Raw genomic sequence first — 115,343 nt, 5'->3', positions numbered from 1 at the left:
GGTAAAGTTAGAACTAGATAACCCTAATCCTAGCTCTAGATTAAAAACTTCAAAACGCAATCTAAAAATTGATTTTAATTCTTCTGCATTTGAGGCAAGTCGTAGGATATATTTTGGAGTTTCAACGACAGGAAAATCTTCAATAGAAGGAGGATTCAGCGGGTAATTAATGTTGCGACTAGAAACTTCCATCTGTCTTCCTACTTATAAAATTTTCGATTTGAGATTTTGGATTGAGAATTTCTTTGTCTTCAAGTTATCTGTGAATCCATCTGTCGCATTCATTTTTCAAATTAGTATTAGATTTGCGAAAATATCCTACTACAATTTAGACGCTGTAAATACAGCAGTGAACAGGGTTGAAAGTCTCTGATTATATGCCTTTGTTTTTAAAATTTGTACCTCATTTACGTGAAAGCTGCTGTATCTTGTAGGATGTATTAACGCCTTTAAGTGGGATTGAATCTAGGGACATTTTTGTTTCTCTTGAATTATAGATATAGTGTTTTTATTATGGACATTAATAGCAAAAAAATCTGGCAATAAGATACAAAATTTTCCTTTGATATAGGGTATAAATGCAAGTAATACTATTTGCAAAAATTTTTGCAAGACATAAACTTTTTCAGGGGAAAAAGCCCCTAGATGAATCTAGAGGCTGGAATAATTTTGATTGCGATGGTTAAGTTGGGCGTTGCGATCGCCATTTTCAACAAAAACGCTTTCAAATCTTCAATTGCGGTGATTATTGCTGTAACGAACCCTTGTACCAGCCCACAGCAACTTCTCTCGCAGTGTTTGATAGTAAGAATTGTTCTCGCGCAAAATAATAAATTTAGCTCGACAATCTGCTATCCGCACATCAACGCGGTGTCCAGGCCAAATCGAAGTCCCCAACACTCCATCAGTCCACAACTTGGTACTTAAATCGTAATCCCCCAAAGGCCAAATACTCACCACAGAACCAGGCGGTAAAACGAGGGGACGACTAGAAAGACTCATAGCACAAATGGGAGTAACGGTAATCGCTTCCATACCATCGTGCATAATTGGCCCGTTAGCAGAAACGGTGTAACCAGTGGAACCCGTGGGAGTGGAAATAATCAACCCATCCCCCACATATTGATCGACTACTTCACCATCGATTTCCATTTCCAAAATCGAGGTAATCATGCGATCGGCGGAAGCGGGTTTGACGCAAAATTCATTCAAAGCCAGGTAACGTTCGCTGACTGCCTGCAAATTAGACCCATGACCCTCATACACGGCAGCTTGTAACATCATCCGTCGTTGGATTGCATAGCGATCCTCAAACAGTCGATCCCAAACTTTTTCCGTATCCTCAAACTCATCCACTGACTCAGTTAAAAACCCCAGATGACCTCCCACATTCACTCCCAGAATTGGGATGCCAGCTGGGGCTAAATGTCTCGCACCAGTTAAAACAGTGCCATCACCGCCAAGTACCAAAGCCAGGTCGATTGGTTGACCTGCTGAAGCCAAAAAGACCGGATAAGGATTGTCTTTCGGCCCGCTAGGCCCCATCAACACTTGGCACTGGCGATTTTCGAGTTGTTTAGCGCACATTTCTGCCCATTCTTTACTCCGGGCATCCCGCGCTTTATAAGCAATGATTACCTGCTTGAGTTGCACGCACAGTTACCACTTCAGGAGATTAAACTGCTCCATATCGACGGTGTCGCGGTTGCGATAAATGGCAAGCACAATTGCTAAACCCACCGCCGCTTCGGCTGCGGCCACAGTAATCACAAACACGGTGAAAACCTGACCCTTAATTAATGTTGAGTCGAGGAAGTTGGAAAATGCCATTAAATTGAGATTAACAGCATTGAGCAACAACTCAATTGACATCAGCACCCGCACAGCGTTACGGCTGGTAATTAAACCGTAGATACCGATGCAAAATAAAGCTGCTGCTAATAATAAAAAGTACTGGAGTTGCATGAATCTGAGTATTCCTTCTGAAAAAACACCACTTTTTATGAAAACAGAATTCAGAATTCAGAATTCAGGAGTCAGAATTCTGGAGGAGGCAGTGCGGTTTTGGGGGTTTCCTCGATCGGCAACTGCCGTTCAGAATTCTCAATGAATTACAGTTCCACTGCTGAAGCAGCGCAGCCTTGAGGTTTTTTCATTTGATGGTGCTTGCAAGTAGTGAGTTCCAATCCCCACCAGCAGTTATTCTGAATTTGCCAATTCTGAATTCTGAATTCTGAATTCTTTACTCTCTTGTTTCACTGCTGCTTGATACCAGTTCTCTGGGGCGTTCTGGCAAAGTCAAAATGGTTTGTGGTAAGTCAGATGGTGTCAGGTCTGGCAAATACTCGCGACGTGCCAAAATAATCGCTCCTACCATCGCTATCAGCAGCAAAACCGAAGCTAGTTCAAAAGGTAGTAAAAAGTCAGTGAAGAAATGTTCGCCAATTAAAACTATGGAACCTTTACTACTGGGAGGAACAGTTGAGTAAGCCCAAGGAGTCGCCAGCACCATCGTACTCAAAAGCCCAAACAATCCCAGACTGACTACACCTGTGAGTGCCTTCCGCACCCAAGAGTTGGGAAATGGTGCGAAATTCTGCCGTTTGTTCACCAACATAATGGCAAACAAAATCAGCACGTTAACCGCCCCAACATAAATCAGCACTTGCGCGGCTGCAACAAAATCACCATTCAGCAACAGGTAGATTCCTGCCATGCTGATGAACACACCCCCTAGCATAAAGGCAGAATAGACGATGCTAGGCGACAGCACCACACCAAGGGCTGCCCCAATCATCATCACACCCAGTAAGCCAAGGCATACAATCTGTACTCCTTCCGCTAGATTCACTGTTTTTGTCCTCAGTCAATTGTCATTGGTCATTGGTCAATTAATTTTGGATTTTAGATTCCCAATTTTGGATTGAAAGAACAATCCAAAATCCGTCTTGAAAAGTTTAGATGCCTGCGGCAAGTCCCTTCGGGTCTATGCCGGAAGTCGGCGCTCTAATTTTTCGTAAAATCCAAAATTTAAAATTGTTTGATATTTATTTTTCGGTTTGTTCCACCAGGTCTTGTGGGCGCGCACCCGCAGGTGGGGCATCCGCAGGCACTCCGTGAGGTTCGAGGACGCCTTTGGGTAGGTAAACCAGTTCGCGTAGTGGTGTCACCATTGGGTCATTTGTGACCTTATAGGGCAGACGGCCTAAGGCTACGTTGTCATAGTTCAATTCATGGCGATCGTAAGTGGAAAGTTCATACTCTTCTGTCATAGATAGACAGTTAGTGGGACAAAATTCCACACAATTACCGCAAAAGATACAAACTCCAAAATCAATACTGTAGTGCTTGAGTTTTTTCTTTTTGCTGGCTTTGTCGAATTCCCAATCTACTACAGGCAGATTTATCGGACAAACGCGAACACAAACTTCGCAGGCGATACACTTATCAAACTCAAAGTGAATTCTACCGCGAAACCGTTCGCCAGGAATTAGTTTTTCGTAAGGGTACTGTACGGTAATCGGACGCCGCCGCATGTGGTCGAAGGTAACAGAAAGCCCCTGGCCAATGTAACGCGCAGCTTGTACTGTTTCTTTGGCGTAATCACCAACTTGTTTCAGGAACTTCAGCATTGTGTCTCACTCTCTATCAATTTTGGATTTTGGATTTTGGATTTTGGATTTCAAACTCAATCCCAAATCTCATCAATTTTGGATTTTGGATTTTAGATTTCAAACTTAATCTAAAATCCGTCTTGAAAAGTTTAGATCGCCGGAAGCCGGCGCTCTAACTTTTCGCAAAATCTAAAATCTAAAATTCCTTTACCCACCAAAGGCGAAAGGAAAGGCTAGTTTCAGGGCGGCGGTTAATAGCAAGTTAACCAAACCAACTGGCAACAAAAACTTCCATCCTAAATCTAACAATTGGTCAATCCGTACCCGTGGTACTGTCCAGCGCAACAAAATGGCGATAAACACTAGTAGATAGGCTTTGAACACGGTCATGGTGATGCCCAAAGCAGCAGTTACTATTTGTAACACGGGGTCGGCTTCACTGATTCCTAGCCAACCAGCTATGAGGTTGAGGGGAATGGGAAAGTCCCAACCGCCGAGGTAGAGAATTGCTACTAGTAGGGCAGAAAGGATTAAGTTAACGTAGGAACCCAGGTAAAAAAGACCGAATTTCATGCCTGCGTATTCAGTCTGATAACCTGCTACGAGTTCTTCTTCTGCTTCGGGTAAGTCAAAGGGCAATCTTTCGCACTCAGCTAGGGCAGCTATCCAAAAAATCAGAAAACCGACTGGTTGACGCCAAATATTCCAGCCCAAAATGCCGTAGCCGGATTGTTGATTCACAATGTCAATGGTGCTGAGGCTATTAGACATCATAGCGATCGCTAACACTGCCAGCGCCAAGGGAATTTCATAACTAATGGATTGCGCTGCTGCCCGCAAGCCCCCTAAAAGGGAGTACTTGTTATTGGATGCGTAACCAGCCATCAACAAGCCAATGGGCTGAATGCTGGACAAAGCAATCCACAAAAATACACCCATACCCACATTGCTGATCACGATGTTCTGTCCAAAGGGCACAATCAGAAACGACAGAAACACCGGAATCACAACAATAATTGGCCCAAGAGTAAACAGCCAACGGTCAGATTGAGCTGGCACGATATCTTCTTTAAATACCAGCTTCAGACCATCCGCTACAGGCACCAGTAACCCAAAAGGCCCTTGGTATTCTGGGCCAATTCGTTGCTGTGCGGCGGCGGAAATTTTTCGTTCTAGCCAGGTAGCTACTAATACCCCCACTGTTGCCCCAATCAGCATTAGTACCATTGGCAGTGGCATCCAAATTGCTTTGGCTGTTCCTGCTGGTACTCCTAAATCCGTGAGGGATTGAATAAAAGTTCCTTGGAGGTCAATTCCTGAATTCATGTTTCCGCTCTTTAAGACATGAGTCTAAGTGAGTTACAAATATTACTAAATTAATATCTGTAAATTCACTAATTAATAAGTTTTGCCCAGATGAGGTCTGATTGAAGATTTGTTGCCAATTCCCATGTTTAGTATATCCTTGGATGGTTTTACCACCCTGAAGCGAGATGAGAACTTCTACTTATGGTTGGCATTGACGTTGGCTATTGAGTCGGGAGGTATGGGAGACGGGGGGACGCAGGGAAATGATGGAGATGAGGGGACAAAGGGACAACTTGCAACAAATCGTTTGTTCATCTTCTTTCCTCCCCGTGTCTCCGTGTCCCCGCGTCCCCGTGTCCTCTTTCCCATGCCCCAATATTAAGTTAACGTTGGTCAATGGGAATGTAACGAACTTCGTGATGACCGTTGTAAACTTGGGTGGGACGGAAAATGCGGTTTTCTGCTAGCTGTTCTTTCCAGTGTGCTAGCCAACCGGCAACGCGGGCGATCGCAAAAACTGGTGTAAACAAATCTGTGGGAATTCCCATTTTTCTGTACACCAAACCCGAATAAAAGTCAACATTGGGATAAATCCCTTTGGCACCGAGTTTTTCTTCTACCACTCGTTCCATTTCTTGGGCAATGTCATAGTACTTGTCATACCCAAACTTGTCAAACAATTGTTCGGCTAATTTTTGCAAAATTGTGGCTCGTGGATCTTTGACTTTATAGACGCGATGTCCAAAGCCCATAATCTTAGATTTACGTTGCAGACAGTCCTCAATGTAAGGACGGACATTTTCCACAGAGCCAATGTCTTCTAACATCTGAATGACTTCTTCATTGGCTCCACCGTGCAAAGGGCCTCCCAAGGTTCCCACAGCACTGGCAACCACAGCATAAGGATCGGTCAAGGTAGAAGCTGTTACCCTGGCGCTGAAGGTAGAAGCATTCATTGTATGCTCGACATGTAATATCAAGCAGATATCAAAAATTCTGGCTGCCAAAGGATCCGGTTCTTGCTCGTTGAGCATGTATAGGAAATTGGCAGAGTAGTCTAGGTCATCGCGGGGACGTACTGGGTCATTGCCTTTTCGCATCAGTTGGAACGCCGCCACCATTGTGGGAATGGTTGCTATTAAGCGCACCACAGAATCTCGAATATAGGCAGGATTATGTAAATCCCGGAGCGAATAAAACAACCCTAAAGCGGCAGCAGAGGCTTGTAGAGCATCCATTGGGTGACCGCTTTCTGGAAAGCATTTCATCATGTCACGAATGCGGTATTTTATTCGCCTGTGGTGAAGAACTTCATGTTCAAATGCTTGGAGTTCTTCTTTACTGGGCAACTCACCCCAGATTAAGAGATAAGCAGTTTCTAGGAATGTACTTTTTTCTGCTAGTTCCTCAATCCGGATGCCACGATATTCTAGTATTCCCTTTTGCCCATCAACATAACTGATACTGGATTGGGCGGCGGGAATGCCTTCTAGACCAGGCTTGTATTCGCACACCATCATGGCAACACCATTTATTTTTGAAATATCCGATCAAGTTAACTTACCAGAAATTTATTATCGCCATAACAGTAGCCCTTCTAACAACAATCGAAAATGTTGAAAAACTGCTATAGCAAATACTTGGGTGGTGTCAACCAAAACATCTGACTACGACCCAGAGGAGAACCACTTTCTGGTAGTTTTATCCCAATCATACCTGCTTTTTTCAAGACTAGGCTGGCTTTGACTTCCCCCCAGAGGAGAATTTCTGCCCAATTGGTTAAACCTGGTTCGTGTCCAACCAAGGCCAGTCGGGTATTTTGGGAATAATTTCTTGGCTCTAACCAATCTACCAGCCAACTAGAAATTTCACCTCCAAGAGCCAAGTGACTTGATTCCTCTAAGTGCGAACTTAATCCTGTTTCTATCAAGATTTCAGCCGTTTGTCGCGCACGCACTAAGGGGCTGGTAACAATCAAATCAAAGTTTAAATTTAATTTCAAAAGTTTTTGAGCAACTTTCTCAGTTTTTTGCCTTCCTTCTTTGGTAAGGCTGCGCTCCTCATCTTTGATGCCTAAATCTTTATCTTGGGCGATGCCATGACGAAATAGATACAGTTCCATATTTTGAATTTTATTAGCATACCTTGTGCTGAGTTATTTAGTTACTCTTATTGTGTATTTATCTATCCTAACTTTAACGATCGTTGTCAAAAAACAGAATTACTGTTAAAACGCTATTTACCACTGAGCAATTTGTCATATTCTGGATGTGACCTAATCAAAAACCAGACAAAATTACCATCTTCTTCTACAGCAAGCGCCCGATAATGTATACCAATACCAATACTTGTCGGTTAAGGGGAAAAGGGGAAGGGGAAAGGGGAAAGAAAAAACCTTTACCCTTTACCCTTTAACCCCTTCGGAGTTCGCCAGTCGCTCATGGGGGAAACCCCCAAGACCGCGCTGGCTCACCTTTTCCCAAAACCAAATTCCGAGTTGAAAATGCACAAAGCGAGCAGTATTGATACCAATACGCACTGACCAAAACTGACCAACTTTTTTGAAATGTAATGATGGATACTTGGGATCTTCCCGAAGCAACTCATAACATCGGTCAGCAAGCTGTTGGATATCAATTGGTAACTGGCGATAGTAATACCAAAAATCAGGGGTTGCTCGATGTTTCACAGGTCAGTACAACGCCCTTCTCGCAGATGTTTAAGTGCTTTCTGTGCCAATGCATCTAACCGACCTTCAGCCACATCTTTTTCAATCTGTTTATCCCAAGCTGCTGCATCGAATTCCGCAAACCAGACACGAAAAGCCGCAAGTTCCTCTGGTGAAAGTTGACTAACAGCGAATTCGATTTACTCTAGGCTACTCATAATCTAGGTAAATCAAGCTTGTCATTATCTAACTTAAATATACAAGGACTTCCGACTAAAATAGCTGAATTAATTTAAGCTAAATATTTTGGCACCATTCACACTGCTGAAATCTCTGTTTCAAAAATTGTTGATTGGGACGGCACATTTCATCTTTTGGTACTTGTAGTTCTTTTCCATCGATTATTTTATATTCAGTTTTTTGAAAACAGGGGAAAGATGTACCTTCGTTTACTTAGATTTAGATACGAACTAGATTCCTAATTCATTAATAAAAACTAAATTCCCGACTTTTTTTAAAAGTCGGGAAGGGATATTATGTAACGAAACACACTTTGGTTAGTACATGAGTTAGGAGTTCTCCACATCTCCCTCTCCTTCCACTACTCCGACTGAATCGGGTTATCTTTGGGGTTAACTAACCTCAGTAGTTTTTGCTTGATTTGAGCGTCGAATACTTCCCATTTCATCTTCGCATAGGCGGAATTTTCGTTACTGCCAGACAAGAAACCCATCGGAATTTCAAAGCCGCCTGCGCTTGTTCTTCCACCACCAAAAAAGCGCCCTGTACTATCTTGACCAAAGGCTTCTTTAATGAATTCATCGGGGTCAAGGGTGAGTTTGGTGGTTCTCAAGGAACCAATGACTATTTCTAATTCTTCGTCTTCATCGTGAACAATGCCGTAAACTACAGCAGTATGGACGTTTTCTTCGGTGACGAGAAAATCAGCTGCTTGGGGGATGGCGTCGCGGTCATCATAGCGCAGGTAACCGACACCAGCAATGGAAAAGTTATTTTGAACGATGCGGTTTTTGAGCGATCGCTCGATCACATCCATCACCCGCTTAGAACGATTCGCCTGTAAAATAGCGTTCAGCAGCTGAGCGTCATAAAATCGGCTTAAATATGCAGCTGCCATGAAATCTTCTTCTTGCGCTTGCATCAGCCGATTGGTATCGGAACGTAAGCCATGCATCAATGCTGTAGCACATTTTACGTGTTGATTGATGCTGCTATCTAATGCTAGTAATCCCGCTTGCAGATATTGAGTAAAAATTGTCGCTGTCGCTCGTACATAAGGACGAACATCGACAAACTCTGATTCAAGTTCGCCTTGTAAACTGTGATGGTCAATCAGCGCAACTAATGGAATTCCTGCTTGCTGAACTGCTGATATTAGCTGTGAAGTAGTTCCTTGGTTATCAATTAATACAAAACCTTGATAAGATGACAAATCTTTGGTTTTCAAGGTTTGCTGCGTCCAGCGTTGGATAGGTAAATTAGTGAGTCTAACCAAGGCAATATTTTCTTGGTGACTCAGAGCGCCAGCATAAATTATTTCACATTTGATATCGTATTGCTGAGCAATTAATTGATAAGCCCAGGCACAAGAAAGAGCGTCTGGGTCAGGAAAATCTTGCAAAATTACTAGTTGGCGATCGTGTCGGTGTGCTAGTAAAGTTTTTTGCAGTTCTTCTGACTTTTGTTGTGTCAGGGAATTACCACGCTGACTAAGATAGATAGCTCCTTCACTTAGCGATGGTTGTAATGATGGACTTTTAAGTGCAACTTCCACTGGGTCTTTCTCTATTTCAGCTTCCTCTGGGTTTGGCTCTGCGGTCAATGACAAACTCTCGAACTCATTAACGGGAGAATTTATGTACATAGGGAACTTTTTTTAAAGTCTGAGGCTCAATTTATTTAGAAACACTACAATCAGCGATTCACTCGAATTTAGCCACATTATTTCGATCTTCGCAAAAATATCCAGATATGACACTATATACCTAAGTATATTTTTTGTCAGTGACAGCCATCAGCAATTAACTACATTTGATTACAATGTATGAGAATGCTGGAAAAAAGTAAGTTTTCTATATCTGGGTTGATGTTCGAGCATAAACGAATTTTATGGCTTTTTTCTTTTCTAAAATTTGAACGATCGCGGTTTTTATTCCAGATTGATAACCGAACTTTAAAATTTATCTAACTTAGGGTATACTTTCCATCTAATACTTTAGACTTAGCCTTTGATATTTAAGATAATCTTATGTTCAATAGTCTCATTATTTTGACTATTGAGCAATTAATAATTATATCTTCAAGCAACAGAGCTTGTTTTGTGTTTTGTGTAAAAGGCAACTGGGCTGTGGATTAGGGTTAACTTATCCCCCGCTTGACGCAGCGAGGATTTCGAGTCATTAGTAATAATACTTATTATTTGTACTTAATGATACTTGTAACTAATAGCCAATGACTAAGACGGCGAGCGGCAATTCATCCCATCTCTGGCAGGAATGGGCTTTCTCGCGGTCTTTTGGGAATCGGGAGATGGGAGAGTGTGGAAACACAAGGAAAACTAATTGCCTGTTTTCTGATGTTTTTTTCGACGCACCCTAGTTTTTTAGCTTTTTATGCGGTATATTAGGAAGCTGTTGTCTTTTTTTGCTTGGATTTAGCCAAACTAGTATGTTAGCTTCTGCCGAAGGATGTCCCTCACAATGTCTGGACATAAACAACTCAGCACACAATTTGTCAAATACAAATTTGTGCGACTCGGCTTTAGCCTTATTTGCAAACCAAGCACAAAGGCAAAACTGTGACTATTGCTGTATGCTTTTCGGGCTACTGGGCTATGTCATATCAAAGTCCTATAACATATTTTTGCCATTCTGCGTGCAGTCCACTCTTGAGATGTTTACTGACCTCAAAATAAAGGCTGCTATAGGGTTGGCGAGGAAGATGGCGCAAAGGCATGTGAGCTTCGTGGGGAGTGCGACTACCTTTTTTAACATTGCAACGGACACAAGCTGTAACAATGTTCTCCCAGGTATCCCCTCCGCCGCGCGATCGCGGTATTACATGGTCTAAGGTCAATTCGTCTCCTGTGTAACCACAGTATTGACAGGCATGACCGTCACGATGCAATATATTTCGGCGAGTGAGAGGAATTTCTTTATAAGGAACGCGGACATAATGACGCAACCTAATTACAGTTGGCAGCGGGAAATCCGAATAAAGGAATTTACCGTTGTGTTCCACGCGTTCTGCCTTGCCCTTAATTAACAGAACCGCGGCGCGACGCCAACTCGTTATATTGAGAGGTTCGTAAGAGGCGTTTAATACTAAAACCTTCCCCATTGATCTGCGTTTAGGGTATTAGTTTTACATATATTAACACAAATATACTCTTCTAGGGAGATGATAAGAAATTATACTTTCGTGAAAGTAGGGCATAGGGTATGGGGCATCGGGCATCGGGCATAAGGAGATGGGGAAGTGTAGGGAGTGTGGGAGGAAAGAGAATTTATATTTCTCCCTCCTCTGACACCACGCACACCTCCCAATGCCCAATCCCCTATGCCCCATGCCCTAATAGCATCTTGTATGAATTCCAAGTCAGAGTTAAACTTCCTGTTTAATCTGATATCGCTCTTTAGAGGGTGTATAGATAATTTGGAAGTTGAGCTACGGTGGATAGGAGTCAGTACAAATGTTAAGTCGCAAGGAAATCCCTGGTGTAGTTCCTAATGAGCAATGCGATACCTACGCGTGGTTTTCGCAACGAGCTTGGGTAGAAATTGATTTAGAGGCGTTGTCGCACAATATACAACAAATAGTGCAATTTTTATCGCCACGTACTCAATTGATGGCAGTGGTAAAAGCTGATGCCTATGGACATGGGGCGGTAACGGTGGCTCAAACTGCAATTCAATCGGGAGCTAGTTGGCTGGGAGTCGCTACGGTTCCAGAGGCGATTCAATTGCGAGAAGGGGGGATTCAAGCCCCGATTTTGATTTTAGGGGCGACTCATACACCAGAGCAAATTCATGCGATCGCTCAATGGCAACTCCAGCCCACACTGTGTAGTCCGAAACAAGCTTTAGTATTTTCCAATACTTTAGAATCGATGAATTACGGTTCTAACATACCCGTACATATCAAATTAGACACGGGAATGTCTAGGTTGGGAACTAATTGGCAGCAAGCTGGTGAATTTGTGCAATTAGTACAGCGGTTACCACATCTTGCTATTGCCAGCATTTATTCTCATCTGGCAACGGCAGACGATCCTGATACTACTGTGATGAAGGAACAGCATAGACGATTTGAGGAAGCGATCGCTCAAATCAAAGCAATGGGAATCCAACCGCCTTGCTTGCACTTGGCAAATTCAGCAGCTGCACTAAAAGACCGAGCATTACACTACGATATTGTGCGAGTAGGTTTAGCAGTTTACGGACTTTACCCAGCACCCCATTTACAAAATGCCATCGACCTCAAACCTGTATTACAACTGAAGGCACGAGTTACTCAAGTCAAAACAATTGCCCCAGGAACTGCTGTCAGCTACGGACATAAATTTATTGCCCCACGCGAACTTCGTCTGGCTGTCGTGGGAATTGGCTATGCTGACGGTGTTCCTCGTAATCTTTCTAACAAAATTCAGGTGTTGATTCGCGGTCAGCGAGTGCCGCAAATCGGGACAATTACAATGGATCAATTGATGCTCGATGTGAGTGCCATACCTGATATTCAAGAAGGAGAGGTAGTTACCTTACTTGGAGAACAGGGAAAAGAAAAAATTTCCGCCGACGATTGGGCAGAACAATTAAATACCATTTCCTGGGAAATTCTCTGCGGCTTCAAACATCGTCTACCTCGTGTTGCGATTATGTAATGGGGCATGGAGCAAAACCCTTTGGGTAGGGAAAAGGGGAAAGGGGAAAGGGAAAAGGAAGGATCTTTTGTTTCCCCTTTGCCCCTTGCCCTTTGCCCTTTCCCCAAGGCGTTGCTATCTCCCTATTCCCAAAAATAATTTCTTATGGTACGATAATAGTCTATGCGGATGTGGCGGAATTGGCAGACGCGCTAGATTTAGGTTCTAGTTCCGAAAGGAGTGAAGGTTCAAGTCCTTTCATCCGCATTTTTAATCTAATCGCCGAAAACTGCATGAGCTAACAAGTTCATGCAGTAAATTTATGAGTTAATTTATCGTCAACTCCAAGCAAGAGAGTCAGTAGAGCTAGATTCTACTGGCGTTAGAGATTATTGTCTGTGTTTTTTAAGCTTGCTTGCGATCGCAAAAATAGGCTTAGCCCGCCGTAGGCATCGCCGAAATCATAATTGCACTCGCTAAAATAACAAATGCGTAGGCGTAGCCAACCGTAGGCATCGCCGAAATAACTACTGGAAGCGATAATTTTATGACTCAAGCCTTACGCAAACTAGTTACATTCGATGAATTCGTTGTTAAATACCCAGACAACTCTGGAAAACGCTATGAGCTGCATGATGGAGTAGTTACAGAGATGTCTCAGCCAACAGGTGAACATGAAGAAGTTATAGGTTTTTTGGCACTGAATATATCTATAGAAATTGGGCGACTAAAACTTCCCTACTTCATTCCCAAAACAGCATTAGTGAAACCGCTTGAGAGTGAATCAGCTTACTCGCCAGATGTGCTGGTATTAAACCGCTCCAATTTAGTCAATGAACCACTCTGGAAAAAAGACTCTACAGTAAGCCTAGCTAAATCTATACCATTGGTGATTGAAGTAGTTAGTAGTAACTGGCGTGATGATTATCTTACAAAAGTGGCTGCTTATGAAACAGTGGGCATCCCGGAATACTGGATTGTTGATTATGCGGCTTTAGGTGGTAGGCGGTTTATTGGCAATCCCAAACAACCGACAATATCAGTCTATTCATTGGTTGATGGAGAGTACCAAATCGACCAGTTTCGTGGAAGCGAACGCATTATTTCACCCACATTGAGAGAATTGAATTTAACTGTCGAACAGATTTTTCAAGCAGGAGATGTGCAAATCTAGGCACGACTGCACATAAATGAGAATATTGAATTTTTGCCATCGATGTTCGTAATTCATAATTATGTAGCGATCGCATCCTCGCGTTGCCTGAAACCGCTATTGGGCGATGTCTGGGTTGGGCTACGCTAAGGCATATTTTTGAAAATCAAGCGATCGCTGTTGGCTGTTACTCTGTGCCATCGGACAAATTTTTTGGACAACCAACTGTAATCAGTAAATTTTTTTATTAATATAAAATTTTACCTACATGATTCTTACTCCTAGATTCTGACTTCTGAATTCTGTTTTATTTTTTTCAGAAAAAATCAGTATTATTTCTGTGGTCACAACGGTAGTACTTAATCAAAAGTGGCTTTATATAGTACTGATATATTTAAAAGTTTGATTTTACTTAAGTGTAAATACAGTAGTTCAAAGATATTGTTTTAATAAAATCAGTATTATTTCTGTGGTCAGAATGGGGTTACTCAATGGAAAGTGGCTTCATCTAGTCTTGACATTTCTATGTCTTATTTTTCAAGAATGTCTATAAATCTCAGTAACAGGAAGTAAATTAATCACAATTTACGAATTTACTGAGATTTGAGCATTTGAGAATAACGCCCTTTTCGTTGAGTTTCACCACAAATCGAGAGGTCAAATTTGTGTACTTTAAAATACAAAATTTTGTCGCCTTTTACTTAATTTGAATTGTGGACAAGCTCTCTACGAATTTAGCTTACACATACTGTATTTAGCTGAGTAAAAGCAAAATGAGCACAACTCCTATAGGTAGCTACAAGTTGTTCCAAAAACTACATCCGCTATCTCTGTTGGCACAATTAACTAGTCGGCGTGCTACAGGTTGCTTAAGCGTATTTACTGGGATAGTTTATTGGTCAATTTATCTAGAGGACGGTAAACTTACTTATGCCTCCTATTCAGATAAACTGTTTGAGCGACTTGATAGTCATTTGCGGCGCTTGAGCCAGCAAATTCCTGCTCTCAACAGCGCAACTCGCATTCAGATGCGGCTGATGTTTGAGACGAAAAATGAACATCAATCAATACTAAATGCGGATTATCAAGCTATTTGCTGGTTAGTAAATCAGGATTTGATTACTCCTGTGCAGGCGGGAAATTTAATAGACGAATTAGCAAAAGAAGTACTGGAATCATTTCTGTGCTTAAAAGAAGGTAGCTATGAATTTAGTCCGGAGAATTCTTTGAATGAGCTACCAAAGTTCTGTCGCCTAGATTTACGGTTACTGGTGGAACATTGTCAAAAGCAATTAAGAAATCGGCAAAATATCCAGTCATCAATTCCTGCTGGTGCTAGTTCTCAAGTTTTGCCACAATTGCAAATTAAACTTGGGCAAAAATCCCCCAGACAAATCAATTTTGATATTTCTGAGAATAATAATTTAGTCACTGAATTACCTGTTGGCAAAACTACATATACAATTGCCTGCATTGATGATAGTCAAACAGTGTTAAATTCCATCAAGCATTTTTTGGATGAAAACACATTTTCAGTTGTAATGATTAACGATCCAGTAAAAGCTTTAATGCAAATTCTTCGGAGTAAACCCGATTTGATTTTGCTAGATGTTGAAATGCCTTCTTTAGATGGCTATGAACTATGTTCGTTATTAAGAAAGCATTCTGCTTTTAAAAATATACCTATCATTATGGTTACTGGCAGAACAGGATTTATTGATAGGGCAAAGGCTAAAATGGTTAGGTCATCAGGTTATTTGACCAAGCCATTTACACAGTCAGAATTGTTAAAAATGGTTTTTAAATATCTTGATTAAGAGTTCAAAATTCAGAATTCAGGAGTCAGAAGTCAGAATTTAGGAGTCAGGAGATATGAGAGAGAGGGCGAAGACATTTCAAGACTTGATAGTTTGGCAGAAAGCTCATCAATTTATTTTATTAGTGTATCCATTTACTGCGGAATTTCCGAAATCAGAAATATATGGTCTGACTTCTCAATTTAGACGGGCAGCAATTTCTATACCAGCAAATATAGCAGAAGGATTTAAGAAAAAAGGACTAGCAGATAAAGTACGTTTTTTGAATATTGCACAAGGTTCTTTAGAAGAATGTCGTTATTATCTAATTCTTTCAAATGACTTAGAATATGGTGATATTTCAGCATTAAAACTTCAATTTGAAGAAGTTAGTAAGCTACTAACAAGCTATGCTAATTCAATTCTGAATTCTGACTCCTGAATTCTGACTCCTGAATTCTGAGTTCTGAATTCTGACTCCTGAATTCTTATACCATTTATTTGTAGGAGATTTTATAGTGAGCCTAACTTTACTTGGCACAATTTTAATTGTAGAAGATTCTCCCAGCGAATTGGAATTAATGAGCCATTATCTCAAAGAAAGTGGTTATAACGTAATTAAAACTACTGGTGCAAAAGAAGCTTTGGAAAAAGCTGTTTTAGAAAAAATAGATGTAATTGTTACTGATGTTGTCATGCCAGAAATGAGTGGATTTGAGTTGTGCCGTTCTTTGAAAAGAAATCCAATTACGGCAAAAGTACCGATTATAATTTGTAGTTCTAAAAATCAAGAAATTGACCGATTGTGGGCGATGAGACAAGGTGCAGATGCTTATATAACTAAACCTTACACCCGCGAACATCTTTTACGCACTATTAAATCAGTGGTAGTTTGAATCAATGACTAGTACAAACATTACACTTTCCCCAAAACCAACCGAAAATAACTTAGCAGACGGTTATTTAAAATTTCAGCTAAATCAACAGACTGGTGCAGTTTTATCAATGAAGCATACTCAAGAAGCAATTCTTGTGCCTATTGAGTCTGTGACTTCCATGCCTAATATGCCTCCTTGTATATTAGGGTTAATGAATTGGCGCAGTCGGATAATTTGGGTAGTTGATTTGCCAAGAATGCTGAATTTAGAATCTCTTGATTATCGAGTGCGGCAGTATAGTGCGATCGTTATCCGAGTAGAATCACTTTTGTTAGGCTTAGTTGTACAGGAAATCAAAGGTACTATTAGGTTTGTTGCTGATGAAATTCATTCTCCCATAGGACAAGTAGCATCGAGTTTAGTTCCTTATTTATGTGGGTGTGTAGTGCAACAAAAAGAAATATTACTGGTGTTAGATTCCCAGGCTATTGTGCAGTCTTCAATTCTTCGCAGTGATTAGGTAAAAAATCAGAATGTAGAATTCAGAAATCAGGAGTAAAAATTCAAAATTCTTTATAAGAAATAAATTTTAGCGTACTTATTCACATGTTGGAGAAATAATCTTATGTTTAATAAAACTAACACTAATAATGGTAGTAGTCCTCAAAATAGGACATCGCTGATTTCGTCTCAAAAAGTTACTGGAAGTGTAGTGAAGCTGCCCAATAAAGTTACCACTGAAACTGCTAGTAATTCAGGTAATCAAGCTTTTGGCTATTTCACAAGACTGAGTTTAGTTAAGAAAGCAACAATTTTGGCGATCGCCATTGGTACACTACCAGTATTGGCCATAGGTGCTGTGGCTTTTGGCTTTGCTAACAAATCCATTACCAAGCAAATCACCCAGTCTCAACAAGCCCAAGCCACTGGTTTAAGCGATAAAATCAACCGTTTCATGTTGGAACGTTATGGAGATATTCAAGTAATATCTAGTTTGCCATTTTTGACAAATTCTCAAGCTAGCAACACCACCACTAATCAAGAAAAGCAAGCAGTATTAAATCGCATTGTGGAAGCTTACCAAGCTTACGATAGTGTTGCTATTTTCGATCGCCTTGGCAACTTAATTGTTCAATCTACAGGCGAAGTTCTGGAAAACCAAAAAGACGAGAGTTATTTTCAAGAGGTTCTGCAAAAAGATGCTCCTGTTATTAGTAATCCAGAGACAATAACCAATACTGGTGCAGTGAATATTTATATTGCAGCACCGATTAAAAATACATATACAGGTCAAACCATTGGCGTAGTTAGGGCACAGCTGCCCGGTAAATCTTTAGATGAAGTCATCAAAAATTACGCAGTCAATGGACAAAAATATCAATTGCTTGATGCAGCGGGGACAATTTTTTTAAGTCCGCAACCAAAATTATTGGGTAAACAAGCAAAAACAGAATATCGCAATTTAGCTAAACTGCTAACCGCAAAAAAAGTAGATAGTTTTATTGAAGTTCCTAAAAATTATCAAAAACAACAATTAGTTAGTTACGTTCCATCAACTAAGTTCAATGGACTGCCTGATTTAAATTGGCAGGTACTATTATCTACAGACACAGCAATTGTATTTGAACCGCAAAGACAATTGTTATGGATTATAGGCATAGGTACGGGATTAACAGCTTTGATTGTTGCAGCGATCGCATCTTGGTTAGCTAAACGAACTGCACAGCCCATTCTGAATGCAACTGCGGCATTAACAAAGCTCAATCAAGGCAAATTAAATACCCGTTTAGACACTGCAAGAGGAGATGAATTAGGGGTATTAAGTGCAAATATTAACCAGATAGCCGAACAATTAGAGGTCTTATCTCAGGAACAAGAACTAGATGTAGAAGACACAAATTTACTAACAGATATTACCCTAAAAATTCGTAAAATTCTGAAACCTGAAGAGATTTATCAAACAGCAGTTAAAGAAGTTCATCGAGAAATTAAAACAGACCGGGTAATTGTTTATCGTTTAAACTCTGATACTAAAAATGGTGTCGTTGTTGCTGAATCGTTAAGTGGCAATTGGCCAGAACTTATGGGAGTGCAAATCGACGATCCTTATTTTTGGGAACACCATGTAGAAAATTATCAAGATAACCGATTGCAAGCAGTTGCCAACATTTATTTAGACCAAAACTTGAAAAATGCTGATAGTTATATTCAACTATTAGATAAATTTGCCGTCAAAGGTTATCTGATTGCACCAATTATTATCCAAGAACAAATTTTCGGCTTATTAATCGCTCATAATTGCCAAACTTCTCGTGTTTGGCAACAACCGGAAATTAATTTGTTTCAACAGATAGCAACTCAAATCGGTTATGCATTAGAACAAGCGAAATTACTAGAACAAATAGAACAAACCAAAAATGTTGTACTCAAAGGTTCTGATGATGAACAGCAAGAAAAAGAAGTACTGCAACAACAACTTTTAGAACTACTCGATGACATCGAAGGTGCAGCCACAGGTGACTTAACAGTGCGTGCAGACGTGACTGCTGGAGAAATCGGTACTGTTGCCGACTTTTTCAACTCCATTGTGGAAAGTCTGCGTGACATTGTTACCCAAGTCAAACAAGCAGCTACTCAAGTAAATAGTGCCATCGGCTCTAACGAAGGAGCTATTCGCCAACTAGCAGAAGAAGCACTCACCCAAGCAACTCAAATCAACTGTACTCTCGATGCTGTTGACCAAATGACCAAATCTATGCAAGCCGTAGCCGAAAGTGCCGAAAAAGCAGCTTTTATTGCCAACGATGCTGCTCACAACGCCACTCAAAGTGGGCACGCAATGGATTTGACAGTACAAAATATCCTGTCTATGCGAGAAACAGTCGCGGAAACTGCCAAAAAAGTTAAGCGTCTGGGTGAATCTTCACAACAAATTTCTCGCGTGGTTTCATTAATTAATCAAATCGCCATTCAAACTAACTTGCTTGCCATTAACGCCGGTATTGAAGCAGCCCGCGCGGGTGAAGAAGGTCAGGGTTTTGCTGTAGTTGCAGAAGAAGTCGGGGAATTAGCAATTCGCAGTGCCGCCGCAACCCAAGAAATTGAAGAAATTGTGGGGAATATTCAACGAGAAACTAGCGAAGTGGTGCAGGCGATGGAAATCGGCACTACCCAAGTGGTAGAAGGTACTCGAATTGTAGAGGAGGCAAAAGAAAGTCTAAGTCAGATTTTGGATGTATCGCGTCAAATTGACTTCTTAGTGCAGTCGATTTCCACTGCAACAGCATCTCAAGTAGAAACATCACAAAGTGTCAGCCAATTGATGAAAGACATCGCTGCAGTATCACAACGTACTAGCGATTCTTCTGTACAAATTTCCCAATCTCTGCAACAAACTGTGGAGATTTCCCAGCAATTGCAAGAGACTGTAGGAACATTTAAAGTTAGTTGAATTTTGTGATTAGTCATTAGTCATTGGTCATTAGTCATCAGTTAATAACCAATGCCCCATGCCCAATGCCCCATGCCCCAAAATAAAAACCATGCTAAATGACAAAGAATTAGAAATTCAGATGCAGTTTCTGGAAGAAGCAATTGATTACTTGAATACTCTCGAAGGAGTATTGCTGGAAATTGATACTAGTAACCGCATTGATTTAGATAAAATTAATGCTGCTCTCAGGGCTGCTCATTCTATTAAAGGTGGTGCGGCGATGATGGGATTTAAATCCCTCAGCGATTTATCCCATCGTTTAGAAGATTCTTTTAAAGTTTTAAAAACTCGAAAAAATTCTTTAGAAATTGATACTCAGTTACAAAGTTTATTGCTTTCTGGTGTTGATTGGTTGCGTCAAATTGTGGAATTGCTGGCACAAGGCAATGTAGTTGAAGAACAGTGGTTAGCAACTTTTTGTTACCCAATTTTTGATGAGTTGCACGAACGCTTGGGTGACCCCAGTCCTGAAGATGCAACAACCATGTTATCTCCAGAAGATGGGCAAGATGTTATTCCTTTGCTATTTGAAACAGAAGTAGAGGAATGTTTGCAGCGCTTAGAATCTGCGTTGGCAAATAGCGACCAGTGTAATTTACAAGTAGAATTTGCGGTGATGGCGGCGGAATTGGGCGGTTTGGGGGAAATGCTGCAATTACCGGCTTTTAGCAAACTTTGTGAATCAGTAACTCAGCAATTGGCCACTGCAAGCAGCGATGTCTCCGACAACTCCTTTGGGGAACGCATTTATGAAATTGCTCAGTTAGCATTGCAAGCATGGCGGCGATCGCAAGCTTTGGTACTGACAAATCAATTGGATAATTTACCTACAGAAATTCAATTCAGTAATTATACTCAATCTCAGCCAATATTAAAAACAGAAGAAATACCAAAATTTATCGCCAAAGATGCAACTGACACACATATCCTAGAAACAGAAATTCTGTCATCATCTACAGAAACTAGCAATAAAGATGAAACAGTCGCCGCCAATTTTATATTTTTAGATGCAGAATTTAGTGAGGATGTCAATGCTGTAAATATTACAGAGCAAAATACTATATTTGCCAGAGAAAATCATACTACAGACGGTAAATTAACTGTTGGCAAAGAACGAGAAATTCAAGAAAATACCGTTCGAGTCCCCAGCAAACAACTCGAACAAATCAATGATTTATTTGGGGAATTAATTGTTCAACGTAACGGTTTAAATGCCCAATTAGAAAGATTACGCAAACTCGTGCGAAATCTTAACCAACGAGTGCAAATTCTCGATAGAGAAAACCAAGAATTGCGTACAGCTTACGCAAAATTTTCAACTCAATTTGCCGTGGTTGGTGGTGGACAGTTGCCAGTTGAAAATGGCAATCATGTACCAGAAACAGAGAGTTTAGGCATGGATCGCCATAACGATTTAAGCTTGCGATCGCAGGAAGTTATGGAAACCATTGTTCAACTGCAAGAAGTCACAACTGACGTGCAATTAAGTGTAGACGATACAGACCAAATTGCTCGCAAGTTAAATAAAACATCAAAACAATTACAAACAAAACTGAATCATATCCGGATGCGGCCGCTGTCTGATTTAGTTGACCGTTTTCCCAGAGCTATACGTGATTTAAATGTAGAATATGGAAAGAATGTACAATTAAAAATTGAAGGCGGCAATACTTTAATTGAACGCAGCATTTTAGAAGCATTAAATGAGCCTTTGATGCACCTATTAAGGAACGCCTTCGATCATGGAATCGAAGATGCTGCTACCCGTCGCCTCCTTGGTAAACCAGAACAAGGATTAATTGAAATTAAAGCAACTCACCATAGTAATCGCACCCTGATTAGTATACGCGATGATGGTTGGGGCATTTCTTTAGAGAAAATTCGCACCCGCGCCTTAGCTATGGGATTAGATGCTTCTCTGATTACTAATGCTAGTGATGATGAACTGTTGTCACTAATTTTTGAACCAGGTTTTAGCACTTCCGACCAAGTAACAACATTATCAGGTCGCGGTGTTGGCATGGATGTGGTTCGCAACAATTTGAAATTGATTCGAGGAGATATCAAAGTTGATACCGAACCGGGAGTTGGTACTACCTTCACTCTTTCAGTACCATTTACACTTTCTGTAGGACGAGTATTGCTAGTAGAAATTAACAAAATGCTATTGGCATTTCCCACAGATGTGATTTCCGAAATATCCCTACTACAAAACGAGCGAGTTTTCCAAATGGCGGGTAGTGAAGTCCTCAATTGGCAGGGAACAATGTTACCACTAATTCGCTTGAGTCGCTACTTACAATTTAATTGCTTGCGTTATGATAGCGCAGAACTAGAAACTCCAGCAGCAATTAATGTTAACAGCGTCTTAGTAGTTAAAGGTAATAATCAAACAGTAGCAATACAAATAGACCGTTGTTGGGGCGAACAAGAAGTTGCTATTCGTCAAATTGAAGGAAATATACCTCTACCTCAAGGCTTTAGCAACTGTACAATTCTGGGAGATGGTCGAGTAGTACCATTAGTTAATATCAATGAATTGCTGTATTGGATTGCTAGTAATCAGCGGACTCCTAGAGGGACTCAATTACCATCAGCAAGATTAAAAACACCGTTCTTGATATTTGATGAAGAAAAAATATCAGCAGCCTCTACCAAATTTAAAGGCACAATTTTGATTGTAGATGACTCAATTAATGTTCGCCGCTTCTTAGCTTTAACCTTGGAAAAAGGAGGCTATCAAGTAGAACAAGCCAAAGACGGTCAAGATGCTTTAGAAAAACTCCAAAATGGTTTGAGAGTTGAAGCAGTAATTTGTGACATCGAAATGCCTCGTCTTGATGGTTATGGCTTTTTAGGTAAGGTTAATTCAGACATTGAAACAAAAAATATTCCCGTGGCGATGCTAACTTCCCGTAGTAGTAATAAACATCGACAACTGGCTATGCAATTAGGTGCAAGAGCCTACTTTTCTAAACCGTATAACGAACAAGAATTACTGCAAACCTTGGAAGAAATAATTCATAATGTTGCACAAAAGGCAGCATCTAATTAAGCTGGGGACTGGGGATTAGCGACTGGGGCAATTATGGGCTAATAGCGTTCAGAGATTTTTGTAGTGTGCGTTACCCCAAAGGCGTGACGCACCGCTTGTTTTAACTTATAGCCCAATACAGTTCAGTTAAGCCTTTCTTTCTTTCTTCTCTTTGCGTCCTTCTCTGACGAGACGCTGCGCGAATGCGTCCTTGGCGGTAGCCTGCGGCAAGCCGCTACGCGTCTACGTTAAAAAAATTGAATTTGACCAAGAGTTTTAGCCTTAACTGAACCGTATTGACTTATAGCCCACATTTTGGACATCAATAAGTATTATTTTAAACTACATAAATTAAAAGAAAACCTAATAATTTGTAAGCTTACAGCAATTTTCAGGTAAATATACCACGTGCTAGGAGTGCAAGGCTTTGCGCCCTTAAGACAGATGTGGTTCAAATAGATGGAAATTGCTGTAAATAATCGTGGTAGCCCGAATTAAAATTTTAAAAATATTTTTTTGTTCACAGAACGATCGCCAATCGGATTCCTATAGAAATCTACTGTAGATTGTAAATTATGAATTCAGAATTATGAATTAGCATGACCAAGTATTTCCGCTCCAATGTTGATGCAATGGCTAGCTATGTTCCTGGCGAGCAGCCTCAGCGTGGGACGCAGATTATCAAACTCAACAGTAATGAAAACCCTTATCCTCCCTCCCCTGCGGCATTAGCTGTGCTGCAAAATATTAATGGAGAATGGTTGCGCCGATATCCACAACCTTTCGGGGAGGAATTTCGCCAAGCTGCTAGTAAAGTGTTGGGAGTTCCTAGTGATTGGATAATTGTCGGAAATGGCAGTGATGAATTGTTAAGCGTAGTGATTCGAGCCTGTACTGAACCTGGACGCCAAGTAGTGTATCCAATGCCGACTTACGTGCTGTATCGCACGTTAGCCCAAATGCAAGATGCGGATATTACTGAAATACCATACGGCGAAGATTATATTTTACCCCTTGAAGAATTGATTGCTGTCAATGGCTCTGTAACATTTATTGCTTCACCTAATAGCCCATCGGGACATGTAGTGCCAATAGATGACTTACGAAAACTAGCCAGCCAGTTATCTGGAGTTTTAGTTATTGATGAAGCTTATGTAGATTTTACAGAAGAGAGTGCATTGACTTTAGTCAACGAATATGAAAATGTGATTGTGATTCGGACACTTTCTAAAGGCTACTCATTGGCTGGATTACGATTAGGATTTGGGGTAGCGAATCCCAAGTTGTTACATGGATTATTTAAAGTTAAAGATAGCTATAACATAGATGCGATCGCCTGTGCAATTGGCACTGCTGCAATTACAGACCAAGCTTATAAAAATGCTTGCGTAGCAAAAATTAAAGCATCGCGCACTCAGCTAGCAGCAGATTTGAAACAATTAGGTTTTCAGATTTGGGATTCCCAAACTAACTTTTTGCTGGCACAACCTCCAGCAGGAAACGCAGAATATCTCTATGAAAAACTCAAGGAACAGGGAATTTTAATCCGCTACTTTAAGCAGCCAAGATTAGAGGATAAATTACGCATCACTGTTGGCACTGATGAACAAAATCAGGCTTTAGTGGAAGCGCTGATTTATCTGGTGGGGACTGGGGACTAGTGACACAGCAAGGAAAGGCCTAAAACCTCAGCTACACCTTAAATTTTGACTTCTCTGCTTCTGAAAAATTGCTTGTTCAAGAACTTTATTTTCTTAACACTGCACTATCTATATATAGCGTGGTATGTCGCGCCAGAGAATCTCTTGACTCAAATGAAAAGGCGATCGCAATCTCGATCGCCTTTTTCTCTAACAACTGATCTCTGCACTGACTTCTTTGAAGAAGCCTGTAGTTCTGGTGCATTTGTTCATCCGTCACAGGCAATAAGGGATTGATTGGCAATTGTTAAATTGTGACTCAATAGTTATACATATCGCGCTGAATAGGTAAAGACATCGCGACCTTTTCCTCTCCCTTTTCCTCTTACAAAGGTAACAGTCCAATCATCTTCCGGTGACGCTGTGTCAGTAAGGTTAAAATCGTAGTTTGCATTTCCAATTTTTGCTGGGAAGCCTCCCGAAATAGTTTCAGTTTGACTAGGAGAAAGTTCCTCAACATAACAAAAGTTAGTAATCATTTTGAGCGCTCCTTTGGTAGGAATGTATTAAATTTCCCAAAAGACAGAAGAGATTAACTCAAATTTCTCAAAACTTGGTTGCTCTTGAATGAGCTAAATAGCTCTTCTTGTCTTTTTGTAGCTGCTCTAGGTTTTTTGAGTCTAACCCTCTTTCAAGAAATATTTCTGTTTCTTTACATTCATTAGGAATGCGTAGACACTGCATAGGCTTTTCGTCAGACATAGCTTTCCTGGAACGCTTCTGTCACTTTCGGAAAACAACAAACGAATACAGACTCTGGAGCTTTGATAGAACCAAAGTTTGAGGCTTTATTTTCTAACATGAATTAAAGTTTTCAGCCAAATGGTAAAACACAAAGCTTCAAAAGGCTTTCATGAATTTGGTTCTCCCGATCTGACAGAAGAAGGCTAGGACGATCTACTACTATTACCTAGAACCAAGACATGATGACAAGTATTTCCAAAGTCAAAAACGTACTTCTACCATCTACTATTAGCAGTAGAAGCAGAAGCAAGTCAATCTAAAAAAAACAGACTAACTCCCTTCTGTATAAAAGAATGGAAATATTTCCCTTATCTACAACGGGAGAGGTCTTTAGTTTAACTTAGTTGACCTACCTAGCATTATTTGGGAATTGGATTTGCAATAGATAGTCTATTTGTTAGATTTTTTAAACCATTTCCGTCTCTATTTCCGTCGTCTATAGGAGGTTGATCGGGACTACTTTGACCTCCAGATAAAAGCTGCTGTTCTTCTGTGGTTAACTCCACAAGTAAATCCAATGTACTGATTAGCTTTGACATTATTAATTACCTCACTTACTTGATAAGGTGATTATCACCTTCACTTGACTATAAGAAAATTTTGTCCTCAGTTCATAAGTCAAAAGGTGGAACTAGATTTTACCTTTGTTCTACCTTTTGATATTTTCAGCTAAGAATTGTTAACAAAAAAATAGTGATTTAGAAGACAAAGATTGAGTAATTAATTGAATAGAATGAAGGCGATCGCAGTTCCAGAGGATCTTTAGAAAGTCGCTAGACCAAAGATTTCTGCAATGCCTTCTGGTAGCTTGTCTTTAAGAGACGCTAACGCGAACCCCGATGGCGGGCGTAGCGATCGCTAAAAAATAGTAGTTTATGATACAGTTTTTTAGAAACTGTACAAAAGTTGATTTGTAAAGGAAATAATAAACCAGGCTTATAAAAGCCGAGCTAAAGCTTCCATTAGAAAACTATCTTCTAAATCCATAGAACCGCCAGGTAATTCTAAAACTGTTTTTCGTATACCGTGACGATATTGTTTGACTAAAACAACTTCCTCATTTAAATTGCAACAACATTTACCCAAGTTGGATATTCAAAAACATAAAAAGGCTCAACGATTTTTCCTTCAGGCATTTGACAAGTATCAGCCCGCAGCTTTAGCCACTTATCTTGTACCAAATATTTAGAACTTAATAGAGTCCAATCAAGCGAATCCATGTTAGTTAATAGCTAGTAATTATTTCTAATGAATTTAACTCAGGTAAAGGTAGCGCTATCGCCATTGGCTGTTCAAGCTGTCGCCAAAACGGAAATGGTTCTTGACCAGTACAATCAGCAACAAATAGGGTCATCACAGTCCCGTGGGAGACAATCATCACATCGCCATCTGGGGTTTTGGCAAGAATATTTTTTATAGTTTGTTGAAAACGTTGAAAAGCTCTGGTTGCTGTTTCTAATCCCATGACTAGTTTATCTGGTGTGGCGAAAAATGCTTCTAAAGTTTCAAAAAACTTTTTTTCTTCTACGAAACCAAAATTGCTACGGTCGCATTCATGTAATCCTTCAACAATTTCCACAGCCAAATTAAATTTCTGGGCAATAATTTGGGCTGTCTCTATAGCTTTTGGTTCTCTACTGGTAGCTATTATTCCAGGGTGGAAATTTACTAATTTATCCGCTAATAAATGACAGCGTTGTTGCCCTTCTAATGACAAACGCCACTCTTTAGCAGGAATATGTTCTATTTTTTCTGGAAGTGAATGTCTAACTAGAATTAATCTTTGCACGCTGTTTTTTCAAATAACTTACGTTTGTAATTCAATAAATGCGTGTTGCTAGAATCACCGCATGTGTGGCAGTGACTCTAATTTCTGTAGCAATTATATGGGGATCTTTCAACCAAAATTCGCGTACTGGATCTATGCGTCCTTGCCATTCCGGTGGCCAGTATTCTTCTGGTGTCAGGTCATCCAGTATAATCAAACCTCCAACCTTTAAAGCATTTATTAATATCTGAGGTTCAACAACTTTTGCGTTTCCACCATCAGCAAATAACAAATCAAAAGGAGCATAGTCAAGTAAATCGTGCCAATCGCCTTGAAGTACGCGGACATTAGAGTTATCTGCAAATAACTGTTGCACAACTGTGGCGCGATCGCCATTGCTCTCTATCGTTATAAATGTACTATCTGGATGTAATGCACTCACAATCCAAGCAGCGCCAAATCCGCAGCCAGTACCAATTTCAGCAATTTGACCTTGTGCGATTTGGTTGGTGAGGATTTGCAACAAACGACCAACTTCTGGGAGTGAGGATTCGGAAAATTGGAGTTTTGCGGCCAGTACTTGAGCCTGTTGTACTAATGACGGAATAGAAGCGATCGCACTATAACTCATTATTTCTACTCCTTCACCAAAACTTCCCGTAACGTCACAGCTAAATCCTGCAATGCACGTTCCCCATCTCCAACAAACGTTGTCCCGTGCATTGTTGCTAAGGTACGCGGCTGGAGTAAAGCTAATTCTTGGAGAATGCGAGTGGTATGTGTTGTGTATGGTATGTAATTAGGGAAAGGACTTGCTTCATAGTTGACTATTGTTTGACGGAATCGGTCTATAACGTCAGACTCAGTTATTGCCTCTAAATCTCCAAATTGGTGAAATAAATCTGAGCAAAACAGTGTTTTATTGTTAGTTTCAAACAATAATCCGGCATCCCAGCCGTGGGGAACTTGTGGTGTATGGTAAAACTGAAAACTATATTTACCAGTGTTTAAAACTTCAGCGTGTTGCATACTTTTGGATGGACGAATGGCAAAATCATCTATGCTCACAAAGCTTGCTAAAGGACTACAAACTGTCTGAGCATTTGACGCAATAGCCAGCCATTCATTAAGAGAACCACATTCATCTGCTTCAAAATGACTAAAACTAATCCAACGAATTTTTGATGGCTCAAGAATCTTTTCCACTGCATCACGTACTAGTGGAAACATTCCTTTAAGACCAGTATGAAACAATAATGGTTCTTCGTCTTTAACTAAAAACTGGATAAATTGCAAATCTATGTTTGGGTCATAGGTTGAGATACGATAGATGTCCGGGGCGATTTCAGTAATAGTTGTCATAATTTTAAAATTTACACAGGTAACAAAGAAACGTGTGCTGAAACTACTTTCCATCCTTGAGTAAATCTATACCAAGTCTGGCTTTGTCGCCCGAAACGCTCAACACCATTGATAATGCGACGAAACTCTAAAGTGACGGTGGCTGTGTCTTTTCCAAATGTGACAACTTTAAGATTTGAAATTTCTCGCTCTATTTTTGGATTTGGTCGAGAGGCGCGAAAGTTACGAATTTCATCGCTACCATAGAGATTTTCTGTTACCCCGAACCGCACTACTTCAGGCGCATCCCAAAATAAGCTATCCATGACTTCTAAATTATTATTAGAAAGCGCTTCCTCATATTGAAGATATAACTCAGTCACTTCAGCTACAATGCCAGGGTCATTTACTGTGGTCATTGTTGTTACCAACTTTTGCTTGTAAAACTAATTATGAACTTTTTGACGAACCAAATCACGGAAGCTAGAAACTTGTTGCATAAATAAAAATGACCCGACAACACAAACACTAGCAGCGAGAATGACACTATTGGCAGCACCAATATAACTTGCGAGTGCGCCGCCAATGAGATTGCCTATAGGTACTGCACCTGTTGATGTCATAACGTAAAGTCCTGTGACTTGACCGCGATTTTCATCAGTAACTAACGATTGCAGCAAAGTGCGTCCGGTAATTATCTGCAAAATAAATCCGAAACCAGCCGCCAACAGGGAAAATAAGCATAGGATTGGGGATTGGGAAATTCAATTTTGGATTTTGGATTTTGGATTTTGGAATTTAATCTAAAATCCAAAATCTAAAATCTAAAATTCCTAATCTAGCCAGTAACAAAAAAGTAGATGGTCATGCTGAAGGCAACAACTAAAACAAATCTCCGAATTAATTGGGGTTCCAGTTTACGTGCGTAGTGAGCGCTTAAATAACCACCTAAAGAACCACCCACTGCCATTAAAATTGCTTGATGCCAAGCAATTACACCTGCAAAAATAAAGGGAATAATTGCAATTCCATTGATACAACTGCCTAAAAATGTCTTAAAGGCATTCATTGTATGAATACTTTTGATGCCTAAAAATGATAAAGTTGCCAGCATTAATATTCCTAAACCCGCTCCGAAGAAACCGCCATAAATTGCGATCGCCAATTGAGCCAGCACTAGATGAAATAAAGGTACAGAGTCAGGTGATGATTTTTTGCTTTGAAGTTGCAACCAATTTCTGAGATGATCGCCAAAGGTAAACACTAATGTTGCCAGTAGTAGTAAATAGGGAATCAGCTTTTTAAACACATCTGATGATGTATATAATAAAGCCACAGAGCCGATAATTCCACCAATAAGACTGATGCCACATAAAAGCAAGAAAACTTCTTTTTTGATGCCTAAATCTTTACGATAAGCTCCGGCACTGGCTAAAGATGCTACCCAAATAGCAGTATTATTTGTAGCATTAGCCGCAATGGGCGGCACACCAGTAAATATCAAGGCTGGAAAAGTAATAAAGCTTCCGCCGCCTGCTACAGCATTCAGCCCGCCTGCAATAAAAGCGGTAATGAACAAAAGTAAGCTATGAATAAATGTTAAAGATGGCGGCATTTTTTTGAGTGATAAATTAAAAATTATGAATTATAAGTTCTGGAATATTTTCTGGGCAATGAGCTATAAAATCAGCACCATGAGTCTTTAATTCCTCCTCAGTTCCATAGCCGTAAGTAACACCAATTGCAGCAATATGATTGCGCTTGGCTCCGATTATGTCATGTTGGCGGTCGCCAACCATTACCACACTAGAAGGTGAAAGGTTTTCTGCGAGTAAAATGTGAGAAATCAAGTCAGCTTTTGCACTCCGAGTGCCATCAAATTCGCTACCATAAATGCCATCAAAAAGCAATGACAAAGAAAAATATTTAATAATCCGTGTAGCATAAACCTGTGGTTTGGAAGTAGCAACAAAAGTTTTATATCCAGCAAACTTAATTACTTTTAAAGTTTCTACAATCTGCGGATAAAGCAAATTTTCAAATAATCCAATCGTGGAAAAGCGACTCCGATAAAGTGAAAGCGCCTTCTCAACTAATGCAATATCTGAAGTCTTAAGTAACTGCGAAAAACTATCTTTGAGTGGAGGCCCAATACACCAATGCAATTCCTCAGCATCTGGTGATTGGTAGCCGAGTTCAGATAGGGCATACTGAATACAGCGAGTAATACCAAGCTTAGGATCTGTCAATGTTCCATCTAAATCGAAAAGAATAGTATTAACAATCATATTTGCTGGGCAAACCTCTGCGTAACTCTGCGTTTTACTCTGCGCCCTCTGCGTTTAAAAACAAAAGTTTGTTTACTCAATTAACTGTTTATAATCCCCAATCCCTAGCCCCCAGTCCTCCTAATTTTCAGTGATTGAAAAAAGCTTTCTCCACTCAGCAAAGCAATGCCAAGCGTAACAACAGCAATCCCCATAATTTGAGTCAAGTTTAAAGTTTCACTAATAGTTATCCAGGCTACTATCGCCGTTAAAGCTGGACTACTAGAACCAATTATTGATGCGGTAGTTGCACCAATCATCCGAATTCCTAAGTTGTTCAAAATGTGTCCGATAAAGCTAACTAAACCCGAAAATATACTACCAATCCACAGAGGCGTCCAGTCAAGTTGGGCAGTAGGAACTGGCCAGAACAGTAAGCTAATACCAGAGAGTACGAGGGTGGAAGCAAAGCTGATCCAAGTAAAGGGAACTGGATGAAATTTTTCTAAACATTTTTGGGCAATCACGTTATAGAAGGCATAAACAACGCCAGAACTAACACTGGCCAAAATGCCAACCATAATAGTATGATTGCTGTGGTTTCCAGAAGATTGAGGAATAACAAGAACGCAACCTATCAAAATGATCCCCATCACCAACCAACGCAAGAATGTAGGGCGTTGGCTAAAAAACTTCCAAGAAAGCAAAGCCGTAAATACGGGATAGGTGAAGAAAAGGGTTGTAGCGATTCCAGTGGGAATTAAGCCAATAGCAATGTAGATTAAGGCAATGTAGACAAACATCAGCACTCCACAGCTAAGGGCTTGAATCAGAACATTCCGATATTGACGAGTGAATAACTCTCGTAATTCTACAAAAGCAGATGGATAAAGTTTGAATGCCAAAGATGCCATGAGTGGAACTACGAGTAGCATTCGCATAAACATCAACAAAAATGAATTCTGCAAATCCGGTTTAACGTATCCACCAAGTAAAAATAAATTGAGTACGAGATGTTCTGAAAACAAAACTCGCACGGTAATGTTGTGAAACGCCAAAACAAAGGACGATAGAAGAACTGTCAGGATGCCTAACACGCAAAAAAGGTTTTCTGAAACCCGATTGTATTGTTGAAATCACTGGACTGACAGACCAAACGAAATTTGAGTTTTTAAGACTCTGGTTTCGTCAATTGTAGGGACGGTCGCCCAGAAAATTCATCATACCATTGAGCAAGTTTGGGATACTTCTGTCGCCATTGCAATTCGGGCAGGCGAATTTCTAATCCAAGTGCAGAAGCGAGGGTTATATGAGCTAGTTTTGGAGTTTGGTCGAGTTTTTCGGAAATCTTCTCGAAGTAGTCTAAAATTCGTAAAGCACGCGATCGCTCTAACTCAATTATCTTTGGCGATTGCTCGCTTTCGGCACGGAATATCCGCTCCCGTGCCCAAATACTAATACCATCAATAAATGCAGTTGTGATGCCTTCAAGCTGCTGTGAAAATCCGTCAGAATCATCAGCAACAACTTTGATTTCCGGATTTAAGCGATTCAAATAACTGACGATGATTCGCGTTTCGCTCAAAATAAATCCGTCATCAGTCGCTAAAGTTGGAACTTTACCTGTGGGATTGTAATTGAGTAATTCGCTATTGGGATCGCGCACCGTAACTTCTTGCAGTTCCACGCGATCGCTTAAATTTAGCTCAATAATAGCAACCCTGGCTATGCGGGCGTATTGAGATTTTGGTGTGTAAAAGAGTTTCATAACAAACTGCCATATCCCCAAATCAAGAACAAAAGTAAAAAATTAAAAAGTCCCAGTTTCTATGATTCTGGTTTTGTCAGTTGAAAGGAGGGTCGCCCAGAAAATTCATCATACCACTGAGCAAGTTTGGAATAGTTCTGCCGCCATTGCAATTGGGGGAGACGACTTTCTAATCCCAGTGCAGAGGCGATGGTGATGTGAGCCAACTTAGGAGTTTGGTCGAGTTTTTCTGATATCTTCTCGAAGTAGTTTAGAATTCGCAAAGCACGCGATCGCTCTAACTCAATTACCCCTGGAGATTGCTCTGTTAAAGGACGCCGTAACTCCCGCACCCAAACAGCAATGCCATCTATAAACCCACCAGCTATGCCTTCAAGTTGCTGTAAAAAGCCATTAGAAATGTCAGCAACTACTTTGATTTCCGGATTGAACTGATTTAGATAAACGCATATTATCCGGCTTTCACTTAAGATAAATCCGTCATCAGTCGCTAGGGTTGGAACTTTACCTGTAGGGTTGTAATGCAGTAAATCGCTGTTTGAATCTCGTACAGTGACTTTCTGCATTTGAATGCGATCGCCCAGATTCAGTTCTAGCGCAGTTACCCGTGCTATGCGTGCGTAGGGAGAGTTAGGTGTATAAAAGAGTTTCATGAAAAAGTGCGATCGCCCTTTAGTGAAATTATCTCAAAGCACCCGCTAATTCAGACGATGCAACTTTGGTGAACTGATTGACTGGACGAGGTAAACCAAGATTCTCGCGCAGGGTACGCCCTTCATATTCGGTGCGGAATAAACCCCGGCGTTGCAGTTCTGGAATCACCAAATCGACAAATTCATCCAAACCACCAGGTAGCCAAGGTGGCATAATATTAAATCCATCAGCACCATCGTTAATAAACCAGTCTTCGAGCTGGTCAGCAATTTGCTCTGGTGTTCCCAAAATTGTCCGATGTCCCCGTGCCCCAGCAATCCACAAATATAGTTGCCGGATAGTTAAATTCTCTCTCCGTGCAAGGTCGGTAATTAACTGCAAGCGACTTTTGCCACCGTTGGTATCTGGCAAATCTGGTAGTGGCCCGTCCAAGGGGTATTTCGATAAATCGTGTCCGCCTATAAGTCCTGAAAGTAACCCTAATCCTACCGATGGATGAATCAACTCTTGAAGTTGCTGGTACTTCTCTTTAGCTTCCTCCTCAGTTCTGCCAATTACCGGAAATACACCAGGCATAATCTTCAGATGGTCAGGCGATCGCCCGTATTTGCTCAGTCTACCTTTCACACTAGAATAAAAAACCTGGGCTTCCGCAAGAGTTTGTTGGGCTGTAAAAATTGCCTCTGCCGTTTGTGCTGCTAAGTCTTGCCCAGCCTCAGAAGAACCAGCTTGCACAATCACTGGATACCCTTGGATGGGACGGGCTACATTCAGCGGCCCGCGCACTGAGAAATATTCACCTTTATGGTTGGGGATATGTAGCTTATCAGGGTCGAAATAAATACCCGATTCTTTATCGCGTAAAAAAGCGTCATCTTCCCAACTATCCCAAAGCTTGGAAGTAACTTCTAAAAATTCCCTTGCTCTTTCATAACGCAGTGAGTGTTCTAAATGTTCTTCTCGGCTGAAGTTTTTCGCTGCGGCTTCAGCAGAAGAAGTGACCACATTCCATCCCGCACGCCCACCACTCAAGTAATCTAACGAAGCAAACTTGCGGGCAAGGTGGAAGGGTTCATCATAAGTAGTTGATGCCGTTGCCACCAAACCGATATGCTCTGTCACTACAGATAGTGCTGATAATAAAGTTAGCGGTTCAAAGTGGACGCTGAATTGTCCCGAACGACTAAAAGCCTCTCTTCCTTTTCCTTGATCCCAAACAGCTAAACCGTCTGCAAGAAAAAGCATATCAAATTTACCGCGTTCGGCTGTCTGTGCCAGTCGCTTGTAATGCTGAAAATTCAGGCCTCCGTCCGCTTGAGAGTTGGGGTGTCGCCAAGCCGCTACGTGATGACCTGAACCTGGTAAAAATGCACCTAGCTTAATTTGTTTTTTCTGACTCATTTTTTATTTCTACAAAAACTTACTTATTAAGTTGGGGAGTGTTGACTGAGGAGTTAGGAGTATAGACGCGATGAATCGCGTCTGTACAAGAGTTAAGAATTATTCTCCTTGTCTCCCTTGTCTACCTTGTCTCCCCACTCCCCCTTACACTGCAACTGCCTCCCGTCGGTTGTACGCAGAAGAGTCACCCTTGACGGCTTGACTTTGTTTACCATCAATGCCTACTGGAATGTCGCCGACGATTGTCACTCGTTGGACATGGCGGGGTTGGTTACCGTAATCTGCAACTGCGTAGTGTTGGGTGGCGCGGTTATCCCAGAATGCCACATCACCAACTTGCCAACGCCAACGAACTGTATTTTCGGGACGGGTTACGTAAGCTTGCAACAGTCTTAAAATATCGTCCGATTCAGTTGTTGATAGGCCGCGGAACTGGCGAACAAAGCCACCAATAAATAACCCACGTTCCCCAGATTCAGGATGAACCCGTACTACTGGATGAAGGGTCTCATATACCGTCGAGGTGAAAACTGCTCGGTAAGCTTTCACGTCTTCAGGCAGGTCAAATCCAGTTGCATAATCAAAGGCGTTGCTATGTACTGCCCAGAGTTCATCTGCAAGACTACGCAAATGATTTGGTAAATCTTGGTATGCAGTTACAGAGTTTGCCCAGATAGTATCGCCGCCAACTGGAGGAATAACCAGTGCCCGCAAAATAGAGCCAAGGGGAGGACGGTCTACAAATGTGACATCAGTGTGCCAACTGTTAGCACGGGAAGTGGTTTTGCCGTAATTCAAATCCAGGACTTCTGGATGATCTGGAAGTGAGGGAACGGTAGGATGAGCTGTAGTAACTTCACCAAAGCGGCGAGCGAAAGCTACTTGTCCATTGGCATCGAGTTGATGTTGATCTCGGAAGAAAATTACTTTGTATTCAACTAAAGTCTTGCGAATATCGCTGATAACTTCATCGCTGAGGTTGTTACTCAAATTCACACCAATGATTTCGGCACCGATACGTCCGGTAACTGGTTTGATGTCAAAGTATTCGGAACTCATCTGTTTTTTTCTCCTAATTTGTTATTAAAGGGTATTGGGCATTGGGCATGGAAAGAGGACAAGGAAGACAAGGGGGACAAGGTAGGAATCTTTCTCTCCGAAGTCTGAGCGCCGGAAACCGGCGCTCAGACTTCTCTCCTTGTCTTCCCCCTCTCCCTTGTCTCCCCATCTCCCCATGTCCCTAAACACCAGGCGTAGAACCACCATCAACAAGAATTTCTGCTCCTGTAATCGATGCCGCAAGGTCTGAAACTAAAAATAGAGCCAAGGATGCAATTTCTTCTGGTTGAGCAATTCTCTTTAATGGAATGCCTTGAATGGTTTCTGCCTTGGCTTGTTCTACGGTGATGCCACGTGCTTGGGCGTTTTGTTGTGCCAAGCGTTCGGCTCTTTCTGTGGCGGTAGCACCAGGTGAAATGGCATTGATTCGGATGTTGTATTGGGCTAACTCTTTAGAAATTCCTCTCGTAAAGTTGAGTAGGGCGGCGTTGGTGGTACCACCAGGAACAAAGCCAGGGCGAGGTGTCCGTCCTGCACCACCGATGATGTTGACTATGCGTCCATCACCTCGATTTTTTTGATGGGGTACAACGGCTCTGACTAAGCGAATATAGCCCAATAGTTTTAAGTTCCAAGCGTCCAACAATACATCGTCGCTCAGTTCGAGGAATGAGCCGGCACGGGCTGAACCGGCGTTATTGATCAAAATATCAATCTGACCAAACTGTGCCAGAGTTGTTGACACAACTTTTTCTACATCTTCGGCCTGAGTCAAATCAGCACTGATGGAGATGACTTTTGCCCCTGTGGTGGGTAAGGATTGGATGGCACTAACGGCATTTTCTAGTCGTTCTGGGTTACGAGCTGCGATCGCCACGTTCACACCTTCACTATACAAAGCTTTGGCGATCGCTAAGCCAATCCCCGCACTTCCTCCTGTAACAATCGCTGTTTTACCTGATAGTTTTAGTTCTAAACTCATACGATTTTGGATTTTAGATTTTGGATTTTGGATTTTATATTTGGTATCGAATTGGTAAATTTTTGTTTAGTAATTTTTTTTCAGAATCCTTTTTCAGGCTCAGAAGTTGTGATTTTATCAAATCAACTATTTTCTAAACTGCAACTACCTCATCCCGAACCAATAATATTGCTGATTGAAAACCTATATTATGAATGTTCAAAATTTCTCGACTTTCTTGGTATGTACAGCCTAAAAGTATCTTGATTTCTGTATCTCGCTTTTCTAAATCAACACTACATATGAAGGCGGTGACTGCTTTGCCAGACAGGCTTCCTAGCCAGACATCTATGTTATCTCGATCTCCAGAACGAGTATCTTCCAAGTATCCATAATCCAATGGATAAATTAAGGATGGATAGTGCGGATGTGATGTACCTTTTGGACGATCTATCTTCAGCTTACTAGTAGTTACAAGCTGGTCTAGTTTTAACCAAAAATCAGCAGAATTATTAATTGCTAATTCGTAACTCATAATTATTACTCCATACATTAATTTAGTTCTAAGCAAAGAAAATAATTACGAATTACGTTAGCGTAGCCCATTAGGAATTATTCGCTAATTCTCAATTGGAAATGTGCAATACAGCTTTACCAGGAAAACTGCGATCGAGTAATTTTTGGGCTACGTCAGCTATTTCTGTCCAAGAAGCTTCTAAATCAATGTGAGGACGCAACTGACCTGCTTCTACTAAACTCAAAAGCCGTTTTAGACCCACTGCTGCTGATTCAAATCTCAGTTCATCGAACAGACGTAAACCATACAAACTCACGCCACCAGTCCCGAAAAATTGAGCGGCGTTAAAGGTTACTTCCGCTCCCCCTGATACTCCATACAGCACAGTTTTTCCATCCTGAGCCAATAGGCCAAGGGCTATACCCAAAGTCTTGCCACCTACGGACTCTACAATCAGATGATAAGGCCCGTATTCCCTTGCCGGTGAAAGGTCTTCACCAATCACCACCGACTGTGCCCCTGCTTTTCTGACTAAAGTTTCATAGCCAGCTTGACGAATGTGTGCCACGACTTGCGCCCCTGATAATCGTGCCAATTGGATAGCGAAGTAACCAACGCCTCCGGATGCACCTGTAACCAAAACAGGCCTAGCTAAAACTGAACCGCCTTTGAGTACGGCATGATACGCAGTTAAACCTGCTACGGGCAATGTGGCAGCTTCAGTAAAGGATACTGATGGGGGTACTTCTGCTAGAGCGCTGGTAGGAACAGACACAAGTTCTGCCCAAGCACCGCTACGACGTAAGCCAACTACACGCGCTCCTTGGGGAGGCCCAGACCCATCAATGGCAGGAGTTTCAATAACACCAGCCAAATCCCAGCCAGGTTGCCAGCCAGCTTCAGCAGTGGTTGAACGCTTCACCTCACCCCTATTCAAGGAAATTGCTGCTACCCGTACTAAAGCTTCATCTGAAGCAGGCTGTGGTGCAGTCACTTCACTGAGTGCCAAACGCCCTGGCACATTGGGGTCAACAATTACAGCACGTATTTTGCTCATAAGGTTCCCCTGGCTTAGAGGTTAATTTCTAGATCGTTGGTTCCAATTTAGCGCTTGCAATACATCGACAGATTGACTTGATAGGTTACTTATTTTTTCTTCGCTTTAAATTTCTGCAACTAGGCCAATCATATCTAAAACTACAATAAATATATCGATTAACCGTAGTTTTTAGTACGTAAAAGGAAAATTATCACAGAAACCTATAACAATCAAGCATCTGACAAAAAGATTTGCAAGTATGTTGACTGTTGACTGTGAACGAAGAGGAAAAGGAGCAGGGGACAGAGTAGACAAAGAAATAAGGCGAATAACTCCCAGTCATCACTACACTTCTCTTAGAAGTGGGGAAAAGGGTAAGGGGTAAAGGGGAAAGGGCAAATCAACCCTTTAACCTTTTCCCTTTAACCTTTTCCCTTTTCCCTTTCCCCCCTCTTGCAAAAGTAACTTTTACAAGAGGTCTACTCATCACTCCCCCTACACCGTGACCTTTGTCCCGTCAAATTTAGTAAAGGTAAATCCCCTAAATCTTTCGTTGTAACCGAGTCTTTCATCCCGAAGCAGGCTAATAGCAACTTCTTCTCCCAAAGCTAAGGCAGCTGAACCATCGGAACGCCAATGAATACCGCCATTACCACGACCAATGGCATAGTTTGTTGCTAGTTTATTTAACTCACCGCCTACGGTCAAAGGCGCGCCAGTGTAGGAAATTACTTTTGTAGGGTCATTGGGGTCGGGTATGACTGGGTTGGGAATAACATAGTTCTCGTCAAAGAATGCTTTTAGGAGTGTGATATTGACAGCAGCAGTAACCGCAGCACCACCCGTATAGGAGGAATGGAATGGTGCTGCTTCTGGATATGCTTGAGGTAACAAATAAGTACCGAAGGTTCTGAAGGTGGAAGCTAAAGCTTGGGAATTTAAGACTTCAGGATGAATAGGATACTGAGTATTATTGACAATATTGTTGTAAACTAGCCCACCATAGGCTTCTGGGCGGAGAATGCGGTGTACATAATACTTCTGCCAGTATGATGCTCTAATGGCACGGGAAGTACCCAAGTTGAGCAAGGCTTGTATTTGTCCAACAGCAAAGGTGGCAGCAGAACCAACTTGCGTCAAGGAATTAACGTAGGGATTGCCTGGATTCAATGGTGTGCCGATACTACCAAGAATCAAGGAGGCTCCCAGGTAGGTAGGGCCGCCAATATGAGCATATTCACCTAAATCGCGAACCGTGACTATGTAACGGCTAACAGGATCGTAGTTAATTGATTTCCCTGAACTACCTCCATTTTGCACAGTCAGCCATTCATTGAAATCAATCAGAAAGTCATTGCCAGGAAGGGCGGTACGAATTAGTGGAGAAACAAACTGAGTTCCCCAAACAATAGTCCGCAGGAGAAATTGTGATATGTAAGGGCCGTCTAGTACTCCTGGGGGAGTTACATATTTGATCTTTTTACCAGAGCTATCACTGCGATCGACATAGTTGACGCTACCACGAAATAAAGTTTGAGGAGTCACAAGGCCATTTTGTTTTGGGCCTCGGAACGCCGAAAGCTTATTGAGGTCTGCCACAGCTGCCAAAACTTTTGGGTCGTCTGTGTTGTTTTGAAACTTGGAATAAGGTACATCACGCAGTAAGGCTTGCCAATAGATTTCAACAGCTTCAGCAGCTCTTTGTGCGCTAAGTAAAGCTGGTGGTGGTGGTACTGCTATCTGAGCTGCATTGATACCTTCCAAGCTAATTGCTAGAGGCCCTTGGGGATTTACTAGTTTTCTGGTGCCACCCAAGATAATTTTTTCAAAATCATCTGGATTTAGCGTTGTCAGTGCTTTAGTCAAAGAGTTGTAAGCATCCAATTTGACTTCACCCCGTGCATCGTGAGGTAGTCCCCTACTGTCGGAGCCAATTTTGTTGGCATATCGCCTCTCATCACCATTGGTGGGATGCGGCGGAATGGGAATACTATTTTCTAGCCTTGCTGCTTCAACACGCACTTGAAAAGCTTTATTAACAAACTTCTGATAGTTGAAGTTTAGTTTTCCATCAGAAGGATTAGTGGCTTGGGCAATGTCTCCTGCTTTTTTGGAGGATACAGTTGAACCTAAAACTCCTCCAACGGTGCTGGCGACTGTAAATAAACCGACGCGACCAAGAAATGAACGTCTACTACGGCTAAAAAAGAAGCGTCTTGTGCGACTTAGTTTGGATTCCTGAGGCTGCTTGATTTCACTTTGAGTTTGACCATCTTGACCAAAATTTTGATCGGAATTGGGATCTAGTTGCATTAGAAGATATCTCCACTGGCAAAAACAATACAAAAATTCAGCCGTGAGCGAACCAATGATTAGTTTCAGGTGGTATACAACAGAAATGAGAATTCAGAAATAAAACACACTTAAGGGACTTCCAAATAAAAAAATATTCCGCAGAAGACTGTTAACTGTTGACCGTTGACAGTCAGCAGTCAACGACCTAAATCGGAACAATTTATTTTTTGGAGTTCCCTAATGCTGTAATTTGACTAAGTTGAAATCTGTTGTATTTGAAACACTCACCAATTTAAGGAGAGAATAGTTTTAGTGAATTACTTATCAAACCTAGAGCCACTTTACTAGAAAGTAATTTGCACTCTTAGTTATGACTTTGAGTCTTTAGTTATGCTATTCAACAATCGATGGCATAACTTTTACACCTACAGCTTTCATGGAATCAATAGCATACGCTGTGGTTGAACTATTGCAGCGATCGCACAGTTCAAACCACAATTTTTTCCAATTAAATTGCTAATATACTGTAAAACTATCGATTTACAGATGTTTGTAGTTGTTAAATCAGACTTTCTCACAAACACCTGTGAAAATCAAGTAGTTTTGACAACAATTTAGCTAGTAATTTGAGTTTTCTTGAAAAGTCAAGTTGTTTTTTAAGCCAAAAGGCAACAGGTAACAGGCGATTAACCATTGCCTATTGCCCATTACCTATTGCCTATTAGACCTATTGCAATCAATTGCTTTTTGCACTCTTGTGGAAAAAGGGATGCATCTTTATTGGGGAAAGGCAAAATACCAAACCTTTCCCCCTTTCCCCTTACCCTTTTCCCGACTTCTCTTAGAAGTCTATTACCCATTGCCTTTGACTAACTAACTATGCCCATATCTACATAAATTGGATGTACTATTCTTTTAATGATGTCGAGTTTCCTACTAAAGAAATATGCTCCGATAATACAACAAGCACCACCAAATAATAAAGCATTAGTTACACCGATGCGATCGGCCAGTCCTCCAAAGAATAAATTACCAAAAGGTAGAATTCCTAAAAAACCTGTTGTAAATATACTTGTGACTCTACCTCTTTTATTTTCATCAACAATAACTAGTTGGATAAAATTACTAATTGAAGCTAGAGTTAAACTAGTATTCATCCCTATAATAAACATAAATATTAGACAAGTTTCTAAATTTTGGATGCGGGAAAATATGATTAAAGATAATCCTAAAATTGCCGCCGATCGGGCGACAATATTTTCTAAACCTATGGCTTGTTTTCGGAAAACTAAATAAAATCCTGAAATTATAGAACCAAGTGCTGAAGCTGTCATCAAAAACCCCATAGTTTTAGCATCGCCATGCAAAATTTCTTTAGCAAATATAGGCATTAGATTTACATGTGTCATTGCCATAAAACAAATGACGATTTGTAATCCTAATACAGCTTTTATAGGAAAAAAATCATACGCAAAAACAAAGCCTTCTTTGAGATTTTGCCAGATTTTAGCTTTGCGATCTGATAGTTTGTTGAGAACAGGCTTGACTTGGATGGTTAAAATAGCAGATAAAAACGGCAAATAGCTAATACTATCCACCAAAAAGCAGGAAGCTGCTCCAGAAGTTGCAATTAGTAAACCCCCAATCATGGGACTGACAAACTTAGCAGTGTTAATTAAAAAGGAATGAGAGGCCATAGCACTGTAAATATCTGCTTTTTTATCCACCAGTCTGGGAATAATTACCTGACGTGCTGGCAAATCAAAAGCTTTCACTGTTCCTTGAAGAGTACCAATGATAATAATCCAGGTGACATTAATGCGATCGCTAATAGTTAAAAACGTTAATGTAGAAGATAAAACAATAGATGTTAGCTGAGTAGTAAGTAAAACATATCTTAAGTTCCAACGATCCAATAGGACTCCTACTATAGGTGTAATAATCAATCCCATAGCTTGATTTGTAAATCCTGCGATACCTACTAAGATAGCTGAATTAGTTAATTGGTAAACTAACCATACTAAAGCAATTTGTGTCATCCAAGAGCCAAAAAAAGATAAGCTCTCACCAATAACAAAACAAGCAACATTCGGAGATTTTAGAGCCGGTGGAAGTTCAAAAGACACAAATTTTAATTTGTCTTTTGAAAATTTTTCTCTATTACTTGGTAACATCAGCTTTTCCCTGTTTGACAATGTTTCTAACCATGTTTTTCTACAACTAATCCAAGATTGATATAGATGCATCATCAATCCAAGATGCATTACCCAATGCTTTTATAGTCTTCCCAATAAAAAGACAACAATTTTATCCTCTTGTTATCAGCAACATGAGGAATCTCGAAGACTTATACAAAGTCCTCAGAAAGAATGTTTTTGATAAAGGTCAGCCACCCTTGTACATTACAAGTCCCAAGCAATAGTTAACTTTGCTTAATGTTAGATTAACAGAAAGTTTGCATCCTTAGTATCTGCTGAAAAAAAGTCACTCAAACAATTAATACACGGTGAATAAGCATCATATCATGTCTGTTAAGGAACGACAATTATCGCAGAACAAGCATATCAGGGGGATGGGGAGACAAATCAATTCAAAATTCTTGCATAACGCTCGCGGACACGGCAAATCGTGGCTCTAACAAAATTCACGCATTCAAGAACTTTTGACTTTTAAATGCGTGACTTTTTAATGCCCCATGCCCAATACCCTTTATCTGTTTTATTTTATGAAACTCAAGCGTTATTTTTGGATAGCTATTTTAACCATCATTACCTTACTAAGCGTGATGATATCAGAAAAAACTCAGGCGCATACATCATCCAATACACTATTTCAAACATCTACAATTAGCGCCTTTTCAGTAGGAATTTATGAGGGAAAAACTAATTTTCAGCAGTTGAAAAAATACGGTAATTTTGGTTTGGGTACAGTCAATTATCTTGATGGAGAAATGATTGGATTAGATGGTAAATTTTACCAAGTTAAAGCTGACGGTGTTGCCTCTGTTATTCCTGATGACGTTGCCAGTCCTTTTGCCACAATTACCTTTTTTAAACCAGAAAAATTAATTCGTTTAGAAGGACAGATGACTTATCAGCAATTGCAAGCTTCTTTGGATCAGCGCCTATCCACTAAAAATTATCCTTATGCAATTCGTATTCAAGGTAATTTTCCTTATGTAAAATTTAGAAGCGTTCCCAAGCAAACCCCGCCCTACCGACTTTTGGCAGATGCTCTCAAAGAACAATCAGTGTTCGAGTTAAGGAACGTAAATGGCACTTTAATAGGATTTCGTACACCCAAATATATGGAAGGAGTAAATGTCAGGGGATATCATTTTCATTTTTTAACTGCAAATCGGAAAACTGGAGGACATATTTTAGATGGGCAGTTTCAAAATGCTAAAGTAGAGATTGATACTCTGTCAGATGTTGAGATAAATTTGCCCAAAACTGCTGAATTTGACCAAGCTGATTTGGGAGATGGCATACCGAGTATTAAGTAAATATTTTGGATCGAATCCATGCCACTATCAGAAACTATTGCTAAAGAAAAAGATACTCGTCCTCCTGTGGCCATTGGTCATGTGAGATTCTATGTGAGTAATGTGCCTGAGGCTAGCGAATTTTTTGTCAAAATAGGGCTGCGGCTAATTACACAATCAGAACATGTAGCTGTTTTAGAACTACGGGGAGGAACGCACTTAGTTTTGAGAACAACACCAGAGCCAATTACTTTTGGAACCAAAGCACCTTTTGACTTGATGGTAGATGATGTTTTTGCCACTAGAGATGCTTTAACACAGCAGGGACTAACTGTTTCCGAAATCGAACCAGGGAGAATCCACAGTTCATTTACCTTGACTGGGCCGGATGGCTACATATTGACCTTTAATTCCTCGCATACAGGGGGTAGAGAGGTTTAATTTGGGCATGGGGCATGGGGCATTGGGAGATGGGGAGATGGGGAGATGGGGAGACATTAAATTTATTCCTTTTCCCTTTTCCCGGTTGGTGAGCTTGTCGAACCATTAACCTTTTCCCCTGCTTTCTTGTCTCCCTCATCTCCCCAGTCAACAATCAACACATTAGCCAACGATTACCCAGTACATCCCATCTGGGGCAATTAATCCAAAGGAAGGTTCGCTAAATTCGTTGGGGACGATGGGTGTAACGTTGGTGGCGTTGCTGGCGATGACGCGTTGATGAAAAGCTGCAATATCGTCAACTTGATAAGTGAAAAGGCTTATGCCTAAGGAACCTGGTTGAGCGTATTCGCGGCGATCGCTTGTAGGATAAAGTGGGCTATAAACTTGAAAAACTCCGACGTTGGTCTTTGGGGAAGCAAAAACTGAAAGATAAAATTCTTGGCCTTCTTCAAGCATCAAAATCTGCTTGGTTGAGGGGTTTTTATAACCAGATAATTTGGGGTTATTCTCTGACGGTATGAGTCCAAAAACCTCTGTGTAAAATGAGGTGAGGCTATGGTCGGAAGTAATGAAACTTGAATGAGTCCCTTCACTAACTAATAGCCCAGAATCGCGATTAATAGTACCGTAGCCAGGGCGATCGTAGTTATATCGCTGAAAAAATGCTTGTCGCGTTTCTTGGCCAATGACAAACATTTCTCGGACACCAATAAAGCGGTTATATAATCCTGTTCCTACGTTACCAATAAACTCAATTCCCCGCACTGGTTCAGTATAAATCCACTCTCCACCGTTGGCTTTATCGTCGGCAAAAGCATCGGCGATGGCATAAATATCTTGAGTCAAAGAAGCAAACCAGCGGCTACCCTCCACCACTGGCAAGGTATCACCTAAACCTTGATTGCGCGGTTGTTTCCACCACATTACCCGCACCAATCCATGAGCTGATGAGTTGCCATTTTGTAATCGCAGTGATGTTAAATCTGAGGCATGACCGTAGAGTAATTTTGCCTGTTGTGCGGAAAATTCTCCTCTGTTTACCTCTCGATAACCAAATTCATTCCAATATTTTAGAGTAGCTTCAATATCCTTTGAGCCGACACAATTTTCAAAAATTCCACTAATCATTCTGATTTACCTGATAACTAGAGAAAATTTACATTATTTTTGAGGATAAAAGAAACTCACCAAATACTAACAATATCTTGGTAGTTTGGTGAGCGTATGGCTAGGGATTTATAAATTTTCAATTTTAGTGTATTAACCTAATGGTTAACTTTTAGCTGCCACTGCTTGCTGGTCTCGTTGTGCTACTTGTTTTCGTACTAAAGGAATTACGTCACGACCATAGGCGATCGCATCTTCCAAAGGATCGAAACCCCGAATCAACAAGGTAGTTACCCCAGCATCGTAGTAATCAACTAAAGCTTCTGCAACTTGTTCTGGTGTACCCACTAATGCTGTGGTGTTACCTGCTGCACCTGTAGCTGCGGCGATGGGTGTCCATAGGCGTTTATCGTAAACCTCATTTTTGGCTGCAAAATCCAACAGACGTTGCGACCCCACCGCCTGGGGTCTAGCTGTGGAAGCTATTTTCGCCCCTCCTCGCAACTCTTGAATTCTCGCCAAAATACTATGCGCCTTTTCCCAAGCTTCTTGTTCTGTAGCACCAAGGATCGGTCGCAGGGAGACGCTAAACCGAATGGAACCACCCGGTGGTAAAGCGGCGCGAACTTCCGCGATGCGTTCTTTCACTGCGGCGATTGGTTCGCCCCACAAAGCATAAACATTACTGTGTTTTGCTCCCACTTTCACTGCTGGACTGGATGCACCGCCAAAGTAAAGGGGAATATGGGGTTTTTGTAGCGGCTTGATTGCAGAGAAAGCATCCTTGACACGGTAGAATTCGCCTTCATAATCAAAGGGAGTATCACTCGTCCAAGTGCGACGGACAATTTCTAAATATTCATCAGTGCGGCGGTAGCGGTTATCATGATCTAACCAGTCACCGTCTTTTTGTTGGTCGATATCGCTACCACCAGTAATGATATGTATTGCTATCCGACCGTTGGTGAAATGGTCAAGGGTAGCCGCCTTGCGGGCTGCTAAAGTTGGTGCCACAAACCCTGGTCTGTGGGCAATCAAAAAGCCCAATCGCTCCGTTGCAGCTGCGGCAAAACTCGCTACAGTAAAACCATCAGGGCTACTAGAACTATAGCCAATTAATACTTTATCAAAGCCTGCTTGTTCGTGGGCTTTGGCAAATTCACGAACATAAGCCGCATCGATAATGTCATCGCCGAGAGTACTTGTTGTACTATTTAATTCTGAAACAGGTTTTGTCCGAATTAATCCAATAAATTCCACTGGCATAGTTTTTCCTGGGAATAGGAAGTGGGGAGTGTTGACTGTTGACTGTTGACTGGGAAGTTATTATTCTCCCCTGCCCCTCTGCTGCATCTACGTTGTCTATCTTTTCTCCCTTGTCTGCTGATTCTATTTATTGCATATATCTAAAAACTGGTCGTTTTACCGGTGTATTATTGATGTTACCATGAAATGCACAGATAAAGTCAGGACTTAGGGAAAAAAACTTCTCATATCCAATCTGTTAGTATCGGGGTTATGTATTTTTTAACGCAGAGGAAGGCAAAGGTAAACGCAGAGGAACGCAAAGTTTTTGGACTGATGTATTGAGGAATTTGGAGAAGAGGGTAAGTTTTTTGACGCTAGCCACGGATTACAGCGTCACTGATTTGATTTAGTTGAGTTAGGCCATTTGGGCATTTGACACGGAGAAAAAAGTTGTATCCAAGGCTGCGGCGATTTGGACAAATGCTTGGCTGGTTGTGGAGTTGGGGTCAGCAAGTGTTAGGGGTTTACCTGTATCCCCTCCACTACAAATGCGGGGATCGATGGGAATTTCTCCTAAAAGGGGTGCTTTGAGTTCATCTGCCAATTTTTGACCGCCACCAGTACCGAAAATCGATGTTTGTTCGCCATTACTGTTGATGAAATAGCTCATATTCTCGATAATACCAAGAACGGGAACCCCCACTTGGCGAAACATATAAATGCTACGGCGGACATCGGAAATGGCAACTTGTTGGGGAGTTGTTACTAAAATTGCTCCACAAATTGGACTTTCTTGCACAATGGTGATTTGAGCATCGCCAGTACCGGGAGGAAGGTCTATTAATAAATAATCTAGCTCTCCCCATTGGACTTCGTGAATAAACTGGGTGATAATTTTGTGCAAGATTGGGCCGCGCCATGCTAGGGGACGATGCGGTTCTGCTAACAGTCCCACAGACATGACTTGAATGCCGTAAGCTGACAAAGGTAAAAATCTCTGGCCTTCGGGAGTATCAATAATTTCAACTTCCGATTTACCTAGTCCCAACATTTGGGGAACGTTTGGGCCGTAGACATCAGCATCGAGTAAACCAACTTTAGCACCAGCTAATCTCAAGGCGGTGGCTAAATTAACTGCGGTTGTAGATTTACCAACTCCCCCTTTGCCACTGGAAATTGCTAAGGTGGTTTTTACCCCTGGAATGGTGCAAGGTTGAATGTAGGCTTTTTTGCACCAAGATAACTGGGATAATATTTTTTGAATTTCTGTTTGTAATTGCTGTTGGTGGGAACCGATATAAAGGCGTAGGTAAACGTAGTCATCAACAATACGCAGATTTCGCACCATTCCTAAGCTAACGATGTCATTTTTCAGGTTGGGTTCGATGATTTGCTTGAGAAATTGCACGACTTGTTGCTGGCGACCAATGATTAGGGGATCGGCAGGAGAAGGTTGTATTTGTTGATGTAATGATATGGAATTGTGCGCCATAATTTTGTGTATGCCAGTGCAATCATTTCTGTTGTTGAATCTTGTCAATTGCCCGTTGTGCGTAAATGGACACATCCCGGTCTGGGTCATCTAGTGCTTGTTTGAGGGCATTTACAGCATTGGCATTACCTAAATTCCCCAGGGCGATCGCTGCTTCTTTTCGCACATCAGAATATTCATCTGTTAAGGCTTCAATTAATGTAGGAAGCAAGTTGGCATCTGGGGTTTTTTGTAATACTTGAATGGCAAATTTTCGCACTTGCCAATTTTCATCTTTCAGGGCAAATTTTAAAGCTGGAATTGCTTGATTATCGGCGTGAATTGCTAAAGATTTGGCGGCATTTCTTCGCACTTGCCAATCAGCATCTAAAGTCAATGCTTGAGTGAGTAATTCCACTGCTTCTTTATCTGCTAAATGACCTAATGTTAAAGTGGCTGCACGACGCACATTATTATCAGCATCTTTCATTAAGGATAAAACGGGCGGGCATATCTCCACTTGATTTAAATAACGAACGGTTGTGACAGCAGCTTCCCGCAGCTGGCTATTTTCTGATTCTAAAAAGGACAATATCGCAGGTAGAGATTGAACATCATGAATCTTGCGTAACAAAATGAGTACGTTAAGATTGACATTAATATCTTTTTGATGTAGTGCATCTAGTAATAACAGCAGATGATCTGGAGTCACTAATTCCCCTAAAGCTGATAACGCCTCAGTACGAATTTCTGCGTCGGGAGAAGCCAGACATTTTAGTAAAGCCGGAACAGCAGCAGGATTAGCAATTTCCCAAAGTGCAGAGACAGCGATTTTTTGTACTGTTGTGTTTTCATCTTCTAGGGCGGTAATTAAGGCCTCAACTGCGGTATCTTCGCCCAAGTGTTGTAAAGATTTGACAGCCACTAACCGATCGCTGACATCAGGCGATCGCAACATTTCCAACCATTGATTTAATTCCAAATCTGTATCTGCACTCACGTTGCTTTACTCCAATGTCCAGAAATTCAGAGGCTTGTGTTTTTTGTATTTTCAGTCATTTTTTCATCTCAACGCAGCAAAAAGGGAATTTGCACGGTAATTGCATTAGTTGGGCATTCTTTTTCACAAGGTAGACAAAACCAACATTCATCGTATTTCATATAAGCTTTTCCCGTTTCTGGATTTTTTGCTAATACATCTAAGGGACAAACTTCAATGCAAGCCACGCATTTTTCTAAACATTTAGATTCATCGACGATGACTGGGACATCTACTCTTTGTGTGATTAAAGCCATATTTTACCTGCTTGTTGAAATTATTTATGAATTAGATTGAGTTAATTTTTAACGAACCGCAGAGGCGCAGAGAACGCAGAGAGAAAGGAGAAATGCTTAATTGATGATTTAAAATACCAAAATCTTCTCAAACTCTCATTTCTCTGTGAACTCTGCGTCCTCTGTGGTTCGTTTTTTATCGCACTGCTACATCGTAAAACTCTTTTTGTAAATCTACGTCAATTATGTAAGGCTCCACTGGACGTTTAAAAATTATCATTTCGCCAGTGTCATTCTTTTGCAAATTGACGTGACAAAACCATTCTTGATTATTCTTTTCTGGATAATCCAAACGATAATGATATAAACCCCAGCGGCTTTCACGACGATATAAAGAAGCGCGTGCTGCCATTTCTGCACAATCGCGGATAAAATGCACTTCCATACAGCGCATTAATTCGTGAGGATCTCGCGCTCCCATTTGTGCTAGTGTTTCTTGATAGCGCACAAAGTTATGTAAGCCGATTTCCATTTTGTTCGCAGATTTTGGCGGTTGTAAATAATCATTCACAAATCGGCGTAACTTGTATTCTACTTGAGTATGGGGAATGCCATTTGGCTGATTTAATGGTGCATAAATCCTAGATTTTTCGGCTTCTAAAACATCTGCGTCTGGTTCTAAATGTTCTAGATTTTGAATATATGTAATTGCATTTTCTCCTGCCAATCTTCCAAAGACAAATGCACCAATCATGTAATTATGGGGGACACTAGCCATATCTCCGGCGGCGTAAAGTCCTGGAACTGTGGTTTCTGCTTTTTCGTTCACCCAAACACCAGATGCACTATGTCCGCTACATAACCCTATTTCGGAAATGTTCATTTCAACGCCGTGAGTGCGGTAGTCTTCTCCTCTACCTTGATGAAAACGTCCTCTACTAGGACGCTCATTTGCCCATAAAATAGACTCAATTTCTGAAATTGTATCCCCATCTAAATGATTCATTTTCATTTGAATGGGGCCTTTACCTGAGTTTAATTCTTTCCAAATTTCTAACATCATTTGACCGCTCCAGTAATCACAATTAATAAAGCGGTGTCCTTCGGCGTTGGCTGTATATGCTCCAAATGGCCCGGCAACATAAGCACAGGCAGGGCCGTTATAATCTTTTATCAGTGGGTTAATTTGAAAACATTCGATGTTGCTTAATTCTGCTCCTGCATGGTAGGCCATTGAGTAGCCATCGCCAGCATTAGTAGGATTTTCGTAAGTACCGTAAAGATAGCCAGATGCAGGTAGTCCCAAACGTCCACAGGCTCCAGTACACAGGATGACGGCTTTGGCAAGGATGACAACAAAATCGCCAGCGCGCACGTCAAATCCAACTGCGCCTATTGCTCTACCATTTTTAACTAGCACTCTCGTAGCCATTACACGGTTAGTGACCTTAACTTGATGGCGCTTCACCTGTCGGGTGAGAATTTGCTTGAGGTCTTTACCTTCTGGCATGGGCAACACATATTTACCCACCCGATGCACTTGTTTAAGGTCATAATTACCTTGGGGGTCTTTTTGGAACTTAACGCCCCAACTTTCCAACTCTTGTATGGTTTCGTAACCTAGCTTTCCTGTTTGGTAAACAGCTTTTTGGTGGAGAATGCCATCATTGGCAATGGTGACTTCACGCACATACTGTTCTGCGGTGGAATGTCCGGGGATCACTGCTGTGTTTACTCCATCCATTCCCATAGCGATCGCACCACTGCGACGAATATTTGCTTTTTCCAAAATCAACACTTGGGCGTCACCATTGGCTTGTTTGGCTTTAATTGCAGCCATTGTCCCCGCCGTACCGCCGCCAATGACTAGGACATCTGTTTTGATCCACTGTGTGTTTATGTTAGCCATACAATTTTGGATTAAACTTGGGTTGAAAATGGGGAGTGGAGAATAGAAAAGAGATATTTTTATTCTTTTTTTATGGACTGTGTTTATTGAGTCTTTTGCATATATTTTTCATCTCATGCAAAAACACAGACCATAACTAAATTCTGACTCCTAACTCCTAACTCCTAACTCCTAACTCCTAACTCCTAACTCCTAACTCCTAACTCCTAACTCCTAACTCCTAACTCCTAACTCCTAACTCCTAACTCCTAACTCCTAACTCCTGACTCCTGAATTCTGAATTCTGACTCCTGAATTCTGAATTCTGACTCCTGAATTCTGAATTCTGACTCCTGAATTCTGAATTCTGACTCCTGAATTCTCAATTAATTTCCTTGCCAAACAATTTCTTTAACTTTAATTTCCTTGGGTATCAATTTGATTTGATAAAATGTATCTGCAACTTCTTGTTGTTTGTTAATGACTTCATCTGTGAGTGGAAGTACATCATACTCACGCCGTTTTTCAGCTATCTCTAACACGGGAACATCAATACCTAATGCTGGAGAAATAAGTTTTGCAACTTCACTGGGATTGTTTTTCGCCCAATCACTGGCTTTTTTAACTTCGTCTAAAATTGTTTTTACAGCATTTGGTTTGGTGTCAACAAAAGACTTCGCCGCTAGATAATAACCACGATTGGGAGCTAATCCCGTTGCGTCTGTTAAAATACGTGCGCCTGTTGCGGCTTCTGCTGCGGCTAAGTAAGGATCCCAAATTGACCAAGCTTCGACGTTCTTACCTTCAAAAGCAGCACGAGCATCGGCTGGTGCTAAGGTTTTGGGTTGAATATCACTGTATTGTAGTCCTGCTTTTTCTAAAGCTTTGACTAATAAATAGTTAGCATTTGAGCCTTTGGCAAAGGCGACTCTTTTACCTTTGAGTTCAGCTACACTTTTAATGGATGAATCTTTAGGAACTATAATAGCTTCTGCTTTGGGACTCCAGGGATCGTAAGCAACATAAACTAAAGGAATGCCCCCTGCTTGGGCAAATATTGGTGGTGATTCTCCGGTATAGCCAAAGTCAATGCTACCTGCGTTTAATGCTTCCAACATTGGAGGGCCCGCAGGAAATTCCGACCAAGTTACGGAAGCACCGGAGGCTGCAAAGGCTTTTTCTAAACTTCCTTGTGCTTTGAGTGCATAAAGAATAGTTGATGCTTTCTGATAACCAATACGAACTACGGTGTTGTTTGATGCCTGGGTTGTTGGTGTAGTTCCACTGTTGCTCGTGGTTGGAGAACACGCAAAGACAGTTAATGTTAAACCAAGTCCCAGTGTAAACATTAGGGAAAAAGTGTAAATTCGTTGCTGCTTGCATTTCTTAAACAAAGCGATGGTTTTGTTCACCGCAGGTATGACAATACTGAGCAATTGAGTGGGAGAAAACTTAATCAACGTCTTGACTCTACTTTTTTACCTTGGGTAAAAGGGACTGGGGATTGGGGACTGGGTAATGAGTGCCAATAACAATGTGTAGCTACGATCGCCAAAAAGCGATCGCCTGAAAATTCAAATCGTCAATAATATTGCTGTGACAAGCAATCTACAGGGTTCTATATATTAAAGCATACTACGGTAAATGCAGCATATTTTCGTAATATGCAATCACATTTATTTAGCTTCCGCCTTCCTTGTAAGAGCTTCTGCCTTCCTTGTAAGAGCTTCTGCCTTGACGTTTCAGTATTACGCGCAGCCTGCAAGAGCTTCTGCCTTCCTTGTAAGAGCTTCTGCCTTGACGTTTAAGTATTACGCGCAGCCTGTAAGAGCTTCTGCCTTCCTTGCAAGAGCTTCTGCCTTGAGGTTTCAGTATTACGCGCAGCCTGTAAGAGCTTTTGCCTTCCTTGTAAGAGCTTTTGCCTTGTAAAAATCTTGGCAATTTCTGGCAGCGTCGGCTCTAGTATCTGTAGCGTGTGTTATGGCGTAGCCTAACGCACCTAAATAGTTAACTGGTGCGGTACTGGTGTGACAAGACTAAAATGTTACAATAAATTTTATTGTGGGATGGATGTCCTCACCCGTCCGGGCGGGCAGGATGTTCCATACAGCTATCCTGCAAGCCTTGATGGAGTTAGTATTTAAAGGTGTTAGCATTTAAATTAGGGCTATGCAAGTACCAACAAACCCAATCGCTATCGATGCGGCTGAAGCACCTCTGCGTACCAAGCCAACAAACTATCCAGAACCGTTTGCGTCTCGCATAACGGGCAGAGAGAAACGACCACTGGGAGATCTGTTTGGTTTAACAAACTTTGGTGTCAACTTAACAAAATTAGCTCCAAACGCGATTTCTGCTCTCCGTCATGCTCATTCCAAACAAGATGAGTTTATCTACATCTTGAAGGGAAAACCTACGCTGCAAACTGACGAAGGTCGGACTCAACTCTCCCCTGGTATGTGTGCAGGTTTCAAGGCAGGGACTGGGAACGGACACAACCTGATTAATGAGACCTCAGAGGAGGTTGTGTACCTAGAAATCGGCGATCGCACCCCAGGAGACGAAGCAATTTATCCCGATGACGATCTTCTAGCCTTGCTTGTGGAAGATAAATGGCAGTTTACCCATAAAGACGGTACGCCGTATTGAAAGCAGGGGGAGCAGGGGAGGCAGGGGGAGAAATACTACATATAATTGCAACTTAGTATTAAAAGCCGAATAGCTTATCTATAGTCAGCTTGCTGTCTTAAAGCTGTTTATGTCATACTTATTCAATTGAAATAATTACAATATTCAAGTCGAGTTCTAGTATTATTCATCACATTCACTAGAAATCTAGGATTCGAGGTTAAGAACTGACGTAGAAATAATTGCGATCGCCAAATTTATAATAAAAGCGTCCCAAGTTGGCAGTAACATCAACTTTTTTTTCGCAGGACGAATGTCTGGTCGTCTTTAGAAGATTTAAGTTTACCTTCGGCAAGGAGTATATTATGTCACAGTTGCAACAAGACCCGCCAGACACTTTAATAGCCAAAAGCTTAGAAACTACCCCAAATATTTTTCAGCAAGTTGAAGCTTTGGCTAAGGACTTTGCCCGTCGTGCAGGAATACACGATAAAGAAGCTTCCTTTGCTTTTGAGAATTTTACAGCTTTGCATGAGGCTGGATTGCTTAACCTCACCATCCCCCGTGAATTTGGTGGTGAGGATTTGGGCTTAGAGACTGTCTGTCGAGTGATTGAAGGCATAGCGCAGGGCGATGCTTCCACTGCATTGGTACTGACAATGCACTATCTCCAACATGCCCACGCAGCTCGTAGTCGTCGTTGGCCTGCACAAGTATATAAACGGGTATGTCGTGAGTCAATGGAAGGCATTGCGCTACTAAATGCTGCCCGTGTGGAACCAGAATTAGGCACACCAGCCAGAGGTGGATTACCTGCCACCATTGCCCAACGGACAACAGAAGGCTGGCGTTTAACGGGTCACAAACAATACACCACAGGTAGTCCCATCCTCAGCTACTTTGTTGTTTGGGCAAGGACAACAGAAGATGAACCGCAAGTTGGAAATTTTCTCGTTCACCGCGATTTACCTGGCTTGCGAATAGTAGAAACTTGGGATCACTTGGGGATGAGAGCCACTGGTAGTCACGACCTCATCTTAGAAAATGTCTTAATTCCCCCAGAATATGCCATTGATATTCGTCCCATCTCTGCTATGCCTTCTGTCGATCCATTGATTTCCACTTGGGGAAGTTTAACAATCAGCGCCTTGTATCTCGGCGTTGCCACTGCTGCGCGAGACTGGTTGATTAACTATCTTTGGGAGCGATCGCCATCTAATTTAGGAGAGCCACTAGCCAAATTACCACGTTTTCAAGCAGCTGTGGGTGAAATAGAAGCACTGCTATTTGCAAACCGCAGATTGATTTATGGCTTAGCTCAAGATTGCGATCGTGGCGAGTACGAACTCAACGTAGGATTACAGGCACAAAGCGTTAAATATTTAACTACCACTAACTCCATTCGTGCTGTAGAAATTGCCTTGGAACTAACTGGTAATCCTGGTATGTTAAAAAAGAACCCCTTAGAGCGACACTACCGTGACGTTTTGTGCAGCCGTATCCATACACCGCAAAATGATGTCATTTGCCAGTCTTTAGGAAAATCTGCACTAAAAGTTAAGTGATTGGGGAATGGGGACTGGGGAGATGGGGAGATGGGGAGATGGGGAAGATGGGGAGATGGGGAAGATGGGGAGATGGGGAGGTAGGGAGATGGGGAGGTAGGGGAGATGGGGAGGTAGGGAAGCAGGGGAGAAGAGTTTTTTCCCTCTGCCCCCCGCCACTGGAGTTTCTTCCCAATGCCCTTTGCCCTTTACCCTTTGCCCTTTACCCTTTGCCCTTTGCCCTTTACCCTTTGCCCTTTGCCCTTTGCCCTTTGCCCTTTGCCCAATGCCCGATACCCAATACCAATACCAATACCAATACCAATCAAAGCATTATGAAGTGTCCTAATTGTGAAGCTACCAAAATTAGCAAAAACGGACATCGCCGTGGCAAGCAGAGTTATATCTGCCGTCACTGTGGTCGTCAATTTCTAGAGTCTTACAATACTTTGGGATATCGAGATTCTATCAAAAAGTATTGTCTAGAACTCTATTTTAAAGGCATGAGTTTTCGTGCTATTGAACGAGCCATAGGCGTTAATCACAACACTGTTATCAATTGGGTGAAGCAGACAACTGATTATTATTAAAAAGGCATGGGATGTTGTGTTGACGGTTGACTGATGACTGGGGAGTTATTAGACTTCTAAGAGAAGTCGGGAAAAGGGGCAGGGGAAAAGGCGAAAGGTTTGGTGTTTTCCCTTTCCCCTTTAACCCCTTCGGGGTTCGCCAGTCGCTCATGGGGGAAACCCCCAAGACCGCGCTGGCTCACCTTTTCCCTTTTCCCACAAAAGTGCAAAAAGCACTTTTGCTAGAGGTCTATTGTTCTCCCCTGCCCCTCATCCCCCTAATACCCTGCTTTCTTATCCACCACATTCCGCAATGGCTCACCGGCTTGGTAGCGTTTAAGATTGTCAATGAACAATGCTGCTATGCGTTCTCTCAGTCGTGGTGATAGTGCTGAACAATGGGGCGTGATAAAAGCATTGGGTAGCGACCATAACGGACTTTGTGGCGGCAGAGGTTCTGTGGCCACAGTGTCTAATCCCGCACCAGCAATCCATCCTTCGCGGAGGGCGGTGATTAATGCATCTTCATCTACTATTGCACCACGAGCAATGTTGATTAAGTAAGCGGATGGACGCATAGAACGCAATGCAGCTTCATCGATTAAGCCTACTGTTTCTGGGGTAAGAGGTGTAGCAATAACTACATAATCTGCTTCTGGAAGCAGCGATCGCCATTGATCTGCACCGACAATTTTGTCAAAATGGGGTGAAGGTTCGGGATGGCGGCGACTACCCCAAACTCGAACACCAAAAGCTTGAGCGCGAGATGCGATCGCTTGACCGATATTTCCTGTGCCAATAATTAATAATGTCGCATCTGCCAACTCTTCGAGAAACACTCCTCTTACCCAAGTGTGTTCATCTTGCAAAGTTTGTAATTTCCGCAGATTTTTAGCGTGATAAAGCATGAACGCCAAGACAAATTCCGAAATTGGAATCGCGTGAACTCCTGCGCCATTTGTCAGGATAATATCCCTTTGCAAAAAGTTAGGCGTTAGGATATGATTCACCCCAGCACTCGGCGACTGTTGCCAACGCAGAACTGGTGCAGCTGCTAATACTTTGTCAAGGGTAGAGGCCTTGAGATAAAATCCATTGACATAAACTTCTGCATCACTAGCATCGCCATCGATGTTGCCTTCACTATCCACCACCACAAACTCTACATCAGCTGGTAATAGTGGCTGAATCTCAGCAATCAAATGATCCGGTAAAATTAGTTTCACGATATTTCCTACTCCCAGATTTTAAAGGGATTAGGCATGAGAAGAGGACAAGGGGGACAAGGGGGACAAGGTAGCAATCTTTCTCCCTTGTCTCCCTTGTCTACCTTGTCTGCCCATTCCCCAGTCCTCAATCCCTAATACCCTGCTTCTTTGTCTACTACATTTCGTAACGGTTTGCCAGCTTGGTAGCGTTGGAGATTATCAATAAATAAGGCTATTGAACGCTGTTTACTTTTTGGTGAATGACCGGAAGTATGGGGTGTGATGAAGATGTTTGGTAGCGACCATAAAGGACTTTCAGGTGGTAGGGGTTCGGTGCTGACAGTATCTAATGCTGCACCTGCAATCCAGCCTTCTGTGAGTGCTTTGATTAATGCTGATTCATCGATGACCCCACCACGAGCAATATTAATTAAGTATGCATGGGGAGGAAGTAAGCGCAACACAGATTCATCAATAAATTCTTTAGTTTCGTGTGTCAGTGGCGTTGCAATTACTACATAGTCTACTGTGGGGAGGAGCGATCGCCATTCATCAGCACCCACTACTTTATCAAAATTGGGTAGCTCTTGGGGATGACGGCGACTGCCAATAATTTTCAAGCCGAAGGGTTTAGCACGGGCGGCTATTTCTTGACCGATACCACCAGCACCAATAATTAACAAAGTTGCATCTGTTAATTCTTTGATGGCAAACCCTCTTTTCCAGTGACGTTGTGTTTGTAGACTATATAATTCTGGTAGATGCTTAGCATGAGCAAGTATGTAGGTAATCACAAATTCGGCAATGGGAATTCCATGCACCCCTGCTCCATTTGTGAGGATAATATCTCTTTCTAAATAAGTTGGCGTCAGAATGTGATTTATTCCTGCATTCGGGGCATGATGCCAACGCAGTGCAGGTGCAGCTTCTAGTATTTTATGCAGTACATTACTTCTGGATAAAAACCAGCTGAAATAAACTTCAGCATCGCTAGCATCGCCGTCTAAATTACCATCAATATCTACTCTGACAATTTCTGTATTTGGTGGTAGATGTGGCTCAATGTCAGCAACCAAATCAAGGGGCAAAATGAGCTTCATGGTAGATTACCTCTTCTTTATTTACAGGATCATTTCTAAAAATTACCTGTGTTTCATTAACAAATTAAGTGCCATTGTCCTTGGCACAAATTATAATATTTCATAAGAATTCAGTTATTATTTAATCTGTAAACCCATCAACTCCAAATCAAAATATTGATTATTAAATTTATACGCCATTTTTTCTATTCCATATATTTGAAATCCCAATGATAAATAAAGGTGTTTTGCTAAAAAATTAATTTTAACAACATCCAGTAATAGGATTTCTACGTCGTTAAGAGCTTTTGCTTTTTCAATTACTTCATTTACTAATAATTTACCTATACCTTTTCCTCGATATTCTTGTTGAACATACATACTAGTAATATATGCTTTATGCCTGAGTTTTATTCTTGATTCTTGTTGAAATGCGACTATTCCAATTAACTTTATATCGTCATAGCAGCCCAAAATAAACTTATTGTTATCGACTGAGATTCTATCCCGAAATTGTTCTATCGTCTTAATTACTTCTTCATGATACGTTGTGCCAAATGATTCTGGATTTTTATATAAAGCCTCTAATCTAATTTGTCTATAATTTTCTGCATCGTACTTTGTTAATTTTCTAATTTTCATTAAATAAAATAATAAAGATTCTATTAATATCAATTAATAAATAATAATAATTATCGCGTTCTAGTTTATCTATGTCGTGAATATAAAAAAATCACCCAAAGGCTCACATAAGAAAATTGAGAGATAAATTTTGATTGTTTACAAACAATTTTTGATTGCTGTATCTGCTTTTTCAAAGTAACTTCTAATCTCGAAGTAGCCTATTTACCGCAGCTACCTCAAGTTGAATATTGATTGGCTACAAAAAGCTTATACTTCAGCTACTCAGCTGTAATAGTTGGTTGCTTATTTGAGTATTTTCATTGCTCATTACTCGTTCTAGAACTGTTTCTCTAATATTAATAAACAGTTCATGACTTCTATCTCGCGGGCGTGAAAGTTTCACAGGTAAATCTAAAGTAATTTGTCCTGCTTCAATCAGGATCACTCTGTCTGCTAATGCTACTGCTTCTTCTACATCATGAGTAACTAAAAATGCAGTAAATCTGCGCTCTTGCCACAAGGTTTCAATCAGATTTTGCATTTCTAAGCGAGTGAGAGCATCCAAGGCTCCCAAAGGTTCATCTAACAATAATAAACGTGGCTGACTCACTAATGCTCTTGCTAATGATACCCGTTGGCGTTGTCCACCAGATAATACGTAAGGCCATTCTTCAGCTCTATCCTCAAGTCCTACTTTCTGAAGCGCCCATTTAGCTCTTTCACGCCAATTACCTTGTAAACCTAATCCCACATTTTCAATAACTCGCTTCCAAGGTAGTAAACGAGGATCTTGAAACATCACGGTTACAGACCTATTGAGTTTCCGCAGTGGTTCTCCATCTAGTAGTATTCCCCCTGAAGTTGGTTTATCTAATGCTGACACAAGACGCAATAAGGTACTCTTACCGCAACCACTACGTCCCACAATGGCAACAAACTCACCTGGTGCAACTTCTAAATTCAATGAATTTAAAACATTTTTTTTGCCAAAATCTTTTGTCAGATCTAAAATACTTAGTTGTGTACCTTGTACATTTGAACTCACTCGAAAAACCTCCTTGTATTTACACAGTAGCTACAATTTTGATTGCGAACAAACGCATCTTGAATATCCAATTTTTGTCATGATTTCCAAAAAGCGATAATTTTCAGTATTTGACTTAAGACTGAAAACTATGCGCTTTGGTAATTAGGATTCCAAGCTAAAAACTTTCTTTCTAATGCTCTGGCGGTGGCATCTGCTAATTTGCCTAGCAAGGCATAAATAACAATACTCAATACCACAACGTCAGTTTGCATAAATTCACGAGCGTTCATCGCCATGTATCCCAGTCCGGAATCTGCTGCAATGGTTTCTGCAACAATTAATGTTAGCCACATAATCCCCAAGGAAAAACGGACGCCAACAAGAATTGAAGATAAAGCCCCAGGGAAAATGATTTGCCACAAAAGTTGTGGTGTTTTCAATCCATATACTCTTCCCATCTCAATCAATCCGGGATCGACACTACGAATGCCATGAAATGTATTGAGATACAATGGAAAAAATACCCCCATAGATACTAGAAATAATCTCGCTTGGTCGCCAATACCAAACCAAAGAATTACTAGCGGAATTAATGCCAAGTTAGGGATTGTGCGGAGCATTTGCAGTGAACTATCTAGTAACTTTTCTGCTGTACGAGAAAAGCCATTGAGCAAACCCAAACTAAACCCGATGCTGCCACCAACTATAAAACCAGATATAGCACGCCCAGCACTAATTCCTATGTGTTGAAACAATTCTCCAGTGGAAGCCAATTTAAATGCTGTGCCAATTACGCCACTAGGGGCTGGTAAAATTCTAGTTGAAAGCAGGCCAATTCTCGAAGAAAGTTCCCAAAGTACTAGTACGAGAATAGGCACAATCCAAGGAATTATCTTATCGAATTGGGGGTTGTTTAACAGTCCACTTAGGGATATATTACTACTTTTGCTGTGTTTGAGGGTGATAGTCATAGTAGTATTTTGGATTTTAGATTCTGGATTTTAGATTTTCCCTATCGAGAAATCTAGAAGGCGAAATTAGTAAATTTTTGGTAAGAATTCAGCACTCAAAATTCAAAATAAATGCCATCATATTTTTGAATTTTGATACATTCTAAATTCCCATGATTTTAGACTGGAAACTTGGTGTTTTTAATCCAAAATCCCAAATCTAAAATCTAAAATTGCCATTCCTATGAGGCAGCTGTGAGTTGTTTAGCAAGTTCTTCATTGGCAGCTGTTTGGCTAAAATGACTCAAAACTTCTGGTGTCGGCAGTGCAGATTGGTTTTGCAAAGGTAGATGTGGAAATAATAATTCTGCGGTGCGATATGCTTCTTCTAAATGCGGATATCCAGAAAAAACAAAGGTTTCTATTCCTAGCTCTTGATATTCCAGCATCCTAGCGATTATAGTGTCGGCATCTCCTACCAAAGCAGTACCGGCACCACCCCGCACTAATCCAATTCCTGCCCATAGGTTGGGGCTGATTTCTAAGGTTTGCCTTGAGCCATTGTGTAGTTGACTCATGCGCTGTTGCCCTTCAGAATCAGAACTAGCAAAGTCTTTTTGAGCTGTGGCGATCGCTTCTTCATCCACATACTTAATCAACTCATTGGCTGCATCCCAAGCCGCAGACTCGGTTTCTCGCACAATTACGTGCAAACGAATACCAAAACGTACCGTTCTACCTTGTTCTGCTGCTAGTCGGCGAACTTCAGCAATTTTTTGTGCAACCTGTTGTGGAGGTTCTCCCCATGTCAGGTACACATCTATATGTTTAGCAGCAACCCGCTTAGCAGCAGCAGATGAACCACCAAACCACAAAGGCGGATAAGGTTTTTGAACTGGTGGGAATAGGAGTTTACCACCTTTGATATCAAGGTACTTTCCTTGAAAATCAACTGTTTCCCCACTAACAATACCCCGCCAAACACTTAAAAATTCATCGGTTAGATCGTAGCGATCGTCATGACTCAGATGCAAACCATCCCCTGCAAGGTGTACGGGATCGCCACCTGTTACCACATTAATCAACAATCTTCCTTTAGAAATTCGGTCGAATGTAGCGGCCATACGGGCCGCAGCACCAGGAGAAGTAATTCCTGGTCGAATTGCTACAAGAAATTTCATTTGCTTGGTAACAGATATGAAAGCCGCAGCAGTAATCCAAGCATCTTCACAAGAACGCCCTGTAGGTAACAAAGCACCTGTGTAACCCAGACTATCTACAGCTTGGGCAATTTGCTGCAAATAATCGGGTGTAGCAACACGAGAGCCTATATCTGTGCCTAAATAGCGTCCGTCACGAGAGCCAGTAGGAATAAACCAAAGAATTTGCATGTTTATCAGGGTATGAGATTCCTTATTTACGCTTTTTCTATCGATTTACCGTAGTTTATAGGTGAAATTCTACCCGATATTACGTAAAAATCAACCCTAATTTAACCATTGGTAAAAATATTTGTTTGCCGCCTGACTTTATGGCGAGCAGACATGAGTACATAGCATTGCTAGCATTTCTTATATTCCCACTTTTGTGGTCTGGATGACTGTATTCCAAAACACAACTTTCTACCTATAAAATCATAATAATGATGAAAAAGCACAGGTAGTAGTACGCCAAGGCGACTTGGCTCTTTAAAGGGGCAAGGGGAAAGGGACTCATGTTTTTTATCCTTTCCCCTTTTCCCTTTAACCTTTACCCAACCTCCACCTAACATTTTTGGGTTGGCAGACTAGTAGGTCTTGCATTGTAGCAACCTCTATGCAAATATATTTCTAAATAAAATCCGCTAAGTCTATCGTTTTATCGGATTTAAGGAATTAATTGATGCTGTCAAAATATAGCTGATTAGCATTCATCAACTTTCTTTTCATCGTCTTGACTATCCTTTCAAGCAGGAAAATTAACAATTTACTGCAAATTTGGATTGTACATCGAACAACTTTTAGTGGTGGTTTCAATATCTGACATTTGTAAATTTTTCATCAATGAAACCTTGATTAAATCCACTATTTAATGGTTGAGCACAAACATGACATCAGAAAATTATGGTGTTGTTTTGTGCAATTTTGAGCTAGCTTATTCGTTTTCAGGTTGAGGAGTTAAAGAGTCATGTCCAAGTTTCGCTGGAATTATAGATCCATACTGTTTCTACTTTCATTGCTAGATATTATAGCTATTTTAGTTTTGAATCCGGCTAAAAGTCGGGCCGAACTACCCAAAGAATTAGAAGCAAACCAACCTCCAGAAGCAGTTGTTAATCAAACAATTGAAACTTCAATTTCCGAATTAGAAACAAACAAACCTCCAGAAGCAGTTGTTAATCAAACAGTTGAAACTTCAATTTCCGAATTAGAAACAAACAAACCTCCAGAAGCAGTTGTTAATCAAACAGTTGAAACTTCAATTCCAGGGCTAACTAGAAAAAAAGGTAAAAAGCCAGAACGAGTTACGCCTGTCTCAGAATTATCTGGTGTTGCACCACCCACTAAGAAAAAACCCACCACTAATTCAGCAGAACAAGTGACATCTGTCTCGCAACTATCAGATGTGAAGCCGACAGATTGGGCATTCCAAGCACTACAGTCTTTGGTGGAACGCTATGGTGTAATTGCCGGATATACAGATGGTACATTTAAAGGCAGTCGTGGCCTGACGCGCTATGAATTTGCAGCTGGCTTAAATGCAGCTTTAGATCGTCTCAATGAACTCATAGGGACATCAACAACAGATTTAGTCAGACGAGAAGACTTAGATACCATCAAAAAATTACAAGAACAATTTTCTCCAGAACTTGCTCAAGTCCGGGGACGGGTAGATAACTTAGAAGCCCGCACTGCACAGTTAGAAGCAACTCAGTTTACCACTACAACCAAACTTATAGGTAGAGCGCAGATTGTCTTTGGCTCACTTTTCGCAGGTAATAATGTCGTGACTAAGACACCTGCACCTCGGAATCCTACACTGCAAGGCAATGCTTCCTTACGCTTGAACACCAGTTTTAATGGTAAAGACTCACTCAGCTTATCTTTGTCTGGTGGAAGCATTGAATCTTTGGGACAAACAAGAGCTGGGTTATTAGGAACTTATGAGGGAAGAACTGCTGATAACGCCAGTATTACTTTTGCACGCAATCAAATTACTCTTGGTGGTGTTCGCTATCGGTTTTTAGCTACTCCAGATACTCAAGTCAATATTTATGCTCTATCGGATGGAGCTAGTGAGATAGGTCTTTCTGGGCCAGTTAACCCATATTTTGAATCGTCTTCTGCAACTGGGGCTAATGGAATTTCACGATTTTCACGACGGTCTTTGGTCTATAACTATGGAGATAGCGGCCCTGGACTTGCCATACTCCAACGATTAGGTAAACAAATTCAACTTGGGGTAGCATTTAGCGCTCCAAACGGTAATAATCCGCTACTGAATAATGGCTTATTTACAGGTAGATATCTAGCTTTAGCACAGCTAATATACTACTCTGCCAATCGCAATTTTCGCATCGCTGGAACTTACGTCAATACCTATAGCCCACCAAATACCCAAGGTTTTAGCGGAACAAACTTCGGCCCAGCAGTTGGAAGTAACCTAGTAAACAGCACTGTGGCTGGAGCCGGAACCGTAGGGAATCTCTATGGACTACAAGCTTTCTATCAACTTAGTCCTAAGTTTGCAATCAATGGATGGGTAAGTTATGCATCTCATCGCTATATAGGACGTGGAGATGGTAACGCTATGGATTGGGCAGTAGGACTCGCATTCCCGGATCTTTTTAAGGAAGGCGCTTTAGGGGGAGTTTTAGTTGGTATGGAGCCAAAACTTACCCGTCTGAGTAATAGTGTGAATTTGGGAGCAGGTTTTGGACAAGCAGATAAAGATACCTCGCTACACGTTGAGGCATTTTACCAATATAAAATCGGAAATAATATTGAGATTACGCCGGGTTTAATCTGGATTACTGCACCAGACTCTGATAATAATAATCCCGATAGTTTATTTGGTTGGATTCGTACCGTCTATAGGTTTTAGTCATTGGTCGTATTGGGAGTGTTGATTGATGACTGATGACTGATGACTGTAAGACCTACGCACGCTCTATGAGACGATGCACTTTGGTGTTCTTCTCTTCGAGATGCTTTGCGAAGGAAGGCGTCTTCTCTGCGAGACGCGAAACGCGATGGCGGTTTGATGAATTCAGCTTTTCCGTCATTTTTGCCTAAGTCCTGGAGAAAAATCGAAGATTTGGAGAAGGTGCTATTCAGTGTCGGGGTGTCGGTGTTCAAAATCCTTACATCCCACACCTTTACACCCAATTTCAGCAGTTTAGGGATACTGTTAAAAATTGAGCGTTAACGGTTCACAGTCAACAGTCAACAGTTAACAATACTTTATGTTGAAATTTATCTGTGAAAATACTTGCTTTTTGTCAGAAATTGTGAAAAGCTTTTTTATGTTATAAAACTACGGTTAATCGCTAAAGTTAAAGTAGTTTAATTAAAGTTAATCTACTGGCAACCCGAAGTAAAGAAGCCATAAATCGAGGGTAGTAGGGAACCCTTAACTAGTTAGGCAAAAAGATTTTTAATAGCGTGTGGCATCGATAGCATGAAAATTTGATGCTCAGGACTTGCTAGATGGGGGAAATATTTTAGATGCTGAAGACGTTAACAACTGATTTTGAACTTGACCTGCAAGCTGATGTCTTAGTAATTGGGGGTGGCCCTGCTGGAACTTGGGCGGCTTGGAGTGCTGCATCGAGTGGAGCGAGAGTTATCCTTGTAGATAAAGGATATTGTGGGACTACTGGATGTGCTGCCGCGTCTGGTAATGGTGTGTGGTACGTACCACCTGACCCAGAAGCACGGGAAACGGCCAAGGCGAGTCGGGAATCGTTGGGTGGGTTTTTATCCGATCGCCATTGGATGGATCGGGTACTGAATCAGACTTATGTCAACGTTAATCAGCTAGCAGAATGGGGTTATCCCTTTCCCACCGACGATGAAGGCAAACCCTATCGGCGATCGCTACAAGGCCCTGAGTATATGCGGCTGATGCGGCGGCAGATTCAAAGGGCAGGAGTTAAGATTCTAGACCACAGCCCAGCCTTAGAACTACTCGTAGATGAAGATGGCGCTGTTGGCGGTGCTACAGGCGCGAACCGCCAGACTGGTGCTAGATGGATGGTGCGATCGCGTGCCACAATCATTGCCACTGGTGGCTGTGCGTTTCTGAGTAAAGCGTTGGGATGCAACGTCCTGACAGGGGATGGTTATTTAATGGCTGCTGAAGCAGGTGCCGAGATGTCGGGTATGGAGTTCTCCAACGCTTATGGCATCTCCCCAGCTTTTTCTTCAGTTACCAAAACCCTGTTCTACAATTGGGCAACCTTCACCTACGAAGACGGCACCGCGATCCCTGGTGCTGGTTCTCAAAGAGGACGTTCGGTAATTGCCAAAACATTACTGGAACAGCCAGTTTACGCCATTTTAGATAAAGCAGCCGAATCCATGCGCCCATCCATGCGTCTGGCGCAGCCTAACTTCTTTTTACCCTTCGATCGCGCGGGTATCGATCCATTTACCCAACGTTTCCCCGTTACCTTGCGCCTAGAGGGAACTGTACGGGGCACAGGAGGAATTCGGATTATAGATGATAGCTGTGCTAGTTCCGTGCGAGGACTCTACGCTGCTGGAGATGCAGCCACACGGGAACTGATTTGCGGTGGATTTACTGGCGGTGGTAGTCACAATGCAGCTTGGGCAATATCTTCTGGTTATTGGTCGGGTAAATCGGCTGCTGAATATGTCCATAGTTTAAAAGAACAGAAAGCACAACCTCACCTCAAGGGAGTTGGAGAAGTAGCATTAAAGAGTCAGAGCGATCGCTCCCAGCAATTTGCAACTGATGAAGTGATTGAAGCAGTCCAAGGCGAAGTATTTCCCTACCAAAAAAACTTATTCCGTACAGAACAAGGCCTAACTGAATCTTTAGCAAAACTAAATTACCTCTGGCAAGAAATCCGCAGTAGCCAGGTAACATCAAATCAAGAACTGATTCGGGCTAGAGAAGCTGCGGCAATGGTAGCTACAGCACGATGGATGTATAGCAGTGCCATTGAACGTAAAGAAACTCGTGGTATGCACAAACATTTAGACTATCCCGAACAAGATCCGAATCAACAACATTACCTAGTTAGCGGTGGATTAGATCGAGTCTGGGTAAAGACTCAGCCACTAAACACTACAACAAAAGCAGAAATTCTCCAATCCAAAATCGTTCGACTGAGCGTAGCCGAAGTCCAAAATCTAAAATCCAAAATAGCAGGAGCAGCAGTGTGATTGAGTTGGTCAGCGAATCGCGGTGCATAAAATGTAATATCTGCGTCAACGTTTGTCCGACCAACGTCTTTGAGCGCGTACCTGATGCACCGCCAACTATCGCTCGACAAAGTGACTGTCAAACCTGTTATATGTGCGAATTGTATTGTCCAGTTGACGCCCTTTATGTAGCACCCCAAAGTGACATGCAGACTTCAGTCAACGAAGCAGAATTGTTAGAAGTCGGCTTACTGGGTAGTTACCGTGAAAACATTGGTTGGGGATATAAACGCACATCAACAGCAAAAGACGACCAAACATTCCAAATTCTCAAGCAGATGAAATAGTACAGCGGAGAAAATAGTCATGCTGTCGTTAAAGAAGGCAGAGGGTAGTCTTATAAACACAAAAGTTCGGCATTGTGAGCCTAGACATCGGGTGTCTAGTAGTTCGCCAAGTGAACTTGGTGGGGGAAAGGGGAAAGGGGAAAGGGGAAAGGTTTTAAATTCCTTACCCTTTACTCCTTCGCCTTTCTCCAGCTCTCACCGTATAAGATTATCAACTTCAGTGGCTTGTTTATTACTGCTGCTAACTACAGCATGTAGCCAAGGAAAAAGTGAATCGGCTCAATCCATCGAGGCGATTAATGCCAATAGTACTAGTTCCATTGCTGCATCAAATAATGTATCTACCTTGCGTATAGGTTATGTAGGTAGTATAGAACCTACAGGTTCCCTTGGTTGGGCAAAGAAAAAGGGAATATTAGAGCGCGAACTGAAAAAAGCTGGATTTGAAAATATTACTTTTGCGCGATTTCCCAACGGGCCAGATCTCAATGAAGCCCTTGTTGCAGGTCAATTAGATGTTGGTTCTTTAGGTGATACACCAGCGATAGTTTTGAGAGCTAGAGGCGAACAAACTCGACTACTGCGGATTAGCCAATTTAATACAACCGCTTGGCTAGTGGCGAAAAAAAATGGCCCGCGATCGCTTGCTGAACTTCAAGGGCAAAAAATAGCCACTCAAAAAGGTTCTTATATGCATCGATACCTGTTGGGTTTGTTAGCTGAAACAAAACTTGCTAAAAATGTAAAAGTAGTTCACTTGATGAGTACTGAAGCAAAAGCAGCATTAGAACGTGGTGATGTGGCTGCTTATGCAACTTCCAGTGATATGGGGCCTTATTTGAAATCCCAAGGTTTTCCCGTGATTGACTCTTCAGCAAATCATCAAGGTTTATCAGGTACTTCATTAATCGTAGCAACCGAAAGATTTCTCGCCAAACAGCCTGATTTTCCAGATAAATTTAATAAAATTCTCACAGAAGCAGCCAAAGATTTAAAAGCTAATTCTGAAGAATATTATCAGTACCACGCTCAAACTACTAAATATCCCGTCGATATCATCAAAGTATCCTATCCACTCAAACAAGTATCAGAAGAACCTTTACCACCTGAAGGAGTAAAACTTTTAGAAGGGACTAAAAACTTTTTAGTTTCCCAAGGTTTAGCCAAGTCCGATTTTCAATTAAAAGATTGGGAAGCGAAATAGGGAGTGGGGAGTAGGGAGATGGGGAGATGGGGAGATGGGGAGGTAGGCAAAGACGCTTTTACAACGGGACTCTTGAGAATAACTCCTAACTCCTAACTCTTAACCTCTATGCCCTATGCCCATAAATTCAATAATTTAGAGTAAATTATCATGACTATCGCCTTAGAACGTCCGAAAAAAACTAGGTCTGCTCAGATTCGGGAAAAGTTGGGTTATCCAATCATTGATACTGATGTGCATACCCAAGAATTTCCGCCGGCATTCTTGGATTATTTAGAGCAAGTTGCTGGAAGTGCCATAGCTGAACGTTTTCAAGAACATTTACCTGGCGCATCTCGCTCTAAATGGTTTAAGCAAAGTTGGGAAGAACGCCGCGCTTACCGGACTGCACGTCCTCCGTTTTGGACTCGTCCCACTAAGGATGCTTTAAATTTAGCCACCATTAGTTTACCGAAGTTGTTGCACGAGCGCTTGCAAGAAGCAGGTACAGACTTTGCAGTTGTGTACCCAAACTTGGCAACTATGGCCCCACATATCGGTAATGAAGAAATGCGGCTGGCTGTTTGCCGTGCGGTTAATACTTACCACGCTGATATTTTTCGTCCTTATAGCGATCGCTTAACGCCCATTGCAGCTATTCCTATGAATACGCCCTCTGAAGCGATCGCTGAGTTGGAATATGCAGTCAATGTCCTGGGACTCAAAGCAATTCAAATTCCAGGCCATATCCGTCGTCCGATCCCCGCTTTTGAGAAGTATGGCGAAGAAGTAGCAAACGAAGCTATCTGGATTGATACCTTTGGCTTGGATAGCAAGTATGACTACGATCCATTCTGGGCGAAGTGCGTAGAACTCAAAGTAGTACCCACCACCCACTCTTCTGGTATGGGATGGATAAACCGACGTTCCATTAGCAATTACCAATACAACCATATCGGTCACTTTGCTGCGGCTGGAGAAGCGCTGTGTAAATCTCTGTTCTTTGGTGGCGTCACTCACCGCTTCCCCACACTGAAGTTCGCCTTCTTGGAAGGAGGCGCAGCTTGGGGTGCTAGCTTATACACAGATTTGATTTGGCATTGGTATACCCGGAATAAAGACCATTTAGTAGAAAATAACAATCCCAACAATATTAATCGTGAAGAACTGCTAGAGTACTACACTCGTTACGGTGGTGAATTAGTACATGGTCGTTTGGATCGATTAGGTAGTGGTCTAGGTTTCCACGCCGACTTAGTAGCCCCCTTAGAACCAGGGGATTTAGATGAATTCGCCTTAGCGGGAGTTAGTAAGCCAGAAGATATTCGCGATCGCTTCTTGAATCACTTCTACTTCGGCACAGAATCCGATGATACCCGTGTAGCTCAAGCATTTAACCGCAAAGCTAATCCTTATGGCGATCGTATTAAAGCCTTCTTGGGTTCCGATTCTGGACACTGGGATGTACCTGATATTACAGCGATCGCTGCTAACACCTATTCGATGGTAGAACGCAAAATTATCAGCGAAGAAGATTTGCAATATTTCCTATCAACCCATCCCTTGGAGTTGTACACCAGTTTGAATCGTGACTTCTTCAAAGGTACAGCTGTTGAGAAAGCAGCGGATGAATTTTTGGTTGGGAAAGGGAGTAGGGAGTAGGGAGTAGGGAGATGGGGAGATGGGGAGATGGGGAGATGGGGAGATGGGGAGATGGGGAGATGGGGAGACAAAAAAGAGAATAACTCCTAACTCCTAACTCCTAACTCATAACTCCTAACTCATAACTCCTAACTCCTCAGTCAACATTTGAATAAGGTAAACTATCATGACTATTGCGTTAGAACGTCCGAAAAAAACTAGGTCTGCTCAGATTCGGGAAAAGTTGGGTTATCCCATCATTGATACTGATGTACATACCCAGGAATTTGAGCCAGCAGTCTTAGATTATTTGGAGCAAGTAGGCGGAACTGCAATTGTTGAACGCTTCAAAGAAAATTTACCAGGGTCTTCCCGCTTTAAGTGGTATAAGCAAACTTGGGAAGAACGTTTTGCTTATCGCACTAATCGTCCTAATTGGTGGGGTCGTCCAACCAAAGATACTTTAAATTTGGCTACCATTAGCTTGCCTAAATTACTGCACGAACGTCTGCAAGAAGCTGGTACAGACTTTGCTGTGGTATACCCAAATTTGGCAACGATGGCCCCGAATATCGGTAACCAAGAAATGCGGCGTGCTGTTTGTCGAGCAGTTAACACTTATCATGCTGACATTTTCCGCCCATATTCTGACAGGCTAACACCCATCGCTGCAATTCCACTGCACACTCCCGAAGAGGGAATTGAAGAGTTGGAATATGCGGTTAATGTCCTGGGATTAAAAGCAATTCAAATTCCTGGTTACGTCCGCCGTCCGATTCCGGCTTTTGAAAAGTATGGCCCAGAAGTGGCTAACGAAGTGGTTTGGATCGATAACTTTGGTTTAGATAGCCAGTATGATTACGATCCATTTTGGGAGAAGTGCGTAGAGCTGAAAGTTATACCCACAACCCATGCTTCGAGTCAAGGTTGGACGACTCAGCGATCGGTGACCAATGCCCAGTACAATCACATTAATCACTTTGCCTTCGCAGCAGAAGCATTGTGCAAATCTCTCTTCTTTGGTGGTGTAACTCGTCGGTTCCCCACCTTAAGATTTGCCTTCTTAGAAGGTGGTTCTAATTGGGGTGCTAGTCTATATGCGGATATTATTTGGCATTGGGAAACCCGCAACAAACAACATTTGTTGTCAGATAACAATCCTGCAATTATAGATAAGGAAGCACTAGTGGAGTTGTACGCCCGTTACGGTGGCGAACTTGTGCATGGACGCCTAGATCGAATTGGTGATGGACTGGGATTCCACCATCAACTATTAGCTCCAGAAGATCCAGGCGAACTCGATGAATTTGAACTGGCGGGAATTGAGAAGCCAGAGGACGTTCGCGATCGCTTCTTGAATCATTTCTACTTCGGTACAGAATCCGATGATACCCGTGTAGCCCAAGCCTTTAATCGTGCAGCTAATCCCTTTGGCGATAGAGTTAAAGCCTTCTTGGGTTCTGATTCTGGTCATTGGGATGTGCCCGATATCACCACTGTGACTGCCAACGCCTACTCAATGGTAGAACAGGAAATCATCACCGAAGAAGACCTCCGCTACTTCCTCTCAATCCACCCGTTGGAGTTGTACACCAGCCTCAATCGTGACTTCTTCAAAGGTACAAGTGTTGAGAAAGCGGCAGATGAGTTTTTAGGGAGTAGGGAGTAGGGAGATGGGGAGATGGGGAGATGGGGGGACGCGGGGACTCGAAGAATAACCAATTCCCAGTCCCAATGCCCAATGCCCCATGCCCCATGCCCATCTTTAAAGTGTTCCATGTTCCATTTCCTCTGTTTAGTTGTAGGGTGAGTTTTGCTCACTCTACATTTCTCCTAAATTCTGCGTTTCATGGCAAATTGTGAGGAATAGGAATGTTGACATAGCAATCAATTGAAGACTCCATATTTGCTGGAATTACGAATTATAAAAGGATAATTTTTTATGGTGCTAGACATTACAAAACCAAAGGATTATGATTATATTGATGTAGCAGCTTCATTATCTAAAGAACTCGCTCAATCGGCAGTTGAAAGGGATATTAAAGGCAGAGTTCCAGAAGAAGAAATTAATAGGCTGCGGGAAACTGGCTTGTTACCATTAGTTGTGCCTAAACAATATGGGGGAATTGGTGCAACATGGATTGATGCCTTAAAAATTGTGAGAAAACTGTCAAAAGCTGATGGTTCAATTGGTCAATTATATGGTAATCATTTGAATTTGACGGCTTTGGGTCATGTTTCTGGCACAGCAGTGCAAAAGGAAAAATATTATACTGAAACTGCTAACAATAATTTGTTTTGGGCAAATGCTATTAATACGCGGGATACTAGGCTAAAAATTAGCCCAGAAGGTGAAAATTTTCGAGTTAATGGTGTTAAAAGTTTTGGTACAGGTATTGCTGTTGCAGATTATCGGGTATTCTCGGCTTTACAAGATGGTGTAGAATTACCCTTTATATTTATCATTCCTAAAGATAGAGAAGGCTTAATTTCTAATCAAGATTGGGATAATATTGGGCAACGTCGGACTGATAGTGGTAGCTATACATTTAATAATGTTTTAGTATACAAAGATGAAATTTTAGGGCCACCAGAACCAGCTGATAATGCCTTCTCCACTTTTCTTGGTATTATTGCCCAACTAACAAAAACCAACGTTTATCTAGGAATTACTAAAGGAGCCTTTGCTGCGGCTCGTGAGTATACCAAAACTAATACTCGTCCTTGGATTACATCAGGAGTAAATAGTGCGACTCAAGACCCATATATATTGCATAATTACGGTGATTTTTGGGTTGAAATTCAAGGTGCGATCGCTCTAGCGGATTTAGCAGCCGAAAAGGTACAAGCAGCTTGGGACAAGGATATAGCCCTGACTCATCAAGAAAGAGGAGAAGTAGCGATCGCAGTTTCCGCAGCCAAAGCCTTAGCTACCCGCGTAGGTATAGATATTACCAATCGTATCTTTGAAGTCACCGGAACCCGCGCCACCGCAACCAAATATGGATTTGACCGTTACTGGCGAGATTTGCGAACCTTTACCCTCCACGATCCCGTGGACTACAAATTACGAGCCATAGGTGATTGGCTACTCAACGACCAGCTACCGGTGATTACGCAATATTCTTAGGGCATTGGGCATGGGGCATTGGTCATGGGGCATTGGGAATTGTTTATTCTTCGAGTCCCCGCGTCTCCCCCATCTCCCCAACTCCCCAGCCTCCCCATCTATTTATCCGCAGACCTCCCGATCCCCTTAATCCAAAATCCAAAATCTAAAATCCAAAATAGATATGACTCAAGTTAAAACACTTCCCACTTACGACCCGACTTTATTTGAGGGTGCTGCTGAACTCTACGCTCAGTACAGGACTAAATACCCGCCTGTTGTCTTTGACAAAATAGCTGAAATATTTAATCTCAATGGTCAAGGACGATTGCTGGATTTGGGTACCGGGCCGGGATTAATTGCAATTCCTTTGCAAACTAGATTTGAAGAAGTTGTGGCCATCGATCCCGATCCTGATATGCTTGCGGAAGCTAAACGGCAAGCAGCAGCAGTGGGAGTAAATAACATCACTTGGCTGCAACAAGGGGCGGAGTTCATCGACTCTAGTTTAGGAACATTTAGATTAGCCACCATTGGTAGAGCTTTCCACTGGATGGAACGCGAATTAGTGCTTGAGCGCCTTTATCAATTGCTGAGTGATGATGGTGGAATTGCACTGCTGAATACTGGTGATAATCCTTGGGAAAGTTCTTTACCTTGGAAACAAGCAGCCATTGGAGTCGTGAAGAAATGGTTAGGCGATCGCCGCCGCACTGGATTACGAGGAGAAGGTATTCGCAAGCCAGTCGATCCTCCCCATGAAGTTGTGATTGCTAATTCAGCTTTTGCTCGTCAAGAAGTCTATGAAGTGCCATTTGAACAATCTTGGACTATTGATAGCTATCTTGGCTATTTATACACCACAGCTTTTTCTCTAAAAATTTTCTATGGTGATAATGCTCCAGGATTTGAAAGAGACCTCAAAGAAGCACTGCTAGAAGTAGAACCCTCTGGAAAATTTACAGAAGAACTCAAAGCTACAATCTTAGTTGTTTGGAAAAAATAGCAACTTCAAAAGCCAAATATAAAGGCTTGTTTTTCTGCCGAATTTTCCTAAAAATTTTAACTTTCGACTAGCACAACCCTGGAGTGGGTTATTCTCACTCCATTTTCTAATTTTTCCTCTCCTAACTGTTAAACTCAAGTTCCTATAGTCCTTCTAGAGTGGGGTTATACCCACTCTAATTTCTAGTATTTGAAGTAATTTAATTTTGCAAAAATTAATAAATAATTTTGTTTTTTATTTTTAAGTCCGCAATAAATCATAATTTTATAAATACCTAATTGAACAATAAACAAAACAACCAATGTCAGCTAGCAAACAAAAATTTGATTTGAAGAAAAACCAGAAAATAACACGTCGTTCTTTATTATTTGCTCTCGGCTATTGCTTGGTATTATCAACAAGTTTATCGGGTTGCAGTGAAGCTAAAAATACGGCTCAGCAATCTCCTAGTTCTTCTGATTCAGTAGCTTCATCTAACACTACAGAAAAACAAACAGTACGAATTGTCCGGTCAAAACAACTCACAGGTTTAGCAGTATTAGAAAAGCAAGGGTCTTTAGAAAAACGATTGGAACCTCTGGGTTTTAAGGTACAGTGGTCTGAGTTTGCAGCAGGGCCGCAACAGCTAGAAGCTTTAAATGCAAACGCACTTGATATCGCATCTACAGCTGAGTCACCTCCAGTATTTTCACAAGCCGCAGGAGCGCCTCTTGTTTATCTGGCTACCACATACTCTAGTGGTAAAGCAATTTCACTTTTAGTTCCGGTAAACTCTCCAATTAAAAGTGTTGCTGACTTGAAAGGTAAAAAAGTAGCTTTCCAAAAAGCCTCTATCGGTCACTACTTATTAGTCAAAGCATTAGAAAAAGCAGGACTCAAACTCAGCGATGTGCAATCAGTTTTTCTACCACCACCAGATGCTAATGTGGCTTTTAGTCAAGGGAAAGTAGATGCTTGGTTTATTTGGGAACCATTTGTCACTAGAAATGTGCAAAACAAAGTCGGTCGTGTTTTAGTAGATGGAGGTGAATTGCGGGATACTGGCAATTTTTACTCAACTTCACGTCAGTTTTATCAAGCACATCCTGATGTAATTAAAGTGTTTCTCGAAGAATTAGAAAAGGCAGAAATCTGGACTAAAGAACATCCCAAAGAAGTAGCGCAACTACTTGCTCCTGTAACTCAACTAGACCCACCTATTCTAGAAATTATGCATAGTAAATATAATTACGGGGTGCTACCAATTACTGAGAAAACTATTATCAAGCAGCAAGAGGTTGCAGATAAATGGTACAGCCTTGGACTTATACCAAAAAAAGTAGATGTAAAAGCCGGATTTTTGACACCTGAAGAGTACGCAAAAATTACTCCTGCTGAGGTTTTAGCTAATAAATAGCCATCAGATTTGAAATTTTGAATTTTGTATTGAGAAATTAGTTTGGGAATTGCAAAAAAAGACTAAACACAGGAGAATATTATGCCGCCTGCAACGTTAACAGAAGTAAAAATCACTCCTATTGATGCTCCCTTAGGAGCAGTAGTTACTGGTCTAAATGCAAGTCAACCTATTGCACCTGAAGTTATATTACAACTTAAGGAAGCTTTGCGCGATCGCCACATCCTCATCTTTAAAAATCAACAACTTTCTGACGACCAGTTTTTGAATTTTTCTCTATACTTTGGGGCACTTTTTGTACCCTCTGATGAAACTCCAGTACTAGCTTCTAAACCCGGAGAAACTCCCGTGGTGATTTTAATTTCTAATGTCGATGGTGGCTATACTGGTACTGGCGAACTAAGTTTTCATTCCGATCACAAATGGACTCCTACTCCATCTAGCGGCTCGCTTCTTTACGCTCTAGAAGTACCTTCTCAAGGTGGAGATACTTATTGGTTAAATACCAATTTAGCTTATGAAGCTTTGGATGAAGCTACCAAAAAACGGATTGCTAATTTACAGTTAATTACCTACAATCCGTTTTTACAAAACCGAAATGCACCCCGTCCCTTATATCGTTGGGACAAAAATATTCCACTAATTAGTCCTGTCTTTCCTCATCCTCTAGTACGGACACATCCTGAAACTGGTAAGAAGCATCTTTACTTAGATATTGCTACTGAAGTGGAAATTGTCGGCTTAGAACCTGAAGAAGGATCTAAATTGATTGAACAATTGCGTCAACATTTAAATCAGCCCAAATTCTACTATCAACACAAATGGTCTGTAGGTGATATTGTCTATTGGGATAATCAAGCTACTTTGCACTACCGTCAAGCATTCGATCCCAATGAACGAAGAGTATTAAAACGAGTTAGCCTTGCAGGTAGTCGTCCTTTTTAGGATGTGTATTTAGAGTAGAGACGCGAATAACTGTGTCTCTACAAAATTTATTAAAAAAATTAATTTTTGGTATTTGCAAGCAAAATCTAGTTTTTAAATAATTGGGAATAATGTATTTTGATATACGTGTATTGGAGTTGTACATCTTTTTTGAAAGTTAATTTTCAACAGATAATATTTTTAAACGCAGATTAAAGCGTAGAGTGAAGCTGAAATTTTTACCTAATTATAAGTATTAAAAAATATTCAAATTTCTCGTATTGATTCGTGTTCATAAATACGTTCTTAAAACAAATAAATAGATAAAATTTGTACTTGAAATAAAATTTATTTTATTCCTAGCAAAGGATAGATATTAATTGATTTTAGTCATTTTTTAAAAATATTAATCAAAATTCAATTATTGAAAATCTGATTACATCGTAATTAGAGGTCAATTTTATCCAAAAGGTGTAAGAATGTTTAGTAATACTTTAAGAACTAAACCAACAATAATTAGAAAACTAGCATTATTTGTAATGCCTGGTTTTTTAGCTTTATCTAGTACTTTAATCAGCTGCACTCCCAGCACCAATAACACAAATACAGCTAACGAATCAAAAGGAGATACAGCAGCAACAAAAACGATTAGTTTTAAAACAAAAGTGTTGCGAATGGGGTATCAAAGCTCTGGTGATTTAGTTCGGGTCAGAGGAGTTTTAGAAAAACGTTTGGAACCTTTGGGAGTAAAGGTAGAGTGGTCACAATTTGCCCAAGGGCCGCAACTCATGGAAGCGATGAATGTTGGTAAAATTGATGTTGGTTCAGTTGGAGAAACTCCTCCTATATTCGCCCAAGCCGCAGGTGCAAGAATAGTCTATTTGGCTGGTAGACGCATTACTTCAACATCAGGTAAAGGAAGTGCGATCGTTGTTCCTAACAATTCTCCAATTAAAACTTTAGCTGAAATTAAAGGTCAAAAAGTAGTCTTTCAAAAAGGTTCAGCTTCTCACTATTTTATTATTCAAGCCTTGAAAGAAGTAGGCTTAAAATATAGTGATATTAAAGTTTTAAGTATGCCCAATGTAGAAGCCCGTGGTGCATTTATTCAAGGAACTATTCCAGTTTGGGTAACGGGCGATCCTCATTTAGCTTTAGTGGAAAAACTCCACGGTGCGCGTGTGTTGCGAGACGCTACAAATATCGGCACTCCTGGAGGATACTATGTAGGAACGCGCGAGTTTGCTAGGGACAATCCAGAATTAGTTCGCATTATTTTGGAAGAGATTGATAAAAACGGCCTATGGGCAGAAGCAAATCGGAAAGAAGTAGCCAAACTAATTGCACCCGTACTTAAAATCGATCTGCCTATTCAAGAAATAATTTCTGAACGTGCTAATTATCGACTCAAAGGAATTACCCCAGAATTGATGAAAGTTCAACAAAGTGTTGCAGATTTATTTTATCAAGAAAAAATTCTACCCAAAAAGATTAATGTTGAGGAGGCACTGCTTACACCTAAAGAATATGCAGCTATTACTCCACCAACACTAGTTAGTGAAAAATAGAAGACTAGTCACTAAAGTATCCTGACTCAAAAGCTCAAGTTTCGAGTAATAAAATCTAAATAATAACAATTCAATGTGAACTTGCACTGAATAATTTTGAATTTATTGCTTTGTTTGGTATTTTCCATTTCCTTTAATCAAAATTAAGTGCTTTTACATAAAGAATTGGTACAAAAAGACAGTAGAAATTCATAGTTTCTACCGTCTTTTTTAATTTTATCAATTTATGAACACAGTTAACACACATTAAAACTACTGTTTATATTAACAACGAAGGTTAGAAAATCGGGCTGCAATCTGGAAATTTGCAATGGGCTGGGTATAATCTGATGTTTCAAACCATAACCCTTTTTTTAAGGATTAAATTTAGAATTTTTATTAGATAAAATGATTAAAAATTAACTCGGAAATCCAGCTATTGAGGTGATAAAAAACTATGGTGTTTTACCATTAATTACTTGTTATGCTGGTCAGCTAAATCAAGTTTTTATGAATCTTTTAGCTAATGCCATTGATGCTTTAGAAGATGTTGATTGCGCTCAAGATTGCCTAACTTCTCAGCCACAAATTACCATTCATACTGAAATAGTTGGAGGCCATGGCGTCAGGATATCAATAGCCGATAATGGTGTTGGCATGACAGAGAGTGTACGTGCGCTCTATAATTTTTCACTCTTTCTTCACCACCAAACCGATGGGCAAAGGCACAGGTATGGGATTATCAATTAGTCAGCAAATTGTGACAGAAAAGCACGGTGGTCAATTAAAATGTGTTTCTTCCCACTGTCAGGGAACAAAGTTTATTATTGAAATTCCAATTGCTTAAAAAACTGTAGCAGGAGAATCCTGAATTCTGAAAACGTTTTGATAGCTTGATTGGTGTCAGCGATTATTTCTGTTTGAAGCTGTTCTATTTGCTCTAAAATACTTATTGTAGCGGTTCCCAATCATATGAGTTGCAAAAATTTGTATGGGCGTCAAGCTTGGCGCTCCTACTTTGTATGCCATCAAAGGGAAATTGCTATAAACAATCGATGGTGTTCTTTATGCCTAAGGATAGCGAAGATTTAATTGCAGCTGTTAACAATCTAAGAACAACTGTAATCAGTGGCTTTGTAATTATTTGTGGAGTTTTAATGATGTGTACTAGTTTAGTATGCATAATAACTACAAAAAATTCTTTAAATTTTATAGATTACGGCTTTACATTCTTTGTTTTTCTGGTTGGTTTTTCATTTTGTTGTACTAATGTGAAAAACTTAGATTAATAGTTTAATCATTTGTTTTTGGTTATTTGTACTCTATTACAAAGTTCTATTCGTCGTCCCTTGTGCGACGATCGCAGGAGAAGAGAAGCCATCGTCCCAAGCCGGCGCACCCTGCGGGAAGCAAGCTACAGACGAAAGTACTTTGTTCTTAGAAACACAAATGACAAATGATAAATGACTAATGACAAATCTATACAGAAAGTAGGGCAATATATAGGCCAATACAGTTCAGTTAAGCTTTTTTCCCCTCTGCTCGCTGCTATCTGTCAACAACTGTCTTAACAGATAAATTCCTTAACTCAACTGTATTGATATATAGGCATATTAGCCTAGCAGACTAACTAAAGACACCAAATCCAGGTATTTATCAGTATTTATCCGTATTAATATGCTGTAGCGCAGTTGTGTGAAAAACATAATTGATACAAAAACTTAAACCCTTGCTTAAGGATAAAAAAACGGCGTTAAACTAGATAAACAGGGCAAGAAATTATAGGTAAAATATGATGACCGATCGCGATTACACACTAATTATTGATAAAAGTGGCAGTATGTCCACACCTGACCAAGTTGGTGGTAGAACGAGATGGGAAATAGCCCAAGAATCTACACTCGCTTTGGCAAGAAAGGCAGAACAGTTTGACCCAGATGGTATTACTGTTTATGTATTTTCTGGAAAATTTAAACGCTATGATGATGTAACTTCGGCCAAAGTCGCGCAAATATTTCTGGAAAACGATCCTGCTGGTACAACTAACTTAGCAGGTGTACTCCAAGATGCCATCAATAATTACTTTCAACGCAAAGCTGCTGGTCAAAGTAAGCCAAACGGAGAAACAATTTTAGTGATTACTGACGGCGAACCAGACGACCGTAAAGCTGTGTTTGAAGTTATCATTCATGCTACTCGGCAGATGGAGCGTGATGAAGAATTAGGAATTTCGATTATTCAAGTAGGCACAGACGCCCAAGCAACTAAGTTTTTGAAAGCTTTAGATGACCAACTGCAAAGTGTTGGCGCTAAATTTGATATTTGCGATACAGTGACTTTAGATGACCTAGAAGAAATGAGTCTTGTAGATGTACTAACTAATGCCATAACTGACTGATAATGCCTAAAATTTTCAGATTGTTCTCATAAATTATCAACAATTTTTGAAGATATTATCTATCGTCAAAAATTGATTCTTAATATAAAAATTGTAACTAAATATTTGGGGAAGTTTTCAATGCTAGAAAATCGAGATTATACCTTAATTATTGACAAAAGTGGCAGTATGGCCACGCCAGATCAAAAAGGTGGTAGAAACAGATGGGTGACAGCACAAGAATCTACCTTAGCTTTGGCTAGTAAATGCGAGCAATTTGACCCAGACGGTATTACTGTTTATGTATTTTCTGGTAAATTTAAGCGTTACGAAAATGTGACATCCTCTAGGGTAGCACAAATTTTCCGAGAAAACGATCCCTCTGGTACAACTGACTTGGCTGGTGTGTTGAAACATGCAACTGATGATTACTTTCAACGCAAAGGAGCAGGTCAAACCAAGCCAAATGGTGAAACAATTTTAGTAGTTACTGATGGCGAACCAGACGATCGCAAAGCAGTCATGAAGGTAATTATTGAAGCTTCTCGCCGTATGGATAGAGATGAAGAATTAGCCATTTCTTTCATTCAAGTTGGTACAGATCAGCAAGCTACTCGTTTTCTCAAAGTTTTAGACGACGAACTCCAAGGCGCTGGTGCAAAGTTTGATATCTGTGACACTATTACTATGGAAGATATGGAAGATTTGAGTTTATCAGAGGTGCTACTCAACGCCATTAATGACTAGTATTAGGCAAAAGTAAAAGACAAAAAAGCATATTTTTTGGACTTTTGGAAAAAATGCCAAATAGAATCTTGATTTTTGCTTTATTTAGGACTTATGAAAATGGATTCTATTGATAAGCTGTTAGCTGAACTCAAAACTGAATACAAAGAAGAAAAACCCAAACAGCAGCCACCAAAATTAAATACAGCCAAACCTTTTGTTCCACCATCAACAAAAACTGGATCTTTGATGGATAATCTTTTGGCAGAAGTTAAATCTGATTTTGCAGAAATCGATGCTGCTGAGGAATTAAAAAGACAGCAAGAATTAGAACAGGAACGAATTCGCCAAGAACAACTCAAAGCTAAACAACTAGAAACTTTGAAAGTTCAAGCCAAAGAATGGATAGCGAAAATAGATCCATTATCGCCTGAAGGACTTTGGTTTGAAAGATTTGCTGAAAGTTATCCGTCTAAATTAGAGGCCGCCATTGAATATTTACGAAATAACGAATAACGTTTCACAACTTAATATTAATGGCGATCGTGGCGACCAAAATGTTGAACAGCCCATTCATGCATAGCGTAGAGAATTGGTTGCAAAGTTTCTCCTAGAGGCGTGAGTGAATATTCTACCTTTGGCGGAATTTGGGGATAAACTTCTCGATGAATAATACCGTCTTCTTCCATTTCTCTAAGTTGCTGAGTCAGCATCTTTTGGGTGATTCCAGGTAAAGTCCGTTGCAACTCGCCGAATCGTTTGACGCCAGTCATTAACTCTCTGATAATCAAAACCTTCCAGCGTCCGCCAATCACCTTGAGTGTAGTTTCTACTTCACAAGTCAGCCTGGTATAGTTTTCTGCTTCAGCTTTCATAGAAATTTTTGTGGAAATTTACTTCCAAATCAGTATTATTATATTCCGCCAATGCTAGTTAAACACTGTTTACTGTTGAGTGTTGACGGTTCACAGTCAACGACCTTAAGCTGTTGTTTATTTTTTGAGGTTTTTTAACAAAACCATTCATACTCTGCAAAATATAGCAACAACATTTTTAGGGTTGCTGATTTGATCGCGATATGAAAATTCCTTTTAGAGACGTTGCATTGCAAGGTCTCTACATCTGGATTCTCCATTTTTTTATTGCCTAAGAAACTTTCATGCTTAAACAGATATCTGCAATCATCACTGTCCTAATTTTAACTTTGGGGTTTGCATCCACATCTGAAGCTGCAACTCCCCGTTCAATGTGGGTGGAAAATGAAATTTACCAATACAACCATCAGTTTGCTTCTCAATTGCCCCAAGAATTGGCAACGAAAATGCAAAAGATGGCAGCTAGCCCCTTTGCCTTCTATCGAGGGACGGCTCATATTTTTTATCGTGATATGCCAACTTTAGCAGCTTCAGGATTTGTTAATTCTCCAACTTCAGCCATTTGGTTGGAGGGAGACATGCACATGCAGAATCTTGGAGGAATGAGAGATAGCAACGATAATAACGTCTTTGATACCACTGATTTTGATGAAGGCTATCTCGGCCCCTACGTTTGGGATTTGCGACGTATGGCAGTCTCTATTCTCTTAGCAGCTAAAGAAAACGGTTTTAGTTCTAGTGATGGTCAAGATATTGTCAAAAATTTCCTGGATGCTTATCTCAACAAGATGAAGGACTTTAAAGGCACTAACGATGAACTATCATACCGTTTAGAAGAAAGCAATACCAACGGTGTGGTTAAGGATTTGATTCAAAAGGCCGCAGGTAAGAGCCGTTCTAGTTTACTAAATAAGTACACGTTGTTAAATAGCAGTGGCGATCGCCTTTTTCAAACAACTTCGGAACTCCAACCTGTATCTAACAGCACCTATTCAAATATTACCACTGCCATCAGCAGCTACATCGCTTCAATTCCCAGCAGCAAGCGCTACAGCAATAATTACTACGCCCTCAAAGATATTCGCCTCAAATTAGGTTCCGGTATTGGTAGTCTGGGTAAGTATCGGTATTATTTGCTGATTGAAGGGCCAAGTCCAGCAACAAACGATGACCGAATTTTGGAGATGAAACAACAAAGCACTAGCGCTGTGGCCATCGCATCTCCAGGTTTGTTACCGAGTTCAGTTTACCATCATCATCAAGGAACAAGGGTGACAATCGCCACCAAAGCCATGCTTGCTGATACCGATCCTTTAGTTGGCTATGCTACTGTGAGTGACATTCCCTTTATGGTGCATGAAAAATCGCCCTATGAAGTAGATTTTGACTATACTTTGCTAACTACTAAGTCAAAGTTCATGGATGCAATGGCTTATGCAGGGAAGGTGGTTGCTAAAAATCATGCCATCTCAGACAAGGACTACGATGCTGCCATTGTTCCTGTCAGCGTTGACAAGGAAGTAGCTGATATCACTAGCGGTAATCAAAGCGGATTTAAAGATGAGATTGTTAACTTTGCTCTAGACTATGCAACTCAAGTCGAGTACGATTATGGGAGTTTTAAAGATGCCTATAACCGCAATACGGTTTGGTTAAAGGGGAAAGGGCAAAGGGGAAAGGTTTCAAATACATCCAAATCCCTTTACCCCTTAACCTTTTCCCAGACCACAAGGGAAGTTCATACTGCTTATCCGAACCGTATTGCCTATAACCGGGGAGTAACACTCTATTAAAAGAACTGAAAAAAATCAATTATTCCAGTTAAAGGGATCAGTGTTGACCCAATACTTGTCGGTTAAGGGGAAAAGGGTAAGGGATTTAAAACCTTTCCCCTTTCCCCTTTCCCCTTTACCCCGCTCAGTTGACTTGGCGAACTACTAGTTAACTTCGTTGGCGATAATACCAATTAAATTCAACTTGCTCAAAATTTCAATAGCTTGAATTAATTGAGTTCGCTTGACTTTACCCATGCGTTCTACCATGACGATGGCGTTGCAAAAAGATGCGATGATCCTGGCATCAACGGTGGCTAAAATTGATGGAGCATCTATCAGTACTAAATCATAATTTTCTTCAAAGAACTCGATTAGTTCTTTCATACTTTGAGAACTCAGCAGCTTGACTACATCTTCTGGAACGGGGCCAGCAGTCAAAACGTCAATCAATGGGTGAATGGGCTGAATATAATCTTGAAAATTACTAGTTGTCTCATCAACTAATAACAGAGATAGTCCCCAATCATTGGAGAGTTCTAATACTTTGTGCAGGTTAGGATTTTGTAAGTTAGCATCAATTACTAACACCCGTCGATGCATTCGGATGGCACTAGCCACCAGTCCTAATACTAAAGTTGTCTTTCCTTCTCCTGGTATAGCCGAAGTCAACATTAATGACTTGAAAGTCAAGGGATATTTAAATATTTTAATATTTTGATAGATCATGTCCAAAGTTTCATGGACAGGCAACTTGGTGCTGACTTCTACCATCGCAGGAGGTAAACTGCGTCGCTGATTCCCAGACAAATTTAACAGGCGCTTTTTATTATGAAGCGATCGCAATTTTGGCACTGTTCCCAGTACGCGCAGATTTGTCAGTTTATTCAAGTCTGCTGTACTATATATTGTGTCATTAAACTTCGACAACATTAAGGCTAATAAAATACCCAGAACTGGGCCAATTACTCCTCCTCCAAGCAAATATAATAATTTATTATTCTCCACATAAGTACCCAAAGCAGGTTCTTCCAAAACTTGCCAGTTATACCCTTCCTGAGAAATTTTCATTCCTAAGGATTGTTGTGCCTGGAGTAATTGTTCGAGGGTTTTATGACTAGTTTCTACCTTTTGCCGCAGACGATTATATTCAGCCGTTAAGTTGGGATATTTGTTTAATTCCGAACGAACTCGCTGTTCTGATTGTACTAAACTTTTCTCATTAGCAGTTAACCCTAAAACATTTGTTTGTAACAGAATTAATTCGTCCAATAGCTTGGGTTCGACTCCTACGACTCCGGCTTGTAAAAGTTTATCGTCCTTGCCACCGTTAGTAATATTCTTCACTTCCTGCCGTAACAATGTTAGTTGGTTTTGGCGTTGCTGTTTGAGTTTTTCTACTGATGGATAATCATCTGTATAACGCAACCGTTCCTTAGCCAGAGCTAATTCAGTTTTTTGAATTTCATTTAATAGTATTTGATAACGGCTTGATTGATTTAAACGAGAAGAAAGCTGAGCATTCTGTTGCGAAGAAGCTGCTATTTCTTGTTGTAAGCTATCGTAGCGGGCGTTGACATCTTGCAGCTGGGCGCGAGTGGTTTGTAGCTGTTGTTGAATTTCAGCCAAAGACTCTAGCACAATTTTACTTTGTGCTTCCGGATCGACTAAATTATGTTTTTTGCGAAACTGTTCTAAATTTTTATCAGCTTGACTCACTTCTTTTTTGATTTCAGGGAGGCGCGTATTCACAAAAGCCAGTCCCCGATTTAAACGCTCTTTTTGTTGTTCTGTGTTGTAATTTTGATAGACTTTTTGTAAAGCTTCAAGTACTCTTTGGGCTTTGACGGGATCGTTATCTTCAAAAGAAACTTCAAATACTTGATTAAGAACTGGTTCAGCTTCTGTATTTGTGTTTTCTGGAGTGATTTTTAAAGGTGCTGGTTTGGTATATTCCTTTTGACCTTTGAGATATTCTAAAGTGATATCTGGATAATTAGCACGAAGTAAATCTACAGCTTTTTGAAGTAGCTTGGAACTCAGCATGAGTTTCATCTGAGTGCTGTAATCAATAGTTTTAGTATCTGCGCCTTGTGTGATATTGTTTGACTGTGCCCCTTGAGATAAATTAGAACTCACCAATATCTGCATCGAGCTTTGATAATTAGATTTAGCATTGACAGCAAAGTAGCTGGCAACTGACATGACGATACAGGAAACTCCCAAAATCACAAAGCGTTGACGAAGCAAAATAGTAGGTAGTTGTCTGATATTAAACCGGCTTTGTACTGAGGTGATAACTTGTTGGTCTTGATTCAGACTTGTTTTAACCACTATCCAACTCCTCTAATATTGAAAGAATTTATATCTAAGATGGTGAGAAACATTTTTAGAAATGATTTTTTACACCTACGAAATAGAAAAAATACTTAATTATTGTTCAAAAATTAAACCACTTGGAACGATCTTATGTCAACTAACGTTTTCATGTTCATGAATTCATGCATATAAATTTTCAATCAGTACTAAAACAACGTTTTTTCAATAAATCTTTATTTAAAGAATAAAAATCTTGATAAAAAATTAATGATTTTTTTGAGTTATTTAACTATATGGTGTTGTAATTTAGTACATTACTAATAGCTAAAAACGTGATTTTTTTAACTTGTAAATAAAAAACTTACGGTAAGTCGCTTTGCGTCTGCAAAATGGCGCAGTAGCCCAAAATCAACTTTTGCGTAGTGGTAGTAGCTGATTCTTGGAATTTGCCACTGCATTTTAGTCTCAGGCTGATTTTTCAGGTTATGTGAAAACTAACACTAAACCTAACCCCCTTTCTAACTAGACTATTGCAGGACTTACGCAATAACTACGATTTTACGTGATTACGAGTGAAGCGTCTCATAGAAAGGTAATCGCCAAAAACAATGGGATTGCTTTCCTACACTACGTTCCCATCCCAATGACAATATCGGTGTTGCGTAAGTCCTATATTGATTAGCCAGATATTTCTCAACTTTTGTGAGATTATTGACTCACCTTTTTTATCCTGATTAGTTCGTGGTTAATTCTCAATAAAAAGGTAGCTTTATCAATAATTATAAATGGAGGATTTGTCAACTATGCTTAACCCTTCATTTGGGAAGATGCTGAGCAATTCGGGGTTTGAACATAGTAACGAAGTATAGCAAAATGCTAAGTATTTTTTTAAATGTTTGTGCCTAATTTGTGCCTAAATAGTAACAATAAAGGTCATTTTTAATCGATCCTATTTCTGGAATACTGCAAACTTTCAATGAAGATTCTAATAACCACCAAAAAAGATCTGATTTGGCTAGCAGTTAACTTGATTTGAAAAGATAATTGCAAATGGCTAAGATTCCAGTTTTGGACTTATACGGTAAATTCCGGAGTTAGCTAGAGAATCATCGCTAATTTTCAAGTGATGATCTGCCAAGAATTTCAGGTATTTACTTGATAAGACGATGGTCTTTTCTATCCTTTGTAAAAGTTATTAAAATTTAATCTTTGCTAGATGGAAAAAGTATGATAATGAGCGTGCTTTCAAGCTTTTACACAACTGTGTAAAACTTTCACAACTTATCTATAGGACTCATATTTGATTTGGAGAAAAAATCAGTACACTTTTACTCGCTGTTCCCCGTTCCCTGACTACACAAGTACGTTCAGTTATCAAGTCGGATTCCTATATCTTTTGCGAAACTTTCAACCTATTTCTGGTTTTTTGTGCATACACTTAGCTAAAAATTATTTTTATGGCAGAACCTAATAATACTTTCTTGACCGCGACACCAATCGAACCAGATTCAAACTTTTACCTTGAGCAGAATGTAATCCTTATCGATTCGGTGAGTTCAACTGACACTGACGATTACTACAAGTTCTACACGCTTTACGGCCCATCGAACCTCTACGCTTCTATGCTTGGGTTGTCAGCCGACGCCGATCTCTTTATCTACGACCAAAACCAGAATCTAATTGCCAGTAGTACCAAGGGCGGCAACTTGAGCGAGACAATTAATACTTCGCTACAAGGTAACCAGTACTACTACGTAAAGGTACGCCATTATTCGGGAAACCCCACAAATTATTCGCTGTACTTATACAACGATTATTCTGGCTCGACCTTAGCGACAGCGAGGGATATCGGTACTAGTTGGGGACAAAGCAGCGATAAATACTTGGCTTACAACAAGATTAACTGGCAAGACTATCTCGACTACCGCGATAACGTTGATGTCGTCAAGTTTAAGATGGAAGCCCCTGGCACCATCAGTCTGCGGATGAAGGATTTCACCTATACTGGTGGGTTGCAGGCCAAGATGGAATTGCTCGACTCCAATGGCAACGTATTGCGAACCATCTCTGGTACGGTGGGCGATGGTCTGAATGTTGACCGCTACTCCGCCCCTGCTGGCACTTACTACGTCAGGTACACTCAAATTTCCGGCTCCGACCCCTACAGCCTGCGTATTGTCACTGATTACGCAGGTGATGTTACTGGCACTGCACGAGACTTAGGCAACGTCAGTGGCAGTAGTCGTCGTTTGTACGATATGGTAGGGGGCCCATTTGGGCTGCCAACCTATGAAGATGCTAATGACCTCTACAAATTCACACTGGATAAAACCTCACCTATTGATATCCGGTTGGATATTGATACCTTTGTCTTCCCGACTCCAACCTTCGATGCCAATTTACGCCTCGCCCGTGACACAAACAACGACGGGTTTATTTCAGCTGATGAAGTTATCCTTTCATCGTCCAACCCAGGAGACGATAGCCTCTCAACCACTTTAGGGGCAGGTACTTATTACGTTCAGGTGGTGCAAAACGGAGCTTATACCAACTATCAACTGGATATCGATTCAGACTTTGATGCTGTTCCTGGCGATCCACAGGGGTACAACAATCTATCAAAGGCGCGATCGCTTGGTAATTTAATTGGGGAAACGCCCTTTAATTTTGGTGATGGGTTTGGTATCAGTGCGAGTGATTTCTCTGATTACTTCAAGTTCACAATGACCGCTGCGGGGCGACTCTCAGCTTCAGCATTTAATAACCCCTACTACTCTAGAACTACCCAGAATCCAACTCTGTCAATTGTCCGAGACTTAAATAATAATCAGCGGCTCGACGCTGGTGAAACAATTACGCCGTTTACTGTTGGCTCCTTGAGTGCAAACTTGGCAGCAGGAACCTACTTTATCCACGCCACTGGTAATGGCGAACAGTCCGCCTACAACCTGGGACTGGTGTCAGATTATGCCGGAAATACCTTAAGTACAGCTCGCCCATTAGCAGCCATTACTGGGACGACACCGCCCAACCAAATTTTCCAGGACTACATCGAACAATTCTTCGATGCTTCCAGCGATGTCAACGACTTTTATCGCTTCGATTTGGCAAGCACTTACGAAGTTACACTCAACACCACAGGCGTTGCTGGTGAAGATTTATCGCTTTCACTGATTAAAGATGTCAACAACAACGGTGTCATCGATGCCGGCGATATCTTAGCCACATCAAACGCCTTGAACTCCCCTACAGAAACTCTCTCACGTCTACTTGGGGCTGGGCGCTATTTTGCCCGCGTCCAAGGAGTTAACGGTTCCACAAACTACACCCTGACCTCAAAGTTCGTCAGTCCGAGTCAAGATCCTGATGACACCATCGCTGAAGTTGAAAATCGTGCAGGGAATATCAAGACTCTAGGTGAGTTCGCTGACTTTAGCTTGAATGTACCAACTGATGTCGATCTAGTTAAATTTACAGTTTCTGCTGGGCAACGGGTGGGGTTTGATGTCGATTCTCGCAATGGGTCAAACCTCAACACCTACCTCAGGGTCTTCAACTCCAGCGGCACACAACTGGCTGCCAACAACGATGGAGCTGCGCCGGGTGAAACTTCTAGCCAGTTTTCCTACTTGGCTTATACATTTAGTCAAGCGGGGACATACTACGTCGGCGCGTCCCTCAACCCGAACTCGAATTACAGCGCTGTCACGGGTGTTGGGGATGTCGCAGGTTCGGGGGCTACGGGAGACTACCGTCTAACGCTCAACGATCTTGGACGAGTATTCACTGGCGATGCCGGGAACAACTCCATCGCTGGCGGTACTGGTAACGATAACCTCAATGGAGGTGCGGGGAATGACACAATTACTGGTGGTGGCGGTAACGATATACTGACGGGTGGTTCTGGCAACGACCTATTAGTTGGTGGTAGCGGAAATGATACCTTAACTGGGAATGATGGGGCAGATATTTATCGGTTTACAGCACCAAGCGATCGCTTGGATACAATTATTGGCTTCAGCGGTGCTGCTGGCGACAAAATTCAGATATCTGCCGTCAGTTTTGGTGGCGGATTGGTCGCAGGTAACCTCACCCCAGACCGTTTTCGTTCCGGCGCGGGCATTACCACAGCAAACACCGCAAACCAGCGCTTCATTTACAATACGACAAATGGAGCTTTATTCTATGATGCCGATGGCAGCTTAGGAGGCTCTGCACCGCTACAAATTGCCACCTTGTCTGGCAATCCTGCCTTGAATAACACCAATCTTGTGGTTATTTAACGCTCTTTTTAAGTAGAACGTTCAAGTTCGTAGTATGGGCTTTAGCCCTTTTAAACTCCTTGTTAACAGGGATAAATCGCTGACTACGAACAAACTTCTAATCTGACATTTAATTATGTTTAAGTAGCTCAACCTAAAAAAACGTCATACGTAGATGTCAATAAATGTAGGGTGTGTTATGCCGTAGGCTAACGCACCTCTGTAGACTGTACTATAGCAATTGAGGTGCGTTACGCTTTGCGATAACGCACCCTACCATTGTTTTATGTTTAATTAAGTTGACCTACTTACCTGCTTATTACTCTGAAAAAAATATCTGTAGCTTGGGTTGACGCAATACATTATTCAACAAAACCAGGAATTGTTGGTGTTGGATTTTGTTCCTCAATCCAAGCTACATCTATTAAGTGGGCGGACATGATATCAAATCCCAAATTTAAACCCTTGCTTTGCTTAACTCCACTTCCCGCCGCCTGGGTACTTCATGAATCATGAAATCATAAGCCATATCAGTATTCTTAAAAATTGCACGGGCTTCTTGAAGCAGATCTTTTAACTCTAAGTTATTTCCAGGAGCGTAGCGGGGACTAAAATGGGTCATAATCAACCGATGTGCGCCAGCAGCTAAAGCTGTTTGGGCGGCCATTGTGGTTGTGGAATGCAATCGCTGAAAAGCCATGTCTGCATCCTGATGGGCAAAGGTGGCTTCATGAATTAATACATCTGCATCATGAGCTAATTCCACTGCGCCATCACAAAAAATTGTGTCTGTACAATAGGCAATTTTGCGCCCAATTTCTGTAGGGCCGCAGAATTGGGCACCATGAATCACACGTCCATCCTCAAGAGTTACTGTTTCACCGCGTTTGAGTTGGCCGTAAATGGGGCCTGAAGGAATTTGCAAAGCTTTGGCTTTTTCGAGATCAAAGCGTCCTGTGCGGTCTTTTTCGGCTACGCGATACCCAAAAGCTGTAATTCGGTGATGTAAATGACCACAGCTGACGATGAAGTCATCGTCTTCATAAATTATCCCTGGACGGATGGCATGGACTTTGATGGGATAGGAAAAGTGTGTGTGGGAATAACGCGAGGCGGCTTGAATGTATTCGTTTAATCCAGGCGGGCCGTAGATATCAATTCGTTCGACATTACCAGCCAAGCCGCAAGTAGCAAGAAGTCCCATCAAGCCAAAAATGTGGTCGCCGTGCATGTGGGTGATAAAAATTCGGGAGAGTTGACTGATTTTTAGTTCACTCCGTAAAATTTGATGCTGAGTGCCTTCGCCACAGTCAAATAACCACATTTCTGCCCTTTGGGGTAATCTCAGGGCGACGCTGGAAACATTGCGCGATCGCGTGGGTACCCCGGAACTCGTCCCTAAGAATGTTATCTGCACAGCTTTCTCTAGTCTTCCTCTTGCTCAAGTTGCAGCTCTATGTTTCTATAGTGGCACGGTTAATGAGCAAAATACGGCCAATTTATTAGGATGGGGCATGGGGCATGGGGCATTGGGCATTGAAAAGTCAAAAGTTCTTTAATGCATGAATTTTGTTAGAGCTACGATTCGCCGTGTCCGCGAGCGTCATTTTGAATTGATTTCTCTGCCCACCTCAATTTTTTCCCTGTTAAAGTTGATTTTGCCAATAGGCTAGTCGGGTTTGAAGAATGCTGAGGTGGATAATATGCCGTTCGACTAAAGTTTTTAGTTCTCGCGCTCTTGCAGTATAGTTTTGTTTGCACGCCAATGCCTGACGAATTCGGTCTTCACAAGAGTTTTTCAAGGCAATTTGAATTTCTTTTTCCCACGCCACCGCCAAAGCTTGAACGCGATCGTAATCTTTTTGAATCATTTCCTTTGCTGTATTTGACTCAGCAATGGCTTGATGTAAACTTTGAAGATAATAATTCCAGGTGTCTGCTAGCGGCTCTGCCTTTTTGCTATTTTCTCGGCTATTTTGATAATATAATCCTGACTTTATTTGGGTAAATGAGTGAGTTAATTCTACCATGTTTTTACCCCTATCAATAGTTATTTTAGCCAGATTAGCCACTTAATTAATAATGTGGAAATCTTATTATTAAGTATAGAAATTAGTACACTACTAATTCATTAGGTGTTGAGGAAGACTCAATTACAGTATTAAGCAAAAAAAATGATAGATTTGCGAACTAATTGATTTCTAGAAAATACATTCTCTTACATAGAATGACTATAAAATTTACCATTAATTATATCTATGATTATTTATTAAAATACCAACATTTAGTTATAGGCCAAGACAATTCACAAATTGTTCCTCTAGAAGAAAGAGGAACTCGTTGAAATTTACCTTTAAGTTGCTTTGCTAAATTTCTAAACTGTTGAGTACCGCGACCTTCTCTAGATGAATTAACGCCGAAACCATCATCTATAATGCTCAAGGTGTACCAGCCTTCGGATGCAAAACAAGTGACTTCTAGGCGAGTAACTCCAATGGCATGTTTACCAACATTGCACAAAGCTTCTTCGAGAAATCGGCAGAGTCCTTGTTTTTGTTCTATGCTTAAGTATCGCTCATCTATAGGTTCAAAAGTACGGATTTTAACTTTGATAGTTCTAAAGCAAGGAAAGTCTCGCGCTAAGGTATGGCTATAAACTTGATAAAGAATCTCGTGTAAAGGATCTTGCAAATTTAAGACTAAAGTATTTCCTAAATAAAGGCTACTGTCTTGAGTTGGGGGTTCTCGTTGTAAAAAGTCATAAATTCCTCGGAGTTCGTGGTTTAGTTTTTCAAGTTCTTTTTCGAGTTCGGGAAGTAATTCTTTGATTGGTAAATCTTCGTATTTAACCATTTTTAAAACTTTAGCCAGACTTTGCAATGGCCCATTGTGAATTGTTTCAAATGTGCGTTCAATAATATCTTGTCTGGCTTTAATTCCCGATCGCAATGCTTTATCGCATTGATATAAAGCAGTAAGTTCTATACCATTGAGAGTTAAAACGATAATTGTAGGAATTATTGGAACCCACCAGCCCCAAGTTAAGAGAAAATAACAACTTACAAGTAAGCTGGATGTTGTAGTAATTACAATAATGATATTTGCCAAAGGAGATTTGCTCAATCTAGCGATGGCAATTCCTAAAAATCCCCAAGCAAAAATCCATAGATATTCCCATTCATCTGACCAAGTATTTAAAAGAGGTCTGTCATCAAGTACGGCGCTGACAATTTGGCTAACAGCATGTGCTTGAATTTCTACGCCATTAATTGGTCTTTTGAGAGAGTGATTAGATGTAATTGCTGAAGTAGTTATTAAGTCTTGTCGGCTAGGGGAAGTGATGCCAATAATTACAATGCGATCGCGTAACCATTGGGAGTTAAATTTGTTGTTTTTAATATCATTTAAAGATATAGTTCTAAATCTTTTTCGACCGCTACGAAAATTCAACAGTACTTGAACTCCGGTAACATCAGTTCGGATATAGCCTCCAGAGTTAGGGAAAACCTTTGGTAGTGCAATATTACCAAACTGAATTGTTGTACCATTGCTGCTACTATTTTTGTAGATAATATTTTCATGAGCTAAATCATGAGCTAAATAAACTTCTGCTAAACGTAGAGATAGAGATAACTTTTCTCCTTGGGATGTTGGTGTTATTAATAAACTTCGTCTTAATTTGCCATCAGCATCGATAATTTGATCGTTAAAACCAATTTTTTCTCCAGAAAAATTGGGCGGTGGAGCAATTTGTTTGGGCAATACTTTTTCAATGACGATTAAATTTTTGATATTTTTAAAAGCTGTCAACAGTTCTGTATGACCGGGATTAACCGGAAAATTCCTATAAATATCAAGACCAATCACTCTAGGTTGACACTTGTGTAGTTTCCATAGTAAAGCTGCTAAATCTTTATCTGATATTGAAGAATCTATCAGGCGATCGTCTCGATCTATACCCACAATTATAATTCGTTCATCTATGGATTCTTCAGGACGTAGACGCAAGAAACTATCAAAAGCTAGCCACTCTAAAGATTGCATTGAACCACTCAGACGAGCAATAATCACCAATGCAATGACTATAATTCCTGGGAAGACACCTACACGCCAAATACGAATTTCTTCTTTGATTATTTTCCAAAGCCCAGGCTGCATAAGCTTTCCTCCTAGCCTTTAGCTATAAGTAATTCTTTTCTAGTTTTTTAAATTTAAAAATATTTATTACTCAAATTTAATGACAGAAAGCCCTGAAATTTTAATCAACAGCTAATCAATTAAACCTTCTTCTCTAGCCCTAATTTCAGTTTGAATCCGAATATTTTTTCCTTCATCAGGATAAACATTTAAAGCATCTTGTAACTTACTCCAGTAATGACGCACCATACGTTCAGATATACACATTCGTTCGGCAATAGTTTTGTCTTGTAATCCTTCTTCAAATGCTAAAGTCAATACTCTCAGCCACTCTGGTTTAAATTCTAATCCCGAATAAATTCCTTTAATATCTTTTGTATGAGTTAATCCCTGTAATGCCCAATCAACTCTAGTTAACATTTCTTGGGTGGAAAGACTTTTATCAGCGACTGTAAAACCTCCTTTATGGCTATCAATATCAGGTCTAATTCTCACTAATGTTCTGACATGGGCAGTTTGCACAAGAATATTCAAATTAGGATAATGTTTCATTAAAATTCTGAGTAATTGAACACCGGTGTCAGGTCGCGCTGTGATTCCATAATTTTCTGGAATGGAAAGATCCATAACTACAAGATCTAATTGTAAAGTACTAACTTTAGTGAGAGCATTATTAGCATTTATAGCAGTGGCGATTTCAGCACCAGGGTAATGTTTTTGTAAAATATCTACTGTTCCACTTAAAACTGACTCATGGTCATCAATGACTAAAATTTTCAGCAACGACTTTTCGGACATTTCTTGTTTCATAATTCACAGTCTGTTGATTAAGTACATATTAAAAAAATCTAATAATTAATTACTTATCTAAAAATACGAACAAATATAATAATTACCAATAAAAATGCCAAGAAATTCTCAAATTATTAGTTTTACTAAAACATTTACCAGAAGTTAATAATTGAAAACTTTCACAAAGATAGTTTAATTCTGGTAGTGTAGAATGAAGAAAGAATGTAGATACATTAGAATAAGTGATTTCTACAATTAATTTGCCAATTGTTTTTTGTTGCTTTAAATTGATATAAATTGATGTTAATGCCAAGACTTCTGTTAAAGTTATGGTTAGTAACTCATTTAAAGCTGTTAATACAACTAAGCTACGTTCTGCTGGTTCATGCCGCCAATAAAGAGGCAAATCGATTTCAAAATATAACTGGGGATTAGATACTAACCAAGGTTCTAATAAGTACTCAATAGCTAATGGAAAACTGTCTTGCAGGGATGCTGGAAATAAGCGATCGCTCAGTTGCACTAAAGAGTGATGAAAACTATCAATTTGCTTTAAGCATTCTTGAATTTTATTATCTGATAAATTCAGATTATCTACTGCCAATAAATCTAAATTGCGACGTATTGTAAAAGATTCCTGTAACAAATCATCCCGAATTTTTTCTGCTTCCACAAATAGTTTCATTGATTGTCTAGCAGACCACCATTGCAATGAACGTTGAGTTCTCTGATAAGATGTCAGAAACCATACTAGGGACATAACGTAGACAATTCAAAGTATAATTTTCGTACACAAATTACGGCTCACATAATATTGTTATGTCAGCTATTTTAGTAGCATCAGAAAAAAGTTTTATGCAACCCACGGCATATTTTTTAGAAAAAAATGCCAATCTTTATAAAATCATTGCCAAAAAAGAACCACAATAATTTATCAAAAATTTACAACGTATTATTAGCAAATTTTAGATGAAATCTACTGTATTTGCTACCTTTAAAAAAGACAAAATTCTCTTTCCTCACATCAACAAGAGAGAAGCAGCTATGATGGCTAAATACTAGAGATAAAACGCAATTCAGAATTCAAGACTTCAAATTCAGTATTTAAGAATACTGATTTAGTTGTTTACTTCTTAACAAGAGAGAATAAAAACCTGATTTGCGAGAATTCACTTGGGTATGTTGTATAACTAGCTGATAAAGCAATATGCTTGAGTTAAAGACAAAAATCTGAAACTGGGTATTAATCTGTGGCGTTAATTTTGACAGGTTAAAAAATGTAGACGGATAGACACCACACCTTTCTTGAAATTGAGTGACTTGATAATTAGTAGTGAGTTAAAATCCTCTACTAATTGATTGTGATTCCTGAATTCTGAATTCTTCTTTTTAAATATCAGTGGCTAATCTGGCCTTTCTTAGCATAAATTGTAATACTGTCTCTTCTTGGGAGATGATATTAGCTTTTGCATTCATCCCTGATTGAATTTGGCATTTAAGCTTACCATTGCCAAACTTAAGTGTTTGGGGTTGAATTATGGCTTCAAAATAACCAGTATTAGTTTTCCCATCCATGGGTGTAATTACATCTGGAGAAATACTAGTAACAACACCTTCGAGAGTACCATAATCAGGATATGGGCAGGCGTCAATTCGCAATTGTACTTTTTGGCTAACTGCAACCTTTTGAATTTCTGCGCTGGGAACCATTGCTTTAATTACTAAAGCAGCATCCTGAGGAACAATTTCTGCAATAGATTCGCTAACACCCACAACTTGACCAGGGTTTCGCAAATTTAGCTTGAGAATTGTACCGTCACTAGTAGCGCGAATAATGCTATTTTGCAGTTGAGTTTCAATTTGTTGAACTTCTTTTTGATATTGTTTGAGTTGGCTTTGCATTTCCACTTGCCGCTGCATTAAAGCTTGTTTTTCTTTGTTTAATGTGGCGATACTTGCTTCACCTCTAGCAATTTCTTGAGAAATGCGTTCTTCGGCGATGTCAATTTTGGCCATACTAGGATTAACTACAGCTTCGGCTGATTGCAGTTTAGCTTTAGCAATTTCAATTGATATTTTTTCTGATTCTACTATTAATTTAGTCTGTTGAACAACTAGTTTTTTCTGCTCAAATTCCCGCCTTCCAATGGCTCCCATTTCTGCTAATTGTTGATAGCGATCGCTATCAATTTGAGCAAAGTCTAAATCTGCTTGAGCTTTTTGCAAATTTGCTTTGGCTTTTTGTAAATTAGCTTGTGAAACTAACAGTTCGCTTTGAGTAGAAATTTTTTGTTCTTGATACTCTCGTTGATTGCGTTCTAAATCTGCTTTTGCAGAAGAAATACTGCGTTCTATAAATCTTTTTTCAGCTGATATTTGAGTATCTAAAATAGCAATTTGTGAATCAATTTGAATTGATTGTACTCTACTTTGTTCGATATTGCTTTGCAGCTGACTTTTTTTGATTTGCAATTGTCGTGTATCCAGACGGGCAATGACTTCTCCTTTTTTGACAATTTGATTTTCTTTCACAAAAATACTTTCAATAGTTCCCTCCATTTCTGGTTGCACTAGCTTAGTATCGCCTATTGGACGAATAGTTGCAGCAGTTTCCACCATGACATTGTATTTAATCCATGAAGAAAGAGCGATCGCAGAACCAATACTTCCAAGTAGTAATACTCCAGCTAAAGATGTCCAAGTACTAATAGGAGGAAGAAATTCATCTTTTTCCAGTGATGGAATAAACTTTTGATTATGGGTATAAAGCATATTTCTCCTAATAATTAAATAAGTAGTCAGAATTCAGAATTCAGAATTCAGAATGAATTTTGTACAATTACCAGATTTAAGACAAGAAGGATGAAAAATTCACTATTACACCAAATCTCAGATTTATTAGTAAACAAAACTTTAATTAGGAATTCTGACTCCTGAATTCTGACTCCTGACTCCTGACTCCTGACTCCTGACTCCTGACTCCTGACTCCTGACTCCTGACTCCTGAATTCTGACTCCTGAATTCTGACTCCTGAATTCTGACTCCTGACTCCTGACTCCTGACTCCTGACTCCTGAATTCTGAATTCTGAATTCTGATTCAAGGTATTAAAAAATCTATGTGGTCTCCTGGTTTTGTTCGCAGATCTTCCAAAGAACCTTGAAGCTTTAATTTGCCTCGATCTAGTAATACAATCCAATCCGCCCGATTAACTACCTTGGGGCGATGAGTAATTAAAATCGTAGTTTTACCGCGGCGATGTTGAAACAATTTATCTAAAACTTGTGCTTCACTTACTGGATCGAGTCCACCTGTAGATTCATCTAAAATTAAAACTGGCGGATCTGTAACAATAGCTCTTGCTATTGCTAATCTTTGACGTTGTCCACCAGAAAGATTTGCACCAAATTCACCTAAAATAGTTTGATATTTTTCAGGCAAATTATTAATAAATTCATCAGCTTCAGCTACTTGACAAGCTCTGACAATTTGCTCAAATGTAACATGTGGTGCGCCTAAACGAAAGTTTTCAACAATCGAACGGCTCCAAAAATGAGGCTCTTGGGGAACAAGAACAACCTGCTGACGTAGACAATCAAGAGAAAGGTCTTGGATGTTATAAAGTCCAATACGAATATTTCCAGATTGCAGTGGATATAATCCAGCAATCAATTTGGCTAAAGTACTTTTACCACAACCAGATTTACCGATAATAGCAACAACTTTTCCTCCAGGAATTGTTAAAGAAAAGTTATCTATTAAGTCAAGCCGACCAGCATAATGAAAGTTAATATTTGTACAAACTATATCTGCATTACCGCGTATTTCAGCAAAAGCCTTGATTTCATCGCCCTCATTTTCAGCAGTGGCGTCAATAACTTCTGTGAGGCGTTGTGTAGCCGTTTTTGCCCGCGTAAATTCTTCGACAAAACTAATTAAAGTAGCAATTAAACCCAGGAAATTACCATTCATTGAGTTAAAAGCCAACAGCTGACCAATACTAAGGTTTTCTGCCGGATTAATCACTAAATTACCGCCAAACCACAGCAAAATTACACCACCAATCCCCGCAACTAAGCCAGAAAAGGTATTATTGATAATCCCAATTTGAATTGTACTAAATGTGACGTTAGCCAGACGAGAAAATCTACTTTGAAATTCGTCCCAAAACTGTGGTCTAGATGTGGTAGTTTTGAGAGTGAGAGCGCCTTTAAATGTTTCTACTAAAACCCCTTGTACTTCAGCTTCTTGAACTAAAAGTTCGCGAGTTTTTTGTCGCAAAGTCGGCTGGAATACTATGGTAGATACGCTCATCATCATAGCAATAAATACAGCAACTACCGTAAGTTTCCAGCTGTAAAAAACCATGATACTAAAAGAAATTACAGCAATAAAAAATTGACTTGGTAAACTAATAATTAAGCTGGCAACTAACTGATTAATTTGGCTAATATCTCGTAGGCGACTGACAATTTCACCGCTACGTCTAGCTTCGTAATAAGAGAGGGGTAATCTTAAAATTTGCCGTCCAAATTCCAGAACTAAACTTAATTGTAAACGTTGGGCAAAGTGAGCGATTAAATTAGATTGTACGAATGAAAGACTACGAGAAACAACATTCATCACTACCACAGCGATCGCTACAGTAGTCAGTAATTTTGTATCACCCCGAACCAAGACATCATCGGTGAGAATTTGTAGTAAAAAAGGAGAAGCTAAAGATAGCAATCCCAATGTTAAATTTAAAGGCAAAACTTGAGCTAAAATTGCACGATAAATCCAAACACGCTTGAAAAAACGCCAAAATCCGCCAATTTTATCATCGTCTTGAGCAAAAAAGCGTATTGGATCGGGTTCCAATAAAAGTATTAACCAATCTGTCCAGCCTTCTGCTATCTCTTGTGGAGAAAGATAACGCACACCTACGGCTGGATCTGCAACTAAACATTTTTTGCCTTTCTTACCATATAAAACAACCCAATGATTGCCTTTCCAGTGAATAATTGCTGGTAGTGGCGCTTCATTCATGCGATTGAGAACTTCCGGTGAAGTTTTCACTGGACGAGCATTAAATCCAAGTGTTTCTGCTCCACGTTTCAACCCCAATAAAGTGGTTCCAAATTGCCCAGTACCCACCGCTTCCCGGATGCGGCTGAGAGTAAAAGTACGTCCATAATATTTAGCGATCGCAGCAAGACAAGCAGCTCCACAGTCTTCTTTGCTATGCTGTTTCACAAACTGGTATTTCATAGGTAAATTACTCTACATAATGACAACTAGTACCGCACCGCAAAAAAATTAAAAACTCGAAAATTGAACAATTTTGAATTCCAGCAACGTGGTACTAATGCTATGAAATTTCGTCAGCCTGTTGTTATGTTTTTGGAATTATTAAAATTTATTTGGGAGTTAATTTTTGCTAACTAAATCCTGGAATTTTTTGGCAATCAAAACTAACAAAATATGACCCATATAATCCTATTATGGGTCATATGTGAAAATTTTCTATCAACTTTTTTTCCAGTTTTTCGATAATTTCATATCACCGATGCTGATATTTTAGTCAAGTTTGCGGTAGATTATCTTAATTTAAATTTTGAAAGGTCGGTAATGTCATTTAGATCTAAAGCCAAAAAAGCTAACCCAGCAGTTGCAATCTGTTTAGAACTACCATAAGAACTAGCAATGCTACCATTTGGCCCGGAATAACTACTACCACTGAAAATATTTTCTCTAGATATATAAAAAGTAGTATTTAGGGCAAGATCGGCACCACCAACTACAACTTCAAGTTGTTCGTCAGATAAATCTCTAAATAATTCACCAGACATAGCCGCAAACCTCGTAATTTGAATTCTATGAATTTTGACAATTGTCTACATGAGTTCGTATTAGTAATAAAAATATAGCAATCCTAAATGAGTAGCAAAATTATTCATCAAAATAAAGAACAGGGAACCAAAAAAAAGCATGTACATAGGATTGCTATATAATCAGTTTAGGTGTCAGAATTATATTTCATTCTTTTCCTAAACTACATATTAGTTGATTACTACTTTTACTTGCTTAGCTTAATAACCATATTGCTTTGAAATCTCAAGAATTTCATCAGCATCCAAGGTTAAAAAGGCTATTCCAGCAGTTGTAATACCTGTAGAATTCCCGTTGGAAGAGTCATCACTATGATTGGCATCTGAACTGCTTTCACCACTGACAAAATTTTGGTCTGCTGAATAAAAATTTGCATCGATTTGAAAATCAGTACCACCGGCTACAACTTCTAGTTGTTCGTTAGATAATTCTGTGAACAATACCTGGGACATAGTTAAAAATCTCGTAATTTGGACTTAAAAAATTTGAACTATTAATAATGTGAGTTTGTCATTGAGAACTAGAAATTTAATTTTTTGCTATGAGAATTAAGATGTTTAATTTCTTTTACTCAAACTCACGTATTATACTAGTTCATTAGCATTTTTAGTTGAGTAACCTAATATTAGCGTGGTTCTAAAGCGGGAAGTTGATGAGCTTGCAAGGCTAAGAAAGCTAAACCAGCAGTTTCAATTTGTGTAGAACTACCGTTAGACTTAGCAGTACTACCATGAGGGCCAGACTTGCTTTCGCCATTGAGAATGTTTTCTTTTGCAGCGTAAAAAGTTCCATTAATTTGGAAATCAACACCACCTCCTACAACTTCTAGTTGTTCGTTAGATAATTCTGTAAACAATACCTGAGACATAGTCAGAAACCTCAAATTTGTGATTGGGAAAAATTGAATCATTGGTAACGTGAGTTCGTGATTGAAAAGTCAGAATTTGATTTATTCGTATTAGAGTGAAAATCTCTAATTTTTTCCATCAAACTATTTTCAGCGAACTCACGTATTAGCCAGTTGGCTTTTTTAATTGGTTAACCTAATATGATTATCTTGGTATTTCGGGAAGTTGATTAGCTCCCAAGGCTAAGAAAGCTAGACCAGCAGTTTCAATCTCTGTAGAACTACCGTTAGAGCTAGCAGTGCTACCATTGGGATCGGAACTAGCTTCGCCATTGAGAATATTTTCTTTTCCTGCGTAAAAAGTTGCATCGAGTTGGAAATCAATACCACCAGCTACAACTTCTAATTGCTCGTTGGATAATTCTGTAAACAATACGTTAGACATCATTAAAAACCTCGTAATTTTGATTTGAAAAACTTGAAACATTACTAACTTCAGTTCGTGATTAAGAAGTAAAAAGTTGATTTTTTAGTATTAGAGATTTTATCTCTAACTTGTTTCATCAAACTATTTTCCACGAACTCACGTATTAGTTAAGTAGGGACTTCCAACAAATTAATTACCATTACTTGTGGGATGGACATCTTGTCCGTCTTTAGCTTGGGATGGGCGAGGCGCTCCGAAGTTCTGCCGAAGCCTGCGCTCAGACTTCTCTCCACCCCACAAGAAGTAGTTGATTATTTTTTTATTTGCAAGTCCCTTACCTTGTTTAGCTACTAAATTGCTGTTTAAACTTTAGGAAGCTCAGGAATTTCATGAGAACCTAAAGCTAAGAAAGCTAGTCCAGCAGTCTCAATCTCTGTAGAACTACCGTTAGAGCTAGCAGTGCTACCATTAGGATCGGAACTAGCTTCGCCATTGAGAATATTTTCTTTTCCTGCGTAAAAAGTTGCATCGAGTTGGAAATCAACACCACCAGCTACAACTTCTAATTGCTCGTTGGATAATTCTGTAAACAATACGTTAGACATAGTTAGAAACCTCAATGTTTTGATTCAATGAAATTTGAGTTAGCTATTAGTTGATTGCCTGTTGGTTGGCTGTTCAACTTGCCGCTTGTTTAATACAATATCGGTGAATAACTATGTGAGTCATTTGCATTTTCCGCAGAGTTAATTACCATGCACAGAAAAATTTGTTGCAAGATTAAGCAAATACTTTGTCTGAAAAATACACCTAGATAAAACTTCTATTTTTAGATTCTGTCTTGAGGATGATTATTGAAAAAATCGCTGATTGTAGCAGAACAATACACCCCTAATGTTGGTTGGATATTGGTTCTTGCTGATTATTCGTTTAATGTTAAATTCGCTTCTGTAACTAAAATCACCTTACTAAATCAAATATTCCCTTACAAAGGTCGCAATTTTAGTTACAATACTTAATGGCATTAAGTTAGCGATCGCCTTACACAAAGCTTCTATTTGATTGCATCCAACAATTTGAGATTTCAGATTCACACCATCCCTGTTCCTTACACGTTCCTACCTTTGGGACGACGTACACGCAGTGCCTACAAAACCAAAATGCTTGTAGATGCGTCATTTTCCTCCTTCAAAAGGAGGACTTTGAAAAACTTTTGCCCCCCAAATCAATGCCAGTTGGGGAAATCGAAAGTCTGTGGAACAACTTTAGAAGACTTGTGTGTACGCCGTAGCCTTGGAGAAGGGGCTAGGGAAGATTTATGTTTCAAGCTTCAGTACGTAAGTCCTAATGATATTACTTGCCTGTGCCAATATCATTTGAATTGTTAATGGCTGTAGTTATGTTTAAGCCTCGTTTTCTTCGCTTTTTTCGTCACCTCAATTGGCGCACATTGAAAAAAACTTTCGCTAGGACAATGGAAACAAGACTTTTTGGACTAGCCTCAGAAATTGCTTTCAACGCCATGTTATCGTTGTTTCCAGCGATTCTTGCTTTGCTCACAGCTATTGGCTTATTGGCAGAATCTTTACAAAACACTTTTAAACAACTGGCCACACAACTAAGTCAAGTTTTACCTGAAGAAGCTTTGGTTTTAATTCGTGATTTTGCTACCACAGAAATTACCAATTCCAAAAACAGCGGTTTATTTTCTCTCAGCTTTTTATTAGCAATTTGGACTGCTTCTGGCGCGGTGAATACTGCAATGACAGCCCTCGACCAAATCCATCAAATTCCCAGAGAACAAATACGTCCTTTTTGGAAAGCCAAGCTTGTTTCTTTGGGATTAACAATCGGTACAATGTTGCTTTTAGTGTCAGCTTCTTTTTTAGTGTTTACCAGCGATTGGCTCTTAGGCATGGTAGCACGCGAAAATGGTTCTTTAATCTTTTTGTTTGAGATTTGGCAACTGTTACGCTGGCCTTTAGCTTTAAGTATTGTTGCTTACGCTTTTGGCTTTATCTATCGCTACGGCCCAAGTGTCTGGAACTCAGGCACACCAATGATGCCCGGAGCGATTTTAGCAGCTATATTTTGGGCTATGTTATCTGCTATGTTTCGGCTTTATGTGGCGAACTTTGGCAATTATAATAAGGTATATGGTGCAGTTGGAGCTGTGATAGTTTTGATGCTCTGGCTGTCAATGAGTGCTGCTGTAATGTTAATCGGCGACCAGTTGAACGTGATTGTTGGGGAAGATATGCGTTCCAAACTACAGTCAAGATCTGCCGAAAAATATTAAAAAATATTAAAAATAAATCTTGCTTGGAAGAAACTTTTGCAAAAGTTCGAGACAAGAGTAAAATGTCTAACGATTGAATATAAATAAGCGATCGCTTTCATGCCTGATTCTTCTTTTCGGTCTTCCATGATTGAACCTGATGCCAAAGCACCTACCTTAAAGCGCCTCCGTCAAATCAGTCGGGTGCTGGATAACGCTATCACAATTCCCGGAACTAAAGTCGGCATAGGTATAGATCCAATTATCGGATTACTACCTATTGGTGGCGATTTTTTGGGAGTGATGTTTTCTTCTTACATTATTTTAGAAGCAGCACGCCTTGGTGTCTCTAGAGCCACCTTAGGCAGAATGGTTGTAAACGTAATTATTGATGGCTTAGTAGGGGCTATTCCAATTTTTGGAGATTTTTTTGATATTGCCTGGACAGCTAATAATCACAATCTCAAACTATTGGAAGAACACTTAAAATTTCCCAGCCAGCAAAAAAGTGCAGATAAGTGGTTTATTATTGCCGTTTTGATTGGATTGTTGCTCATCTCCATTGCCTTAGTCGCATTACCCGTCATTCTAATTAGAATATTGTGGAACGCCTTAACCGGTAGTTAAATTAATAGAATACAGAATACAGAATTCAGAACTCAGAATTCAGAATTCAGAAGATTTTAAAACTCAAGCTCAATCATTTTAATAAAACTCACAAGCTATAGTACTCTTGACTTTATATTTATTCTGACTCCTGACTCCTGACTCCTGACTCCTGAATTCTGAATTCTGACTCCTGACTCCTGAATTCTGACTCCTGACTCCTGAATTCTGAATTCTCACTTTTCACCTTAAATTATTGATATATCCAGGAATGAAAGATTGGTGGCAAGCCACTTTTCCTAAAGGGCGGCAAAATTTAGTTATTACTGATACTCATGGGTATCCTGTACAAATTGCATATGGCGAAAAAGGTAAAGGCAAACCGCTCATTCTCTTACATGGTATGGGCAGTTGGAGCTACAATTGGCGCTATATGATAGCTCCATTATCTAAATATTTCAGAGTAATTTGTTTTGATGCCAAAGGTTTTGGTTTTTCAGAAAAACCATTGTCTCGTAGAGAACAAAACGGTCATCAAGTTATTGAATTTCAAAGAATTATTCAGGCATTATGTGATGAACCAGCAGTGATTGTAGCTGAATCTCTCGGCGGATTAATTGCCCTTGCTCTAGCTCAAGAACATCCCCAATTAATTGGGCGATTGATAGTAGTAAACGTACCTATCTTTACCGAAGGTTTACCCCATTGGGCTATGTGGTTACTCGCCCAAACACCTCTCGAAATCATGCAAACAATAGACTCATTGCGTCTGGCGTATCTGTTTGCACCGTTATTTCGAGAAATAATGGCCATGGAAAGACGTGCAGTACTATTCGATCCTTCAATTCTGACACAGGAAGATATCTATTGGATAACTTATCCGTTTATTGAACTACCTGGCACCATTGCTAAAGTTGCCGAAGAGTTACAAATAGCAGCCCGCGAAATAGAGAATTCCCAAGCAAATAAACCAAATATGCTCACTAAAATTCAAAATAATTTGCCTAAAATTCAGTGTCCTACACTAGTTTTGTGGGGTGAGCAAGATAGTTGGTTTCCTGCTAGTCATGGTGCAAAATTACATCAGCATATCTCTAATTCCAAATTTCAAATTTTATCTAACTGCCGTCATGATGCCTCAACTGGTGCTTCTGAGGTACTGAATGCAGCAATTCTGAAATTTTTACAAGATACTGCATTTCTCTAAAAAATTGAAAATATTTGAATTTTCAATTGTTCATCCTCCCCCTTAAACACGTTGGCTGTTAACCATCAACAGTCAACAGTTAACAAACTAAAACTTCTCCATAAAAAGAGAGTGGGAGGAAGCATATCAATTAGCTTTCCAACTCCCACTCTATCATTTGCTACTGAAGTGAACAGGAATGTATACAAACGTTCCTTGCGATTTGGGGGCTAATGTGTACTTCAAGAACAACGCCCATATACACTAAATATTCCTGTTGTAGCAAATGTCAAACTTAATTATTGATATTTTTCTACTCAAAAAATCCTTTTATCGTAATTATTTGAAACAGCTTTTTCTGTATTAACCTCTTAAGAAATAATGTTTTTTGCCAAAACATTTGCTTGCTTGGTAGTCCCTGATAACAACACCCTTGAAGTCGTTTATCTACTATAATTTAGCTTGCTTAATTTCAATTCGGTTGCCATTTTGGCAGGTTTTTAACTTTTTAAAAAAGGTGAAACTACTAAATAATACCAATGCCAAATTCACACATTCCCTCTTGGAAGGTCAGAACAACGACTGAAATCGTTGTATGCCTTTGCTGCTCCTTGTTCCCTTTCTTAACTAGATAATTTATTTTTCACAACTGCTGATACCAATTTGCATTTATAAAACAAAACCTAATTTCCAAATTTCTATTCCCCATCCCCCCAGAATGAGAATTGCCATAGCCTAAAAAATAAGATTCCTGACTTCTCAAAGAAATCAGGAATCTTAGTCACCTTAATTAACAAAAAATATTAATTCGACGGGTTTTTACCTTACAGTATTTTAATACTGGCGTAAAATCGCAGACAACGAGCTATCTTTACGAAGATCCATCAAGTCTGCCAACGATTCTTTGCGCGTACTCAAGTGGTGTCTGTGTTCTGGTGGTAGAACTGTCACTAAATGCTTTGTTTTAGGTACTGTCTGCATCACAGGCATTAGTTGTGGCTGGGGCACAAAAATTGGCTGGTTTTTGGGAAGGCGCGGTTCCAATCTTGTGTTGCGGGCTTCTGCTATGCGTGCATGATGACGTTCGACCTGTTTTGTGGCTTTTTGTGGTTGTGCTTTTTGGTTAAGCATTCGGAAAATAATCCAGCAACCACTACCACAACTGAGGGCGATCGCAACCACCATCCATAAAGGTGTAGGATTAGTATTCTCAGAAGGCGAATATATCGGTTGTTCTACGATGACTGGAGGAATTTCCTCTGTTTCTTCTGATGTTACCTGCCCAGGATTAGTTAAGCTATACAAGGCAAAGGCCCCACTTCCCAGAAACATAGCTAAAGACCCAGTTAACAATAGCCAAGGATGATGTGCAACCAAATATATCAGACCATTTGAGCTTTTTCTTAATTTCGATTTCCTGTTTGTCAGCTCTGGAGTGGCCCCTATTAGTTGGGTTGGCTCGTGCTGTACACTCTGACTCTTTTCCATGATTACTTTCAGATTTGTACCCCTCTAGTGAATAAATTGTACTGGAGGAGTTAAACATCAGGTATCCGTAACAAAAGTTCAGATTTGAGTAACTTTTTTGTAAAACAAAGGTTACCAAATGCAACGAACTTTTGCCTAAATTCTGTATTGACTGCTACTTTTTTCTGGAACAATCTGGAAATTTGTTTGCTGATTTTTGTGGTCAGTTCGGAGAATGTCTTTCAACGGCCAGTTGAATTAATCGATCTACTAATTCCGGAAAAGGAACTCCACTATGTGCCCACAGTTGAGGATACATACTAGTTGCAGTGAAGCCTGGTAAGGTGTTGATTTCGTTAATTAAAACTTCTTGTGTCGCTTCCACGTAGAAAAAATCTACCCTGGCCAAACCTGCGGCATCAACAGCTGCAAAAGCTTGCAAGGACATGTCTTGAATTTGACGGGTTATGGCATCTGGAATCCGTGCTGGTATCAGTAAATCTGCTTTACCATCAGTATATTTTGTTTCATAATCGTAAAAATCGCTGTCGTATGTAATCTCTCCAACGACAGAGGCTTGGGGTTGGTCATTACCTAAAACGGCACATTCCACTTCCCTTGCCACCACACCAGCTTCTACAATTATTCGTCGGTCATAACTAGCGGCATTATCTAAAGCAGCTTCTAATTCAGGGCGCGATCGCACTTTGGCAATACCTACCGATGAACCTAAATTAGCAGGCTTGACAAAAGCAGGGTAACCCAATGTTGCCTCAATTTCATCACATAATTTCGGAAAAACACAAGGATTAGACCAAACTTGCCCTCTAGTTATGGCTTTGTATTTCACCTGCGGTAGTCCTGCCTGCTCAAACGCCATTTTCATGGCAATTTTATCCATCCCCATGGCCGAACCTAACACCCCAGAACCCACAAAAGGCACTTGCATCAAGGTGAGTAACCCTTGAATTGTCCCGTCTTCACCGTTGGGGCCGTGGAGAATGGGAAACCAAACATCCACTTCCGCAACTTGAGAGGGTGATTGCCATTGGTTGAGAGTTTGGGTTTGAGGGTTGGATATCAGATGTCCTCCAGAACTTGATTCTTGGGATTCCAATAGCGGGATACCGCTTCCTAAAACCTTTTGGGGTGCTTCCCCCGCCAGAGTGCGTCCATCTTTTTGGATGTAAAAAGGCAATATTTCGTACTTACTAGTATTTTGCTCTGCACTCAAGGCTTTAGCGATCGCCCGTGCTGAGTTGATCGAAACTTCATGCTCTCCTGAACGACCGCCAAATAATAACCCCACCCGCAGCTTAGTCATTTTCAGTACCTCGAAACTCCTCAAGCAGATAGCGTATCACAACCAACAAAAGTTGCCATATTTTTCCTTAACTTTTGGTGGGTAAGACTAATGTGGCGATCGCTGAGAAAATAGATCGGTAGCTACAAAATTCGCTACGTTGTTTAATTTACTTTTCAAGCGGCGAAAATTTTGGAGTTTTGCTGCCACGGTAAAAGATGATTTCATCTTTACCAGTACTGTTAAAATGCATAAATGTCAAAAAAGCAACATCTTTTCAACAAAAAACTCGGTTGGTCGTTGGATGAGCGAGATCCAAAGTTCATTGAATCTCTGATGCCTCTATTTGGCTTTTTCTATCAATACTATTTCCGAGTTCAAACTAGTGGCTGGGAAAATATTCGACCTGAAGAAAAAGTCTTGTTTGTCGGTTCGCATAATGGAGGACTGGCAGCTCCAGATATGACAATGATGATGTACGACTGGTTCCGACGCTTTGGTGTCGAAAGACCAGTTTATGGTTTAATGCATCCCAAAGCCTGGGAAGTTAGCCCCCCATTAGCCCAATTGGTTGCCAAGGCTGGAGCAATTATGGCTCATCCCAAAATGGCTTACGCTGCCTTGCGCTCTGGAGCTAGTGTGCTAGTGTACCCAGGGGGAGCAGAAGATGTTTTTCGACCTCATCATTTGCGTAACAAAATTTATTTTTCTGGACGCCAGGGATTTATCAAGTTAGCCTTGCGGGAAAATGTGCCAATTGTACCTGTGATTTCTTGGGGTGCCCACGATACCCTGATTGTGCTTGCTGACTGCTACAAAATTGTGCAGCAACTCCATGAATGGGGAATGCCTTGGCTGCTGGGAATTGACCCGGAAGTTTTTCCCATTTATCTAGGGTTACCTTGGGGATTAGCAATTGGCCCCTTGCCTAACATTCCCTTTCCTGTAAAATTATACACGCGGGTTTGTCCAGCCATTGTATTTGAACGGTATGGTCGGCAAGCAGCTTGCGATCGCCACTATGTCAACGAATGTTATGAATTAGTTGTTAGTCAGATGCAGCAAGAGTTAGACAATTTAATAAAACTCTCTACTCAGTTATAGAGACTTGGAAAATTTATAAAAATGCAGGCTGAAAACCCTTGAAGAACAGGCGCACAGCGCCGTATTCCGTACTTTAGGCAAGGGATGAAAGCCGCTTTAAGGCGTTTACGCCTCAGTCATGTTTTCAATCACGCTGTTGTTCAATATATCGTTATTATAAACAACAAGGGGGTGATAAAGTTGCTAGTTCTAGAGTACAAAGTTAAAGCTAAAAAACTTCAATATTTAGCCATTGATGAAGCCATTAAAACTACCCAATTCATTAGAAATAAATGTTTGAGGTATTGGATGGATGCACCAAGAGAGGTAAAAATTGATAGGTTTGCTTTGAATAAATATTCAACAGAACTACGCAACGAGTTTAAATTTGTGGCTAACTTAAACTCAATGGCAGTACAATCATCAGCCGAAAGAGCATGGTTAGCAATATCAAGGTTTTACGAAAATTGCAAAAAGAATGTATCAGGTAAAAAAGGATATCCAAGATTTCAGCATGACAATCGCTCTGTTGAGTACAAAACATCAGGCTGGAAGCTAAACCCAACCAAACGCCGAATAACCATTACTGATAAAAAAGGTATAGGCGAGTTAAAACTGCTGGGCAAGTGGGATATTCAAACTTACCCAGTAAAATCAATTAAACGTGTTAGATTGGTGCGTCGTGCTGATGGGTATTACTGTCAATTGTGCATTAATGTTGAGGTTTCAGACATTCAACCATTGACAGGTAATGAAATCGGTTTAGACGTTGGAATTGAGAGCTTTTACACTGACTCCAACGGACATCAAGAATCTAATCCAAAGTTTTTGAGACAGGTTGAAAAATCTGTTAAACACGCTCAAAGACGCATTTACAAAAAGAAAAAAGGTTCATCAGGACGTAAAAAAGCTAGAGCTATATTTGCTAGAAAGCACTTGAGAATAAGTAGGCAACGGAATGAACACGCTCTTGAAATAGCGCGTAACGTGTGCAAGTCTAACGACTTAGTAGCCTATGAAAACCTGCAAGTGCGTAATTTACTGAGAAACCATTGTTTGGCTAAGTCAATTGCTGACGCTAGCTGGTATTTGTTTAGGCAGTGGATTGAGTATTTTGCCGGGTTATTTGGTAAGGTAGCTATTGCTGTGGCTCCACATTACACATCACAAAAATGTTCAAATTGTGGCACAACTGTGAAAAAATCCCTATCAACTCGTACCCATGTTTGTAGTTGTGGGTGTAATTTGCATAGGGATGAAAACGCAGCAATTAACATTTTAAATCTTGCTAGACTTGCTAGGGATGGGCAATCCCGAAGTAACGCTGTAGGACTCGTTGCCGCTACTCTTTTAGGTGAAAGCCTATTAGAGCAAGTAACGAGGTAGATTACAGAATCCCCGCTCCTTTAGGACGGGGAGTGTCAATAAGACCACAGCCTTAATAGCAAAACCTTTGGGAGCATCCAATTTTTTAAAATTGAGATCCTCCCAGTAATAGTTATCACACTATGTATGGATATACGAATCCATCAATCCAAGACTACAACTCAAGAATTGGTTTGCTGTTAGAATTTATTACCTATTATTTTTTCAACTCCCCAGACTGGATTCGAACCAGTGACCAATCGATTAACAGTCGATCGCTCTACCGCTGAGCTACTGAGGAACGCTCACGATTTATAATCTTAAACCTAATCAATCAAATTTGGCAAGTACTTTAGCTAACTTTTTTTGAGGAGATGCTTTATTAAAGAATTTTGCAGGCAAAACCTACTCTAGAAGCTAAGCTAAGACTTCTCGAACTAATATCTACTGTAGCCCCATTCGTAATTCAGCCAGACGCTGGCGCGCTTTGGCATCGATGGCATTGGCTAAAAATCTACTCTTAGATTGTTTGCGTGTATGATACTTTTGTCGCATCCGACAAACCGTAGCTTCCACCTCACCACAGAGTTGTTGTGCAGATAACCATTCAGCCCCGTACCCCTGCACCATCAACTGCTGCGCTCGATCTGATGTGGCGACAATCACACGAGAAATTAAAGATTGAGCTATTTGGTGGCGAAAAGACGCACAAGATTTTTCTATATAAGTGTCTGCTGTTTGCCCAAAATCAGTGTAGTGAACAGATAAAAGCTCTGTAATAATTTCTTTATTACTAGAGCTATTTTGATATTGGGCATCAAAAATTATTTGAGTGGCATAACCTTGAAACGCACTGTAACCAGTCATTGCTTCCACAAGTTCGTTACGTGCAGCCTCCAGTCCAACGCTATCACGGGTTTTTTTTAAGCAAGGCCAAGCGCCTATTATATTGTAGCCGTCCACTAACAAAACGGCTTGGAGTAATGAACGGGGCATGGTTTTTAATCACAATTTTCTAGAGTTAGCAAAATTCATTCATAATTTTTATAATAATTGATGCATTGTATGTAACATAATGTTACATCAAACAAAAAACACCCAAGCTTTATAAAACTGACCTTAAGACAGAGGTAAGAACATAAAACGCGCCTTTGTTTAAAAGGCGCGTTTTATAAAAAGGGATTGGAGAGTTTGGAGAAAAGGGAGACAAGGGAGATGGGGAGATAGGGGAGATGGGGAGGTAGGGGATATAGGGAGGCAGCAAAGAAGAGTTTTTTCCCCTCTGCCCCCCGCCACTGGACTTTTTTCCCAATGCCCAATGCCCAATACCCTTTGCCCTTTGCCCTTTGCCCTATAACCAGTCACCAGTCACCAGTCAACACTCCCAATCTTAATCAAGACGCTTCACTGTGTATTTGCATCAGACGTTGCTTAAGGCGTTGGGCTTCACCCTTATCAACAACAGAACCTTTTTCCAATAAAAAAGCACCGTCACAATAATTTAGCTCATCTAATCGATGGGTTACCCATAAAGCCGTGATCCCTCGACTTTTGACGAGACGGCGAACACCAGCAACTAAATCCAGCTGGCTATCAGGATCTAACAAAGCAGTGGGTTCATCTAATAGTAAGACTTCACAGCGGCGGGCGATGGCTCCAGCAATGGCGACTCGCTGCTTTTGCCCTCCAGAAAGTGCATATATTGGGCGTCGTTGTAAAGTCAGCAAATTTACCGCCCCCAACGCTTCTTCAACCCTGACTCTCACAGCAGCGGGGGGCAACTTTTCTTCCACCAATCCAAAAGCCACATCAGCACCAACTGTTGGCATCACCAGTTGATGATCGGGATTTTGGAAGACAAAGCCAATAGGTTGCAAAACCCCAATTTCACCAGAGTTCGGAGATAACAACCCCGCCACCAGCCTCAGTAAAGTTGATTTACCACTGCCGTTTGTACCCAAAAGCATCCAAAACTCACCCTTAGGAACTTCTAAAGAGCAAGACTTGATTACTTTCTCTCCATTAGGCCAACTGAAGTTTAAATCCTTGACCTCGATGCCCAGTTGAGACATTTGTCAACCCTGTTTATTCAGCAGCGAGAGCAAAAAAGCCAGGTGGTCTACCACTAGCAGTGGTTACACCATCTTTCTGAACAATCTGCACTCCAGAAATCTCACTAGCACGAACAGCAATTTTCTTCTCTGTTTTGCCCTCGCACTTCAGCTCCACTATGTCAGGATTGCCAGAACGCATAGCTGCCAAAATTAGCTGATAGACAGCTTCAGCATCCTCGGCTGATTTACGTTGTACCGAGATCGGAAAAGCAGTGTTTCTGATGCTTAAGTCGATGGTAAACATTTAGCATTAATCAAAATTTAACTGTAGCACTTATTTTAACGTCCACTGACAGATTCTTGGGGAAAGGGGAAAGGGTAAAGGGGAAAGGGTAAAGGGGAAAAAACTCTTCTCCCCATCTCCCCATCTCCCCATCTCCCTTGTCTCCCCTACCTCCCTATCTCCCTTGTCTCCCCATCTCCCCATCTCCCCATCCCCTATGCCCTATGCCCTATGCCCTATTCTCCACTCCGTAATATCTATCAATAGTTAAATTTTATGACAAAAGATCTAGAAAAATTAGAGATTTGCACTTAATATGATTAAAGGTTAGTAAAAAATTGTAAACTAAGTTAACAACTCGGTTAACTTTCTGCATTGTAGAGAAGCTCCTGAATAGCTATCTATAATACAGATACAACCTGTACTTATAACATTTGGAGATTTGCTCAATGACCATCGCAGTTGGACGCGCCCCAAGTACAAGAGGGTGGTTTGACGTAGTAGACGACTGGCTCAAGCGCGATCGCTTTGTATTCGTAGGTTGGTCAGGGTTACTACTGTTCCCCTGTGCGTACCTAGCACTAGGCGGTTGGCTAACAGGCACAACCTTCGTCACCTCTTGGTACACCCACGGTTTAGCCTCGTCGTACTTGGAAGGCTGTAACTTCTTGACAGTGGCAGTATCCACCCCAGCAGACAGCTTAGGGCATTCACTATTGCTGTTGTGGGGCCCAGAAGCCCAAGGCGACCTTACCCGTTGGTTCCAATTGGGTGGGTTGTGGCCATTTGTAGCGTTGCACGGAGCTTTTGGTTTGATTGGCTTCATGTTGCGCCAATTTGAAATTGCTCGGCTAGTAGGAATTCGTCCCTACAACGCCTTAGCATTTTCAGCTCCCATCGCGGTAT

The 115,343-nt window shown here is 40.6% G+C and carries 106 protein-coding genes, 2 tRNA genes and 1 pseudogene (1 of these 109 running past the window's edge); 41 read left to right on the top strand and 68 right to left on the bottom strand.

Annotation, left to right across the window (positions count from 1 at the left end; genetic code table 11):
- The 6 genes from VF06_RS10920 to nuoH form a co-directional block, all read right to left on the bottom strand.
- On the bottom strand, positions 1–192 hold the beginning of the coding sequence (locus VF06_RS10920; protein ID WP_099068026.1) for a GNAT family N-acetyltransferase. It extends 606 nt beyond the left edge of the window; the window shows 192 of its 798 coding nt (coding positions 1–192); the start codon lies at positions 190–192; the stop codon falls past the left edge of the window.
- A gap of 540 nt (positions 193–732) precedes the next feature.
- Positions 733–1,653, bottom strand: coding sequence for an NAD(+) kinase (locus VF06_RS10915; protein ID WP_099068027.1), 921 nt, complete (start codon positions 1,651–1,653; stop codon positions 733–735).
- Positions 1,654–1,659: 6 nt separating this feature from the next.
- Positions 1,660–1,965, bottom strand: a complete 306-nt coding sequence (gene nuoK, locus VF06_RS10910) for an NADH-quinone oxidoreductase subunit NuoK (RefSeq protein ID WP_006199065.1) — start codon at positions 1,963–1,965, stop codon at positions 1,660–1,662.
- A gap of 277 nt (positions 1,966–2,242) precedes the next feature.
- Complete coding sequence (locus VF06_RS10905) at positions 2,243–2,851, bottom strand: NADH-quinone oxidoreductase subunit J (protein WP_099068028.1); 609 nt, start codon at positions 2,849–2,851, stop codon at positions 2,243–2,245.
- A 196-nt stretch (positions 2,852–3,047) separates the two neighbouring features.
- Entirely contained in the window at positions 3,048–3,632 is a 585-nt protein-coding gene (gene ndhI, locus VF06_RS10900) for an NAD(P)H-quinone oxidoreductase subunit I (RefSeq protein WP_099068029.1), read from the bottom strand.
- 189 nt (positions 3,633–3,821) lie between these two features.
- Entirely contained in the window at positions 3,822–4,940 is a 1,119-nt protein-coding gene (nuoH, locus tag VF06_RS10895) for an NADH-quinone oxidoreductase subunit NuoH (protein WP_099068030.1), read from the bottom strand.
- A 124-nt stretch (positions 4,941–5,064) separates the two neighbouring features.
- Here nuoH and VF06_RS10890 point away from each other — a divergent pair, with 124 nt between their 5' ends.
- Entirely contained in the window at positions 5,065–5,304 is a 240-nt protein-coding gene (locus VF06_RS10890; RefSeq protein ID WP_099068031.1) for a hypothetical protein, read from the top strand.
- A gap of 1 nt (position 5,305) precedes the next feature.
- Here VF06_RS10890 and VF06_RS10885 read toward each other — a convergent pair whose 3' ends face one another.
- The 5 genes from VF06_RS10885 to VF06_RS10860 all read right to left on the bottom strand — a co-directional run bounded on the left by VF06_RS10885 (position 5,306) and on the right by VF06_RS10860 (position 10,950).
- The gene (locus VF06_RS10885; RefSeq protein ID WP_099068032.1) at positions 5,306–6,442 is read right to left on the bottom strand and encodes a citrate synthase; all 1,137 of its coding nucleotides are present in this window, start codon (positions 6,440–6,442) and stop codon (positions 5,306–5,308) included.
- A 107-nt stretch (positions 6,443–6,549) separates the two neighbouring features.
- On the bottom strand, positions 6,550–7,044 hold the full coding sequence (sixA, locus tag VF06_RS10880; RefSeq protein WP_099068033.1) for a phosphohistidine phosphatase SixA: 495 nt from the start codon (positions 7,042–7,044) through the stop codon (positions 6,550–6,552).
- A gap of 282 nt (positions 7,045–7,326) precedes the next feature.
- On the bottom strand, positions 7,327–7,611 hold the full coding sequence (locus VF06_RS39095; RefSeq protein WP_100793658.1) for a hypothetical protein: 285 nt from the start codon (positions 7,609–7,611) through the stop codon (positions 7,327–7,329).
- Positions 7,612–8,191: 580 nt separating this feature from the next.
- Complete coding sequence (locus VF06_RS10865) at positions 8,192–9,475, bottom strand: DHH family phosphoesterase (protein WP_099068034.1); 1,284 nt, start codon at positions 9,473–9,475, stop codon at positions 8,192–8,194.
- Positions 9,476–10,452: 977 nt separating this feature from the next.
- On the bottom strand, positions 10,453–10,950 hold the full coding sequence (locus VF06_RS10860; RefSeq protein WP_096537994.1) for an HNH endonuclease: 498 nt from the start codon (positions 10,948–10,950) through the stop codon (positions 10,453–10,455).
- Between the two features lie 101 nt (positions 10,951–11,051).
- On the opposite strand from VF06_RS10860, the gene VF06_RS39090 reads away from it, so the two are divergent.
- The 3 genes from VF06_RS39090 to VF06_RS10850 all read left to right on the top strand — a co-directional run bounded on the left by VF06_RS39090 (position 11,052) and on the right by VF06_RS10850 (position 12,736).
- Complete coding sequence (locus VF06_RS39090) at positions 11,052–11,231, top strand: hypothetical protein (RefSeq protein WP_143861678.1); 180 nt, start codon at positions 11,052–11,054, stop codon at positions 11,229–11,231.
- 71 nt (positions 11,232–11,302) lie between these two features.
- Complete coding sequence (alr, locus tag VF06_RS10855) at positions 11,303–12,490, top strand: alanine racemase (RefSeq protein ID WP_099068035.1); 1,188 nt, start codon at positions 11,303–11,305, stop codon at positions 12,488–12,490.
- A 164-nt stretch (positions 12,491–12,654) separates the two neighbouring features.
- A tRNA-Leu gene (locus tag VF06_RS10850) sits at positions 12,655–12,736 on the top strand.
- A gap of 115 nt (positions 12,737–12,851) precedes the next feature.
- Here VF06_RS10850 and VF06_RS40595 read toward each other — a convergent pair.
- Positions 12,852–13,025, bottom strand: a complete 174-nt coding sequence (locus tag VF06_RS40595) for a hypothetical protein (protein ID WP_180267349.1) — start codon at positions 13,023–13,025, stop codon at positions 12,852–12,854.
- Here VF06_RS40595 and VF06_RS10845 point away from each other — a divergent pair.
- The 8 genes from VF06_RS10845 to hisC all read left to right on the top strand — a co-directional run bounded on the left by VF06_RS10845 (position 13,017) and on the right by hisC (position 24,484).
- Positions 13,017–13,643 (top strand): Uma2 family endonuclease, encoded by a 627-nt coding sequence (locus tag VF06_RS10845; protein ID WP_099068036.1) that lies wholly within the window; start codon positions 13,017–13,019, stop codon positions 13,641–13,643. The genes VF06_RS40595 and VF06_RS10845 overlap by 9 nt on opposite strands.
- Before the next feature lie 752 nt (positions 13,644–14,395).
- Positions 14,396–15,439 carry a response regulator gene (locus VF06_RS10840; RefSeq protein ID WP_099068037.1) on the top strand — a complete coding sequence of 348 codons (1,044 nt, stop codon included), beginning with the start codon at positions 14,396–14,398 and terminating at the stop codon, positions 15,437–15,439.
- A gap of 55 nt (positions 15,440–15,494) precedes the next feature.
- Complete coding sequence (locus tag VF06_RS10835) at positions 15,495–15,860, top strand: four helix bundle protein (protein WP_099068038.1); 366 nt, start codon at positions 15,495–15,497, stop codon at positions 15,858–15,860.
- Between the two features lie 76 nt (positions 15,861–15,936).
- Positions 15,937–16,314 carry a response regulator gene (locus VF06_RS10830; RefSeq protein ID WP_099068039.1) on the top strand — a complete coding sequence of 126 codons (378 nt, stop codon included), beginning with the start codon at positions 15,937–15,939 and terminating at the stop codon, positions 16,312–16,314.
- Positions 16,315–16,318: 4 nt separating this feature from the next.
- Positions 16,319–16,816, top strand: coding sequence for a chemotaxis protein CheW (locus tag VF06_RS10825; RefSeq protein ID WP_099068040.1), 498 nt, complete (start codon positions 16,319–16,321; stop codon positions 16,814–16,816).
- Positions 16,817–16,921: 105 nt separating this feature from the next.
- Positions 16,922–19,747 (top strand): methyl-accepting chemotaxis protein, encoded by a 2,826-nt coding sequence (locus VF06_RS10820; RefSeq protein ID WP_099068041.1) that lies wholly within the window; start codon positions 16,922–16,924, stop codon positions 19,745–19,747.
- A 91-nt stretch (positions 19,748–19,838) separates the two neighbouring features.
- Positions 19,839–22,844, top strand: a complete 3,006-nt coding sequence (locus tag VF06_RS10815) for a hybrid sensor histidine kinase/response regulator (RefSeq protein ID WP_099068042.1) — start codon at positions 19,839–19,841, stop codon at positions 22,842–22,844.
- 578 nt (positions 22,845–23,422) lie between these two features.
- The gene (gene hisC / locus VF06_RS10810) at positions 23,423–24,484 is read left to right on the top strand and encodes a histidinol-phosphate transaminase (RefSeq protein WP_099068043.1); all 1,062 of its coding nucleotides are present in this window, start codon (positions 23,423–23,425) and stop codon (positions 24,482–24,484) included.
- Between the two features lie 305 nt (positions 24,485–24,789).
- Here the strand turns inward: hisC and VF06_RS10805 are convergent, their stop codons facing one another.
- From VF06_RS10805 to VF06_RS10715, 21 genes are all read right to left on the bottom strand, one after another.
- On the bottom strand, positions 24,790–25,002 hold the full coding sequence (locus tag VF06_RS10805; protein WP_099068044.1) for a hypothetical protein: 213 nt from the start codon (positions 25,000–25,002) through the stop codon (positions 24,790–24,792).
- A gap of 624 nt (positions 25,003–25,626) precedes the next feature.
- Positions 25,627–25,806, bottom strand: coding sequence for a hypothetical protein (locus VF06_RS10800; RefSeq protein WP_099068045.1), 180 nt, complete (start codon positions 25,804–25,806; stop codon positions 25,627–25,629).
- Between the two features lie 522 nt (positions 25,807–26,328).
- Positions 26,329–26,487 carry a hypothetical protein gene (locus VF06_RS40590; RefSeq protein ID WP_180267348.1) on the bottom strand — a complete coding sequence of 53 codons (159 nt, stop codon included), beginning with the start codon at positions 26,485–26,487 and terminating at the stop codon, positions 26,329–26,331.
- 5 nt (positions 26,488–26,492) lie between these two features.
- The gene (locus tag VF06_RS10795) at positions 26,493–27,056 is read right to left on the bottom strand and encodes a histidine phosphatase family protein (RefSeq protein ID WP_099068046.1); all 564 of its coding nucleotides are present in this window, start codon (positions 27,054–27,056) and stop codon (positions 26,493–26,495) included.
- Between the two features lie 31 nt (positions 27,057–27,087).
- Positions 27,088–27,666, bottom strand: coding sequence for an O-methyltransferase (locus VF06_RS10790; RefSeq protein WP_099068047.1), 579 nt, complete (start codon positions 27,664–27,666; stop codon positions 27,088–27,090).
- A 5-nt stretch (positions 27,667–27,671) separates the two neighbouring features.
- A complete protein-coding gene (locus tag VF06_RS10785) occupies positions 27,672–28,397 on the bottom strand; it encodes an oxygen-binding di-iron domain-containing protein (RefSeq protein ID WP_099068048.1) in 726 nt (241 codons plus the stop codon).
- 11 nt (positions 28,398–28,408) lie between these two features.
- Positions 28,409–28,795: an oxalurate catabolism protein HpxZ gene (hpxZ, locus tag VF06_RS10780; RefSeq protein ID WP_099068049.1), complete on the bottom strand. Its 387-nt coding sequence runs from the start codon at positions 28,793–28,795 to the stop codon at positions 28,409–28,411.
- Between the two features lie 27 nt (positions 28,796–28,822).
- Positions 28,823–29,125 (bottom strand): MFS transporter, encoded by a 303-nt coding sequence (locus VF06_RS10775; protein WP_341273509.1) that lies wholly within the window; start codon positions 29,123–29,125, stop codon positions 28,823–28,825.
- 89 nt (positions 29,126–29,214) lie between these two features.
- Entirely contained in the window at positions 29,215–29,991 is a 777-nt protein-coding gene (locus VF06_RS10770; protein ID WP_099068051.1) for a sulfite exporter TauE/SafE family protein, read from the bottom strand.
- Between the two features lie 16 nt (positions 29,992–30,007).
- Entirely contained in the window at positions 30,008–30,664 is a 657-nt protein-coding gene (locus VF06_RS10765) for an HAD family hydrolase (RefSeq protein WP_099068052.1), read from the bottom strand.
- A 104-nt stretch (positions 30,665–30,768) separates the two neighbouring features.
- Entirely contained in the window at positions 30,769–31,740 is a 972-nt protein-coding gene (locus VF06_RS10760) for a DMT family transporter (RefSeq protein ID WP_099068053.1), read from the bottom strand.
- Between the two features lie 74 nt (positions 31,741–31,814).
- Positions 31,815–32,411, bottom strand: a complete 597-nt coding sequence (locus VF06_RS10755; RefSeq protein WP_099068054.1) for a glutathione S-transferase family protein — start codon at positions 32,409–32,411, stop codon at positions 31,815–31,817.
- A 59-nt stretch (positions 32,412–32,470) separates the two neighbouring features.
- Positions 32,471–33,064 carry a glutathione S-transferase family protein gene (locus VF06_RS10750; RefSeq protein ID WP_099068055.1) on the bottom strand — a complete coding sequence of 198 codons (594 nt, stop codon included), beginning with the start codon at positions 33,062–33,064 and terminating at the stop codon, positions 32,471–32,473.
- Between the two features lie 28 nt (positions 33,065–33,092).
- Positions 33,093–34,466, bottom strand: coding sequence for an LLM class flavin-dependent oxidoreductase (locus VF06_RS10745; RefSeq protein ID WP_099068056.1), 1,374 nt, complete (start codon positions 34,464–34,466; stop codon positions 33,093–33,095).
- A 144-nt stretch (positions 34,467–34,610) separates the two neighbouring features.
- A complete protein-coding gene (locus VF06_RS10740) occupies positions 34,611–35,525 on the bottom strand; it encodes a TauD/TfdA dioxygenase family protein (RefSeq protein WP_099068057.1) in 915 nt (304 codons plus the stop codon).
- A gap of 24 nt (positions 35,526–35,549) precedes the next feature.
- Positions 35,550–35,702 (bottom strand): hypothetical protein, encoded by a 153-nt coding sequence (locus VF06_RS40585; RefSeq protein ID WP_180267347.1) that lies wholly within the window; start codon positions 35,700–35,702, stop codon positions 35,550–35,552.
- Between the two features lie 4 nt (positions 35,703–35,706).
- Positions 35,707–36,507, bottom strand: coding sequence for an SDR family oxidoreductase (locus VF06_RS10735; protein ID WP_099068058.1), 801 nt, complete (start codon positions 36,505–36,507; stop codon positions 35,707–35,709).
- Between the two features lie 133 nt (positions 36,508–36,640).
- Positions 36,641–37,021 carry a hypothetical protein gene (locus tag VF06_RS10730; RefSeq protein ID WP_218963809.1) on the bottom strand — a complete coding sequence of 127 codons (381 nt, stop codon included), beginning with the start codon at positions 37,019–37,021 and terminating at the stop codon, positions 36,641–36,643.
- Between the two features lie 91 nt (positions 37,022–37,112).
- A complete protein-coding gene (locus VF06_RS10725; RefSeq protein ID WP_099068060.1) occupies positions 37,113–38,060 on the bottom strand; it encodes a zinc-binding dehydrogenase in 948 nt (315 codons plus the stop codon).
- Between the two features lie 477 nt (positions 38,061–38,537).
- Positions 38,538–40,355, bottom strand: a complete 1,818-nt coding sequence (locus tag VF06_RS10720; RefSeq protein ID WP_099068061.1) for a vanadium-dependent haloperoxidase — start codon at positions 40,353–40,355, stop codon at positions 38,538–38,540.
- An 851-nt stretch (positions 40,356–41,206) separates the two neighbouring features.
- Positions 41,207–42,511: an MFS transporter gene (locus tag VF06_RS10715; RefSeq protein ID WP_099068062.1), complete on the bottom strand. Its 1,305-nt coding sequence runs from the start codon at positions 42,509–42,511 to the stop codon at positions 41,207–41,209.
- 551 nt (positions 42,512–43,062) lie between these two features.
- Between VF06_RS10715 and budA the strand changes: the two genes are divergently transcribed.
- Both budA and VF06_RS10705 read left to right on the top strand, forming a co-directional pair.
- Positions 43,063–43,842, top strand: coding sequence for an acetolactate decarboxylase (gene budA / locus VF06_RS10710; RefSeq protein ID WP_099068063.1), 780 nt, complete (start codon positions 43,063–43,065; stop codon positions 43,840–43,842).
- Between the two features lie 18 nt (positions 43,843–43,860).
- Entirely contained in the window at positions 43,861–44,262 is a 402-nt protein-coding gene (locus VF06_RS10705) for a VOC family protein (protein ID WP_099068064.1), read from the top strand.
- 162 nt (positions 44,263–44,424) lie between these two features.
- Here the strand turns inward: VF06_RS10705 and VF06_RS10700 are convergent, their stop codons facing one another.
- The 7 genes from VF06_RS10700 to VF06_RS10670 all read right to left on the bottom strand — a co-directional run bounded on the left by VF06_RS10700 (position 44,425) and on the right by VF06_RS10670 (position 52,714).
- The gene (locus tag VF06_RS10700; protein ID WP_099068065.1) at positions 44,425–45,393 is read right to left on the bottom strand and encodes a VOC family protein; all 969 of its coding nucleotides are present in this window, start codon (positions 45,391–45,393) and stop codon (positions 44,425–44,427) included.
- A 144-nt stretch (positions 45,394–45,537) separates the two neighbouring features.
- Positions 45,538–46,638: an LLM class flavin-dependent oxidoreductase gene (locus tag VF06_RS10695; protein WP_099068066.1), complete on the bottom strand. Its 1,101-nt coding sequence runs from the start codon at positions 46,636–46,638 to the stop codon at positions 45,538–45,540.
- A gap of 397 nt (positions 46,639–47,035) precedes the next feature.
- Positions 47,036–48,112 carry an Mrp/NBP35 family ATP-binding protein gene (locus tag VF06_RS10690; protein ID WP_099068067.1) on the bottom strand — a complete coding sequence of 359 codons (1,077 nt, stop codon included), beginning with the start codon at positions 48,110–48,112 and terminating at the stop codon, positions 47,036–47,038.
- A gap of 22 nt (positions 48,113–48,134) precedes the next feature.
- The gene (locus tag VF06_RS10685; protein WP_099068068.1) at positions 48,135–49,091 is read right to left on the bottom strand and encodes a HEAT repeat domain-containing protein; all 957 of its coding nucleotides are present in this window, start codon (positions 49,089–49,091) and stop codon (positions 48,135–48,137) included.
- A gap of 68 nt (positions 49,092–49,159) precedes the next feature.
- Complete coding sequence (locus tag VF06_RS10680; protein ID WP_035152298.1) at positions 49,160–49,387, bottom strand: 4Fe-4S dicluster domain-containing protein; 228 nt, start codon at positions 49,385–49,387, stop codon at positions 49,160–49,162.
- A gap of 175 nt (positions 49,388–49,562) precedes the next feature.
- Positions 49,563–51,275: a fumarate reductase/succinate dehydrogenase flavoprotein subunit gene (locus VF06_RS10675; RefSeq protein ID WP_099068069.1), complete on the bottom strand. Its 1,713-nt coding sequence runs from the start codon at positions 51,273–51,275 to the stop codon at positions 49,563–49,565.
- A gap of 365 nt (positions 51,276–51,640) precedes the next feature.
- The gene (locus VF06_RS10670; RefSeq protein WP_244917974.1) at positions 51,641–52,714 is read right to left on the bottom strand and encodes a sulfonate ABC transporter substrate-binding protein; all 1,074 of its coding nucleotides are present in this window, start codon (positions 52,712–52,714) and stop codon (positions 51,641–51,643) included.
- Between the two features lie 709 nt (positions 52,715–53,423).
- Here VF06_RS10670 and VF06_RS10660 point away from each other — a divergent pair.
- From VF06_RS10660 to VF06_RS42580, 3 genes are all read left to right on the top strand, one after another.
- On the top strand, positions 53,424–53,903 hold the full coding sequence (locus tag VF06_RS10660) for a cupin domain-containing protein (protein ID WP_099068072.1): 480 nt from the start codon (positions 53,424–53,426) through the stop codon (positions 53,901–53,903).
- Between the two features lie 344 nt (positions 53,904–54,247).
- Positions 54,248–55,447 (top strand): acyl-CoA dehydrogenase family protein, encoded by a 1,200-nt coding sequence (locus VF06_RS10655; protein WP_099068073.1) that lies wholly within the window; start codon positions 54,248–54,250, stop codon positions 55,445–55,447.
- A gap of 314 nt (positions 55,448–55,761) precedes the next feature.
- On the top strand, positions 55,762–56,016 hold the full coding sequence (locus VF06_RS42580) for an IS1/IS1595 family N-terminal zinc-binding domain-containing protein (RefSeq protein ID WP_143863045.1): 255 nt from the start codon (positions 55,762–55,764) through the stop codon (positions 56,014–56,016).
- A gap of 257 nt (positions 56,017–56,273) precedes the next feature.
- Here the strand turns inward: VF06_RS42580 and VF06_RS10645 are convergent, their stop codons facing one another.
- The 6 genes from VF06_RS10645 to ssuD all read right to left on the bottom strand — a co-directional run bounded on the left by VF06_RS10645 (position 56,274) and on the right by ssuD (position 62,274).
- Positions 56,274–57,224: a D-2-hydroxyacid dehydrogenase gene (locus tag VF06_RS10645; protein WP_099068075.1), complete on the bottom strand. Its 951-nt coding sequence runs from the start codon at positions 57,222–57,224 to the stop codon at positions 56,274–56,276.
- Positions 57,225–57,355: 131 nt separating this feature from the next.
- On the bottom strand, positions 57,356–58,303 hold the full coding sequence (locus tag VF06_RS10640; protein ID WP_099068076.1) for a D-2-hydroxyacid dehydrogenase: 948 nt from the start codon (positions 58,301–58,303) through the stop codon (positions 57,356–57,358).
- A 117-nt stretch (positions 58,304–58,420) separates the two neighbouring features.
- Positions 58,421–58,924, bottom strand: a complete 504-nt coding sequence (locus tag VF06_RS10635) for a GNAT family N-acetyltransferase (RefSeq protein ID WP_099068077.1) — start codon at positions 58,922–58,924, stop codon at positions 58,421–58,423.
- A 256-nt stretch (positions 58,925–59,180) separates the two neighbouring features.
- Complete coding sequence (locus VF06_RS10630; RefSeq protein WP_099069602.1) at positions 59,181–59,951, bottom strand: ATP-binding cassette domain-containing protein; 771 nt, start codon at positions 59,949–59,951, stop codon at positions 59,181–59,183.
- Between the two features lie 128 nt (positions 59,952–60,079).
- A complete protein-coding gene (gene ssuC, locus VF06_RS10625; RefSeq protein ID WP_099069603.1) occupies positions 60,080–60,904 on the bottom strand; it encodes an aliphatic sulfonate ABC transporter permease SsuC in 825 nt (274 codons plus the stop codon).
- Between the two features lie 221 nt (positions 60,905–61,125).
- Entirely contained in the window at positions 61,126–62,274 is a 1,149-nt protein-coding gene (ssuD, locus tag VF06_RS10620) for an FMNH2-dependent alkanesulfonate monooxygenase (RefSeq protein ID WP_099069604.1), read from the bottom strand.
- 775 nt (positions 62,275–63,049) lie between these two features.
- Here ssuD and VF06_RS10610 point away from each other — a divergent pair.
- Positions 63,050–64,966 (top strand): iron uptake porin, encoded by a 1,917-nt coding sequence (locus VF06_RS10610; RefSeq protein ID WP_099069606.1) that lies wholly within the window; start codon positions 63,050–63,052, stop codon positions 64,964–64,966.
- Here VF06_RS10610 and VF06_RS39085 read toward each other — a convergent pair.
- Positions 64,963–65,220 (bottom strand): hypothetical protein, encoded by a 258-nt coding sequence (locus VF06_RS39085; RefSeq protein ID WP_143861676.1) that lies wholly within the window; start codon positions 65,218–65,220, stop codon positions 64,963–64,965. The genes VF06_RS10610 and VF06_RS39085 overlap by 4 nt on opposite strands.
- A 369-nt stretch (positions 65,221–65,589) precedes the next feature.
- Here VF06_RS39085 and VF06_RS10605 point away from each other — a divergent pair, with 369 nt between their 5' ends.
- The 15 genes and pseudogenes from VF06_RS10605 to VF06_RS10535 all read left to right on the top strand — a co-directional run bounded on the left by VF06_RS10605 (position 65,590) and on the right by VF06_RS10535 (position 82,026).
- Positions 65,590–67,275, top strand: a complete 1,686-nt coding sequence (locus tag VF06_RS10605; protein WP_099069607.1) for an FAD-dependent oxidoreductase — start codon at positions 65,590–65,592, stop codon at positions 67,273–67,275.
- The gene (locus tag VF06_RS10600; protein WP_099069608.1) at positions 67,272–67,601 is read left to right on the top strand and encodes a 4Fe-4S binding protein; all 330 of its coding nucleotides are present in this window, start codon (positions 67,272–67,274) and stop codon (positions 67,599–67,601) included. The genes VF06_RS10605 and VF06_RS10600 overlap by 4 nt, the downstream gene beginning before the upstream one ends.
- Before the next feature lie 220 nt (positions 67,602–67,821).
- The gene (locus VF06_RS10595; RefSeq protein WP_244917973.1) at positions 67,822–68,805 is read left to right on the top strand and encodes an ABC transporter substrate-binding protein; all 984 of its coding nucleotides are present in this window, start codon (positions 67,822–67,824) and stop codon (positions 68,803–68,805) included.
- 150 nt (positions 68,806–68,955) lie between these two features.
- Positions 68,956–70,446, top strand: a complete 1,491-nt coding sequence (locus VF06_RS10590) for an amidohydrolase family protein (RefSeq protein WP_099069610.1) — start codon at positions 68,956–68,958, stop codon at positions 70,444–70,446.
- A 166-nt stretch (positions 70,447–70,612) separates the two neighbouring features.
- Positions 70,613–72,094 carry an amidohydrolase family protein gene (locus VF06_RS10585; RefSeq protein WP_099069611.1) on the top strand — a complete coding sequence of 494 codons (1,482 nt, stop codon included), beginning with the start codon at positions 70,613–70,615 and terminating at the stop codon, positions 72,092–72,094.
- Positions 72,095–72,106: 12 nt separating this feature from the next.
- Complete coding sequence (locus VF06_RS42575; RefSeq protein ID WP_257207541.1) at positions 72,107–72,235, top strand: hypothetical protein; 129 nt, start codon at positions 72,107–72,109, stop codon at positions 72,233–72,235.
- A 132-nt stretch (positions 72,236–72,367) separates the two neighbouring features.
- Positions 72,368–73,555 (top strand): acyl-CoA dehydrogenase family protein, encoded by a 1,188-nt coding sequence (locus VF06_RS10580; protein ID WP_099069612.1) that lies wholly within the window; start codon positions 72,368–72,370, stop codon positions 73,553–73,555.
- A 163-nt stretch (positions 73,556–73,718) separates the two neighbouring features.
- Positions 73,719–74,540 (top strand): class I SAM-dependent methyltransferase, encoded by an 822-nt coding sequence (locus VF06_RS10575; protein WP_099069613.1) that lies wholly within the window; start codon positions 73,719–73,721, stop codon positions 74,538–74,540.
- 301 nt (positions 74,541–74,841) lie between these two features.
- Positions 74,842–75,936, top strand: a complete 1,095-nt coding sequence (locus VF06_RS10570; RefSeq protein ID WP_099069614.1) for an aliphatic sulfonate ABC transporter substrate-binding protein — start codon at positions 74,842–74,844, stop codon at positions 75,934–75,936.
- A gap of 81 nt (positions 75,937–76,017) precedes the next feature.
- On the top strand, positions 76,018–76,881 hold the full coding sequence (locus tag VF06_RS10565) for a TauD/TfdA dioxygenase family protein (protein ID WP_099069615.1): 864 nt from the start codon (positions 76,018–76,020) through the stop codon (positions 76,879–76,881).
- A 458-nt stretch (positions 76,882–77,339) separates the two neighbouring features.
- Positions 77,340–78,428 (top strand): sulfonate ABC transporter substrate-binding protein, encoded by a 1,089-nt coding sequence (locus VF06_RS10560; RefSeq protein ID WP_099069616.1) that lies wholly within the window; start codon positions 77,340–77,342, stop codon positions 78,426–78,428.
- A 411-nt stretch (positions 78,429–78,839) separates the two neighbouring features.
- Positions 78,840–79,254: pseudogene (locus VF06_RS10555) on the top strand (sensor histidine kinase); the annotation flags it as partial.
- A 945-nt stretch (positions 79,255–80,199) separates the two neighbouring features.
- Positions 80,200–80,805: a vWA domain-containing protein gene (locus tag VF06_RS10545; RefSeq protein WP_099069618.1), complete on the top strand. Its 606-nt coding sequence runs from the start codon at positions 80,200–80,202 to the stop codon at positions 80,803–80,805.
- 120 nt (positions 80,806–80,925) lie between these two features.
- Positions 80,926–81,531 carry a vWA domain-containing protein gene (locus VF06_RS10540; protein ID WP_099069619.1) on the top strand — a complete coding sequence of 202 codons (606 nt, stop codon included), beginning with the start codon at positions 80,926–80,928 and terminating at the stop codon, positions 81,529–81,531.
- Positions 81,532–81,630: 99 nt separating this feature from the next.
- Complete coding sequence (locus tag VF06_RS10535; RefSeq protein ID WP_099069620.1) at positions 81,631–82,026, top strand: salt stress protein, Slr1339 family; 396 nt, start codon at positions 81,631–81,633, stop codon at positions 82,024–82,026.
- 17 nt (positions 82,027–82,043) lie between these two features.
- On the opposite strand, the gene VF06_RS10530 is transcribed toward VF06_RS10535, so the two are convergent.
- Positions 82,044–82,385, bottom strand: a complete 342-nt coding sequence (locus tag VF06_RS10530) for a winged helix-turn-helix transcriptional regulator (protein WP_099069621.1) — start codon at positions 82,383–82,385, stop codon at positions 82,044–82,046.
- Between the two features lie 284 nt (positions 82,386–82,669).
- Between VF06_RS10530 and VF06_RS10525 the strand changes: the two genes are divergently transcribed.
- The gene (locus tag VF06_RS10525; RefSeq protein WP_099069622.1) at positions 82,670–84,178 is read left to right on the top strand and encodes a DUF2252 domain-containing protein; all 1,509 of its coding nucleotides are present in this window, start codon (positions 82,670–82,672) and stop codon (positions 84,176–84,178) included.
- A 144-nt stretch (positions 84,179–84,322) separates the two neighbouring features.
- On the opposite strand, the gene VF06_RS10520 is transcribed toward VF06_RS10525, so the two are convergent.
- Complete coding sequence (locus VF06_RS10520) at positions 84,323–86,491, bottom strand: GumC family protein (RefSeq protein WP_180267334.1); 2,169 nt, start codon at positions 86,489–86,491, stop codon at positions 84,323–84,325.
- Positions 86,492–87,933: 1,442 nt separating this feature from the next.
- On the opposite strand from VF06_RS10520, the gene VF06_RS43370 reads away from it, so the two are divergent.
- Positions 87,934–90,759, top strand: a complete 2,826-nt coding sequence (locus VF06_RS43370) for a calcium-binding protein (protein WP_099069623.1) — start codon at positions 87,934–87,936, stop codon at positions 90,757–90,759.
- A 436-nt stretch (positions 90,760–91,195) separates the two neighbouring features.
- Here the strand turns inward: VF06_RS43370 and VF06_RS10510 are convergent, their stop codons facing one another.
- From VF06_RS10510 to VF06_RS10450, 12 genes are all read right to left on the bottom strand, one after another.
- The gene (locus tag VF06_RS10510; RefSeq protein WP_099069624.1) at positions 91,196–92,155 is read right to left on the bottom strand and encodes a ribonuclease Z; all 960 of its coding nucleotides are present in this window, start codon (positions 92,153–92,155) and stop codon (positions 91,196–91,198) included.
- A 229-nt stretch (positions 92,156–92,384) separates the two neighbouring features.
- Positions 92,385–92,768 carry a PspA/IM30 family protein gene (locus tag VF06_RS10505; protein WP_099069625.1) on the bottom strand — a complete coding sequence of 128 codons (384 nt, stop codon included), beginning with the start codon at positions 92,766–92,768 and terminating at the stop codon, positions 92,385–92,387.
- 232 nt (positions 92,769–93,000) lie between these two features.
- The gene (locus tag VF06_RS10500) at positions 93,001–94,896 is read right to left on the bottom strand and encodes a CHASE2 domain-containing protein (protein WP_099069626.1); all 1,896 of its coding nucleotides are present in this window, start codon (positions 94,894–94,896) and stop codon (positions 93,001–93,003) included.
- A 111-nt stretch (positions 94,897–95,007) separates the two neighbouring features.
- Positions 95,008–95,685: a response regulator transcription factor gene (locus VF06_RS10495; protein ID WP_099069627.1), complete on the bottom strand. Its 678-nt coding sequence runs from the start codon at positions 95,683–95,685 to the stop codon at positions 95,008–95,010.
- A gap of 82 nt (positions 95,686–95,767) precedes the next feature.
- On the bottom strand, positions 95,768–96,427 hold the full coding sequence (locus VF06_RS10490; protein ID WP_099069628.1) for a hypothetical protein: 660 nt from the start codon (positions 96,425–96,427) through the stop codon (positions 95,768–95,770).
- 629 nt (positions 96,428–97,056) lie between these two features.
- Positions 97,057–98,439: an HlyD family secretion protein gene (locus tag VF06_RS10485; protein ID WP_099069629.1), complete on the bottom strand. Its 1,383-nt coding sequence runs from the start codon at positions 98,437–98,439 to the stop codon at positions 97,057–97,059.
- Between the two features lie 327 nt (positions 98,440–98,766).
- On the bottom strand, positions 98,767–100,917 hold the full coding sequence (locus tag VF06_RS10475) for a peptidase domain-containing ABC transporter (RefSeq protein WP_099069631.1): 2,151 nt from the start codon (positions 100,915–100,917) through the stop codon (positions 98,767–98,769).
- 329 nt (positions 100,918–101,246) lie between these two features.
- Positions 101,247–101,498 carry a CTB family bacteriocin gene (locus tag VF06_RS10470; protein ID WP_099069632.1) on the bottom strand — a complete coding sequence of 84 codons (252 nt, stop codon included), beginning with the start codon at positions 101,496–101,498 and terminating at the stop codon, positions 101,247–101,249.
- Positions 101,499–101,738: 240 nt separating this feature from the next.
- Positions 101,739–101,990 carry a CTB family bacteriocin gene (locus VF06_RS10465; RefSeq protein WP_099069633.1) on the bottom strand — a complete coding sequence of 84 codons (252 nt, stop codon included), beginning with the start codon at positions 101,988–101,990 and terminating at the stop codon, positions 101,739–101,741.
- A gap of 173 nt (positions 101,991–102,163) precedes the next feature.
- A complete protein-coding gene (locus tag VF06_RS10460; RefSeq protein WP_099069634.1) occupies positions 102,164–102,406 on the bottom strand; it encodes a CTB family bacteriocin in 243 nt (80 codons plus the stop codon).
- Positions 102,407–102,590: 184 nt separating this feature from the next.
- Positions 102,591–102,833, bottom strand: coding sequence for a CTB family bacteriocin (locus VF06_RS10455; protein ID WP_244917972.1), 243 nt, complete (start codon positions 102,831–102,833; stop codon positions 102,591–102,593).
- Positions 102,834–103,174: 341 nt separating this feature from the next.
- Positions 103,175–103,417 carry a CTB family bacteriocin gene (locus VF06_RS10450; RefSeq protein ID WP_099069635.1) on the bottom strand — a complete coding sequence of 81 codons (243 nt, stop codon included), beginning with the start codon at positions 103,415–103,417 and terminating at the stop codon, positions 103,175–103,177.
- Between the two features lie 794 nt (positions 103,418–104,211).
- Between VF06_RS10450 and VF06_RS10445 the strand changes: the two genes are divergently transcribed.
- The 3 genes from VF06_RS10445 (at position 104,212) to VF06_RS10435 (ending at position 106,903) form a co-directional block, all read left to right on the top strand.
- Positions 104,212–105,111: a YihY/virulence factor BrkB family protein gene (locus VF06_RS10445; protein ID WP_099069644.1), complete on the top strand. Its 900-nt coding sequence runs from the start codon at positions 104,212–104,214 to the stop codon at positions 105,109–105,111.
- Positions 105,112–105,210: 99 nt separating this feature from the next.
- On the top strand, positions 105,211–105,717 hold the full coding sequence (locus VF06_RS10440; RefSeq protein WP_099069636.1) for a DUF4112 domain-containing protein: 507 nt from the start codon (positions 105,211–105,213) through the stop codon (positions 105,715–105,717).
- Between the two features lie 250 nt (positions 105,718–105,967).
- On the top strand, positions 105,968–106,903 hold the full coding sequence (locus tag VF06_RS10435) for an alpha/beta fold hydrolase (protein WP_099069637.1): 936 nt from the start codon (positions 105,968–105,970) through the stop codon (positions 106,901–106,903).
- A gap of 813 nt (positions 106,904–107,716) precedes the next feature.
- Here the strand turns inward: VF06_RS10435 and VF06_RS10430 are convergent.
- Together VF06_RS10430 and VF06_RS10425 are read right to left on the bottom strand one after the other, a co-directional pair.
- Complete coding sequence (locus VF06_RS10430) at positions 107,717–108,370, bottom strand: hypothetical protein (protein WP_257208121.1); 654 nt, start codon at positions 108,368–108,370, stop codon at positions 107,717–107,719.
- Between the two features lie 202 nt (positions 108,371–108,572).
- Positions 108,573–109,673 carry a D-alanine--D-alanine ligase family protein gene (locus tag VF06_RS10425; RefSeq protein WP_099069638.1) on the bottom strand — a complete coding sequence of 367 codons (1,101 nt, stop codon included), beginning with the start codon at positions 109,671–109,673 and terminating at the stop codon, positions 108,573–108,575.
- 234 nt (positions 109,674–109,907) lie between these two features.
- On the opposite strand from VF06_RS10425, the gene VF06_RS10420 reads away from it, so the two are divergent.
- Both VF06_RS10420 and VF06_RS10415 read left to right on the top strand, forming a co-directional pair.
- Positions 109,908–110,756, top strand: coding sequence for a lysophospholipid acyltransferase family protein (locus VF06_RS10420; RefSeq protein ID WP_099069639.1), 849 nt, complete (start codon positions 109,908–109,910; stop codon positions 110,754–110,756).
- 180 nt (positions 110,757–110,936) lie between these two features.
- The gene (locus VF06_RS10415) at positions 110,937–112,121 is read left to right on the top strand and encodes an RNA-guided endonuclease InsQ/TnpB family protein (RefSeq protein WP_099069646.1); all 1,185 of its coding nucleotides are present in this window, start codon (positions 110,937–110,939) and stop codon (positions 112,119–112,121) included.
- 208 nt (positions 112,122–112,329) lie between these two features.
- Here VF06_RS10415 and VF06_RS10410 read toward each other — a convergent pair.
- The 5 genes from VF06_RS10410 to VF06_RS40580 form a co-directional block, all read right to left on the bottom strand.
- Positions 112,330–112,401 (bottom strand) — tRNA-Asn (locus VF06_RS10410).
- A gap of 143 nt (positions 112,402–112,544) precedes the next feature.
- Positions 112,545–113,096, bottom strand: a complete 552-nt coding sequence (locus tag VF06_RS10405) for an NYN domain-containing protein (protein WP_099069640.1) — start codon at positions 113,094–113,096, stop codon at positions 112,545–112,547.
- A 398-nt stretch (positions 113,097–113,494) separates the two neighbouring features.
- The gene (locus VF06_RS10400; RefSeq protein WP_099069641.1) at positions 113,495–114,172 is read right to left on the bottom strand and encodes an ABC transporter ATP-binding protein; all 678 of its coding nucleotides are present in this window, start codon (positions 114,170–114,172) and stop codon (positions 113,495–113,497) included.
- Between the two features lie 13 nt (positions 114,173–114,185).
- Positions 114,186–114,458 carry a UPF0367 protein family gene (locus VF06_RS10395; RefSeq protein ID WP_073645675.1) on the bottom strand — a complete coding sequence of 91 codons (273 nt, stop codon included), beginning with the start codon at positions 114,456–114,458 and terminating at the stop codon, positions 114,186–114,188.
- 30 nt (positions 114,459–114,488) lie between these two features.
- Positions 114,489–114,641 (bottom strand): hypothetical protein, encoded by a 153-nt coding sequence (locus VF06_RS40580; protein ID WP_180267333.1) that lies wholly within the window; start codon positions 114,639–114,641, stop codon positions 114,489–114,491.
- A gap of 245 nt (positions 114,642–114,886) precedes the next feature.
- Between VF06_RS40580 and VF06_RS10390 the strand changes: the two genes are divergently transcribed.
- On the top strand, positions 114,887–115,343 hold a 457-nt coding region (locus tag VF06_RS10390; RefSeq protein ID WP_497804226.1), incomplete at its 3' end, for a photosynthetic reaction center family protein.

It is taken from the genome of Nostoc linckia z4, from assembly GCF_002608075.1.
Lineage (GTDB): Bacteria > Cyanobacteriota > Cyanobacteriia > Cyanobacteriales > Nostocaceae > Nostoc > Nostoc linckia.
This window is presented reverse-complemented; position numbering and strand designations above follow the sequence as displayed.

Excerpts from the sequence above, each read along its gene's own strand:
- nuoK (WP_006199065.1), bottom strand. The coding sequence starts at position 1,965 with ATGCAACTCCAGTACTTTTTATTATTAGCAGCAGCTTTATTTTGCATC.
- ndhI (WP_099068029.1), bottom strand. The coding sequence starts at position 3,632 with ATGCTGAAGTTCCTGAAACAAGTTGGTGATTACGCCAAAGAAACAGTA.
- nuoH (WP_099068030.1), bottom strand. The coding sequence starts at position 4,940 with ATGAATTCAGGAATTGACCTCCAAGGAACTTTTATTCAATCCCTCACG.
- VF06_RS10890 (WP_099068031.1), top strand. The coding sequence starts at position 5,065 with ATGTTTAGTATATCCTTGGATGGTTTTACCACCCTGAAGCGAGATGAG.
- VF06_RS10885 (WP_099068032.1), bottom strand. The coding sequence starts at position 6,442 with ATGATGGTGTGCGAATACAAGCCTGGTCTAGAAGGCATTCCCGCCGCC.
- sixA (WP_099068033.1), bottom strand. The coding sequence starts at position 7,044 with ATGGAACTGTATCTATTTCGTCATGGCATCGCCCAAGATAAAGATTTA.
- VF06_RS10865 (WP_099068034.1), bottom strand. The coding sequence starts at position 9,475 with ATGTACATAAATTCTCCCGTTAATGAGTTCGAGAGTTTGTCATTGACC.
- VF06_RS10860 (WP_096537994.1), bottom strand. The coding sequence starts at position 10,950 with ATGGGGAAGGTTTTAGTATTAAACGCCTCTTACGAACCTCTCAATATA.
- VF06_RS39090 (WP_143861678.1), top strand. The coding sequence starts at position 11,052 with ATGGGGCATCGGGCATCGGGCATAAGGAGATGGGGAAGTGTAGGGAGT.
- alr (WP_099068035.1), top strand. The coding sequence starts at position 11,303 with ATGTTAAGTCGCAAGGAAATCCCTGGTGTAGTTCCTAATGAGCAATGC.
- VF06_RS10845 (WP_099068036.1), top strand. The coding sequence starts at position 13,017 with ATGACTCAAGCCTTACGCAAACTAGTTACATTCGATGAATTCGTTGTT.
- VF06_RS10840 (WP_099068037.1), top strand. The coding sequence starts at position 14,396 with ATGAGCACAACTCCTATAGGTAGCTACAAGTTGTTCCAAAAACTACAT.
- VF06_RS10835 (WP_099068038.1), top strand. The coding sequence starts at position 15,495 with ATGAGAGAGAGGGCGAAGACATTTCAAGACTTGATAGTTTGGCAGAAA.
- VF06_RS10825 (WP_099068040.1), top strand. The coding sequence starts at position 16,319 with ATGACTAGTACAAACATTACACTTTCCCCAAAACCAACCGAAAATAAC.
- VF06_RS10820 (WP_099068041.1), top strand. The coding sequence starts at position 16,922 with ATGTTTAATAAAACTAACACTAATAATGGTAGTAGTCCTCAAAATAGG.
- VF06_RS10815 (WP_099068042.1), top strand. The coding sequence starts at position 19,839 with ATGCTAAATGACAAAGAATTAGAAATTCAGATGCAGTTTCTGGAAGAA.
- hisC (WP_099068043.1), top strand. The coding sequence starts at position 23,423 with ATGACCAAGTATTTCCGCTCCAATGTTGATGCAATGGCTAGCTATGTT.
- VF06_RS10805 (WP_099068044.1), bottom strand. The coding sequence starts at position 25,002 with ATGATTACTAACTTTTGTTATGTTGAGGAACTTTCTCCTAGTCAAACT.
- VF06_RS10800 (WP_099068045.1), bottom strand. The coding sequence starts at position 25,806 with ATGTCAAAGCTAATCAGTACATTGGATTTACTTGTGGAGTTAACCACA.
- VF06_RS40590 (WP_180267348.1), bottom strand. The coding sequence starts at position 26,487 with ATGGATTCGCTTGATTGGACTCTATTAAGTTCTAAATATTTGGTACAA.
- VF06_RS10790 (WP_099068047.1), bottom strand. The coding sequence starts at position 27,666 with ATGAGTTATAGTGCGATCGCTTCTATTCCGTCATTAGTACAACAGGCT.
- VF06_RS10785 (WP_099068048.1), bottom strand. The coding sequence starts at position 28,397 with ATGACAACTATTACTGAAATCGCCCCGGACATCTATCGTATCTCAACC.
- hpxZ (WP_099068049.1), bottom strand. The coding sequence starts at position 28,795 with ATGACCACAGTAAATGACCCTGGCATTGTAGCTGAAGTGACTGAGTTA.
- VF06_RS10770 (WP_099068051.1), bottom strand. The coding sequence starts at position 29,991 with ATGCCGCCATCTTTAACATTTATTCATAGCTTACTTTTGTTCATTACC.
- VF06_RS10765 (WP_099068052.1), bottom strand. The coding sequence starts at position 30,664 with ATGATTGTTAATACTATTCTTTTCGATTTAGATGGAACATTGACAGAT.
- VF06_RS10755 (WP_099068054.1), bottom strand. The coding sequence starts at position 32,411 with ATGAAACTCTTTTACACACCAAAATCTCAATACGCCCGCATAGCCAGG.
- VF06_RS10750 (WP_099068055.1), bottom strand. The coding sequence starts at position 33,064 with ATGAAACTCTTTTATACACCTAACTCTCCCTACGCACGCATAGCACGG.
- VF06_RS10745 (WP_099068056.1), bottom strand. The coding sequence starts at position 34,466 with ATGAGTCAGAAAAAACAAATTAAGCTAGGTGCATTTTTACCAGGTTCA.
- VF06_RS10740 (WP_099068057.1), bottom strand. The coding sequence starts at position 35,525 with ATGAGTTCCGAATACTTTGACATCAAACCAGTTACCGGACGTATCGGT.
- VF06_RS40585 (WP_180267347.1), bottom strand. The coding sequence starts at position 35,702 with ATGGGGAGATGGGGAGACAAGGGAGAGGGGGAAGACAAGGAGAGAAGT.
- VF06_RS10735 (WP_099068058.1), bottom strand. The coding sequence starts at position 36,507 with ATGAGTTTAGAACTAAAACTATCAGGTAAAACAGCGATTGTTACAGGA.
- VF06_RS10730 (WP_218963809.1), bottom strand. The coding sequence starts at position 37,021 with ATGAGTTACGAATTAGCAATTAATAATTCTGCTGATTTTTGGTTAAAA.
- VF06_RS10725 (WP_099068060.1), bottom strand. The coding sequence starts at position 38,060 with ATGAGCAAAATACGTGCTGTAATTGTTGACCCCAATGTGCCAGGGCGT.
- VF06_RS10720 (WP_099068061.1), bottom strand. The coding sequence starts at position 40,355 with ATGCAACTAGATCCCAATTCCGATCAAAATTTTGGTCAAGATGGTCAA.
- VF06_RS10715 (WP_099068062.1), bottom strand. The coding sequence starts at position 42,511 with ATGTTACCAAGTAATAGAGAAAAATTTTCAAAAGACAAATTAAAATTT.
- budA (WP_099068063.1), top strand. The coding sequence starts at position 43,063 with ATGAAACTCAAGCGTTATTTTTGGATAGCTATTTTAACCATCATTACC.
- VF06_RS10705 (WP_099068064.1), top strand. The coding sequence starts at position 43,861 with ATGCCACTATCAGAAACTATTGCTAAAGAAAAAGATACTCGTCCTCCT.
- VF06_RS10700 (WP_099068065.1), bottom strand. The coding sequence starts at position 45,393 with ATGATTAGTGGAATTTTTGAAAATTGTGTCGGCTCAAAGGATATTGAA.
- VF06_RS10695 (WP_099068066.1), bottom strand. The coding sequence starts at position 46,638 with ATGCCAGTGGAATTTATTGGATTAATTCGGACAAAACCTGTTTCAGAA.
- VF06_RS10690 (WP_099068067.1), bottom strand. The coding sequence starts at position 48,112 with ATGGCGCACAATTCCATATCATTACATCAACAAATACAACCTTCTCCT.
- VF06_RS10680 (WP_035152298.1), bottom strand. The coding sequence starts at position 49,387 with ATGGCTTTAATCACACAAAGAGTAGATGTCCCAGTCATCGTCGATGAA.
- VF06_RS10675 (WP_099068069.1), bottom strand. The coding sequence starts at position 51,275 with ATGGCTAACATAAACACACAGTGGATCAAAACAGATGTCCTAGTCATT.
- VF06_RS10660 (WP_099068072.1), top strand. The coding sequence starts at position 53,424 with ATGCAAGTACCAACAAACCCAATCGCTATCGATGCGGCTGAAGCACCT.
- VF06_RS10655 (WP_099068073.1), top strand. The coding sequence starts at position 54,248 with ATGTCACAGTTGCAACAAGACCCGCCAGACACTTTAATAGCCAAAAGC.
- VF06_RS42580 (WP_143863045.1), top strand. The coding sequence starts at position 55,762 with ATGAAGTGTCCTAATTGTGAAGCTACCAAAATTAGCAAAAACGGACAT.
- VF06_RS10640 (WP_099068076.1), bottom strand. The coding sequence starts at position 58,303 with ATGAAGCTCATTTTGCCCCTTGATTTGGTTGCTGACATTGAGCCACAT.
- VF06_RS10635 (WP_099068077.1), bottom strand. The coding sequence starts at position 58,924 with ATGAAAATTAGAAAATTAACAAAGTACGATGCAGAAAATTATAGACAA.
- ssuC (WP_099069603.1), bottom strand. The coding sequence starts at position 60,904 with ATGACTATCACCCTCAAACACAGCAAAAGTAGTAATATATCCCTAAGT.
- ssuD (WP_099069604.1), bottom strand. The coding sequence starts at position 62,274 with ATGCAAATTCTTTGGTTTATTCCTACTGGCTCTCGTGACGGACGCTAT.
- VF06_RS10610 (WP_099069606.1), top strand. The coding sequence starts at position 63,050 with ATGTCCAAGTTTCGCTGGAATTATAGATCCATACTGTTTCTACTTTCA.
- VF06_RS10605 (WP_099069607.1), top strand. The coding sequence starts at position 65,590 with ATGCTGAAGACGTTAACAACTGATTTTGAACTTGACCTGCAAGCTGAT.
- VF06_RS10590 (WP_099069610.1), top strand. The coding sequence starts at position 68,956 with ATGACTATCGCCTTAGAACGTCCGAAAAAAACTAGGTCTGCTCAGATT.
- VF06_RS10585 (WP_099069611.1), top strand. The coding sequence starts at position 70,613 with ATGACTATTGCGTTAGAACGTCCGAAAAAAACTAGGTCTGCTCAGATT.
- VF06_RS42575 (WP_257207541.1), top strand. The coding sequence starts at position 72,107 with ATGGGGAGATGGGGGGACGCGGGGACTCGAAGAATAACCAATTCCCAG.
- VF06_RS10580 (WP_099069612.1), top strand. The coding sequence starts at position 72,368 with ATGGTGCTAGACATTACAAAACCAAAGGATTATGATTATATTGATGTA.
- VF06_RS10575 (WP_099069613.1), top strand. The coding sequence starts at position 73,719 with ATGACTCAAGTTAAAACACTTCCCACTTACGACCCGACTTTATTTGAG.
- VF06_RS10570 (WP_099069614.1), top strand. The coding sequence starts at position 74,842 with ATGTCAGCTAGCAAACAAAAATTTGATTTGAAGAAAAACCAGAAAATA.
- VF06_RS10565 (WP_099069615.1), top strand. The coding sequence starts at position 76,018 with ATGCCGCCTGCAACGTTAACAGAAGTAAAAATCACTCCTATTGATGCT.
- VF06_RS10560 (WP_099069616.1), top strand. The coding sequence starts at position 77,340 with ATGTTTAGTAATACTTTAAGAACTAAACCAACAATAATTAGAAAACTA.
- VF06_RS10545 (WP_099069618.1), top strand. The coding sequence starts at position 80,200 with ATGATGACCGATCGCGATTACACACTAATTATTGATAAAAGTGGCAGT.
- VF06_RS10540 (WP_099069619.1), top strand. The coding sequence starts at position 80,926 with ATGCTAGAAAATCGAGATTATACCTTAATTATTGACAAAAGTGGCAGT.
- VF06_RS10535 (WP_099069620.1), top strand. The coding sequence starts at position 81,631 with ATGGATTCTATTGATAAGCTGTTAGCTGAACTCAAAACTGAATACAAA.
- VF06_RS10530 (WP_099069621.1), bottom strand. The coding sequence starts at position 82,385 with ATGAAAGCTGAAGCAGAAAACTATACCAGGCTGACTTGTGAAGTAGAA.
- VF06_RS10525 (WP_099069622.1), top strand. The coding sequence starts at position 82,670 with ATGCTTAAACAGATATCTGCAATCATCACTGTCCTAATTTTAACTTTG.
- VF06_RS43370 (WP_099069623.1), top strand. The coding sequence starts at position 87,934 with ATGGCAGAACCTAATAATACTTTCTTGACCGCGACACCAATCGAACCA.
- VF06_RS10505 (WP_099069625.1), bottom strand. The coding sequence starts at position 92,768 with ATGGTAGAATTAACTCACTCATTTACCCAAATAAAGTCAGGATTATAT.
- VF06_RS10500 (WP_099069626.1), bottom strand. The coding sequence starts at position 94,896 with ATGCAGCCTGGGCTTTGGAAAATAATCAAAGAAGAAATTCGTATTTGG.
- VF06_RS10495 (WP_099069627.1), bottom strand. The coding sequence starts at position 95,685 with ATGAAACAAGAAATGTCCGAAAAGTCGTTGCTGAAAATTTTAGTCATT.
- VF06_RS10490 (WP_099069628.1), bottom strand. The coding sequence starts at position 96,427 with ATGTCCCTAGTATGGTTTCTGACATCTTATCAGAGAACTCAACGTTCA.
- VF06_RS10485 (WP_099069629.1), bottom strand. The coding sequence starts at position 98,439 with ATGCTTTATACCCATAATCAAAAGTTTATTCCATCACTGGAAAAAGAT.
- VF06_RS10475 (WP_099069631.1), bottom strand. The coding sequence starts at position 100,917 with ATGAAATACCAGTTTGTGAAACAGCATAGCAAAGAAGACTGTGGAGCT.
- VF06_RS10470 (WP_099069632.1), bottom strand. The coding sequence starts at position 101,498 with ATGTCTGGTGAATTATTTAGAGATTTATCTGACGAACAACTTGAAGTT.
- VF06_RS10465 (WP_099069633.1), bottom strand. The coding sequence starts at position 101,990 with ATGTCCCAGGTATTGTTCACAGAATTATCTAACGAACAACTAGAAGTT.
- VF06_RS10460 (WP_099069634.1), bottom strand. The coding sequence starts at position 102,406 with ATGTCTCAGGTATTGTTTACAGAATTATCTAACGAACAACTAGAAGTT.
- VF06_RS10455 (WP_244917972.1), bottom strand. The coding sequence starts at position 102,833 with ATGATGTCTAACGTATTGTTTACAGAATTATCCAACGAGCAATTAGAA.
- VF06_RS10450 (WP_099069635.1), bottom strand. The coding sequence starts at position 103,417 with ATGTCTAACGTATTGTTTACAGAATTATCCAACGAGCAATTAGAAGTT.
- VF06_RS10445 (WP_099069644.1), top strand. The coding sequence starts at position 104,212 with ATGTTTAAGCCTCGTTTTCTTCGCTTTTTTCGTCACCTCAATTGGCGC.
- VF06_RS10440 (WP_099069636.1), top strand. The coding sequence starts at position 105,211 with ATGCCTGATTCTTCTTTTCGGTCTTCCATGATTGAACCTGATGCCAAA.
- VF06_RS10435 (WP_099069637.1), top strand. The coding sequence starts at position 105,968 with ATGAAAGATTGGTGGCAAGCCACTTTTCCTAAAGGGCGGCAAAATTTA.
- VF06_RS10430 (WP_257208121.1), bottom strand. The coding sequence starts at position 108,370 with ATGGAAAAGAGTCAGAGTGTACAGCACGAGCCAACCCAACTAATAGGG.
- VF06_RS10425 (WP_099069638.1), bottom strand. The coding sequence starts at position 109,673 with ATGACTAAGCTGCGGGTGGGGTTATTATTTGGCGGTCGTTCAGGAGAG.
- VF06_RS10420 (WP_099069639.1), top strand. The coding sequence starts at position 109,908 with ATGTCAAAAAAGCAACATCTTTTCAACAAAAAACTCGGTTGGTCGTTG.
- VF06_RS10405 (WP_099069640.1), bottom strand. The coding sequence starts at position 113,096 with ATGCCCCGTTCATTACTCCAAGCCGTTTTGTTAGTGGACGGCTACAAT.
- VF06_RS10400 (WP_099069641.1), bottom strand. The coding sequence starts at position 114,172 with ATGTCTCAACTGGGCATCGAGGTCAAGGATTTAAACTTCAGTTGGCCT.
- VF06_RS10395 (WP_073645675.1), bottom strand. The coding sequence starts at position 114,458 with ATGTTTACCATCGACTTAAGCATCAGAAACACTGCTTTTCCGATCTCG.
- VF06_RS40580 (WP_180267333.1), bottom strand. The coding sequence starts at position 114,641 with ATGGGGAGATGGGGAGACAAGGGAGATAGGGAGGTAGGGGAGACAAGG.